Raw genomic sequence first — 115,343 nt, 5'->3', positions numbered from 1 at the left:
CATCGAAAAACCGGACATCCGGAACCCGGCAAATTTCTTTTCATTCTTTTCCATAACCGCCCTTTTTAAAAGTAATATCAAAATAATATCACAATGATATGGAAAACGATTTGCAAATCCAAATTTTCACCTACGAAAATCATCCGACACTGCCTTCGAGGCTGATCGACAGCAATTTCTGCGCTTCGACGGCAAACTCCATCGGCAGCTTATTCAGCACTTCGCGGGCATACCCGTTGACGATCAGACCGACAGCGTCTTCGGTCGACAGTCCGCGCTGGTTACAGTAGAACAACTGGTCTTCGCCGATCTTCGACGTCGTCGCCTCGTGCTCCACGACCGCGCTGAGGTTGTTCACCTCTACGTACGGGAACGTATGCGCCCCGCAACGGTCGCCGATCAGCAGCGAATCGCACTGCGAAAAGTTACGCGCGCCTTCGGCCTTCGGCGAGACCCTGACCAATCCCCGATAGCTATTCTGACTGCGGCCGGCCGAGATCCCCTTACTGACGATCCGGCTGCGGGTATTCCGCCCGAGATGAATCATCTTGGTTCCGGTGTCGGCCTGCTGGAAATTGTTCGTCACCGCCACCGAATAGAATTCGCCGACCGAATTGTCGCCGGCCAGAATACAGCTCGGATATTTCCACGTCAACGCCGAACCGGTTTCGATCTGCGTCCACGACAGCCGGGCATTCTCGCCGCGGCACATGCCGCGTTTGGTCACGAAATTATAAATTCCGCCATTGCCGTCCTTATCGCCCGGATACCAGTTCTGCACGGTCGAATACTTAACCTCGGCGTCCTTCATCACAACGATCTCGACGACGGCGGCATGCAGTTGGTTTTCGTCGCGCTGCGGCGCGGTACACCCCTCCATATAGCTGACGTAAGCTCCTTCGTCGGCCACGATCAGCGTCCGTTCGAACTGGCCGGTTCCGGCCGCGTTGATCCGGAAATAAGTGCTCAGCTCCATCGGGCAGTGCACTCCTTTGGGAACGTAACAAAACGAACCGTCCGAGAAAACGGCCGTATTCAGCGCGGCGAAAAAATTATCGGTATAGGGAACCACGCTGCACATGTACTTACGTACCAGCTCGGGATAGTCCCGCAGCGCCTCCGAGAACGAACAGAAAATGATCCCCTTTTCGGCCAGCGTTTCGCGAAAAGTCGTCTTGACCGACACGGAGTCCATCACCGCGTCGACCGCCACGCCCGCCATCAGCATCTGTTCTTCGAGCGGCACGCCAAGCTTATCGAACGTCGCCTTCAGCTCCGGATCGACTTCGTCCATACTGGACAGTTTCGGTTTTTGCTTCGGCGCGGCATAATAAATAATATCCTGAAAATCGATCTCGGGCAGATCCAGATGCGGCCAGCGCGGCATCGTCATCGTCAACCAGTGCCGGTAAGCCTTCAGCCGGAATTCGGTCATCCACTCCGGCTCGCCTTTTTTGGCCGAGATCATCCGGACGACCTCCTCGCTCAATCCTTTGGGAATGGTTTCGGTATCGATGTCGGTCACAAAACCGTACTTATACTCACCGTTGGTGACTTCGTTCAGTATATCGTCTTTCTCTTCCATCCGACTTAATTTTAAGAATCAATCCGGGAAACAATCCATAATTTCCGCAAAGGTAAACCACAAGAAGCTATCCTGCAAAATTATGTCTTCCTGCGAAATGCCCATGCAGAATTTAAGCCAAAAAACGCGAGCCGCCCCGTTCCCCGGAACAAAACGGTCTCTCTCCTCCGTACCCGCCGCCGACCCGGTATGTTCCGCTTTCTCCGAAAAAACCGTCCTTCACATCGCCAATCCTTCTTCAGGATACAATAGTACTCAATTTTTTACACTTTTGCAGACAAAATCATCCCCGATCCGACTCTTCCCGACGATTCTCCGGCAACGTCCGTTGCGCACGCATAAAAAGGCCCGGCGGAACTCCGTCCGCCGGGCCGAAACCGGAAAGCCTTCCCGGCCCTTATCAGCCATGCTCAGCAACTATTGCTGCGGCATGCTTTTGAACAGTTCGTCGTATTTCTTGAAGTTCTCCATCATCGCGGGAGAAGTATCGCGCAGGCGGAAATAAACGCTCTTCAGCAATTCGACGGTCGTAGGATCGTCCGGCTTGGCCACATGCGCTTTTTCGAGCGGAGCAAGTATATCCACATAAGCCTGATCGACCTCCTTCATCGCCGCATCGCGTTCTTCGCGGCTGGTGAACGATTTTTTGTTGAATTCCTCGGTTTTCAGGTCGGCCTGACGGATCAGCATCAGCGAATAGTTGAAATTATTCGTGAATTCGTCCGGAGCCAATTCGAGCGCCTTGCCGAAAGCCTTCAACGCTTCCGGCGTATTGCCCAGTTTGTCGTAAATAGTACCCAAGCCTGCCCACAACTCGGCATTGTTCGGATCGTTGGCAATACCCTGCTGGATATAAGGAATAATGGTATTGGGATCTTCGCCCGTCTCCGAATACAGCACGATCAGCTGTTCGAGGATCTGGTTGTTTTTAGGATATTTGCCAAGGCCGGTAACCAATGCCTCTTTCGCTTTTTCGAAATCCTTCTGCGCCCGGTAGCAATGATACAAATAATAGTAAGCCTCCCCGTTGCTTTCGTAACCGTTGGCGATCGCATCGTTCAAGTATTTGACCCCCTTGTCGAATTTGCCGGTGAGCGTATACAGGTAGCCGGCATTGAAACAGCAGACCGTATCGATTTTGTTCAACGGAGCCTGATTCTGCACATCGTAAGCCGCGGCGAACGCATCGGCCGTCGGGTCGAATTCACGCATGACATACAGGTTGTCGGCATCCTGCTTATAAGCGTCCGCAATCTTTTTGAATCCCTCGGCAACCTTTGCCTCCGCATCCTTCGGTTCCAGCTCGTAAGCCTTCTTATAGGCAGCCGCAGCCTTTTCGAGCGCATTGTCGACAATCGTTTTTTTCATTTTCCAGAAATAAACGGCCCCGTCTTTCAGGTAAAGATCGAAATAGGGATACGACCATTTCACATACTCGGTTCCGGCTACATTCTCGGTTCCTTCCTCAGGCTTCGGGAAAAGAACCTGCGCGGTCAGTTGATCCAGTCCCCGATACAGTCCGGTAGCCGCAACCGTCCCGGCTTCCAGGTAAGCATTTCCCAGATCGATCCAGGAACTGGCCCGCGCGCCCCGTTTCGGAGTCTGGCTGTCAAGCTCCAGCTTTTCCACTTTCTTAATAATGGCGGCCTCGTCGAACTTGGCCTCCTGTGCCTGCGCGGTACCCGTAATTCCCAGCGCGGCAACTGCAACGAACAAAAACAGACGTTTCATGATTCAGCTTTTTAATAATTATTCAATATTGTTTTCAGAGGCGTCCGCCGTCGGTTGAGCACCGTTCCCGCCGGACTCTTCTGTGACTCCTGCCTCGGAATCGTTGTCCTCCTCGCTCTTGGGTACCGGAACAACGGAAGCGATCGCATCGTTATTGCGCAGGTTGATCACTTTCACACCCTGGGTGGCGCGGCCGGCCAAACGGATATCCCCGACCGGGATACGGATCGTCAGCCCCGATTTATTAATGATCATCAGATCGTTCTCGTCGGTCACCGACTTGATGGCGATCAGCTTGCCGGTTTTCTCGGTAATCTGCAACGTCTTGACCCCTTTCCCGCCGCGGTTCGTAATACGGTAGTCGTCCAGGTCGGTGCGTTTGCCGTAACCGTTTTCGGAAACGACCAGAATATCCTCCTTGACATCCTTTTCGACACAAATCATGCCGACCACCTCGTCGTCGTCGTCGATGGTAATCCCCTTGACGCCGGCGCCGGTACGACCGATCGGACGGACGACCTCTTCGTTGAAACGAATCGCTTTGCCGTTCTTCGCAGCGATAATCACTTCGCTGTGCCCGCTGGTCAGCACGGCTTCGAGCAACTGGTCGCCCTCTTTGATCGTGATGGCGTTCACGCCGTTCTGCCGCGGACGCGAATAGGCTTCGAGCAGCGTTTTTTTCACGATACCGGCTTTGGTACACATGATGATATAGTTGCTGTTCACATACTCCTTATCGTCCAGGCGACGGACGTTGATGTAGGCGCGCACCTTGTCGTCCGGCTCGATTTGGATCACGTTCTGGATCGCGCGGCCTTTCGAAGCCCTCGCCCCTTCCGGAATCGCATAAACTTTCAGCCAGTAGCAGCGTCCTTTTTCGGTGAAGAACAACATCGTGTTGTGCATCGTGGTCACATAGATGTGCTCGATAAAATCTTCGTCGCGCGTCGCACTGCCTTTTACGCCGACACCGCCGCGATTCTGCGTGCGGTACTCGGTCAGCGGCGTCCGTTTGATATAGCCCATATGCGAAATGGTAATCACCATTTCGTCGTCGGCGTAAAAATCTTCCGGATTGAACTCCTCGGCGCTCAGCACGATCTCCGTGCGACGCTCGTCGCCGTATTTTTCCTTGATCTCGATCATCTCGTCGCGGATGATCCGCATCTGCAACGCTACGCTTTCAAGCACCTCTTTATAGTAGGCGATCCGCTTGCAAAGCTCGTCGTACTCCTGTTTCAGCTTATCGCGTTCGAGACCGGTCAACGCCCTCAGACGCATGTCGATGATCGCAGTGGCCTGCACTTCCGACAGCTCGAACCGGTTTATCAATGCGATCTTGGCTTCGTCCGGGCTTTGCGAACTGCGGATGATATGGATCACCTCGTCGATATGATCGACGGCTATCAGCAAACCTTCCAGAATGTGGGCCCGTTTTTCGGCCTGCGCCAGGTCGTAACGCGTACGGCGCACCACCACATCGTGCCGGTGCTCGACAAAATAGCGGATCAAATCGCGCAGGTTCAGCAACATCGGCCGTCCGTCGACCAGCGCGATGTTGTTGACCGGGAACGACGTCTGCAGAGCCGTGTACTTGAACAGGTTGTTCAGCACGACGCTGGCAACCGCATCGTGTTTGAGGATCATCACGATACGCATCCCGTTCCGGTCGCTCTCGTCGTTGATGTAGGCGATTCCCTCGATTTTCTTTTCGTTGATCAGGTCGGCGATCTTGCGGATCATCTCGGCCTTGTTCACCATGTAGGGAATTTCGGTCACTACGATGCACTCGCGGCCGGTAGCCGTATGCTCGATCTCGGTCTTCGCCCGCATCATCACGCGGCCGCGGCCGGTTTCATAAGCCTCCTTCACGCCCTCGTAACCGTAGATAATCCCTCCGGTCGGAAAATCGGGAGCCTTGATATGCTTAATCAGGTCGGCCACTTCGATATTCGGATCGTCGATATAAGCGCAAATCGCGTCGATCGTGTCGGACAGGTTGTGCGGCGGCATGTTGGTCGCCATCCCGACGGCGATCCCCGACGCGCCGTTGACCAGCAGCAATGGGATCTTGGTCGGCAGCACGGTCGGCTCCGGAATCGTCTCGTCGAAATTCGGACGAAACTCGACGGTATCCTTTTCGATATCGGCCATCACCTCGTCGGCGATCTTTTTCATCCGGGCCTCCGTATAACGCATGGCAGCCGGACCGTCGCCGTCGACCGAACCGAAGTTCCCCTGCCCGTCCACCAGCATATAGCGCAGGCTCCACTCCTGTGCCATACGCACCATCGCTTCGTAGACCGACAAGTCGCCGTGCGGGTGGAACTTACCGAGCACGTCGCCGACGATTCTCGCCGACTTACGGTGCGGTTTGTCCGAATAGAGATTCAGTTCGTTACTCATGTCGTACAGAATCCGGCGGTGAACGGGTTTCATGCCGTCCCTCACATCCGGAAGCGCACGGGACACGATGACCGACATCGAATAATCGATGTAGGCCGATTTCATCTCCTCTTCGATATTGATTTTGATGATTCTTTCGCTTGTTCCTTCTTCTGCCATGATTTGAGCTTATAGTCCTTTGTTGTGAAGCGATGAGTCGCCTTCGTTTTAGGTCGCTAATTTACGCATTTTTTGGACAAACGCAAAATACGCCCCTAAGAACGCGTTTAACGGGGATTTTTGCCGCGCCTTTTATTGCTTATAACGTAAAAACCCGGGCAAAAGTTCGTCAAACGCGCTAAAAAAGGGCAAAAAACGGATATATTATCCTAAATTTGCATGAAACCCGTATCCCATGAGACCGATCCGCCTGCTGTCCGTCCTGCTGTGCGCCACCGCATTTTGCTGCGGGACGGCGGCCGGAACGGAACCCGACCGCATCCGGATCGCCTGCTATAACGTCGAATCGCTATTCGACACGGTACCCGATCCGTCGGCTGGCGACGCGGAGTTCACCCCGCACAGTCCCCGACGCTGGAACACCGAGCGGTATCGCATGAAGATCAACCATATATCGCGCGTGATCGACGACCTCGACGCCGACCTGCTGGCGCTCGCGGAGGTCGAAAACGAAGCGGTCGTACGCGACCTGATGTACGCCATGCGGTCGGACTACAATTACATCCACCGCAACAGCGGCGATCCGCGCGGCATGGACGTGGTGTTGCTGTATCGGGGCAGCCGCTTTTTTCCGACGCGCGTCCGGCAGGTTTTCGGCCGAGGGCTGACGCGCAGCCTGCTTACGGTAGACGGGGAATTGCTCGGCGAATCGGTTACGCTGATCCTCTGCCACCTGCCCTCGCAGATGAACGCCGCGCGCTACCGCGCCGAGGCGTTCCGCTCGCTGCGCCGGACGGTCGATTCGCTGCTGACCGGCTCGCCGCAACGGAAATTGGTCGTTCTGGGCGATTTCAACGCCGAACCCGACGCTCGCGAATCCCGTAAAATCCTGCACGTCCGACCCGAAACCGCTCTCCGAAACGCTCCGGCCGACCCGTCCGCGCTCTACACGCCGTTCGTCGGCCTGCGCCGGCAAGGCTACGGCACGCTGGTTTACCGCGACCGCCGGCAGTTGTTCGACTACATTCTGGTCAGCGGGGCTTTCGCTTCCGGAAACGGCCTGCGCTACGGAGGCCGCTGTGGCATTTTCGTCCGGGACTACCTGATCCACCGGTCGGGCCCATGGAAAGGCTATCCGATCCGGACTTTCCAAGCCGGCCGGTACACCGGAGGATACAGCGACCATCTGCCGGTATTTCTGGACTTTGAAAACAAAAAACCCGAATCGCCGGAAGTCCGATAAATTTTTGCAGATATTAAATTAAATCATTACTTTTGCACACCTATTTACCGGCTCGCCGCTTTTTTACCGAAAGCGGTCGTATTTATTTAAAAAATTCAATAACTACAAATAAATTCAAAACGGATTAAACGTAAAAAGAAGATGCCAAACGTAAAAAGAGTTTACACCTTCGGCAACAAGAAGGCCGAGGGTAACGGAAAGATGAGAGAATTGCTCGGAGGAAAAGGAGCTAACCTCGCGGAAATGAACCTGGTCGGTATTCCGGTTCCTCCGGGATTTACCATCACCACCGAGGTCTGCACCGAGTACTATCAGCACGGTAAGGAAGAAGTGATCAAGATGATCAAGCCCGAAGTCGAAGCCGCCATGAAACAGGTCGAGAAGAACATGGGCATGGAGTTTGGCAGCAGCACGAATCCGCTTTTGCTGTCGGTACGTTCGGGCGCGCGCGCTTCGATGCCGGGTATGATGGACACGATCCTGAACCTCGGCTTGAACGACGAAGCCGTCGAAGGCATCGCCAAGAAGACCGGCAACGCGCGTTTCGCATGGGACTCGTACCGCCGTTTCGTACAGATGTACGGCGACGTGGTGATGGACATGAAACCGCAGAGCAAAGAGGACGTCGATCCGTTCGAAGAGATCATCGATGCGATCAAGGAGGAAAAGAAAGTAAAGAACGATACCGAACTGACGACCGACGACCTGAAAGAACTGGTAAAACGTTTCAAGGCCGCCATCCTGAAGAATACCGGCAAAGAGTTCCCGACCAATCCGTGGGAACAGCTCTGGGGCGCCATCTGCGCCGTATTCAGCAGTTGGATGAACGAGCGTGCGATCCTGTACCGCAAGCTGAACAACATCCCGGCCGAATGGGGCACCGCCGTAACCGTACAGGCGATGGTATTCGGTAACATGGGCGAAACGTCGGCTACCGGCGTGGCCTTTACGCGCGACGCCGCTACCGGCGAAGACATTTTCAACGGCGAATACCTGGTCAACGCACAGGGCGAAGACGTGGTAGCCGGCATCCGCACGCCGCAGGAGATCACCCTCGAAGGTTCGCGCCGCTGGGCCGAACTGCAGGGCATTTCGGAAAGCGAACGCGCGCTGAAATATCCGTCGCTCGAAGAGGTGATGCCCGCCGCGTTCAAAGAGCTGAACGAAATCCAGCAGCACCTCGAAAACTATTTCCGCGACATGCAGGATCTGGAATTCACGATCCAAAACGGCAAATTGTGGATGCTGCAAACGCGTAACGGCAAGCGTACCGGCGCAGCCATGGTTCGTATCGCGATGGAAATGCTCAAAGAGGGTCTGATCGACGCTCCGACCGCCGTTCTGCGCGTGGAACCGGCCAAGCTGGACGAACTGCTGCACCCGGTATTCGACAAGAAAGCGCTGAAACAGGCCAACATCATCGCAAAGGGACTGCCCGCCTCCCCGGGCGCCGCTTCGGGGCAGATCGTATTCTTCGCCGACGACGCCGAAAAATGGGCCGAACAAGGTAAAGAGACGATCCTCGTCCGCATCGAAACCTCTCCGGAAGACCTGAAGGGCATGAACTCCGCAAACGGCATCCTGACCGCGCGCGGCGGTATGACTTCGCACGCGGCCGTCGTTGCGCGCGGCATGGGCAAGTGCTGCGTTTCGGGCGCCGGCGACCTGCAGATCGACTACAAGGCCCGCACGATTACCGTAGGCAACAAAAAATACAAAGAAGGCGACTGGATTTCGCTGGACGGATCGACGGGCATCATCTACGAAGGCAAAGTGAGCACGATCGACGCCGAAGTGAGCGGCGATTTCGCCAAACTGATGGAACTGGCCGACGAATACGCACGCCTGAAGGTGCGCGCGAACGCCGACACGCCGCGCGACGCGCAGACCGCGTTCAAATTCGGAGCTCAGGGTATCGGCCTGTGCCGTACCGAGCACATGTTCTTCGAAGGCGACCGCATCAAGGCCGTACGCGAAATGATCCTGGCCGACGACGAAGCCGGACGCCGCAAGGCGCTGGCCAAGCTGCTGCCGATCCAGCGCGGCGACTTCGAAGGTCTGTTCGAAGCGATGAACGGGCTGCCCGTAACGGTTCGCCTGCTCGATCCGCCTTTGCACGAGTTCGTTCCTCACTTCGAAAAAGAGATGAAGGAACTGGCCGACGACCTGAAAGTTCCGTTCGAAACGATTAAGAACAAGGTCGAATCGCTGGCCGAATCGAACCCGATGCTCGGACACCGCGGTTGCCGTCTGGGAAATACTTATCCCGAAATTACCGAAATGCAGGCTCGCGCCATCATCGAAGCTGCGCTGAACACCCGCAAGAACAAGGGTATCGACGTACACGTGGAGATCATGGTTCCGCTGGTAGGCAACGTGAAAGAGCTGAAATACCAGAAAGACGTTATCAAGGCTACCGCCGAATCGGTATTCGCCGAACGCAACGACCGGATCGACTACATGATCGGTACGATGATCGAGATCCCGCGCGCAGCCGTTACGGCCAACGAGATCGCCGAAGAGGCCGAATTTTTCTCGTTCGGCACGAACGACCTGACGCAGATGACGCTCGGGTTCTCGCGCGACGACGTAGCGAAATTCCTGCCCGTTTACATCGAAAAAGGCATCCTGAAGCACGACCCGTTCCAGGTGCTCGACCAGGACGGCGTCGGCCAACTGGTGCGCGAAGCCGTATTCAAAGGCCGCGGCGTAAAACCGAAACTCAAGTGCGGTATCTGCGGCGAGCACGGCGGCGAACCGAGCTCGGTGGAATTCTGCCATTATGCCGGCCTGAACTACGTTTCGTGTTCTCCGTTCCGCGTGCCCATCGCACGTCTGGCAGCGGCTCACGCAGCGCTGAAACAAGGCGATAAATAATCGAAACGCTCCGGATCTTCCGGAACCCGGAAAGGGGCGGCGTCAATGACGCCGCCCCTTTTGTTTTTACGGCGAAAACGGAAACGATCCCGGAAAAGACGAAATATCAGGCCGGGTACCAACCCCTAATTTTCCGGCGCGCGCCGGAAAAGGACATAAAAATACCGGCGGCCGATACGAACCTCCGCGTGCCGGAAGTCAGGTTCGTATAAAAACACCCGTTCTTTCGAGGTAAGTTCAAAGAGAAAGGGAATCCCGTCGTTAAAAAAAGCCCGGTCCGACTTTCCGACAACACCCTCGCCATGACATTAATCGAAAAACCGAACCGGACCTTTTTCGTCTCAAAACTTCGTTTAATTCACTTTCATAAACACCCCTAATCAAGGGATATGAGCCGGATTACGCAATCCCAGTATGAAATCCGGTCCATATCCCCAAATAAATTATTCGATAAATTCTTATATAATAAAGAATATTATTATTTTATTACGTCAAAAGTATAGTTCCAAAAAGACGGAATCAATAGCATTCCATTCCTTTTTTATACCTTTATCCGGCAGGAAACGAAACAAACGAAAGATTTTGAAAAACAGAAAAAAGTGTCCGCCGACGCCGGAACGAACGTCCGGACAGGAAAATCAGGCGCCGGGGACGGCAGAACGCCCCCTGAAACCGCAGCGCAACGGGACGCTCGCTCCCGGCGCGGCGCGCGGTATTATCCGATCCGGCGGATGCAGGCGCCGAGAGCGTTCAGCCGCCCGTCGATATTCTGATACCCCCGGTCGATTTGCTCGACGTTCTGGATAATGCTACGTCCGTCGGCCGACATCGCGGCGATCAACAGCGCGACCCCGGCCCGGATATCGGGCGAAGTCATCGTCGTGGCGCGCAGCCGGATTTTATGGTCGTGCCCGATGACCGTCGCACGGTGCGGGTCGCACAGGATAATCTGCGCGCCCATATCGATCAGCTTATCGACGAAAAACAGCCGGCTTTCGAACATTTTCTGGTGGATCAGCACCGATCCCTTGGCCTGCGTAGCCACCACCAGGAAGACCGACAGCAGGTCGGGCGTCAAGCCCGGCCACGGCGCATCGGCGATGTTCATGATCGAACCGTCGATAAAACTCTCTATCTCGTAATGCTCGTGCCGGGGAATGTAGATATCGTCGCCGCGCTGCTCGAACTCGATTCCCATCCGCGCGAACTGCGCCGGAATGATCCCGAGGTTTTCGAACGAAACGTCTTTGATCGTGATCCGGCTGCGGGTCATCGCGGCCATGCCGATAAAGCTGCCCACCTCGATCATATCGGGCAGCAGCGTATGCGCGGTCCCGTGCAAACTTTCGACCCCGTCGATCACCAGCAGATTCGACGCGATCCCCGAAATCAGCGCCCCCATGCGGTTCAGCATCCGGCACAATTGCTGCACGTACGGCTCGCAGGCCGCATTGTAGATCGTCGTCCGGCCCTTCGCCAGCACGGCCGCCATGACGATGTTGGCGGTACCGGTCACCGAAGCCTCGTCGAGCAGCATGTAACATCCCTTCAGGTTTTTGCCCGAAACGGAAAAAAAGTTCGTGCCGGTATCGAAATCGAATTCGGCCCCGAGCTTCTGAAAACCGATGAAATGCGTGTCCAGCCGCCGACGTCCGATTTTGTCGCCGCCCGGCTTCGGGATGTAACCGACTCCGTAGCGCGCCAGCAGCGGCCCGATAATCATCACCGAACCGCGCAACCGGGCCGCCCGGTCGCGGTAGTCGTCGCTCTGCAGGTAATCGAAATCGATCTCCTTCGCCTCGAACGAGTAAGAGCCCTCGCCGAGCCGGTGGACGATCACCCCCATCTTTTCGAACAATTCGATCAGTTGCAGCACGTCGACGATGGCGGGAATGTTATGGATAATGACCTTCTCCGGCGTCAGCAACGTGGCGCACAATACCTGCAACGCCTCGTTCTTGGCCCCCTGCGGACGGATCTCGCCTTCGAGCGGCGTTCCTCCCTTCACTTCAAATGTTGCCATAAACAGTTTTCCGTATAACGATTGTCCCTGCATACGGGACGAATTTCAGTCAAATGTAACAATAAGCCGCAAATATTCCAAAAACGGCCGGCGCACCGCAAGCGCCCCTCTTAATCCTCGGAAGACTGACGCTCCCAGATTTTGGCGATCGTCGCGAACTTGTAACAAGCGTTCAGCACGGCATAGGTAAAACCAGCCTTCCCGTCGCGGAAACCGCCCTTGACGACATAGAACCGCAGGAACCGCCAGGAACACTTCGAGAAAGCCTTCCAGACCGAAAAACGCTGGTCGGCGCGGCGCAACAGCTCCTTATCGGAGTAGAGGTCGATCTTGGCGATCCGCGACGAGACGCTTTCGTTGGCCAAGTGCTCGACCGCCAATTCCCGCCGACGGCTCGGAATGGCGAATATCCCGCCGTCGATCACCGGACGGGCATGGATCGTTTCCGGCCAGTAGGTCTTCGACTTGCGGATCAGCCGGATGATGTAATCGGGATAGTCCCCGTGCATGAAACGCCCGAGAAAATAGTTTTTACGCGCCATTTTCAGCGCGGCGTAGCCCCGCTGCTCGGCCGTTTCGGCGAACCGGTACAGGTATTCCCGCAGCGCGTCCGGAACCACTTCGTCCGAATCGAGCACGAGCACCCACTCGTTTTCGGCCTGCGCAATCGCATAATTGCGGGCCGGCTCGACGATGCCCGTGCGCTCGTGGTAAACGATCCGGCAGCCGTATTTCTCGGCAATGGCGATCGTGCCGTCGGTGCTGTGCATATCGCACAGTACGATTTCGTCGAACTTTTCGACCGAGCGCAGGCACTGGTTCAGAAAGCGGTCCGAATTGAACGTATTGATAACCACGGAAATCTTCATAGCATTCGGTTTTTTAGCAGTTTTTTTCGAAAACGGGACGCGGACGGCCGATCATTTTCCGGGCTTTTTGTCCGGAACTCCCTTACAGTCCGCCGCCGTGCAAGAAGCGCAGCCCGTCCCGGCGCACCCGTCGTCCGACGCGCACTCCCCGCGCAGGTTCTCCTCTTCGGCCCGCATCTGCTGCGCGGCGCACCGGATCCCCCGTTTTTTCATGTGTCGGTTCTCGCCAATCTCGGAATCCATATAATGTCCCTTGAAAATGATCGTCAGCGACAACCCGACTACGAAAAAGGCGACCGCACCCGCGGCGATCAAGAAAATCAACAATCCGGACGACATAACTCTGTTTTTTGATTACTCCGATTCAAATCTTTACAAAGTTCGTACAAACGCCGCTAAAAACCAACAATATTTCGTCCGCCGGATAGAAAAAAGAGATTTTGTCCGGAAAGTTATATCTTTGTATATCGTAATCATTTGATAAACTCAACGTCGGAAACTATGAACAACCCGATCCGAATACTGCTGACGGCCGCGCTGTGCTTATTGACCGTCCATACGAGCTTCGCCCAGCAGGCCATACAGTCGCTCGCCGGAACATGGCGTTTCGCGCTCGATCCCGAAAACCGGGGAACCGACGGTTGCTGGTTCAATACGCGGTTGGCCGAATCCGTAACGCTTCCCGGCTCGTGCGAACAGAACGGTTTCGGCGTCAGAGCCGTTGAGCCGACCGTCGGGAAGCTGACCCGCGTCGTACGATACGAAGGGAAAGCGTGGTATCAGCGAGATTTCGACGTTCCGCAGAAGTGGGCCGGCAAACGAATCGAACTGTTGCTCGAACGCTGCCACTGGGAGTCGAACGTCTGGATCGACGGCAAGTCTGTCGGCACGCAAAACAGCCTGTCGGCGCCGCACCTGTACGACCTGGGCGCACTGTCGCCCGGCCGGCACACGCTGACCGTCTGCATCGACAACACGTATAAAATCCCGATCGGAACCTGGGCGCACGCGATCACCGAAGACACGCAGGGGAACTGGAACGGGATCGTCGGCCGCATCGAACTGCGGGCCACCGACCCGGTTTGGATTCGCGACGTGCAAGTTTTCGAAGACCATTTGCAGGTCAAATTAGGGAACAATACCGGGAAACCGGTATCCGCGACCGTGCAAGGTTCCTCCTGCTCCATTCCGGCCGGCGGAATCTCGGTAAAGCTGCCGTTCGCGCCGAACGCAAAGGCGTGGGACGAATTTTCGCCGGCGTTGCACGAACTGGACGTCGTGCTGAAAGCCGGGAAATACGGCGACCGCAAAACCGTTACGTACGGATTGCGGAAACTCGGCACGAAAAACAAACAGTTCACGGTCAACGGCAGGCCGACGCTGATGCGCGGCCCGGTCGACGAATGCGTCTACCCGCTGACCGGTTATCCGCCGATGGACAAAGCGGCATGGATGCGGGTGCTGTCGATCTGTAAATCATACGGGTTCAATTACATGCGTTTCCACTCGTGGTGTCCGCCGGAAGCGGCGTTCGCTGCAGCCGACGAATTGGGCTTCTTTTTCCAGGTCGAAATCCCGCTGTGGACGATGGACGCCCCGCATTTCGGACAGCATCCCGAACGCGACCGATTCATCGTCGACGAACTGGATCGCATTCTGGAAGCCTATGGCAATCACCCGTCCTTCGCGCTGATGGCAATGGGTAACGAATCGGCCGGAACGCTCGGCGAACTGGTGCAGAAAGGACGTTCCGCCGATCCGCGGCGGCTCTACCGCTGTGAAAACGGCGACACGGAACAGGACGGCGATTTCTTCGAAACCGGACAACGCGGCATCGCAGGCCCGCGTACCGACTGGGACCGCTGGTCTGCCGGGGGATGGATCGCGGGCGGCGAGAACGACGGCGTGAACCGTACGACCGGCGCTCCCGTTCCGACGCTATCGCACGAAGTGGGCCAATGGGCCATGTACCCCGATTTCGACGAGATCGACAAATATACCGGCACGCTGCGCGCATACAATTACGAAGGATATCGCCGTTCGCTGGCCGAACGCGGAATGCTCGACCAGAACAAGGATTTCGCCCGGGCCAGCGGCCTGTTCAGCGTGCTGCTCTACAAGGACGAAATCGAAGCCAGCCTTCGCACCTATCCGCACGGAGGATTTCAGATTCTCGAAGCCCGCGACTACCCGGGGCAAGGCACGGCCATCGTCGGATGGCTCGACGCGTTCTGGGATTCCAAAGGACTGATCGAACCGAAAGAGTTCCGCCGTTTTTGCAGCCCGACGGTAGCTCTGCTGCAAATGCCGAAACGGGTTTACACCTGCGACGAAACGTTCAGAGCCGTCGCCGAAATCTCAAATTACGGCCCGAAAAACCTGCCTGTCAAACCGGAATGGACGCTCGCCGACGAGAGCGGCCGGACGATAGCCGGCGGCTCGTTGCCGGCGACCGTCGCCGAGACGGGAAAAGTCTCCGGACTCGGAGAAATCTCCGCCCCGCTGCGAACGGTCGCTGAGGCGGCACGCCTGACGCTGACGCTGAAAGCCGGCGGCACGTCGAACAGTTGGAACATCTGGGTCTACCCGGCCCGGCAGCCGGAAACGCCGGCCGGAGTACGGATCGCCTACGAATACGATCGGACGACCCGCGACGCGCTGGCGCGCGGCGAACGCGTACTGCTGTTTTCCGACCCGACCAAAGGACTTTACAAAATCGACCGAGTGATGCTCGGGCCGGATGAAATCCGCCTGTTCGAAGTAAAACCGGGGCAGAACGCACTGGAGGGAACCTTCATGCCGGCATTCTGGAATATGCGGCTGTTCAATCAGGTAGGAACGCTCGGCATCCTTTGCGATCCGGCGCATCCGGCGTTCGACGGATTCCCGACCGAGGCGCACAGCGACTGGCAGTGGGCCGACCTGCTCGGACGGTTCTCGGCCGCCGAATCGTTCCGGACGGCCGGAGCTCCGCCGTCCTATTGCGACGAACGCGAAAAAACATGGGGCGACGTGCGCAATCGGTCGAAGGCGATCGTGCTGAACGGCACGCCGGACGATTACCGCCCGATCGTACAGGTGATCGACAACTACGAACGCAACTACAAACTGGGTTCGATTTTTGAAACACGCGTAGGGCCGGGCAAACTGCTCGTCTGCGCGATGGATCTGGATACCGACGCGGCGAACCGGCCGGCGGCCCGGCAGTTGAAAAGCAGCCTGCTGAATTACGCGGCCGGCGACCGGTTCGACCCGCAGTTCGAACTGCCGGAGGAACTGCTGGAACGGGTACTCACTTTCGAAGACGAAAAATAAAACGAACGGAATATGAAAATCGTAATCGCCGGAGTCGGCGAAGTGGGCAGCCACCTGGCCAAAATGCTGGGCAGCGAATACCACGAAATAACGGTCGTCGACAACGACCCGAAACGGCTCGAGTCGATCGCCGGAATGGTAGACGTCATCGTCGTCGAAGGGGATTGCACGACTTTTGCGACCCTGAAAAAAGCGGCCGTCCGCAAAGCCGACCTGTATATCGCCGTACTGCCCGAAGAGACTTCGAACGTCGTGTCGGCGATGCTGGCCAAACAGCTCGGCGCCCGTAAAACGATCGCGCGGATCGACAACAACGAATACCTCGAACCGAACAACAAGGAGATGTTCATCAACATGGGCATCGACTACCTTTTCTATCCGGAGAAAGCCGCGGCACAGGAGGTCATCAACCTGCTGGGGCATACCAGCACGACCGAATACGTCGACTTCTCGGGCGGCAAACTCTCGCTGGTGGTCTTCAAGATCGACGCCGCGTCGCCGCTGATCGACAAGTCGCTGATCGAGATCACCGGCGACCGCGATAGCCTGCCTTACCGCACGGTCGCCATTTCGCGCGACGGCGAAACGATCATCCCGCGCGGCAACGACCGGTTCCAGGAGGGCGACAACATCTATGTGATCGCGAACCAGAGCGCGGAAAAAGAGGTCGTCGCTTTCTCGGGCAAGACCGACATCGACATCAAGAACATGATGATCCTCGGCGGCAGCAAAATCGGGGTGCAAGTAGCCTCCGAACTGCAGGACGAAGTGAACATCAAACTGGTCGACTACACGCCCGAAAAAGCCTACAAACTGGCCGAACAGCTCGAAAGGACGCTAATCATCAACGAGGACGGACGCAATACCGACGCCATGATCGAAGAGGGCCTCAGCAACATGGACGCTTTCCTGGCCGTCACCGGGCGCGCCGAAACCAATATCCTGGCGGCAATGCTGGCCAAACGCCTCGGCGTAAAAAAAGTGATCGCCGAAGTGGAAAACCTCAACTACATCAACCTGGCCGAGAATATGGGTATCGACACGATCATCAACAAAAAACTGATCATGGCCAGCAACATCTTCCGGTTCACGATGAGCACCGACGTGCAGGCGATCAAGTGCCTGACCGGATGCGACGCCGAAGTGCTGGAATTCATCGTCAAACCGAATTCGCCGGCCACCAAGGGAAAAATCAAAGACCTCGATTTCCCGCACGACGCGATCATCGGCGGGATCGTCCGCGGCGACAAAACGTTCATCGCCGTCGGCAATATGGAGATCAACGCCTACGACCGCGTGGTGGTCTTTTCGCTGCCGTCGGCCATCTCGCGGATCGGCAAGTTCTTTAACTGACGATCCGTTTTTTTGATTATTTTGCACCCCCGTATTCCCGTCGAACGGAATACGATCCTGTAAAACAACGACTTTACCAATTATGCCTCTGCTCACACAGCTCGTACGCCTGTTTTTCCTACGCCGCCTACGGGAAATCGACCGCTTCCGGTCGCACCCTGCGGAAGTACAGCAACTACAACTGCAAAAACTGCTGCGACAGGCATCCGCAACCGCTTTCGGAAAGGAATACCGTTTCGACGAGATCCGCGACGGACGTCAATTCGGCGAACGGATTCCCGTGACGGACTACGCAGCGTTCGGCAGCTACATCGACCGTATCCGCCGCGGCGAGAACAACGTCACGTGGCCCACGGACATCCGCTGGTTCGCCAAATCGTCCGGAACGACCGCATCGAAAAGCAAATTCATCCCGGTCAGCCGCGAAGGTTTGCGGAATTGCCATTTGCGGGGTCCGATGGACATCGTCTGCATGGTCGCCGACCGCTATCCGGAAAGCCGCGTATTTTCGGGCAAAACGCTGACGCTCGGCGGCAGCCACCGGCTCGAAAATACCGGAGGGACGGCCCAGGAAGGCGACCTGTCGGCCATCCTGATCGAGAATACCCCGCGATTCGGCCTCCGGATGCGGGTTCCGAAACCCGAGACGGCGCTGATCGCCGATTTCGAACGGAAAGTCGAAGCGATCTGCCGGGAAACCGTCTCGCAGAACGTCACCTCGTTCGCCGGCGTCCCGTCGTGGAATCTCGTGATGCTGAAAAAAATACTCGAATATACCGGCAAGAACAACATCCTGGAGGTATGGCCGAACATGGAACTGTTCGCCCACGGCGGTATGAACTTCAAACCCTACCGCGAGCAGTACCGCCAGATCATCCCGTCCGACCGGATGAAATACATCGAAACTTACAACGCCTCGGAAGGCTTTTTCGCCATCCAAGACGATCCGGCGACCGACGACATGCTGCTGATGCTCGACTACGGGGTCTACTACGAATTCCTGCCGATGCAGCACCTGAACGATCCGTCGCGCGCAGTCCCGCTGGAAGGGGTCGAACGCGGCGTGAACTACGCCCTGATCATCTCGACCTGCAACGGCTTGTGGCGGTACATGATCGGAGACACGGTCGAGTTCACCTCGCTCGCCCCGTACAAGATCAAAATTACCGGCCGCACCCGCCATTTCATCAACGCCTTCGGCGAAGAGGTGATCGTCGACAACGCCGAAACGGCGCTGCAGGCCGCGTGCGAAGCCACCGGCGCCCGGATCGCCGAATATACGGCCGGCCCGGTCTACATGACCGGCCAATCCAAAGGATCGCACCAGTGGATCGTCGAGTTCAGCGTGCCGCCCGCCGACACGGAACGCTTTGCCGACGAACTGGACCGCGCGTTGCAGCAGGTCAACTCCGACTACGAAGCCAAACGTTTCAAAGATACCACGCTGCTGCGCCCCACGCTGACCGTCGCGCCGGAAGGCACTTTCTACCGCTGGATGAAAGAGCGAGGCAAAGTCGGCGGCCAAAACAAAGTCCCCAGACTCTACAACGACCGCACTTATATCGACCAATTAATCCGCCTGCTATGAACGAAATGAAATCCGCCGTTATCGTCGGGACGGCCTATCCGTACCGCGGAGGGCTGGCCGGAATCAACCAGACGCTGGCCCGCACGTTCATCCGTTGCGGCATTCGCTGCCGGATTTTCACATTCACGGTGCAATATCCTTCTTTTTTATTCCCAGGTAAGAGCCAGTATGCGGACGGCCCGGCGCCGGAAGGACTCGACATTACGCGGATGCTGAATTCGGTCAATCCGTTGAGTTGGATCCGCACCGGTCTGAAAGTACGGCGCGAACGGCCCGACGCGGTGATCGTTCGCTATTGGATTCCGCAAATGGCCCCGGCCCTGGGCACCGTATGCCGGATCGCGCGGCGAAAAGGGATCAAAACCATCGCGCTGCTCGACAACGTCGTTCCGCACGAAAAACGGCCGATGGACACGCTGCTGACCCGTTACTTCCTCGGATCGATCGACGGGTTCGTCTACATGTCCGAACAAGTGCACAGCGACCTGCAGTCGTTCCGACCGGACAAACCGGCCGTCTTCTCGCCGCATCCGATGTACACGAACTACGGCGAAAAAATCGAACGGGAAGAGGCCTGCCGCCTGCTGCGGCTCGACCCCGGACTGCGCTATACGATGTTTTTCGGTTTCATACGAGACTACAAAGGACTCGACCTGTTGCTCGACGCATGGGCCCTGCTCAGCGAACAGGGCAAAACAGCCGGACACCGGCTGATCATCGCCGGCGAATATTACAGCGGCAAGGAAACTTACATGAACCAGATCGAACGGCTCGGGATCGGGGACGAGATGATTCTGTTCGACTACTTCGTGGCCGACGAAGAGGTGGCCCGTTTCTTCTCGGTCAGCGACCTGGTCGTACAACCGTACCGTAGCGCCACGCAAAGCGGCGTAACGCAGGTGGCTTACTTTTTCGACGTCCCGATGGTCGTGACCGGCGTGGGCGGACTGCGCGAGATCGTCCCGGACGGAGAGGTCGGTTTCGTGGTCGACCCGAAACCGCAGGCCATCGCCCGGGCGATCGACCGTTACTACTCCGAAAACCTGTCCGAAAAATTCAGGGAGAACATCCGCAACTACAAAGTCCGATTCACCTGGGAACGGATGGCCGAAAATTTTCAAAAGCTTTACCGGACGATCTGCGAAAACGCGAAAAAAACCGAGAAAGCCGGATAAACCGGATAAAAATAATAAATTTGCAAAAATGTGTTTCCCGGAAAAAGATCCGGGCACCTCGAAAAATTTGAAATGTATATCGCCATTGCCGGAAATATCGGGTGCGGAAAGACCTCGCTGACCAAGATCCTCTCCGAAAGAACGGGCGCCAAAGCCTATTTCGAGGAGAGCGACAACCCGTATATCGGCGATTTCTACGACGACATGAACCGCTGGTCGTTCAACCTGCAGATCTACTTCCTGGGACAGCGCATCCGGCAAGCCAAAGAGATCTTGGCTACCGGCAGCGACCTGATCCAGGACCGTACGATCTACGAAGACGCGTATATTTTCGCCGCCAACCTGCACGAAAGCGGGCTGATGACCACGCGGGATTACAATACTTACCTGAAAATCTTTGACCTCGCAACGGGACTGATCGCCCGGCCCGATCTGCTGATCTACCTGAAAGCGAGCGTACCGACGCTGATCCACCAGATCCGCAAACGCGGCCGCGCCTACGAGATGAGCATACAGGAAGAGTACCTCGAACGGCTGAACCGGAAATACGAAGAGTGGATCGGCCGCAACTACGACGGAGAAATTCTGACGATCGACGTGGACCACACCGACTTTATCGCCGATCCGTCGTCGCTGGACGACCTCGTGTTACGGATCGGATCGTTCAAAAATACCGAAAAGGAATGACCCTGCCGCTGCCCGAACTTTTTCGCAGCCGGACGACGGAGTCGCTCGGGACTTCCGAAGCGGAACGATTGTTCGCCGCGCTGGACAACGGCGAATCGCCGGTCAGCATCCGTTTCAACCCCTACAAAATCGGGTCGCAACCCGAAGGCAGGCAGGTTCCGTGGTGCCGTTACGGCTACTACCTCGACGAACGCCCGCAATTCACGCTCGACCCGGCGTTCCACGGCGGCGCCTATTACGTCCAGGAAGCCAGTTCGATGTTCCTCGAAGCAATTTTCAGGCAGATTTTCGAGCCGGACGCCGCTCCCAGGATACTCGACCTGTGCGCGGCCCCCGGCGGCAAGACGACGCTTCTTTCGACCCTGGCCGGAGCCGAAGGCCTGGTCGTCGCCAACGAGGTGATCCGCCAACGGGCTTCGGTATTGGCCGCAAATGCGGTCAAATGGGGGATCGGAAACATCGTGGTGACCAACAACGACCCGGCGCATTTCGCCCCGTTCGAACACTATTTCGACCTGATCGCCGTGGACGCTCCGTGCTCGGGCGAAGGCATGTTCCGCAAAGATCCGGCGGCGCGCACCGAGTGGAGCGAACAGGGCGTCAAACTCTGCGCGGCACGCCAGCGACGCATCCTCAGCGACATCTGGGGTTCGCTGCGTCCCGGCGGAATCCTGATATACAGCACCTGTACGTTCAACGCCGCAGAAAACGAAGAAAACATCGCCTGGCTGTGCGGCGAATACGACTGCGAACCGGTCGAAATCGCCGTCGATCCTTCATGGGGCGTCGTAAAAGGAGAAACGGACGGGATCAATACGTTCCGGTTTTATCCGCACCGGGTGAAGGGAGAAGGCTTTTTCGCAGCCGTAATCCGCAAAAGCGACGGACGGCGGCGGGAACGTACGCCGAAGCCGCGCAAAGCGATCTTTTCGGCGCTCAATCGCCCCGAAACCGACATCCTGTCGCAATGGGTGGCCCAACCCGAATACATGCGCTTCGCGAAGGTCAACGGCACCGCCTACGCCTACTACCGGGAAGCGTTCGGAGCCGTCCGGCAGATTTCCGAGAGTCTGACGGTCATCCATTCGGGCATTCCCGCCGGACAGCTCTTCGGCGCGAAATTCAAACCCGAACATGCGTTGGCCCTGTTCCACGACGTATCGCGCGAAACGGTTCCGCAGGCCGAGTTCGACCTGCCGCAGACTCTCGATTACCTGCGTAAAAACGAAATCGACCCCTCCCTGTTGCAGGAAGGCATCAACATGGTCTGCTACAACGGCCTGCCGCTCGGATGGATCAAACGGATCGGCGGACGGTGCAACAACCTCTATCCGAAAGAATCCCGGATCGCCGCGCTTTAAAAACCACCCGGTAAACGGCAGACGCAAAAAAACCGCGCGGATCCCTTCCGGAACCCGCACGGCGGCATTTATAAACAATTATTCCTAAGAATCAAACCAACTCGATACCCGCTTCGGAACATTCGCGGCGCATCGATTCCGGCCAGATACTGCTCTGTATCTCGCCGATGTGGGCTTTGCGCAGCAGGTACATGCACAACCGCGACTGCCCGATCCCGCCGCCGATCGTGCAGGGCAACTCCCCGGCCAGCAGCTTTTTATGAAAATAGAGATCGCGTTTGGCCTGTTGCCCGCGTATTTCGAGCTGCCGCGCCAGCGACGTCTCGTCCACGCGAATCCCCATGCTCGACACCTCGAAAGCGTTTCCGAGCACCGGATTCCACAGCAGCAGGTCGCCGTTCAGCCCGTTGTAACCCTCTTCGTTCGGCGTACTCCAGTCGTCGTAATCCGCGGCGCGGCCGTCATGCGGCTCGCCGTCCGAAAGGGCCGCGCCGATCCCGATCACGAATACGGCGCCGTATCGCCGTACGATCTCGTTCTCGCGCTCTTTCGGTTTTTTGCCGGGATACAGGTCGAGCAACTGCTGCGCATGGATGAAATGGATCTCCTCGGGCAGCGACGGAACCAACTGCGGAAACTCGACGTACAATTTGTTTTCGGTCACTTTGATCGCCTCGTAGATACGGCGCACCGTTTGTTTCAGGAAAGCGATGTTGCGCTGTTCGCGCGTGATCACCTTCTCCCAATCCCACTGGTCGACGTACAGCGAATGGATATTGTCCAGCTCTTCGTCCGGACGCAGCGCGTTCATATCGGTATAAATCCCGCGGCCGGGAGCCACTTTCATTTCGCCTAACTTCAGTCTTTTCCATTTGGCCAGCGAATGCACCACTTCGGCGCGTTGCTCGTTCATATCGCGGATCGGAAACGAAACGGGACGTTCCACGCTGTTCAGGTCGTCGTTGATCCCCGTTCCGGTCAGTACGACCATCGGGGCCGTCACCCGCAGCAGGGCGAGCTGTGCGGACAGGTTCTCCTGAAACATATCCTTTACATGCTTGATCGCCTTTTCGGTGTTCTCGACGTTTTCGAGCAGGTTGCGGTATCCGGAAGGTTTTATCAATGTCATCTTATCGGGCGTTTACGGTTATTTGACAACGATCAGGAAATAGTTCTTTTTTCCCTTTTGCACGAGCAGGTATTTACCGGAGATCAGGTCGGAGGCCGAAACGATCGCATCGACCGCGGTAACCTTCTCTTTGTTGAGCGATATGCCGCCTCCCTGGATCAGCTTGCGGGCTTCGCCTTTCGACGGGAAAACCGACGCATGTTCGGTGCACAGAGCGATGAAATTCACTCCGCCGGCAAGCGTCGAAGCCGGCACTTCGAACTGCGGAACTCCGTCGAAAACCTGTAGGAACGTCCGCTCGTCGATCCGGCGCAACGCATCGGCCGTCGCATTTCCGAATAGGATACCCGAAGCCTCGACCGCCTTGCGGTACTCCTCCTCGGAATGAATCATGCAGGTAATCTCGCGGGCCAGCGTCTTCTGCAACTCGCGCAAATGGGGCGCCTCCCGGTGCGCGGCGATCAGCGCATCGATCGTTTGCCGATCGAGCATCGTGAATATCTTAATATAACGTTCGGCATCTTCGTCGCTGACGTTCAGCCAGAATTGGTAGAACTGGTACGGCGACGTATAACGCGCATCGAGCCATACGTTCCCGGCCTCGGTTTTGCCGAATTTCGTCCCGTCCGCCTTCTTGATCAGCGGGCAGGTCAGCCCGAACGCTTCGCCGCCTGTTTTGCGGCGGATCAACTCGGTTCCGGTGGTGATATTTCCCCATTGGTCGGAACCGCCCATTTGCAATTTGCAGTTCTTATGCTGATAAAGATGCAAAAAATCGGTTCCTTGCACCAGTTGGTACGTAAATTCGGTGAACGACATGCCGTCGCCCTCGCCGCTGAAGCGCTTCTTGACAGAGTCTTTGGCCATCATGTAGTTGACCGTAATGCATTTGCCGATGTCGCGAATAAATTCCAGGAACGTGAAATTCTTCATCCAGTCGTAGTTGTTGACCAGTTCGGCCGCATTCGGAGCGTCGGACTCGAAGTCGATCAGGTGACTGAGCTGCCTTCTGATCCCCTCCTGGTTGCGACGCAGGGTCTCCTCGTCGAGCAGGTTGCGCTCAAGCGACTTGCCCGACGGGTCGCCGATCATGCCGGTAGCCCCGCCCACCAGGAAAATGGGCTTATGCCCGCACCGCTGGAAGTGTTTCAGGATCATAATGCTGACAAGGTGCCCGATATGCAGCGAATCCGCCGTCGGGTCGATTCCGACGTAAGCCGTCGTCATCTCCTTGTTCAATTGCTCCTCGGTTCCCGGCATGATATCGTGCACCATGCCCCTCCATTTGAGTTCCTCTACAAAATTCATCGGTTTTATGTGCTTTTAGCAGATTTTTAGTGGATCGTTCGCGGCCGGCCGCCGCGATCCGTGCAAAGGTAGTCAAATTCCGCGAAACACAACAATTTCGGGAAAGCCGCTATTCGATATCGAGGTCGAGGTCGCGACGGAGTTTGGCGACCAGCGGATTTTTTTCGGTCAGGTAACGCAGCCGGTCTTCGACTTTGATCGGTTTCAGGCCGGTCTTGTTTTCGCTGATCTCGACCTGAAATTCAATCGTCGAGCGGACATCGCCCAAGTCGCAAAGCCGTTTGCGGATATCGGTCAGGTGATTGGTCACCTCGTCGTACAGCGATTCGTTCGGCACTTTCAGAAGAATCCGGTTCCCGCGTATGCTGACATCCTGGAACGCGATCCCCAGCCGGGGCCGCTCCGCAAGCAATTCGCGGGTCAGCAATTCGCATCCCTGTTGCAAACGGGATTCGACATCCTCTTCGACCGCTTCATCCGCATCGGGCAGGTTCTCCGGATTTTCCGCCGGATCGGCATCCCCCGAAACGGGCGCGGCGGGGCGGCTCGTATTCAGCAACGACAGGATCGAACGGCCGGACAGCGAAACGCCCCCCGTCGTCGGCGCGGGACGGGACGGCCCCGGTTCGGCTTTTCCGGCGGGGCGGGACTGCGAAACGGCCGACGCAGGCGGCGAAGCAACAGGCACAGGGGAAACCGGCTTACGGGTTTCGCGGCCGGGATCCGGTTTTTCCGCAGCAGTCCCGGCAAGTGCCGACGACGGTTGTCCGTCCCGCGGCGGGACTACGGTCGCTGCGGCCGGCGCAGGCTGTCGTGCGGAACCGTCCGGAACGTTCCGGGAACCGCCCAGATCGGGCAGCGACGGCGTCAGGGCTTCGTCATTTTTTTTTTGACCGAGTCCGCAAAGTTTCATCAGACCCAGTTCGACATGCAATCGTTGGTTGGTAGCCGTCCGCAGCGACGCGTCGACCGCCGTCAGCAGGTTGATCCCCTCGAACAGCAGCGGCACCGGACATTGTGCGGCCTGCGTCCGGTAACGTTCGGCCACGCTGCCCGTCACCTCAAGCAGCGGCAACGTCTGCGGATTCTTGCACATCAGCAGGTCGCGGAAATGGCTGTTCAGCCCCGCCACGAAAGTCTGTCCGGAAAAACCCTTGCGCAACACCTCGTCGAAAAGCAGCAAAGCGTTCGTATAGTCTCCGGCCAGGATCTGTTCGGCGATCGTAAAATAGGTATCGTAATCGAGCACGTTGAGCGTCGCGGCCACCTGGGCGACCGTCAGATTCTGCCCGCAGAACGAAACCACCTTGTCGAACATCGACAGCGCGTCGCGCATTCCGCCGTCGGCCTTGCGGGCGATCAGGTGCAGCGACTCGTCGTCGTAGGTCACTCCTTCCTGCGAAGCGATGTATTTGAGGTACTCCACGCCGTCCTCGACGCGAATCCGGTTGAAATCGTAAATCTGACAGCGCGACAGGATCGTCGGAATGATCTTGTGCTTTTCGGTCGTAGCCAAGATAAACACGGCATGTGCGGGCGGCTCTTCGAGCGTTTTCAGAAACGCGTTGAACGCCTGCACCGACAGCATGTGCACCTCGTCGATGATATAGACGCTGTAACGACCGATCTGCGGCGGAATACGCACCTGGTCGGTCAGGTTGCGGATATCGTCCACCGAGTTGTTCGACGCGGCGTCCAGTTCGTGGATATTGAACGACCGGCCCTCGTTGAACGCACGGCACGATTCGCACTCGTTGCAGGCTTCGGCGTCGGGCCCCGGATTCAGGCAGTTGATCGCTTTGGCGAAGATCCGCGCGCAAGTCGTCTTGCCGACGCCGCGCGGCCCGCAGAACAGGTACGCATGCGCCAACTGGCGACGGCTGATCGCATTCTTCAGCGTCGAGGTAATATGCGACTGTCCGACGACCGATGCGAAGGTCGCCGGACGGTATTTCCGGGCCGATACGATGAAATTATCCATAATTTTCCTTTCCGGAAACAAAGATACGAAATTCGACCGGAATCGACAAGGCGGGTCGCTTTTTCTATTTCAGACGGGCGTATATGACTACGTTGTTATCCTCGTCGTCGAGTTCGGCATCCAGTCGCCGGATCTTTTCGACCGCCTGCGGATCGGCGTCGTATCCCGCGTCGAGAATCCCTCGCAAAGACTTTTTGAGCGTAATGGCCGGAACGTTCCAAAGAAAATAGCCGTCCTGCAAATGACCGGGCCAGACGGCGATATCGGCCAGTTCATCCAGTTTCAGTTTGAAATAAGCTCCGGTAAGGTCGTTTTTATCGACCAGAAAGAATACGGGAGCCGACGAAGTAAAAGAGTGCGCCCCGGTTTGTTCCATGGTCTGGCTAAACGACGCCCAGAAATAATCGCCCGTCTCGGCGTACTTCGGATAGATCGGCTTCCGTTCGGCAAGATGCCGAACGGCAAATACGGGCACCAGGCGGTTGGCCTGCGGATCGTAATAACGCAACGAATCGGGCCGGTGACCGTCGGAATACATCAGAACGGGTTCGAAACGGGTTGCGTTTTCGGACGCCATTTCATTCCCGAAATCCGCCTTGATCCGGAAGGGGGCCGCATCGATCCGGGCGACCACGTTTCCCTGCATATCTTGGTTCCAGACGAAACTTTCGATTCCCGCGTTTTCGAACGGCAGGACGCTTACCGAAACCGTCGAGTCGGGGTTCGCCCGGAAAATCCCTTTCGGAGACCTGCAAGGCAACGGTATCGACGGCAGCGACGACCCGTCGAGCCCGAAGACCAAAATCCGGTCGCTTTGCCACGGCAGGATAAACACGCGGCCGGAGCCCTCGTCGATCTGAGCCCAGTAAATGTTGCGGTATTCGTTGGGACCGCGCCCCTGCGTCCCGATATCGTTCAGGAATTTCCCATTCCCGTCGAACAGTTTGAAAGAGGCCGGTTCGTAGCCTACGACCCCGATGTAATTTTCGGAAACGAACGTTTTGGACGGCTTGAAAAATGCCTCGGGACGGGTTTCCAGTTTTACGATCCTCAGTTTTTCGGCGGTCAGTTCGCTCAGCGGGAGGTCGATCGTATCGCGGATCTTGTTCAGGTCGCAGACGACCACGGTATCCGCACCGATCACCACCCGCTCGGCCACGCCGTCGGAAACGGCAGCCGGCCGGCCGCAGCCGGCCGAAAAAGCCGAAAACGCCGCAACGGCGAACCAACGGACGACGACGCGTCCGGCATGTTCCGAATGAAAAAACGCATTTGTCATAATCTGAAGTTTTTAGGTTATTAGAACCCGGACAATCCGGACCCGTTTATCGTTTCTCTCCTTTCCCGTTCGACGCGAGTAATTCATTATTTATCAGCTTGATAATTCAATAACGTAAATATAACTATTATATTTTGAACAAACGATCGAAAATAGCTTAGAAAACAAATCCGTAGCATTCCGGAAAACAGGAAGGACCGTCCTGTCATTTAGGCAGGATTTATGCCACGGATATGTCTTCCGGACAGTTCGTTCTGTCATTTTTGTCCGGTATTCTGCGTCATTTTTTCACAAACCGTTCTCTGGCAGCCATTTTGCTGCTTTCCTGAAACAACGGATAAAACACGAAAATAAAAGGAGAATAAGATATGAACATCAACAGTCTGACAATCAAAGCGCAGGAAGTCCTGCAAAGCGCCATGAACCTCGCGTCGGGCAACGGCAACCAAGCCGTCGAACCGCTGCACATTCTGAGCGCCATTGTCGCCGAGGACGACAGCCTGGGCGTATTTCTGCTACAAAAACTCGGCGTAAACGTCGGGGCGCTGCGAAGCGTACTGAAACAACAAATCGACCGGCTGCCGAAAGTCGAAGGCGGCGACCCCTATTTTTCGCGCGAAAGTTCCGCGGTCATTCAGAAAGCCTCGGATTTCACGAAAACGTTCGGCGACAAATACGCCTCGGTCGAACACCTGCTGCTCGGTATCATCGCCGAAAAAGGGGAGGCCGGACGGCTGCTGAAAGACGCCGGCGCGACCGAAAAAGAACTGATCGCGGCGATCAAAGAGCTGCGCAAAGGTTCGACCGTCGACAGCCAAACCAGCGAGCAGGAGTACGACGCGCTCGGCAAATACGCGATCAACCTGAACGAACAGGCCCGCAAGGGCAAACTCGACCCGGTGATCGGCCGGGACGAGGAGATCCGGCGGGTACTGCAAATCCTGTCGCGGCGAACCAAAAACAACCCGATCCTGGTCGGCGAACCGGGCGTCGGCAAAACGGCCATCGCCGAAGGAATCGCGCACCGGATCGTCGACGGCGACGTCCCGGAGAATCTGCGCAGCAAACAGGTTTATTCGCTGGATATGGGCGCGCTGATCGCCGGAGCGAAGTACAAGGGCGAGTTCGAAGAGCGGCTGAAAGCCGTGGTCAAAGAAGTAATTTCGGCCGAAGGCGAGATCCTGCTGTTCATCGACGAAATCCATACGCTGGTCGGAGCCGGCAAAGGCGACGGCGCGATGGATGCGGCCAACATCCTGAAACCGGCGCTGGCGCGGGGCGAGTTGCGCGCGATCGGCGCCACGACGCTGGACGAGTTCCAGAAATATTTCGAACAGGACAAAGCGCTCGAACGGCGTTTCCAGAAGGTAATGGTCGACGAACCGACGACCGTGGACGCCATTTCGATTTTGCGGGGCCTGAAAGAGCGTTACGAAAACCACCACAAGGTGCGGATCAAAGACGAGGCGATCATTGCGTCGGTCGAACTGTCGCACCGGTACATCACGTCGCGCTTCCTGCCCGACAAAGCGATCGACCTGATCGACGAAGCGGCGGCCAAGCTGCGGCTCGAAATGAACTCCGTGCCCGAAGAGATCGACGAACTCGACCGGAAGGTACGCCAATTGGAGATCGAGCGCGAAGCGATTCGCCGCGAGAAGGACAAGGGTCGGATCGAAGAGCTGACGCGCGAGATCGACGAACTGAACGCCAAACGCACGACCCTGCGCGCCAAATGGCAGAGCGAACGGGATATTTTAGAGAAGATACAGAAGAACAAACAGATGCTCGACGATCTGAAGGTTCAGGCCGCCGAAGCCGAACGCAACGGCGACTACGGCCGCGTGGCCGAGATCCGTTACGGCAAAATGCGCGAGACGGAGACCGAGATTCAGAAACTGCAGGCCGAAGTGAACAAAAACGCCGAGGCCGGGGCGATGATCAAAGAGGAGGTCGATGCGGAAGACATCGCCGAAGTGGTCGCCCGCTGGACGGGCATTCCGGTCAGCCGGATGCTGCAGAGCGAACGTGAGAAGTTGCTGAAAATGGAGAGCGAGCTGCACGACCGGGTAATCGGACAGGATCAGGCGATCGCGGCCGTTTCGGACGCCGTGCGGCGTTCGCGGGCCGGGTTGCAAGATCCGCGCCGGCCGATCGGATCGTTCATCTTTCTGGGCACGACCGGCGTCGGCAAGACCGAGTTGGCCAAAGCGCTGGCCGAATACCTGTTCAACGACGACACGATGATGACGCGTATCGACATGAGCGAGTATCAGGAGCGGCACAGCGTATCGCGGCTGATCGGAGCGCCTCCGGGATACGTCGGTTACGACGAAGGCGGTCAACTGACCGAAGCCGTGCGGCGGAAGCCCTACTCGGTCGTACTGCTCGACGAGATCGAGAAAGCGCATCCGGACGTGTTCAACATCCTGCTGCAAGTGCTCGACGACGGCCGACTGACCGACAACAAAGGCCGCACGGTCGATTTCCGCAACACGATCATCATCATGACGTCGAACATCGGTTCGCACATCATTATGGACCGGCTGTCGAAATACACCGACGATACGCCGCCCGAAAGCGTGCTCGAAGAGACTAAAAAAGAGGTTTTCGACCTGATGAAACAGACGATCCGGCCGGAGTTCCTGAACCGTATCGACGAGATCGTGATGTTCACGCCGCTGACCCGCGACGACGTACGCCAGATCGTCGTGCTGCAAATTCGCCAAATCAACGAAATGCTGGCCCAGAACAGCATCGCACTGCAGGTGACCGACAAAGCGATCGACTGGCTCGCCGCAGAAGGGTACGACCCGATGTTCGGCGCACGTCCGGTCAAACGGACGCTGCAACGGTACCTGGTCAACGAACTCTCGAAAGAGATCCTGGCCGGCCAGGTAGACCGCAACAGCACGATCACCGTCGACGCCGACGCCAAAGGATTGGTTTTCAAAAACTGATCATCCGGCGTTGCCGCGCGACCGCCCGCCCGGCGCAAGGGCTATCCATAGGTTAATTTCATAAAAACACTCCGAAAAGTTTTTTTCGGAGTGTTTTTATGTTTCTCAAATATTACTATCAAAAGAGGATAATAATAATTTCAGACCTAAATATAGCAAATTCCCAAGAATTTGCCCGGAGAATTTGCCCGGAGAATTTGTTTTACTTAATTTCGAGAATATGCTAATATTATATTCTAAATATTTAATGCCTATGGATAAAAATCAATAATATCTTTAAATTAAAAACTATCATTATTTTGAGGGATAAACCAACGAATTTTGTAGTGTTTACAACAGACACTGACAAATACAAGTTTACATCTCTGGCAGATTCTTTTAATTCTATCTAACCTTAAAAAGATTTATGATGAAAAAACACACTTTAGCCATGGGCGTAACAGCCGTATTTATTTTTGCTGTAACAGCTTATATGAAAAACAGAGCTTATGTTTCCGATGACTTATTGACGGCTAACGTAGAAGCGCTGGCAAGAGGTGAAGAAACAACACAAGAATATATTCCGGACTACAAAAATAAAACCGACCATAAAAGCCATAATGAAACAAAAATAGAATACAATCCGGACGGAACGATAAAATATGAACGTGAAGTTACGTGTCATGTATATACTACTTATTGTAAATCATCCTCAGGAAATAAATGTTACCCAAGCCTGAACGGCGTAGTAAAGTCCTGTGATTAGATTTAACAAGAACAGTCTGGGAGTTTTTCCCAGGCTGTTCTCCAAATTTAATATTTATGAGATATTATTTCCTCTTTTTTCTATTGCTTGTATCGTATTCCTGTTCCCGGGAAGATCAAAATCCCGATTCGATCCGGATCGACCTGTCGCGCAGCTACGGCAATGAACAACTGGAAAACATCGTAGACGATATCCGTTTGGTTCCTTTGGAAACGAACGACAGTTGCATCGTCGGGCAGTACGACCGGGTAATCGTAAAAGGCCGGTCGATTTTCATTCTGGACAAAATGCAAAACACCGTTTTTTGTTTCGATACAACCGGCAAATTCCGACAGAAAATCAACCGACAGGGACGTTCAGGCCAGGAATATATCACGGCAGACGATTTTATCGTACAGGACAATACGCTTATTGTTTTCGACAACAACAAATCGCAATTACAATTTTACGACTTTCAGGGAAACTATGTAAAAACAATACCCATTTGCCAGGGAGATCAAATCGCGGTTAATCCGGCAGGCGGCTACATCGTTTATTCATCCGTCGCGGACAAATACCATGTCCACACATTCAACGACAAGGGAGAAAAAACCGGCGAATACCTACCCGTCGAATCAAAAATAATCAACCTCCCGAGCGCATTTTGCAATAACAGATCCATCCTCTCCTATAATGACGAAACATTCATTCTCAATTTTTTCGACTACAATGTTTACTCATTGAAAAACAACGAGCTAAAAATCAAATACCGTTATGACTTCGGGGTGAAAAATATGCCCGACGACCTACTCGAAGTATCCGATCCGGCTTCATTCATGCAAAAAATAGCAAAAGACAAGAGCGTTCAACAAATTGAAAACTTTACCGAAACACGAAATTGGATAACATTCGATGCGCGCTATCCTGTCTATTACAACAAAAATGCACAAGTCTATTATGTATTCAACGAGTTGAAATTTCCTTACAGTCTTTTCTTTTGGCAAGCTCCTTTGGCAATAAACGACGACAATGAATATTTCTCGATCGTTTCCATCAACCAAATCCAGGCTTTGGTCCCGGCTGTGAAAAAATATACCGGACAATACCCTTTCATCGAAACCGTCGCAAGTGCGTCGATTAATGATAACGACAATAATTGGGTCCTGTTTTTCCGGCTGAAAAACAATTAATAATAAACAAATCAACCTTATAAATCCCCGAAAAGAGATCTCGGCCGGCAAGGTGGCCGCAACAGCACGATCACCGTCGACGCCGACGGCAAGGAGGGATTGGTTTTCAAAAACTGATCGCGCGGCGTCGCCGCGCGACCGCCCGCCCGGCGCGAGGGCAGTCTTTAGGCTAGTTATAAAAAACACTCCGAGATCGTTCGGAGTGTTTTTTTATAATCCATTAGCCTTTCTATACTATATTTAGACCTGAATAAACAAATAACGCTGATATATTCTTCTTATATTTATTGATATATTTTATATCGGAATCAAAAATTTAGACAATAACCTTATTTAACAAACTAACATAATCATGAAAAAAAGAACTATTAAATTGTTTTGTGTCGGGATCGCCGGAGCTTTAGCGGTTTCAGCTTATATCCAAAAATTTCACAAATCTGAAACCGATTTACTGTTTTCCAACATTGAAGCATTGGCCGACCCTGAACAGTCGACAAATAAGTTTGATTGGGTTCCTCCCACAATAAATTGTTCAGTCTATGTTGCAAATAAACAAAATCCCACGCAAGAAGGAACCTATATTCCAGGGACAAAAGATACCTGTATTTCAGGATCACAACACTCAGGATGCCCCGACTGTTCAATATAATTGGCAAAACATCATACCATAAATGAAACTTTGGAAATCAATTCTACCTGTTATTGGTATTGCAGGATTATTTTCCTGCAATACCAATAACTCCAAATATAAAGTGGCGACATCGGACTCAATCACGATATTGCATGTACACGATATCGACCCGGACTTATCCATTGAAAACCTGATAGATTCGGTCGGGTATATTCAATTGGAAACGACCCCCGAATCCCTGTTTGCAGACATGCGAGGGTTGGAAATCTTGAATGACAAATTTTATATCCTCGATTTTAAAGGAACGACTATTCTGTCTTTCGACAAAAATGGAAAATTTCTCAGAAAAATTTCAGCCCAAGGAAGAGGACCAAATGAGTATATCATGCTGGACTGGATGCGTACGGATCCTTACACCAATAAGGTTCTGGCCGTCGATGGATTTTCGAATAAAATACTCATTTATGATGAAAACCTGAAGTTGGAAAAAATCGTGCATACCGATTTCCGTCCCCGAATCGTCATTGCGTTCCGCGACCAAAAACTAATCCATTACAATTATGTAAACAAGGAGCAAGAACCTCCCGGTCTACTTAAAGAGTTTGATCTGCATATTATCGACATGACGGGAAAAACGACGGGAGGTTATATCAAAAACCGGACTCCTGAACACAATATCTTAGGTACTCATGCAACCTCTTCACATGCAGACGGTAGTATCTCTTTTTTGCCCATATTCGGCGATACTGTCTATAACATATCGGCCGACGGAACCATAAAGCCATCCTACATATTGGAGATGGAAGGCAAACATATCAAAGGATTATCGGAACGACAACGAAACGAAATCGAATCGGACGAAAATAACCCGTCCCACCGTTACGATTCCTGGGAAGAAAAGGGTTATCTCCTTCCTTTTGAAATATTCGATAACGGAACCCCGATCTCAATTACGTTCAATTCCAGAGAAAGCCTTCGTTACCTCTATTCACCGCAAAGCGGAAAATCATATTTATACAACCCGATGAAAATAGAGGGTAACAGTACGCTGAAATTTTTAACGCAGTCCGCCATGGCCCAACAAGGAGAATGGTTTTATCAGCCGCACAATGCGATCACAATGCAAAACCTGAGCGACTATTACAAATTCTCCGGCAAATACCTCGATATGATCAACGGAATGGAACCCGATGCCAACCCTGTGATTATCTATTACAGATTCAAACCGTTCTGAGCCGACGTATGAAAATTTCGCACCTTTTGTTGTGGGCGATCGTGTTGACGGCGCCGACCGGTTGCCAAAGGCGGATCGCCGAAAAGGATAAGTACATCGTAGAATTTCTGTCCCGCCCGGTTCGTTTCGACCATACGTATTCACCGGATCGGGCGGCCGATTCCCTCCTGTTCGGAACAAAACCGAAACTAATCCATTACGTCGACTCTTCGGGATGCATCAGTTGCAAATTCAGCGATCTGAAATTATGGTCGGTAGTCCATAAGCACTTCCGGATTCCGGTCGTATTGGTATGCGAAACACAAGACATCCCGTCGACACGATACAGACTGCAAAGCATAAACTGGCGGTTCCCGGTAGTGTACGATACGGCCGGCCTGTTTCGTACGAACAACCGGATCAGTACTCCGGTACTCCAAACGTTTTTACTGGACAGCGGCAATCATCCGCTGATCGTAGGAAATCCGATCGGAAATACGCAACTCTGGAATCTTTATGAAAAAGAGATCGCCCGGTTGACGGACATCCGGGAACGGTAAGAAGCAAATCACAATATCGTTACGGTCGAACTATTCCCGCGCCCCTCTTCATTTGATTACAAAGTCCTCATTATTAAACTGTTTACTTGTCGGCAAATAGCGATGAACGAATCCCGATCTCCGGTCGGAAATCACGATTCGCCGTCCAGCGGCAGCGTCACCGCAAAGCGGGAACCCTCCCCGAACCGGGATACGAACGACACCGTTCCGCCGAGCCGCTCGGTGATCGTCCTGCAAATCGGCAGGCCCAGCCCGGCACCCTGCACGAAGCTGTCCACTTTGAAAAAGCGTTTGAAAATGTCTCGCTGCTTATCTTCAGGAATTCCGCAACCGGTATCTTCGACGAACAGCTCCACGGTACGTACGTCCGCAGCGATCGCATAACCGAGGCCGATGTGCCCGGCAAAGGTGAATTTCGCCGCATTCGACAGCAAGTGGTCGAGCACCTGCCGCAACCGCACGGCGTCGGTCGTAATTTTCATATCCTCATCCGGAAGCATCAGATCGAACCGTACGTCCGGACGCATATCCAGCAAATAATTGTGATAAATATCGGACAACAACCGGCCGAGCCCGCATTCGGCGAAATTGTATTCCATCGTCCCGGACTCGATTTTCGACAGATCGAGCACGTCCGAAATCAAAGCCAGCAACTGGTTGCTGTTGGTATTGATCAGACTGACGAATTCCTGCCCCTCGGAACTGTCGATAGCAATATCTCCGTGTGTCAACAGATTTGAAAAACCGACGATGGCGTTCAGCGGAGTACGGATCTCATGGCTTATATTGGTCAGAAACGCCGACTTGAGCCGGTCGCTCTCCTGCGCCCGATCGCGCGCGGCAATCAGGTTCTGCTCGACGATCTTATGATTCTGGATGCTCTGACAAACTCCCACGATCCGGTACGGAGCGCCCTCCGTCCGACCCAGGTAAACGGATTTCTCCTGGAACCATTCCCAGGTTCCGTCGGCGCGCTGCAAACGGTAGGTGAAAAGATCCGTATTCAATTTCCCGGCTATCTGGGACATCAGCGCTTCGATCAGGCCGTCCCGTTCCTCGGGATGCACCCTGGCGGCAAATTCGTCGGCCGTCAGCGTACAGTCTCCCACCGGAATACCCAGATGAGTGAACCAGCGGGCGTCGATGATCATTTTGTTTTGTTCGATATCGAAAAACCAGGGAAAAATCTTCGCATCGGTCAACGCCATTTCCAGAACGTATTCCCGGGTCAGTTCTTCCTCGATATTCCGGAACAGGAAAAATATCCGGATTAGTCGTCTGCCGTCATATTCTCCGATGAATTGACCTTTGACATAGAATTTATCTTCCGACCCCAACTTACGAACGTATGTATTCACAGGCAACTCAATGGATTGCTCTCCGCTGACAATACGCTCCATCAACTCGGAAAGAATATTGCGCCCGTCGTGGAAAATTCCGAAGAACTCCTGCATCTCCCGACCGGACACCTCGTATCGGTCCAACTTCAAATCACTCAGCGCCTGGGTATTGATCCTTCGTATTTTTCCGGATGCGTCGACGGCCAAAAGTCCCACGGACAATGTACTGAGCATATTGTCCTGCTGCATCTGCGAAACGCTCTGCGATCCGGAAGCACCGGACGAACGCCTGTTTTTTTTAAAGAACCGCATCCGACTCATCACTCGTAGCTTTGTTTGCCGGTACTAAGTTATACTAAAAAAATCGAATTGACCTGAGAATCTGAATAAAATATTGTATCGGCAACGATATCCGGCTCTTTCCGGGAGTCCGCTGCCGATAAAATGTCAATAAGTTCACACGCCGAAACCGGAAAGACCGGACAATTATACATTCCTTTGTATGCATAAAAACCGAAACGCAATGTCATTGACTGTTATCGAACTGGAAAACATGGAATTCCAGGCATTTCACGGCTGCTACCCGCTCGAACAAGTAGTGGGAAACCGTTTCCTGGTGAACGTTACGATCGAAGCCGACCTGTCGCTGGCCGCCGAAAGCGACGACGTGGCCGACACGATCAACTACCTGCACGTCTACGAAACCGTCCGCGAACAGATGGCCGTCAAATCGCACATCCTCGAACACGTCGCCCGGCGCATCATCGACGCGATCTACCGCAGATTCCCGCCGACACGACGGGTGCGGGTCAAAGTCTCGAAAATGGCGCCGCCGCTGGGCGGAAAAATCGAACGCGTTTCGGTAAGCCTTGAGAAATAGGGCATTCCGGAAAGTGTTGATAAAATATTGATAAGATTCGCCACCGGCGCTTCCGGAAAAAACAAAGAGTTCGTAATCTTGTAACGCCGAACCCTGACGAACACGGGACGGTTAACCGAGTTATTGATCATGTCTGAGAAAACACAAAACAACAGCAAGACCGACGCAATGAAGACGTACAACTATGCCGACGCCGTAGAGGTCGCCAAACGATATTTCAAGGGCGACGACCTGGCCGCAACGGTATGGGTGAGCAAGTATGCGCTGAAAGATTCGATGGGAAATCTTTACGAAGAGTCTCCGGAGCAGATGCACCGCCGGATCGCCGACGAAATCGAACGGATCGAACGGCGCTATCCGAATCCGATGACCGCCGCACAGGTGTACGACCTGCTGAAAGAGTTCCGCTACCTGATTCCGCAGGGGGGGCCGATGACCGGCATCGGCAACAACCTGCAGATCGCGTCGCTGTCGAACTGTTTTGTGATCGGACACCGCCATCCGGCCGACTCGTACGGCGGCATCATCCGCATCGACGAAGAACAGGTGCAGCTGATGAAACGCCGCGGAGGCGTCGGGCACGACCTGTCGCACATCCGGCCCACCGGCAGCCCGGTGCTGAACAGCGCGCTGACCTCGACGGGGATCGTGCCGTTCATGGAGCGATATTCGAACTCGACGCGCGAAGTGGCGCAGGACGGACGGCGCGGCGCGCTGATGTTGTCGCTGTCGGTAAAACACCCGGACGCAGAAAACTTCATCGACGCCAAAGTCGAAACCGGCAAAGTAACCGGAGCGAACGTTTCGATCAAGATCGACGACGAATTCATGCACGCCGTAATCGACGGCAAAAAATACCACCAACAGTTCCCGATCGATTCCGACAAGCCGATGTACGAGAAAGACATCGACGCGCGCGCATTGTGGAACAAAATCGTCTTCAACGCATGGAAGTCCGCCGAACCGGGCGTGCTGTTTTGGGACACCATCCTGCGCGAATCGGTGCCGGACTGCTACGCCGACCTCGGATTCCGCACCGTTTCGACGAATCCGTGCGGCGAAATTCCGCTGTGCCCGTACGACAGTTGCCGCCTGCTGGCGATCAACCTGTACAGCTACGTCGACAAGCCGTTCACGAAGGAGGCTTCGTTCAACTTCGATAAATTCAGGCGGCACGTCGCCGCAGCCATGCGGATGATGGACGATATCATCGACCTCGAACTCGAAAAGGTCGAAGCGATCCTCGAAAAAATCTCGAAAGATCCCGAAGACGAGGACATCCGCCAGGTGGAAGTGAAACTGTGGGAGAAAATCCGCGAAAAAGCGCTTCAAGGACGCCGTACGGGCCTGGGCATCACGGCCGAAGGCGATATGCTGGCAGCCTTGGGCCTGCGCTACGGAACCGACGAAGCGACTGATTTCGCCGTCGAAATACAAAAAACGCTGGCAGTGGAAGCCTACCGCACATCGGTCAAGATGGCGCAGGAGCGCGGTAAATTCCCGATATACGACGCCGGGCGCGAAGAGGGCAACCCGATGATCGAACGCATCAAAGAGGCGGACCCGGCCCTTTACGAAGAAATGGTGAAACACGGCCGCCGCAACATTGCGATGCTGACGATCGCCCCGACCGGAACGACCAGTCTGATGTCGCAGACCACCTCGGGCATCGAACCGGTATTCCGTCCGGTCTATACGCGCCGGCGCAAAGTGAATCCGGGCGACAAGGATGTCAAAGTGACTTTCGTGGACGAAGTAGGGGATTCCTGGGAAGAATACAACGTATTCCACCACAAATTCCTCGTCTGGCTCGAAGTGAACGGATACGACATCGAAGAGGTCAAAAACATGCCGATGACCGAAATCGACAAACTGGTGGCCCTGTCGCCCTATTACAAAGCGACGGCGAACGACATCGACTGGGTCAGCAAGGTCAAGATGCAGGGCGCCATTCAGAAATGGGTCGACCACTCGATCTCGGTAACGGTCAACCTGCCGAACGAAGTGACCAAAGAACTGGTCGCCAAAGTATACCTGACGGCCTGGGAGTACGGCTGCAAGGGCGTCACCGTTTACCGCGACGGATCGCGCGCCGGCGTGCTGGTCGACAAGAAGAAGAAAAAGGGAGCCAAGACGGAGGAAGCTCCGGTCAATCCGGACGGATACCGGCCGCCGCTCAAACGCCCGCTCGAATTGTCCGCCGACATCGTTCGCTTCAAGAACGGCGAGGAGGACTGGATCTCGTTCGTCGGCATTTACAACGACCGTCCCTACGAGATTTTCACCGGAAAGATCGAGGAGGATGCGATGTTCATCCCGCAGAAAATCAAAAAAGGCGTGATCATCAAGGTCAAGGACGCCGAAGGCAACAAACGCTACGACTTCCAGTACAAGGACAAATACGGGTACACGAACACGATCGGCGGCATCTCGCGCCTGTTCGACGAAGAGTTCTGGAACTACGCGAAACTGATTTCGGGCGTGCTGCGCAACGGTATGCCGATTCTGGACGTGGTGACTTTGATCGAATCGCTGCACCTGAACAGCGAGAGCATCAATACGTGGAAAAACGGCGTGGCACGTGCGCTGAAACAATACATTGCCAATGGAACCAAAGCCAAAGAGAAGTGTCCGAACTGCGGACAGGAAACCTTGGTTTATCAGAACAGCTGTCCGGTTTGCATGAGCTGCGGTTACTCCAAATGCGGATAACCGGCTCCCGGGAAACCGGGTTCGTCACAGCCGGCGAGTCGCGGACGGTTGATTCCCCGCGGGTCTTGGAACGGGCGTTTGTCGGGAGGCATCCCGAAACGGCGCCCTTTCCCGGACTAACGGGAAAAAACGGGAACCAACACACCCACACCTATAAAACGCGAAACATGATCGAACATAAATTTCCGGAAAGCCGGGAACTGGATATCGAACTGAACGACGAAATCGCCGAAGGCGAATATTCCAACCTCGTCATCATCTCGCATTCCACGTCGGAATTCGTACTGGACTTCGTCCGGATGATGCCCGGCGTATCGAAAGCGCGGATCAAAAGCCGGATCGTCCTGGCTCCGGAACACGCCAAACGGCTGCTGCTGTCGCTGCAAGAGAACATCGAACGCTACGAAGCGGTCGTAGGCACCATTAACCTGCCCAAAATGCCGTCCGAAGAGACCAGCATGGCCATGAGCTTCATCGGGGGCGAAGCCTGAAAAAACGGACGTTTAAAACGGGTTAAAACAGGGTATCCTGCCGGGTCGGCGGAATGATTCCGAGATGCGCGTAAGCCAGCTCGGTCGCTTCGCGTCCGCGGGGGGTGCGCTTCAGAAAACCTTCTTTGATCAGGAACGGTTCGTAAACCTCTTCGATCGTGCCGGTATCTTCGCTGACAGCCGTGGCGATCGTGCCGAGGCCGACCGGGCCGCCGCCGAACTTGTCGATGATCGTCGTGAGGATCTTGTTGTCCATCCGGTCGAGTCCCCGCGCGTCGATATTCAGCGCATTCAGCGCATAGCGCGTAATTTCCAGATCGATATGCCCGCCGCCCTTGACCATTGCGAAATCGCGCACCCGGCGCAGCAGAGCGTTGGCGATCCGCGGCGTACCGCGGCTGCGTAGCGCCACTTCCCGGGCCGCCTGATCGTCGATCGGGATGTTCAGGATACCGGCCGAACGGCGGACGATCCCGCTCAAAACACGGCTATCGTAATATTCCAGGTGACACTGTATCCCGAACCGGGCCCGCAACGGACTCGTCAGCAATCCGCTGCGAGTCGTAGCGCCGATCAGCGTGAACGGGTTCAACTCGATCTGGATCGAACGGGCGCTCGGCCCCTTGTCCAGCATGATGTCGATCTTGTAGTCTTCCATCGCCGAATACAGGTACTCCTCGACGATCGGGCTGAGCCGGTGTATTTCGTCGATGAAAAGCACGTCGCCGGCATTGAGATTCGTCAGCAAACCGGCCAGATCCCCTGGTTTGTCGAGCACCGGCCCGGAGGTCATCTTGAGGGTCGCCCCCATTTCGTTGCAAATGATATTCGCGAGCGTCGTCTTGCCGAGTCCCGGAGGCCCGTGCAGCAACACGTGGTCGAGCGATTCGCCGCGCATCAGCGCCGCCTGGATGAACACCGTCAGGTTGTCGACGATCTTGTCCTGTCCGCTGAACGTTTTGAGTTCCTGCGGGCGGATCTTGTTCTCGAAATCGAGGTCGGTCTCTATGTTCCGGATATCTTTCATCGGTTCGGCTTGACGCTGCAAAGATAACGATTATTTGCCGAAATACGCTACCGCTCGGCTCCCCATTCGTAATGCGGGGCATCAACGCCGAGCAGCGACAAGACGCGTTCGACGATCGTTCCGCACAGTTGTTCGACAGTCGCCGGCTTCGAATAGAACGACGGCGACGCCGGACAGACGATCGCGCCGGCCTCGGTCAGCCGCAAGAGGTTGTGCAAATGGATCGCGCTGAGCGGAGCCTCGCGCGTGACGAGAATCAGCCGCCGCCGCTCCTTCAGCATCACGTCGGCCGCCCGACACACCAGGTTGTCCGAAACGCCCGAAGCGATCCGTCCGACCGTACCCATCGAACAGGGAATCACCGCCATCGCATCGTACGAAGCCGAACCGGAAGCCGGCGCGGCGAACAGGTCGTCGTCGTCGTAACGGGTAAAACGGCTGTCGGACAGCCATTTGTCGCCGTCCTCGAACGCAGCGACGCGGCGGCCGTTCCCGGTGACGATCAGCGCGATCTCGCCCAATTCCGCGACGCGGGAAAGCGCTTCGCACAGCAGGCGGGCATAGACGGAACCGCTGGCTCCGGTCACCGCTACGATGATTTTTCGTCGTCCGTCCATCTTCATAATTCGATTACGGAACATTCGAGTCCCTGTTTTTGCAAATACTGTAAGGTGCGCGGCAACGCGTAACGCAGGTTGCGGAACGACTTGACCGAATCGTGGAATACGACGATCGAACCGCCGCGCACGTGTCTGGTAACGTTGTGCAGACACTGCCGCGGCGAGATCAGCCGGCTGTAATCGCGGCTCAACACGTCCCACATCACGATGTTGTAACGTTCGCTGATGCGGTGCGCCTGCGACGGCTTGATCCGCGCATAGGGCGGACGGAACAGGTCGGTATGCAGGATATCGTTCGCGAAATCGACGTCTTCGAGGTAACGTTCGAGACTCATGCCCCAACCTTTCTGGTGACTGTAGGTATGGTTACCGATGGCGTGTCCGGCGTCCACGATCATGCGGTACAGGTGCGGGTACTGCTCGGCGTTTTTGCCGAGGCAGAAAAACGTAGCTTTGGCGTCGTACTCGGCCAACTGGTCGAGAATCCACTCGGTAACGCCGGGCGTGGGGCCGTCGTCGAACGTCAGATAAACCCGGTCGCTTTCGGGCATCGACCAGATCAGCGAAGGAAACAGGCGTCGTATGAATTTAGGCGGTCGTATGTACATGGTCCGTTATATCCGGATAAAGCGTACCGGCGGATACGCGATACCGTAAAAAAGCGTTATTTTATACTGCACGGAGCAGGCCGGAACCTCCGGAAAATTTTCGCAAAGTAAGCTTTTTTGCTTCAATTGTCAAAACAACGCGATTTTTGCACGTTTTGTTGTTCCGCCGTCCGCAACCGCGCGCCCGAAGCGACGGCCGCCTATCGAAAAAATGAAGGTTCCCCGTTCCGATTCCGGCAAAAAAAGCCTACTTTTGAAAACATGCCGCCGCCGTCCGGCACACCGGCGGCGCGGCGTAAAACCTCAACCGAAAAAGCCATGTTCGACAAACAAACCTATATCGCCCGCCGCAAGGCGCTGCACGCCAAATTGTCCGGCGGCCTCGTGCTGCTACCGGGCAACGACGAATCTCCGGCCAACTATCCGGGCAATACGTTCCGATTCCGGCAGGACAGCACGTTCCTGTATTTTTTCGGGCTGAACCGCCCGGGCTGCTCCGGCCTGCTCGATCTGGATTCCGGCGAAGACGTTCTGTTCGGCGACGACCCGACCCTCGAAGACATTATCTGGACGGGGCCCCAGCCTTCCCTGGCCGAACTGGCCGGCGAAGTCGGCGTCGAAAAAACACAGTCGGCCGCCCACCTGCAGAAGCGGATCGAAGCGGCCGTCGCCAAAGGCCGCCGCATCCTCTTCCTGCCGCCGTATCGCGGCGAAACCCGTTCGACGATGAGCCGACTGCTCGGCATCCGCGCCGACCGGCTGGCGTCCTACGCTTCGGCGGAATTGGCGCGCGCCGTCGTCGCGTTGCGCGAGGTAAAAGAGCCTGCGGAGATCGAAGAGATCGAACGGGCCTGCGAGACCGCCGGCAAAATGCACCGCCTGGCGATGCGCATGTGCCGTCCGGGGATTACCGAACGCGAAATCGCCGGGGCGATCGAAGGCGTCGCCCTGCAACACGGAGCCGGAGTATCGTTCCCGTCGATCGTAACGCAGCACGGCGAAACGCTGCATAACCACGATTACGACCATGTCCTGCAAAGCGGCCGGCTGATGCTGATCGACGCCGGCGCAGAGACGGCGATGAACTATTGCAGCGACTTCACGCGGACATTCCCGGTCAACGGACGTTTCACCGGCAGGCAAAAAGACGTTTACGACATCGTGCTGGCGGCCAACGACCGCACGTTCGAACTGGCCGGACCGGACACGTTCTACTACCGGATGCACAACGAAGCGTCGATGGTGATCGCCGAGGGACTCAAATCGCTCGGCCTGATGCGCGGCAACATGCAGGACGCGGTCGGGGTGGGGGCGCAGGCGCTGTTCATGCCGCACGGGTTGGGACACCAGATGGGGCTCGACGTGCACGACATGGAGAATATCGGCGAAAAATACGTCGGCTACGACGAAGAGACGCTGCGCAGCTCGACGCCGGGGCTTTCGTCGCTCAGAATGGGCAAACGGCTGAAAGAAGGCTTCGTCATCACGGTCGAGCCGGGCATTTACTTTATTCCGGCGCTGATCGCCAAATGGGAACGGGAAGGACTCGGCGGCGGGTTCATCGACTTCGAAAAAGTGCGGGAATACCTCGATTTCGGCGGTATTCGGATCGAGGACGACATGCTGATTACTTATTACGGCAACCGGATGCTCGGCGGTAACCGCCCCCCGGTAACGACCGCCGGGATCGAAGCGTACATGAACGGCGGATAACGGCTCCGCCCGCCTGCCGCAGAGCGCAAAAAGCGGTTCCGTTTTTCCCGTCGATTTTCATTCGATAGAACAGCGGGGACAAGAATGTTTCGTTCGGGGTACGGAACCGCTTTCAGGCAAAAGTAAATAAAATTCCGTGCATTCCGTCCGGCCCCGAAATTTTTCCGAGACGGCACCGTTCGGAAAATCCTCGCCGCCGGAACGGGGCGGAGCGTCGGAACCCTTGCGAACGGAGCAACCGTCCCGGCAACCCGTACGGGACCCCGAATAAAAAAGATTCCGCCCGGCGGGGCGGAATCTTTTCTGTTTTCGTTTTCGGGAGCGCTCCTTCCGGCCGACGCATTACGGCCGGTCGACTTCGGAGATCCGGATCAATTTCGACTCCGGAGCCTGCGTAAAAGTGAACCGCAGCCCCTGGCCGAGCAGCTCCTCGCCACCGAACAATACGCTTTGCTGCGTATCCATATCGGTAACCCGGTACCGTTTCTGCGGATCGAGCCCTTTCAACCGGCATACGCCCGAATCGTAGATCGACCCGGCCCGGTTGAACATCTGCACGAAGCCCGTACCCGTCTCGGGACGGAAGAACATCCAGCCGATCCACACGTCGTCCTGCAGGCTATACGCAGTCAGCGGATAGAAGTCGCCGCGATAGTCGCCGCGCACCTCCTCCCACTGCGCCAGCAATCTGCGCAGCAACGGGTAATCGGCGTCCTTGACCCGCGAGTCGAGATTCAGCACGATCGACGGGCTCATGTTGCTGCGGAAATCGTAAGCCGTGATCCGGTTGACCCCGGCGCCGGAGAACGGAATCCAGGCCGAAAGTCCGTAAGTCTGTCCCTGCACGCCGACCGGTTCGAACGCGTAGTCGCTGCGCCACAGCGGTACGGCGCGCCGCAGGTTTTCGAGTTCGAGCCGCTTGCCGCCGGCGGCGCAGATGTCGATCAGCATCCCCGGATGGCGGCGTTGCAGCTCGTCCATATATTTCAGGTAACCGATTACGTGCTTGATTTCGGCGATCCCCTGCCGGTCGGGATTTTTGCGGTCTTCCTCGTTCCAGTAATCGGACGACATGACGGCGAAATCCTGACGGTACAGGTCGATATCCTCGCTTTTGAGCAGACTGTCCACATGATCGGTCATCCATGCCAGCGCTTCGGGATTTCCGTAGTTGAAAAAGCGGGTAGTGCCGTCGCCGAGCGTCCACTCCGGATGGTTTTCATAAATCCAACTGCCGGCCGTCACGCGCTCCGGCTCGAACCAAAGCAACGACCTGACCCCTTTCGCATGGGCGTGGTCGCTGATCGCCCGCAGTCCGTTCGGATAACGTTTCGGGTCGGGATACCACGTTCCGAGCAGATCTTGCCACGAACCTCCCCGGTTCGGATACCAGCCGGCGTCCATCCACCAGTAATCCAACTTCACACCCTCTTCGAGGTAACGGTCGATAAACTCCATCTGGTCTTTATCCGTAGCATGGAACATCTCGGCGAAATAGGCCGAACTGGCCGCTTCGAGGATCGGTTCGGGCAAACGGCCTCCCGGACGCGGCAGGTTATGGTCGTACATCCAGCCGCGCCACATGTTTTGCGCCGCATCGCGCGTCCCGTTCCAGAACATCACCACGACCAGCGGCGTGCGAATCTCCTCGCCCGGTTCAAGGTACAAGCGCGTTTTAATCTGTCCGATGCGAACGTTCAGCGTCGTATCGGCCTTCCTGTCGAACGAAGCTTTCCACTGCGCAGGCCAACCTACGGCGGTCATCACGCCCCGGGTTCCGCCGTTCCACTCCGCATTGAAGAACGGCAGGTTCTCGGCCGTCGGGAAACCGTACCAGAAAGCGCCGACCTCTTTGGCCTCCTGCCGGCCGAGCTTCATCCGGTTCGGCTGGAAATCCTTCGCTCCAGAGTGCCCTCCCTCGTTGTAGTTCAGGTAAACGTCGTCTTTCCCGTCCAATCCGAACGGAACGTCCAAAGGCAACAGGTTTTCGAGGATTCCGGTTTTCGTCCTGCCGTTATTTTTGAAATAGACGACCCACTCCACGGCCGGGTAATCGGCATAACGAACGATCTCGCAGCGCACCTCCAGGCCGGAAGCGGGATCGGTATAAGTCCGCACCTCCCGTTTGCGGGCGGCATCCGCCGAACCGGTTTTCACTTTCAATTTGCAGCCGCTTAAAAATTCGCCGGAAGATTTCCCGTCGTAAACGAAACTGAACGGCAGCGGTCCGCCGACGGCAAACTGCCGATCGACCCATGCGCGGCAAGCATCGATCTGTGACTGCGGAACGGCAACAGACGCTTCCGCCTTTTTCGCGGAAAGCGAAACGGCCAGACCGCACGATGCGAGTAAAATAAGAAAAACGCGTTTTCTGAACATAAATCTATTTTATTGAACGTTAAAAAAGAATCCGTACCGCACGGAAAATTTCCATAAACGACGCATACCTCCGTCCGCGGTGACAAAACGGGCGACGGCAACCCATACACGTTCCAAAAAACGGCCCTCTTATCCGAAACAATCGCCGTGCACGTTTTCAAAGATACCGAAATTATTCCGAAACGGCACAAAAAAGCCGCATTTTTACAAATGCGGCTTGCCAATCGTAAGTTCGAGACCTATTCTTTGATCCGTTCGTTGTACTCGCGGGTACGGGTATCCACGCGGATTTTGTCGCCGGTATTGATAAACAACGGCACCTTCACAGTAGCTCCCGTATCGACCGTAGCCGGCTTCAGCGAATTGGTCGAAGCGGTGTCGCCTTTCACGCCGGGTTCGGTGTAAGTCACTTCCATGTCCACTACCGGAGGAAGTTCGGCCGAAAGGACGGTTTCCTTTTCGGTATGGAACATCACCTCCACGACCTGTCCTTCGCGCATCAGGTCGGAATTATTGATCAGATTGCGGTCGATATGGATCTGCTCGAACGTTTCGGTATGCATGAAATTGCAGCCCAAATCGTCTTCGTAAAGGTACTGGTAGGGACGGCGTTCCACACGAACCGGTTCGATCTTCTCGCCGGCCGAGAACGTTTTGTCGAGCACGCGCCCGTTTTCGAGGTTTCTCAGTTTGGTGCGGACGAAGGCCGGGCCTTTGCCGGGTTTTACGTGCAGGAATTCGACGATCGAAAACGTTTTACCGTCCAGTTCGATGCACATTCCGTTTTTGATATCTGCTGTCGTTGCCATTGCATTGAATTGTTTTAGGTTGCAAAAGTAGTTTTTTTTTCCGAAAAATGAAAACCGAAGATCCATCGCCCACTACAACACTGAAAATCAATAAAATAATCCATTACGATTGAAAATCGTGAACCCGAAATTGAACGTCAGGAACCAGTTGTTTTTGTTGGTGACGTCGTATTTCGACAGGGTCAAGCTGACCGGGCCGAAAGCCGTCTGATAGACCAGCGACGAATTGAACATGTAGCGCACGCGCTTGTGGATATTCTCTTTCACCTTGTTGTTGTCGCCGGGCAGGAAGGCGTAGGCGCTGTTTTTCAGGTAGAACTTCGGGGCGAACTCGAACGTCGGCATAATGCCGAGTCCGATGAACGAATTGCTGCGGAACTCCTTGATATACACGAACCGGCTGTGCGGAGTCGGCGTGAAAGCCGGCGAAGAGATGTTGGTCGCGTACTCGTTTGTGAACGAAGGATGATTCGTCACGACCAACTGCGCCAGGTATCCGACCGAGAACCATTTGCACACCGGATAATAGTGCTCGCGGACGAACTGCGCCCCGAACCAGTGCCGCGAATCGCCGCTGCGCCTCGGAACCTGATCGGGCGACCGGGTTCCGGGAGCGTACATTTCGTTGCCGGTAACGAAAATGGCCGATATCGTCTGGCGGATACCCCGCGTCGGGTAGAGCAGGTAGTTCAGGCCGTTGCGGTCGAGTTCCAGCTTCAGGCCGAAGAACGGGAACTGCGTCCGGTCCATCACGTCGTCGTCCGTATAGTCGGTCGTCTGGAAATAACTGTAACGGTCGTAACCTCCGTTCATGCGCAGCGACAGCACCGAATAACGATCGACCGGTACGGTCAGCGCGGCCGTCGCATACGTGTCGATATACTTCGAGTAGGTCAGGTCGGTCTTTTTGGCGATCCCGCCGAAATTGCTTTTAAAATAGTTGTAATAGTTGAAGTTATACCCGTAATCGAGCGAAAACAGCGCCTTCATGAAAAAATCGGTACGTCCCCGCAGCGACAACGACGAGTAGAGCGGACTGAAATAACCGTCGAAATTGTAGGTCTGCGAACTGAGGCCGATCCGCCGGTATTCGAGTCCGACGTAGGCCTGGTTCATCGACGTCGACGACACGTTGCCGCCGAACATCACTTTGAAGCTCGGTTTGGTCTTCATCTCGATGTCGAGCTTGAAAAATTTCGAGGAATCGTCGTAGGTCACGTCCGGATAATTTCCTTCGATATCCCCGTCCGACAAAATCTTGAAATAACCGGAACGGAATTTTTCGAGGTCGAATGCTCGGTCCTTCTTCTTTTTAGCGTTTTTCGGCCCGTCCAGTTGCAGCAACTCCTTAACATACATCGTCTGGTTATCGTTCAGCCCGGAAATCTCGTACTTGTCGAAAAACAGGTTCGGCAACGAAGCCCGGTAAGCCTTCCGAGCCGCCGACAGCGAATCGGGGTCCACGCGGCGGGTAATGCGCTCCTTGATCAGCGGCATCGCGTCGATGGCGTCGCTGTAACCGCGGTTGATCACATACTCCACCTTGCCGAAATCGAGCGTCGACACATCCTCGAAAGCGTGTTCGATCAGAATGTCGCTGTCCGACGGCAATTTGTAGTCGGTATGCATCATCGTCAGCGCCAGGATCTGGTCCACCACGTTGTCCTCGCTGGGCTTGGTATTGCCGGCCGTGCACTTGCTTCCGATCAGCACCTCCGGACCGAAATCCTCTTTCAGCACCTGCCATGGGAAATTATTGTACATGCCGCCGTCGTAGAGCAGCGTCGAATCCTGTTTCAGCGGTTTGAAAACGAGCGGAATGGTCATCGAAGCCCGGATCGCCTTACCCAGGTCTCCGTTGCGGTACACCACCTCCTTCTGCGCGGCCGCATCGGTTGCCACGCAACGAAACGGGACGAAAAGCTTATCGAAATCGCCTCCGCACTGCGCGTTCGGCGCTGCGAAGAACTCCACGAACGACATGTCGATCTGGTCGGACGGGATCAAGTTGGTGGGCAACTGGGCCACCATCTTTTTGTTGCGGTTACGCAGATCGAGCCGCAACGACACCATCGCCGCATTGGGTTGTTTCTGCCGGAAATAATAGATATACTGCGGCTTGATCTTGCCGCTCATCCAGTATTTGATCTGATCCGATTTGAAAACTTCGGCCATTTCGTCGGGCGTGTACCCGATCGCGTAAAGCCCCGCGATAATCGATCCCATCGACGTGCCCGAAACGTAGTCGACCGGAATCCCGTTCTCTTCCAAAGCCTTCATTACTCCGATGTGGTACAATCCCTTAGCCCCGCCTCCGCTCATCACCACACCCACTTTTTGCGCTGACGCCGATATTGCGATCCATACCGACAAACCGGTAATTATGCTTTTTATGCGCGTCATTTACAAAATATTCTTAACTTTGTTCGTTAAATCTATCGGGTAAAAATAGCGATAAAAACATAAACCACCAACGATGATCGACAAAATAAACGATTTGCTGAAGCGGGTCGAAGCGTTCAAACCGCAGGCCGCCGCCGAGGTCGAAGAGTTCCGGGTGCGAATGCTCGGACGCAAAGGGGAAATGAACGACGTGTTCGAAGAGTTCAAGAAAGTGGCGCCGGAGTTGAAAAAAGAGCTCGGCCAGAAGATCAACGCGCTGAAAACACGCATCAACGACAAAATCGCGGAGATGAAATCCGCTCTGGAAAATACCGAAACCGACTCGGACGCGGCCATCGACATGACTCGTCCGGGATCGAACGACCCGATCGGCAGCCGGCATCCGATCTCGCTGGTAAGGAACGAAATCGTCGACATCTTCGCGCGGCTCGGCTATACGGTCGCCGAAGGGCCCGAAATCGAAGACGACTGGCACGTATTCTCGGCGCTGAATTTTCCGCCGGAGCATCCGGCCCGCGATATGCAGGACACGTTTTTCATCCGCAAAAACCCGGATATCCTGCTGCGGACGCACACCAGTTCGATCCAGGTGCGCACGATGGAGCGTCAGAAACCGCCGATCCGCGTGGTTTGCCCGGGGAGGGTATTCCGCAACGAGGCCATTTCGTACCGGGCGCACTGCATTTTTCACCAGGTCGAAGGACTTTATATCGACGAAAACGTATCGTTCGCCGACCTGAAACAGAGCATTCTGTATTTCGCCAAGGAGATGTTCGGCGAAAAGGCGCAGATCCGGATGCGCCCGTCGTACTTCCCGTTCACCGAGCCGTCGGCCGAAGTGGACGTGTCGTGCAACTTGTGCGGAGGCAAAGGATGCAACGTATGCAAACATACCGGCTGGCTCGAAATCATGGGCTGCGGGATGGTCGATCCGAACGTGCTCGAAGCGTCGGGCATCGACCCGCAACGGTATTCGGGCTTCGCATTCGGCATGGGAGTTGAACGGATCGCCATGTTGAAATACGGCGTCAAGGATCTGAGGCTCTACTTCGAAAACGACGCGCGTTTCTTGCGCCAGTTCGATTCTGTTTTCTAAAAAACCCGGAGGGGCTGTTTATGACGAAACTGACAAAATCTCTTTGCGTGGGTGCCGCCGCTGCGGCGCTGCTGTTTTGCGGCCCGTCCCGTCCGGCCTATGCTTCGAAACCGGAAGCGCGGACAGACCGGGGATATTCGCCGGAGCAGACGGCTTCTTATTATTACACCGAAGGGATCAAGAACAACATCATGAACGGCGATCCGCAACAGTCGGTAGACCTTTTCAAAAAGGTGCTGGAGATCGATTCGACGCATGCGCCGACCCTTTTCGAGTTGGCCACGCTCACGATGTCCGAGCCCGAAACCGCCCTCCGGTACAGTCTGCGGGCCAATGCCGCCGACACGGGCAACATCTGGTACCGAACCCAGCTCGGACGGCTGCTGATCGCCACGCAGCGCTACGACTCGGCGATGACGGTTTACAATTCGCTGCTGAAGGCCGCTCCGAACAATCCGGACAACTACCGGCTGATCGCCATGCTGTACGAACAGAAAGGCGATCCCGAGAAAGCGCTGATCATCCTCGATTCGGCCGAACGCCAACTCGGCGCCGTCGAAATGCTGGCGGGGTATAAGCGGCAACTGCTGCTGAACATGAAACAGTACGACCGGGCCTTGGTCGAGGCGAAAGCCATGGTGGAAAATTTCCCTTACGACGAAGACAACTACGTCGAACTGGCGGAACTCTACACCACGCTCGGACAGCTCGCGCAGGCGCAGGAAGCTTATCGGAAAGCGCAGGAGATCAATCCCAACAGTCTGCGCGTCATCGCGTCGCTGAATGATTTTTACAAGCGCACGAACGACAATGTCCGCTTCCTGTCGACGGCTGCGCAACTTTTCCGGTCGAAAGAATTTCCGCTCGAAACGAAACTGAAATTTTTCGAAGAACTCACCCAAACGCCGAATTATTACCGCGACTATTACGTCCAACTCGGAGAACTGGCTTCGTCGCTGGCGATCACTTATCCCGAAGACTACCGGACGGTCGAACTGTACGCCAAACACCTGATCGCCGGAGGATTTCTGGAAGACGCGCTCAGTCTGTACAAATCCTACCTGAACGATTCGACCGACCGCAAAGAGCCGTTCAACACCGTCATCGAGATCGAAGCATATCAGAAACGGCCCGATTCGGTGGCCAAATACACGGCAATGGCCTTACAGCGCTTCCCGTCCGACCCGGAGCTCTACCTGCGCAAGGGATCTATTTCGGCCTACATGCTGAACAACCCGAAAGAAGCCGAACCGGCCTACCGCGAAGCGCTCAAATACGCTAAAACCGACTCGCTGCGCAGTGTGATCTACGGCGTGCTGGGAGACAATTACCAAACGCTCGGCGACTACAAAAACTGCTTCAAATCGTATGAAAAAGGCATGAAGCTCGATACGACCAATGCGGTCATATACAACAACTACGCTTATTTCCTGAGCCTGCGCAACGAGCGGCTCGACAAGGCGCTCGCGATGACGGAAAAGGCGATCCGGCTGTCGCCGAACAACCCGACCTACCTGGATACCTACGCATGGGTGCTCTACCAGTTGGGCCGGTACGAAGAAGCACGGACGCCGATGCGGCAGGCCGTATCGCTCGATCGTACCGGCAACAAGGAACTGTTCCTGCACTACGGCGACATCCTCTATAAACTGAAAGACAACTTCATGGCTTCGATTTACTGGAAAAAGGCGCTGGAAAGCGGTTACGATCCGGAGCAGATCGAACAACGGCTTAAACAAATCGAATAACGATGACCCGGACAAGACTGTTGCTGACCCTTTTGTTTGCCCTTGCGACGCTGAGCGTGCCGGCCCAGCAGTTGGAATCGTTGCGCGAAGAGATCCGGCAAGCCGAAGAGGAGATCAAAATGACCAACCAATTGCTGTCGAAAACGCAGAAAAACCAGCAAACGACCGACCGGCAGCTAAACCTGATCCGCAATAAGATCCGCAACCGGAAGAACATCATCTCGAACCTCGAAAAACAGTCGGGATTGATCGAAAACAACATCGGTGCGAAAAACACGACGATCCGGTCGCTGGAACAGGATCTGAACCGGCTGCGGCAGGAATACGCCGCGATGGTTTACGATTCCTATAAGAATTACAAGCTGAACAACTTCATGCTCTTTCTGTTCGCATCGCGGGATTTCAACGACGCTACGCTGCGGATCGCCTATATGCACCGCTACAACCGGATGCGGGAACAGAAAGCCGCCGAAATCGATTCGGTATCGGCCTCGGTCGGACGCGAAATATCCAGCCTGCAAAGTCAGAAGGAGGAACTCGACAAAGTGCGCCGTAGCCGCAACGAAGAGCTGACCTCGCTGGACAAGGACGAAACGCAGTACCGCACCTCGTCGCAGAAACTGCAGCAGGAAGCGGGCAAACTGAACTCGATCATCAAGGCGAACAGGAAGCGGATCGAACAGATGCAGAAACAGATACGGCAGATCATCGCCGAAGAATCGCGCAAAAACAAAGCGAAACCGCAAACGTCCGAACAACGGGAATTCGACGTCAAGCTCTCCGGACAATTCGAACAGAATACCGGCAAGTTGCCCTACCCGGTGCGGGGAGTCATCGTAAATAACTACGGACTCCACTCGCACACTGCGATCAAAGGCGTCGTCGAAAAGAACCAGGGCGTCGACATCGCAGCCGAACCGGGAGCCGAAGTGCGCGCCGTGTTCGAGGGAGAAGTCAGCCAGGTGCTGCTGAACCAATGGACGAACAAGGTCGTCCTGCTGCGTCACGGAAACTACCTGACCCTTTACAGCAACCTCGCTTCGGTCAACGTCAAGGTGGGCGACCGGGTCACGCTGAACCAGCCGATCGGGCGGATCGCTTCGTCCGAAGACAGTAACGATTGCACGCTGCATTTCGAAGTGTGGAAACTCGACGCGCAGAACAATCCCGTCAACCTGAATCCGGAAAAATGGCTGAGACGGTAACCCGAAAACGAATTAAACTACGATACGAACAATGCCGGTAAATTACTGCACCGAAGCGTGCGACTTCATATTCAGGGGCAAAAGAAAAACCTCCGCATGGATCAGGCGAACGGCCCGGACGGAGGGGTGGGACACGGGAGCCGTATCGGTCGTCTTCTGTTCGGACGAACGGCTGCTGGAAGTAAATAACAAATACCTGAACCACAACTACTTTACGGATATTATTACGTTCGATTACAGCGATCCGGAGAAGAAAAAGATCGCCGGAGACCTGATGATCGGAATCGGTACCGTGCGCGATAACGCGGCCGCTTTCGGAACGACGTTCGAAAACGAACTGCAGCGCGTGATCATTCACGGTATTCTGCATTTGTGCGGCTACGGCGACAAAACGCCCGAAGAAGCCGCACGGATGAAAAGTCTGGAAAACAAATACCTGGACCTGTTTTACAACGAAATCCCCGGGTCCGCGCCGCGTCGGGCAGACAAGAAGCGGAAAGGGGAGCCGGAAAAACAAAAAAAATGAAATTCGAATACGATATCATCGTCGTCGGAGGAGGACATGCCGGATGCGAAGCGGCGGCGGCGGCGGCCAATATGGGCTGCCGGACGCTGTTAATCACAATGGACATGGGCAAATTCGCCCAGATGTCGTGCAATCCGGCCGTCGGGGGCGTGGCCAAAGGACAGATCGTCCGGGAGATCGATGCGATGGGCGGTTATACGGGCATCGTCACCGACCGTACGACGCTGCAATTCCGTATGCTGAACCGTTCGAAAGGGCCGGCGATGTGGAGTCCGCGCGCGCAGTGCGACAAGGCGCGCTTCTCGCTGCTGTGGCGCGAAATGCTCGAAAACACGCAAAATCTCTACCTGTGGCAAGACGCCGTAACCGCCCTTCAGATCGAACAAAATACGGTCGCCGGGGTCACGACTCGGATGGGAGTGCAATTCCGCTCGAAAGCCGTTATTTTGACCGCAGGAACCTTCCTCGAAGGGTTGATGCACATCGGCCGGACGCATGTTCCGGGCGGTCGCGCCGGCGATCCCGCTTCGCACGGGCTGAGCGCCCAACTGGCCGGACTCGGTTTCGAAGTCGGACGCATGAAAACCGGCACTCCGGCCCGGCTCGACGCCCGTTCGATCGACTTCAGCCGACTCGAAGAGCAACAAGGAGACGAAACACCCGGTAAATTTTCATATTCTACTGATACAGAGTGTATTAAAAAACAAATTCCTTGTTATCTCGTTTACACATCGAAAGAAGTGCACGATATTTTGAGGAGCGGATTCGCCGATTCGCCGTTGTTCAACGGCACTATCAAGGGGATCGGACCACGCTACTGTCCGAGTATCGAAGATAAGTTGCGGACTTTCGCCGGCAAGGATTCCCATCAACTTTTTCTCGAACCCGAAGGAGCCGACACACACGAATACTACCTGAACGGTTTTTCGTCGTCGTTGCCATGGAATATTCAGGTGGCGGCGCTGCAAAAAATCAAAGGATTCGAAAACGTACAACTTTACCGGCCCGGTTATGCGATCGAATACGACTATTTTCCGCCGACCCAGCTCTACCATTCGCTGGAGACGAAACTGATCGGCGGATTGTTTTTTGCCGGTCAGGTGAACGGAACGACAGGATACGAAGAAGCCGCTGCCCAGGGACTGATGGCCGGAATCAACGCCGTACTGAAACTGCGGGACGACGAACCGCTCGTACTGCGACGCGACGAATCGTACATCGGGGTATTGATCGACGACCTGGTCACCAAAGGCGTCGACGAACCTTATCGGATGTTCACCAGCCGCGCCGAATACCGGATTTTGCTCCGGCAGGACAATGCGGATATCCGGCTTACGCCGATTTCGTATAAAATAGGGCTTGCGAATGAAAAAAGGTATCGAAAAACGATGCAAAAAAAATCGTCCGTAGAATCGCTTATTTCATTCGTTCGTCAACTGAGTGTCACTCCGGCCGATTTGGAGGAGTATTTAAAATCGATCGAATCGACGCCGCTGACCCAGGGACGAAAACTTTACGATATCATTTTACGCAATAAAATCACGTTGAACGGACTGGCGGAATACCTGCCCGAACTGGCCGATTTCATTTTTGAAAACGGGTGTTCGCAGGAAGTGATCGAAGAAGCCGAAATCCAGATCAAATATCACGGATACATCGAGCGCGAAAGGCACATCGCCGACAAAATGACGCGACTCGAAAATATCCGGATCCGACCGGATTTCAATTACAGCGAACTGACTTCGCTTTCGATCGAATCCCGACAGAAACTGACGAGAATCCGCCCGTCTACCATCGGACAGGCTTCGCGGATACCGGGAGTCAGCCCGGCCGACATCAACGTACTGTTGGTTTATTTCGGACGTTAATTGTTCCACGTGGAACAAATCTTTATTTAAAACATCCATCGTGGAGAATGTTCCACGTGGAACAAATTTAAAAGAAATGAAAAACATTTTCGACCTATCAAAAAACGGAGCTAAAAAGATTTATATAGACGGGACGCTACATCCGATCAAAGTCGGTATGCGGGAAATATCGCTGCAAAACGGGAAAAAAGTCTGCGTTTACGATACGACCGGCGCCTATACCGACGACAATTATCAAATCGACATCCGGAAGGGAATGCCAAAGGTCAGGGAACCGTGGATCAAGGAGAGGGAGAAAGAGGGAGAATTCCATACCCAGTTGTGGTATGCCCGACACGGGATCATCACGCCCGAAATGGAATACGTCGCCATCCGGGAGAATCAGAACAACGAACGGGAAGACCGCATCACACCCGAAATGGTACGGGAAGAGATTGCCGAAGGACGCGCCGTACTGCCGTCCAATTACCGGCATCCGGAAGCGGAACCGATGATTATCGGCAGTAAATTCCTGGTCAAAATCAACGCCAACATCGGTAATTCGGCGCTGGGCTCGTCGATCGAGGAAGAGGTCGAAAAAGCCATGTGGGCCGTCAAATGGGGAGCCGACACCGTGATGGATCTGTCGACGGGCAAGGAGATCCACCAAACCCGCGAAGCTATCCTGCGCAACGTTCCCGTACCGATCGGCACCGTACCGATGTACCAGGCGTTGGAAAAAGTAGGCGGCGAAATTGCCGATCTGACCTGGGAAGTGTATTACGATACGCTGGTCGAACAGTGCGAACAAGGGGTGGATTATTTCACTATCCATGCCGGTATCTTACAGCGCCACCTGCCCGCCGCACTGAAACGCGTGACCGGAATCGTTTCGCGCGGCGGGTCGATTCTTGCAAAATGGATGAGCATCAACAAACAGGAAAACTTTTTGTATACCCATTTCGAAGACATTTGCAAACTGCTTAAAAAATACGACATCGCTTTCTCGCTCGGCGATGGATTGCGTCCGGGAAGCATTGCCGATGCAAACGACGCAGCCCAGTTCGGAGAGCTGGAAGTACTCGGAGAACTGGCTAAAATCGCATGGAAACACGACGTACAGGTCATTATCGAAGGGCCGGGACACGTTCCGATGCAAAAAATCCGTGAAAATATGGACAAGCAAATCAAATACTGCCACGGAGCCCCGTTCTACACGTTGGGACCGCTGGTCAGCGACATCGGAGCCGGATACGACCACATTACCTCCGCGATCGGCGCGGCGATGATCGGATGGATGGGAACCGCCATGCTGTGCTACGTAACCACCAAGGAGCACCTGGCCCTGCCGAACAAGGACGATGTCCGCGAAGGCGTCGTAACTTACAAACTGGCCGCCCATGCGGCGGACATCGCGAAAGGACATCCCGGAGCGGCCGAACGCGACCTGCAAATGAGCCATGCCCGGTATGAAATGCGCTGGAACGACCAGTTCAACCTGTCGCTCGACCCGGAACGGGCCCGCCGGATGCACTTCGAAATGATTCGCGAAGGATCCGACCACTGCTCGATGTGCGGGCCGCACTTCTGCGCCATGAAAATTACGAAGTCTATTTTATAAAACATTAATAATCAATTATATAAAAAAGAGAGACAATCTGTCTCTCTTTTTTTACGCCTTCGGAATCCGCAGTATGTTCCGCTTTCGATCCGAAATAACGTTATTTATAAAAATTTCTACCGGTTGTCCGCGCAAAAAAGCGATCGGTCAATTTTCGTCTATTACGAACCGAATCTGGGCTACCGTCCTGAAAGGCACTCCGTTACGTTTAGCCGGATTCCATCCGCGCACCGCAATATCGTAAATCTTATCGATAAACACCTGCGAATACTGCTTCAACGCCCCGCCCAGCTCCACGATCCGGTGCACGATCCCGTCTTCGTCGATATCGACTTCGAGTAAAAACACGTCCGGCCTGTCCGGATCGAGCAGGCTGCGGTCGTCAATCAGCTTTTCGATCTGCGGCCGCCAAAGCTCCGGTAATTTCAGCAGCGATACGCCATTAAAAGAGGGCGCCTCGTACTTGGCCTCGGTTTGCTCGATATAATTAAATCCCATGCCTTTAAACAGCCTTCTATTGCGGTCGTACTGCAGACGCACGACCGGCGCATCCGGCGATACGGCAAAACTGTATTCCCGCTGGCCGATCCGCAGCTTCACCAGCGAACAGCCGTCTCCTTTCGGCTCTTCGGTCACCGAAGCGTCGGCCACCTTGAAATCACAGGCCATCTGTTTGGCGAATTCCCGATCCGAATAGCGGTAAATCGACGTATAACCGGGCGTAGTAATGATGATGCGGCAACTATCCGCCTGTGCGAAGCAAACGGCGGAAATCCCCGCAAAAACCAGTAATAAAAGCAACTTTTTCAACTTACACAAGTCTTCAATTATTATGGAAACGGAAAACGGAGACCGTCTCTTATTTGGCAGCCATTTTAGCCCAACTGTCTTTCAACGTAACGGTACGGTTGAATACTTTCCCAGCCGCCGTGGAATCTCTGTCCACGCAGAAATAACCCAACCGTTCGAACTGGAAAGTATCTCCTTCCGCAGCTTCGTTCAGCGAAGGTTCGAGATATCCGGTTACGGTCTTCAGCGAATCGGGATTCAGGTAATCCTCGAACGTCTTCCCCTCCTCGATGTCGTTCATATCCTCTTTGACGAACAAGCGGTCGAACAGTCGCACTTCGGCCGGAACCGCATGCCGCGCCGAAACCCAGTGGATCACCCCCTTCACCTTACGCCCGTCGGAAGAGCGTCCCCCCTTGGACATCGGATCGTACGTACAACGCAGTTCGACCACCTTGCCGTCGGCATCCTTGATCACTTCGTCGCACCGGATCAAATAGGCGTACCTGAGCCGCACTTCGCCGCCCGGAGAGAGACGGTAATATTTCTTGGGAGGATTTTCCATAAAATCGTCGCGCTCAATATAGATCTCCCGCCCGAACGGAACTTCCCGTTTCCCGGCCGTTTCGTCCTCCGGATTATTGATACAATCGACCGTTTCGGTTTTCTCTTCCGGATAATTGGTAATCACCACGCGGATCGGGTCCAACACGGCCATGCGCCGCCGAGCCCGTTTATTCAAGTCTTCCCGGACGCAGAATTCGAGCAGTCCGAGGTCGATCACGTTATCCCGCTTAGCCACGCCCACCTTATCGGCGAACATTCGCACGCTCTCCGGCGTATAACCCCGACGCCGCAACGCGCAGATCGTCGGCATACGCGGATCGTCCCAACCCATCACGGTGCCCTGCCGCACCAACTGCAACAGTTTCCGCTTGCTCATCATCGTATAGGTCAGGTTCAAACGCGCAAACTCGTACTGATGGCTCGGATAGATATCCAACTTCTCGATAAACCAGTCATACAGCGGCCGGTGCACGTCGAATTCGAGCGTACAGATCGAATGCGTAACCTTCTCGATCGAATCGCTCTGCCCGTGCGCATAATCGTACATCGGATAGATGCACCATTTGTTGCCGGTGCGATGATGCTCGGCATGCAGGATCCGGTACATGATCGGATCGCGCAGCAGCATATTCGGATGAGCCATATCGATTTTCGCACGCAGCACCTTTTCGCCGTCTCCGAACTCGCCGTTTTTCATCCGTTCGAACAGGTCGAGGTTCTCTTCCGCCGACCGGTTGCGCCACGGGCTCTCCTTGCCCGGCACGGTCACCGTACCCCGGCTCTGACGAATCTCCTCCTGCGACTGATCGTCCACATAAGCCAGCCCTTTACGGATCAATTCAACGGCCCAAGCGTACAACTGGTCGAAATAATCGGACGCATAGTGCACGCCGGCCCACTCGAAACCGAGCCAACGAACGTCCTGCTGGATCGAATCGACGTACTCGACATCCTCCTTAACCGGGTTCGTATCGTCGAAACGCAAGTTACACTTTCCTCCGTATTTGCGGGCTAAACCGAAATTCAGGCAGATGCTCTTCGCATGCCCGATATGCAGATAACCGTTCGGTTCGGGCGGAAACCGGGTCTGCACCCGTTTCTCGCCCCCGGCGATGCTTTCCTCTACAATTTCTTCCAGAAAATTCAAGGATTTTCCTTCAACCGATGCTGATTCTTCGTGCAAATCGCTCATAAAATACCAATTTTGCACAAAATTAATTCTATTTTGATAATATCTGCAAATTTTACAGACATTATAATATCCGGGACGGCCGTCACCGGACGATCGTCATCTCGTCGATCAACCGGGTGTCGCCCGCAAACCGGTCGATAATAAACAACACGTAACGGATATCCACGCAGATGGTCCGCTGCAGCCGGGGTTCGAAAACGGTATCCCCGCTCATCGCCTCCCAGTTCCCGTCGAACGCCAGCCCGATCAACTCTCCTTTACGGTTCATCACCGGACTGCCCGAATTTCCGCCGGTAATATCGTTCGTCGTGATGAAATTTACGGGCAGCACTCCCTTTTCGGCATAAGGCCCGTAATCGCGCTCGCGGTAAAGTTCTTTCAGTTTGTCAGGCACGGCAAATTCGTAAGCGTTCTGCGGATCCTCCTTGGCGATCACTCCGTCCAGCGTCGTAAAGTAATCGTAATAAACGGCATCCTGCGGTTCGTACGGCAATACCTGACCGTACGAAAGCCGCATCGTAAAGTTCGCATCCGGGTAGTACTTCTTGTCCGGATTCATCGCCATCAGGCCCGCCACGTACAGCCGATGCCCCCGGTAAAATACCGAATCGAACGCCCGAATCGAATCCACCAGCGCGTTATAGGTTTTCACCACCTCCCGCCGCATTTTATACGCCGGATCGTTCAGAAACGCATTCGCATCCGGACGCCGTAGGAATTCCTCGGCCTTTTCGGGCGATGCGAACAGCGAATTGTCGTAGACATAATCGATATAAGCGTCCGCATCACCGCCGAAATTTTCACGGATCACCGCAAAACACGAAGGCAGTTCCTCCGCGGAAAGACTGTCGAGCAACAGCCCGAACATCCGTTTGGCGATTTTCCGGTCGGTGGGAGGGTTGTAATCTTTATAAAAAGCCTGCAATTTGCCGGCGATTTCACCGATTCTCGACGTATCGACCTGCTTTTCGGCGTTGATAAGCGGTATCGCCGCACCGACCGCGCCGATGATCTCGGTACCCCGTATCAGCGCTTCCGAAAAGTACTGCAACCTATCCCGCAGCGGCGCCGACCCCTCGACCGCTTTGCGGATCAGCGGAAGCGCCTCCCCGTATTTCGCCCGCCGTTCCGGATCGGCATTCGCCCATTCGGTGAATTTTTCTTCTTCGGCGAGTTTCCGCTCCCGAACGCGCTGCCGCTTCAACCCGCGGTTTTCCCCGATCGAATTTTTCCAGTAATTCGACGAAGAGCTATATTTCGAAGCGTACTGGATACGCACCCGGTCGCTCGCGAGCATGTCCTCCATCATCAACTTCTGCCGCTCCCCGCGGATAAAAATCCGGTTCGGATTGGCCACGTCCAGCGTATAGTCGATTTCGTAAGAAGTCTTGTACCGCTCGGTCGATCCCGGAAAACCAATAATCATCGTAAAGTCGCCCGGCTTATACCCCTTTACCGATACCGGCAAATGTACGGGAGGCCGATAGGGAACATTCTCTTCCGAATAATCGGCCGGAGCGCCGTCCGGAGAAGCATAAATCCGGAAAATCGAAAAATCGCCGGTATGCCGCGGCCACATCCAGTTGTCGGTATCGCCGCCGAACTTACCGATCGACGAAGGCGGAGCCCCCACCAGGCGAACGTCCGTATAAACTTCTTTCACGAACAGCAAGTATTGGTTCCCGCCGAAAAAATCCTTGATTTCCACCTCCTGTCCCGGCCGGTCGAGTTTCGTCTGGCTCTTGACCATCGCAATGGCCTGTACCACCTTCACGGTGCGGTCCTGCTCCGACAGCGAATCGTCCAGTTGCGACAGGATGCGATCCGAAACATCTTCGATCCGGCGGATGAACGTCACGGTCAGCCCCGGCGTAGGGATCTCCTCCCGGTCGGACATCGCCCAGAAACCGTTTTTCAGGTAGTCGCGCTCGACGGTGCTGTGCTGCTGAATCGCACCGAAACCGCAGTGGTGATTGGTCAGCACCAATCCCCGGTCGGAAACCACCTCTCCGGTACACCCGCCGCCGAAAATCACGACGGCATCCTTGATCGCATACCGGTTGACATCGTAAATATCCTCCGCGGACAATCGGAACCCGCGGGCCTTCATATCTTTTATATTCAACTTCTGTAAGTAGGGAAGCAGCCACATCCCCTCGTCGGCCCGGACTCCTGACACGCCCGCCCACAAAGCCAGGCACAGCACGATAAACCGTTTCATATCTTCTTCGCGTTCGTTTTTTTCGTTATTCGAATTATCTGCTTCGGCCGATCTGCAACATGCGGCGGATCGAACCTTCCGCACGCCGGCGCACCTCCTCGTCGATAACCACCTCGGGAGCCTCCCGCTCCAACGCGCTGCATATCTTCTCCAGAGTCACCATTTTCATGAAAGCGCAGTTGTTGCACCCGCAGGTGGAATCGACCGGAGGCGCCGGAATAAACCGTTTCTGCGGATTCTCACGCTGCATCTGGTACAGGATTCCCGCTTCGGTCACTACGATGAACGTATCGGCCGAATCCGTCGAAGCGTACTTCAGCAGAGCCGCCGTACTCCCGATGTAATCGGCCGTCAGCAACACCGCCCGTTTGCATTCGGGATGCGCCAGCACCTTCGCTTCGGGATACTCCTTTTTCAGTTCCAAGATCTTTTCGACCGAAAATTCTTCGTGGACGCCGCATGCGCCGTCCCATACGACCATATTCTGCCGGCCGGTCAGTTGTTTGATGTAATTTCCCAAATTCCGATCGGGAGCGAATACGATCTTCGCGTCGGCAGGCAGGCTTTCGATCACCTGCACCGCATTGCCCGACGTGCAGCAGATATCGGTCAGCGCTTTGACCCCGACCGACGTATTGACGTACGAAACGACCGTATATCCGTTATAATCCCTCAAAAAACGCTCGAAATCCGGCGCGCTGCAGGAATCCGCCAGCGAACATCCCGCCTCGGGTTCCGGCAACAGCACTTTTTTGTCCGGCGAAAGGATTTTCGCCGTCTCCGCCATGAAATGCACGCCGGCGAAGAGGATGATCTCCGCATCGGTTTCGGCCGCCCGGGCCGACAGCGCCAGGCTATCGCCGGTGAAGTCGGCCACCTGTTGCACTTCGGGAATCGTATAGTAATGCGCCAGAATCACGGCGCGCTTCTCTTTTTTCAGACGAAGGATCTTATTGATCAGTTGACGCTCGTTTTCCACAGTTCTTTTCTTTTTAATTTTTTAAGATTAATAAATAAGGAAATAAAGAGTAATAATAATACCTGTTCATTCTGTTGGTAAATTTTCCGCACTTTTTTTATGCCGTGTTACGAATACTTTTTGAACAATGAGTAAACGAATCCTGTCGATTCATCTTTTTGATTTAAAGTTATTCATGTTTTGTTGTAAACATATATTGAAAACCTTTTCGGGGTTAATCGACAAAATAAGTTTCCGGTATTTTTCCGTTTTTTTCTGTTCATTTCATTGTCCGTAAGATTCTGTAAAATCCGGTATTTTTTCCTTGCGTTTGTACGGTTTTTTGATATACCGATCCGGAAGTCGAAAATGCAAGCCGTTTTTTCCGAAATCGGATATTTTTAACGAACAGTTTCATGCGGGTCGGTTTAACAGATTATTAACATTTTTGAAATGCATTCATAGTATTGGAAAACAAACGAATGCAAATAAAAAGCCGAAAAATTATCATCAATGGCCGGATTAGGGCAGTTCGCGTACGATATTATTTGCCAGCAAGTCGTAGTATTCGCTCGCAGCGTCGGTCTTTGCAGAGACCGGACGGCCCGCGTCGCCGGATTCCCGAACGCTCTGGATCAATGGAATCTGCGCCAGCAGCGGCAGTTTTTGCCGTTCCGCCAACATTTTTACACCCTCTTTTCCGAACAGGTAATAACGGTTTTCGGGCAGTTCGGCCGGAGTGAACCAGGCCATGTTTTCGACGAGTCCCAGGACGGGGATGTCGATTTTGTCGTTTCGGAACATCGCGATGCCGCGGACGACGTCCGCCAGCGCCACTTTCTGCGGCGTGCTGACGACAATGGCTCCCGTAATCGACATTTCGGAGATGATCGACAAGTGTACGTCGCCGGTTCCGGGAGGCAGGTCGATCAGCAGGAAATCGAGCGGTCCCCACAGCGTTTGGCGGATCATTTGCCGCAACGCGTTGGTCGCCATCGGGCCGCGCCACATCAGCGCGTCGGCCGGGTCGATGAAAAATCCGATCGACATGATCCGGATTCCGAACCGTTCGGCCGGAAGAATCCAATCCTTGCCGTCTTTTTTTTCCCCTTCCGGCCGGTAGTCTTCGACGCCGAACAGCATCGGCTGGGAAGGCCCGTAAATATCGGCGTCCAGAATGCCTACTTTATATCCCAAACGAGACAGGGCGACCGCCAGGTTCGCCGTAACGGTGCTTTTGCCCACTCCGCCTTTTGCGGAACTGACGGCAAGGATGCGACGGACGCCGTCCTCGCCGCCGAACGGTTTCTGTTCCTTTTTTTCGGCGGCTTTTTTCGGCGCGGCTTCCTTGATGAAGATGCTGACTTTCCCGGAATAATCCGGGAACCGCGCGGCGATCAGTTCTTCGCAGCGCTTCTTGATCGATAGCGCAAACGGATCGCGGCTGCGCGGGAAAAGCAGCGTGAGCTGGATTTTATCGTCGGTCACCACCGGATTTTCGACCATGCCCAGCGTGACGATGTCGTTATGCAGTTCGGGATGCGCGACCTCGTGCAGCAGTCCGAACAGTTCTTCCTGAGTCATTCGATTGTTTTTTTGTGTTCGATACAAATTTACGGTATCCTGCGGATAAATCAATCATTTCGGACAGCCGCTTTCGTTTTAAACGGGAAAAAGGCCGTTACAGGGATATTTTGCACCTAAATAATTATATCTTTTCCCGGAATGAAGACCACCGGATGGCAATGCGATTCGGTTCGGAGCGAAATTTTTTCGGTCCGAATCTTCTCGAACCGACCGAAAACCGGCCGGGACTGCGTTATGGAACGATATGTGTGTGTAAATGAAGAATAAATTCGTAATTTTACGCGCAGTAAACGGTTCGGATGAACCGCAAAGCGAAAAACAGGAGATAGAATGAAAAATTTTTGGAGTACGTTTCTGGCCTGCCTGCTTGCACTGGTGGTGGCCAATGTGGTGATCGGCGTCTTTTTAGTGATGGTGCTGGCCGGTATCGGGACGCTTTTTTCGGAAACGGTTCCCGACGTGCAGCAGAAAACGGTGCTGCGGCTCGATTTTGCCGAGCCGATCAGCGACGATCCGTCGCGCAACCCGTTGTCGGAGATGGGATTCAACGACCTGATATCGATGCGGGTCGCCCGCAATTACGCTTTGATCGACGTGTTGAAAGCTATCGAGACGGCTGCGACCGACGACCGGATCAGCGGGATTTACCTGAATGTCAGCCCAAATATGGGAATGGGAATGGCTACGCTGGAGGAGATCCGCGATGCGTTGTTGCAGTTCAAAGAATCCGGGAAATTCATCGTTAGCTATGCGGATTACTATACGCAAGGTTCCTATTATATGGCTACGGCCGCCGATAAAGTATATCTGAACCCGCAAGGCAATGTGACCTGGCTCGGTCTCGCTTCCGGAGTCGTATTTTATAAAGGACTTCTGGATAAGTTGGGCGTGCAGGTCGAAGCGATCCGCCACGGCTCGTTCAAATCGGCCGTCGAACCGTTTATCCTGGATAAAATGAGTCCCGAGAACCGTTTGCAGATGGATGCGCTGCTGGGTTCGATCTGGGGGCATGTCGTGAAAAGAGTCTCCGACGCCCGCGGCATCGATTCGGCTCAGTTGCAGCGATACGCTTCCGACCTGGCTCTGCGGAGCGCCCGCAATACGGTCGATCTGAAAATGGTCGATTCGCTGGTTTACGCGTCCGACGTCGAGCGGATGCTTTGCGAGATGACCGACCGGGACGAAGAGCCGGAATTCGTATCGCTGGGAACCTATATCGACCAGCCGAAGACGGCGGTTCAGAAGCTATCCCGGAATAAGATCGCCGTCGTGTATGCCGAAGGGCAGATCGTGGACGGAAAGAGCCGGGAAGGGCTGATCGGCGGCAGTTCGCTGGCGGCGAGGCTGGCCCGGGTACGAACGGACGACCAGGTGAAAGCGGTTGTGCTGAGGGTCAACAGTCCGGGAGGAAGCGCGCTGGCGTCGGAAGTGATCTGGCATGAAGTGGAACAGATCCGTCAGCTCAAGCCGGTCATCGTGTCGATGGGAAACATGGCCGCTTCGGGCGGGTACTACATTTCGTGTCCGGCGGATGTCATTCTGGCTTCTCCGGTGACGCTGACCGGTTCGATCGGCGTATTCGGCTTGATGCTGAACGGCGAAAAGGGACTTCAAGATAAACTCGGCATTACGGTGGATGTGGCCAAGACCAATCCGTCGGCCGATATGGATATGGCGGTCTTCGGGGCGGTCGGGGTACGCCCGATGAACCAGGCCGAACGCGATTTCATGCAGAATAGCGTCGAGCAGGTTTACAGCGCGTTCGTCGGTCACGTGGCCGAAGGACGCAACATGACCGCAGGGCAAGTAGACAGCGTCGGCGGCGGCCGGGTGTGGTCGGGTGAAAGCGCTCTGCGGATCGGCCTGATCGACGGCTTCGGCGGGTTGAGGGATGCGGTGGCCCTGGCGGCCGACCGGGCCGGCGTGGCGGACGATTTCCGGATCGTCTCCCCGGAGGAGTCTCCCGACCGGCTGACGCAGTTGTTGAAGTTGTTTTCGGCGGAGACCCGCGCGGAATTGTTCCGGGGCGAAATGGGGGAAGCTTATCGCGATTACGAAACATTGCGTAATATGTTATACCAGAACAGTATTCAGGCGTTGTCGCCCTACCGGGTAGCGATGCCGTAACCGGTAAAGCCGGTAAAAAAGGTTGTCCCCCGGAAATTTTCCGGGGGATAATTGTTTGTTAAAAACTTTGATATCCAATCTTTTTAATTTATTTTTGAAAATTGGATAAGTATGAGTTATGAAATTACCTCCGCTGATCTCCGTCCCGCTGTCGTGGCTGTACGGAATGGTCGTCCATATCAGGCATAAACTGTTCGATCTGAAGATTCTTCGGAGCGAGGAGTTCGATATTCCCGTAGTCTGTATCGGGAACCTGACGGTCGGCGGAACGGGAAAAACGCCGGTGGCCGAGCTGTTGATCGAACGGTTTTCGGAACATTACCGGGTCGGGGTGCTGTCGCGGGGATATCGCCGCAAGACGAAAGGATTCGTACTGTCTACGCCCACGTCGTCCGCACGGACGATCGGCGACGAGCCCCGCCAGATGAAACTGAAATATCCGTCGGTACCGGTGGCCGTTTGCGAAAAGCGGGCCGAAGGGATCCGGTTGCTGCGGAAGGCGCATCCCGAGATCGAGCTGATTATTCTCGACGACGCGTTCCAGCACCGTTACGTCGAACCCTGGGTCAATATCCTGCTGATGGACTACAACAACCCGGTTTACCGCGACCGGCTGCTGCCGTGGGGACGTCTCAGGGATACGCGCAATCAGATCCACCGGGCCAATTTCGTGCTGGTGACCAAGTGTCCCGACGATCTGAATCCGCTGGATATGCGCATCGTGATCAACTCGCTCGGACTGTTCCCGTACCAATCGCTCTATTTTACCAGGATGCGGCAGGGGGAGATTACTCCGTTGTTCGCCGACCGGGCCGTCGGAAAGGTCCGCGAGGGGGATCCGGTGATCGCGATGTCGGGCATCGCCAATCCCGTTCCGTTGCTGGAAAACCTGCGGAAACGCTTCGACGTGGTGGCCGAATTGACTTTCGACGATCACCACACTTACCGGCTCAGCGATATGAGGCGGCTGGAAGCGTTGTTCGCAGCGTATCCGGATGCGGTCGTGCTGACGACCGAGAAAGATGCCGTGAAGCTGACGAACCGTAAAAAAGTTCCGGAAGCCGTGCAGCAGCGGCTCTATTACGTACCGATTCATGTTTCATTCGTGGCGGATTCCGAGTCGGAATTCCTGCGTCAATTGGAGTTATATGTCAGAACGAATCAAAAATACAGCCTCCTTCATCCGGAATAGGGTGAATTTCGAGCCGGAAGTCGGGATCATTCTCGGAACCGGGCTCGGCGGGCTGGTGGAGAGCATCGACATCCGTGCGACGCTCGACTATGCGGAGATACCTGATTTTCCGGTTTCGACGGTCGAAGGACATGCCGGCCGGTTTATTTTCGGTATGCTCGGCGGCCGGCGGGTCGTCGCGATGCAGGGGCGTTTCCATTATTACGAAGGGTACACGCCGCAGCAGGTGGTTTTTCCGGTGCGGGTGATGAAATTCCTGGGCGTCGGCCGCCTGTTCGTGTCGAACGCGAGCGGCGGGGTAAACCCGTCGTTCCGCACCGGCGACCTGATGGTGATTACCGACCACATCAACCTGATTCCGAATCCGCTGATAGGACCCAACGATCCGGAGCTCGGCCCGCGTTTTCCGGACATGAGCGAACCTTACGACGCCGGCCTGATCGCATTGGCCGCCGAGGTGGCTTGCCGGGAAGGAATCCAGTTGCAGTACGGGTGTTACATCGGGGTGACTGGTCCGACTTTTGAAACCCGCAAAGAATACCGTTTCTACCGTACGGCGGGAGCCGATACCGTAGGCATGTCCACGACGCCGGAAGTGATCGCCGCGAATCATGCGGGTTTGCCGGTATTCGCCGTGTCGATCATTACAAACATGGGGCTCGACGGGATGAAGTCGACGCACGAAGAGGTGCAGCGCGAAGGGGCGAAGGCCGAAGCGAAGATGACGCGGCTGTTCGTCGGTATGCTCGAAGCGCTTTAGTACGGCGGTTCCGGGTAAGACGTATCGTATTGTAATATAATTTAATCGGGATAAATCATGGTCAATAAAGTAATTCTTATCGGAAACGTGGGGATGGACCCTGAAGTAAGGGCTCTGGAAGGGGGCGCTAAGGTCGCGCGGTTGCGGATCGCAACGACCGAGCGGATCTATAATCGACAGACGCAGACCGCGACCGAGCATACCGAGTGGCATACCGTGACACTGTGGCGCGGGTTGGCCGACGTGGCCGACCGTTATGTCCGCAAAGGGAGCCAGGTCTATATCGAAGGAAGTCTGCGTACGCGCGAGTGGACGGACAAAGACAACAACAAACGTTACACGACGGAGATCGTCGCCAACGATATGAAGCTGCTCGGTCGTCGCGCCGAAGGCGCGGGCGCGCCGATGGACGGTAGCACTTACGGCGCCGCTCCGCGTCCTGCCGCCGCTGCGCCTGCGGAAGCGCCGTCGGGAGCCGCTCAGCCGTTCAGCGGCGGAGGCGCTGCGGAAACGTCGGCCGACGAGGTGGACGACCTGCCCTTTTGATTTTTCATAGCACGATCAGAACGCGATGACCAACAACGATTGGAAAAACCGGCTCAACGTGGTCTATTCGACCAATCCCGATTTTCGGTACGAGGAAGAGGAGAAAGGAGAGCGACAGACGCTTCCCGCCGCTCAGCAGCAGTTGAAAGTGTGGATCGATCGCAAACAGCGCGCCGGGAAACAGGTGACGCTGGTGCGGGGATTCGTCGGTACGGAAGACGACCTGAAAGAACTGGCGCGGTCGCTGAAGAGCAAATGCGGCGTCGGCGGAACGGCCAAGGACGGAGAGATCCTGATTCAGGGCGATTTCCGCGACCGGGTCGTCGATGTGCTCGTCAAAGCCGGATATAAGGCGAAAAAGGCGGGAGGATAGCGATGAAGCGGTGGATCGGGCGGTTGGTCGCCGGGTGGATGTGCGTGTTGCCGGTCGCGGGTTTCGGCCAGTATTACGACTGGGGGCGTTCGCCGTCGGGCATCCGCTGGAATCAGGCGAATACCGTTGCCGGAAAGATCGTTTATCCGGATTATTTTTCAGCGCAGGCCGCCCGGGTGGCGAATTATATGGACACGGTGCGGTCGCATGTTTCCTACGGGTTCAAGTACGGCCCGTTGCGGTTCCCGGTAATTCTGCATACCGAAAATTTCGTTGCGAACGGGATCGTGATGTGGGCGCCGAAACGGATCGAGCTGGAGGCGATTCCGCCGTCGGCCCCGTTCGCCGAGCCGTGGCTCAAACAACTGGTGACGCACGAATACCGGCACGCCGTACAGTACGGCAACCTGCACCGGCGGTTCATGAAATGGGTCGGTTACGTGGTCGGACAGCAGGCGGGTTTGCTTAGTTCGGTGCTGTTGCCGATCTGGTTCCTCGAAGGGGACGCTGTGATGAACGAGACGCAGATGGCGTCGTTCGGCCGTGCGCTGCAACCCTCTTTTACGATCGAATACCGCGCCTACCTGACCGAAGGGACGAAGAAATTCCCGCTCGACAAGTGGTTTTGCGGTTCCTATAAGAATTATATTCCGGATCACTACCAGTTCGGTTATCAACTGGCCGCCTGGTCGCGCGAACAGTACGGGGACGATATGTGGTCGCGGGTCGCGGAATACGGTTCGAAATATCCCTATACCATTCTGACGACGAAGTGGGCGCTGCATAAGTACTACCGCACGTCGGTCAACGAAATCGCGCGCAACACGCTCGACGAGTTGACTCGGTTCTGGCGTTCGCAGCCCGTCGAACCGAACAGCGGTGAAACGCTGCCGACGCCGATTACCAGTTATACGGTCTACGATGCCCCGATGGCGCTGAACGATACGACGCTGCTGGCGCTGAAACGCGATATGGACAAGACGAGCCGCGTCGTGGCGGTCGATCCGCGGACAGGCTGCGAACGCCGGTTGTTCTGGACGGGAAGCGTCAATACGCCTCCGGTGCTGTACGACAGTACGCTGTACTGGACGGAGTACCGGAGCAGCACGCTGTGGGAACAACGCGTGACGTCGCGGGCGTGCAGTTACGACCTGCGCACCGGCCGACGCCGGACCTTGCGCGAACGCGGTAAGACGCTGTTCCCGACGCCGTTGCCCGACGGCCGGCTGGCGACGGTCGGTTACGATTATGCGGGGCGTTACAGCCTCGATCCGGGCGACGGAAGGCGTTTCGATTTTCCGGATACCCTTTCGATACACGGACTCGCTTACGACGAGGTCACCGGAACGCTGGCCGCGATTGCGCTCGGCGACGCGGGGATGTCGATCCTGCGGATCGACTTACAGGACGGAGCTCTGCGGACGATCAAGGAGCCGACTTATGCGAGCCTCTATAACTTGCGGGCGGGAGCCGGAAAGCTTTCGTTCAATTCGATCCAGTCCGGTAAGGACGAAATCCACCTGTTCGACCTTACCGGGGGCCGGGAGTACCGGCTGAGCCGTTCGCGCTACGGTTCGGTGGCTCCGTCGGCTCCAGACAGTAGCGGAGAACTCTATTTTACGACTTACTCGCTGGACGGATACCGGCTGGCCCGCCAATCGGTTCGCAGCGATTCGCTGATTCCGGTGGAGCCTCGGAAACTGCCCGAGAACCGGGTCAATCCGCCGCGACGCAAATGGGACGTGATGAACATCGATACGGTGACGGTTTCCGGCGATTTTCCGGCGGAAACGCGGAAAAAACGATTCCGCAAAGGATTACACCTATTTAACCTTCACAGTTGGGCGCCCTGGGATTTCAACCCGTTCCATATCGCCGACGAGAACCGGATCGACATCAGTTTCGGCGCTACCGTCATGTCGCAGAATCTGCTGAGCAGTACTTTCGGGTACCTGGCCTACGGCTATGCCCCCGATTTCGGCAGCCGCCTGCGCGGAGGAATCAACTATTACGGACTTGCGCCGAAATTTGAACTGTCGTTCGAATACGGTGGAGGCAAGCAGTTGCTTTACGGCGTAAAAAACCTCGAGTACGAAGGGATGAAGCGGAAGAATTATTTTCAGGTCAATCTGCTGGGATACCTGCCGATGACGCTCGCCTCGGGACATCGCGTACGGACGTTGACCCCGTCCGTGGAGCTGCGCCATATCAATGCGCTGATGTGCGGGGACTCTTCCGTTAAAACCGGGTTTCAGCGGTTAGTGACCGGCCTGAATTTTTCGGACAACGTCCGGATGGCGACCCGCGACTTTTTGCCCCGGTGGGGCTATGCGGCCCGGTTCGCTATGGTATGCGCCCCGTTCACGGAAGGTTTCGGCCGACTCTATTCGCTGTACGGGCGGGCCTACCTGCCGGGCGTGATGAAACATCATTCGCTGATGTTGCGCGGAAACCTGCAGCATCAGAACCTGGCTTCCCAGAACTTTTTCTATAAGGAACTTTTTCCGCGCGGAGCCGCGTACAACATCGTGGCGACCCGGCTCGGGGCCGCGTCGGCCGACTACCAGTTCCCCGTGTGGTGTCCCGACGGCGGGATCAGCAGCATCGTCTATTTCAGCCGGATCCGGCTGAACGTCTATTACGATTTCGCCCGGTTCAGACAGGCGATTCCTTCGGTGCTCAGAACGTTCTACCGGATGCATACGGTCACTTCCTACGGCGGCGAGATCATCTTCGACATGCATCCGCTGCGGATTCCGGCGAAGACTACGACGGTCGGGTTTTACATCTATAAGCCCAGCGACCGTTCGGGCGTGGTGGGCGGCGTGAAACTGTCGCTTCCGATCTGATCGGAAAGGGCTGTAAAATAAGCGGGCGCCAAAAACGTTGTTTATTAAAATAGCGATTAAAATTGTACCTTTGCCCGAGATAACCGTTGCATCGTCATGACCAAAAAGAAGATTATCGATAAGCTTCAAACCCCCAAGGCCGTAAAATGGTTCTGGATTATACTCGTATCGCCCGTTGCGCTGATCGTTTTGCTGCTACTGCTGATTCGCCTCGGCGTATTCGGGAAACTGCCGACTTTCGAAGAGCTCGAGAACCCGAAAAGCAACCTGGCTACCGAAATCTATTCGGAGGACGGGCAGATGATCGGCAGCTTTTTTGTCCAGAACCGTTCCTATGTCGATTACAGCGAACTTTCCCCGGCACTGGTGGCGGCCCTGACGTCGACCGAAGACATGCGTTTCTACTCCCATTCCGGGATCGATTTCATTTCGCTGGCCCGCGTGGCCGTCAAGACGATGGCGCTCGGCAACCGCAATCAGGGCGGCGGCAGCACGATTACGCAGCAGTTGGCCAAAAATCTCTACCCGCGCGATACGGCCGTCTACGACAACCCGGTTTCGAAGGGTTCCAAACTGGTGATCTCGAAGCTGAAAGAGTGGATTACGGCCGTGATGCTGGAGTATAACTATACGAAAGAGGAGATCCTGACGATGTACCTGAATACGGTGCTTTACGGCAGCAACGCCTACGGCATCAAGTCGGCGGCGCGGACCTTCTTCAACAAACTGCCGTCGGAACTGAACGTGCAGGAGGCGGCGATGCTGGTCGGCGTGGTGAATGCGCCGACGCGTTACAGCCCGCGCAGCAATCCGGATCGGGCTCTTATCAGGCGCAATACGGTGATCGACCGGATGAGGGCCGGGGGATTTCTGACGCGTCACCAACGCGATTCGATCAAGGCGCTGCCGATCGTACTGGATTACCATCCGATTTCGCACGACGAGGGTACCGGCACCTATTTTCGGAGTATGTTACAGATCGTGATGACCTCGGATCGGCCCGACCGCAAAAGTTTTGCGCCGGGAGTGGCCGGCGATTGGGATTACAAGGCGGCCGTCGAACTGTGGGACAAAAATCCGCTGTACGGCTGGTGTCGGAAAAATACGAAGGCGAACGGCGCTCAATACGATTTGTACCGCGACGGGCTGAAGATCTATACGACGATCAATGCGACGATGCAGAGATATGCCGAGAAGGCCGTATGGGCGCAGATGGGCGGTAACGTACAACCGATGATGGATCGGGTGCTGAAGGGGCGGCGGAGTATTTTCTCGAACCTCAGCAAGGAAGAGGAACAGGCGATTATCAACCGCGCAATGCGTAATTCCGACCGCTATCGGATGTTGAAAAAAGAGGGAGCTACCGAGAAGGAAATTCAACAGGCGTTCGACACGCCGGTCAAAATGCGGGTTTTCAGTTACAAGGGCGACCGGGATACCACGATGACCCCCCGCGATTCGCTGTATTACTACAAGCGTTTCCTGCGGGCTTCGCTGATGGCCCTCGACCCGTCGAACGGTTATGTGAAAGCCTATGTGGGCGGCCCGTCGTTCCGTTATTTCAAATACGATATGGTCAAGCAGGGCAAACGCCAGATCGGGTCGACGATCAAACCGTTCGTCTATACCTTCGCGATCGAGCAATTGGGGCTGACGCCCTGTACGCCGGTGCCGAACCTCCCGGTCACGATCGAAACCTACAACGAGCCGTGGTCGCCGCGCGAGGCCAGCAAAGTGGTTTACGACGGAAATCCGAGACCGCTGCGGTGGGGCCTGGCCAACAGCCGCAACAACTATTCGGCATGGATCATGAAACAGGCGCGGCAGCCGGAAGCGGTAGCCGAATTTATTCATAAGTTCGGTATTCACAGCTATGTGGATCCCGTGCCGGCCCTGTGCGTCGGAACGTCGGACTTTTCGCTGTTCGAACTGGTCGGCGCTTACGGGACGTTCGCCAACCGGGGCGTGCATATCGATCCAATTTTCGTGACGCGGATCGAAGACCGTCACGGCAACGTGCTGGCCAATTTTACTGCGCCGGCTCAGGATGCCATTTCCGAACAGACGGCCTATACGATGCTCGGTATGCTGAAAAACGTCGTCAATGCCGGAACGGCCGGCCGCATCCGGGCGCTCGGGATCACGGCCGATATGGGCGGCAAGACCGGGACGACGCAGAACAACTCCGACGCTTGGTTCGTCGGCGTGACGCCGAAGCTGGTCGCCGGCGTGTGGGTCGGCGGCGAAGACCGGAGCATCCATCTCTCTTCGGGCGGCGAAGGATCGCGGATCGCGCTGCCGATTTTCGCCGATTTCATCAAGCGGGTCTACAACGAGCCGAAGCTCGGAATCACGCAGAAAGACCAATTCCCGATACCGGTCGGCGCGGTTTCCTACGACTGCGACGAGAGCGACCTCCATGCTCCCGCATCGCAGACGCGCGACGACGAGTTTTTCGATTAGATTTCCGGTTCGACAGTCGTTTCCGCAGGTTTGAAAAAACGGACGTATGGAATTCTGTAAAAATGTTCCGAGTGTTCCTGTATTTCTTTGATCGGAACGAAAAGTTGAGTCGTTTTTAGATCTTTGTTCATAAGACAAAGAAACGGAACGTTTTCTTTATCCAGTATACCTAATCGGATATCGTGAGTTACATATAATTTCATGGATTATTCTTGATATGAGCTACGACGATGACCGGATTGTCGTTTGCTGTGATTGTTTTGCTTAGGTTCGCTATTTGAGGATTATCACTGTTTCGAAAATAATCGAAATAGAAAGATTCCATAACATAATAGAAGTTTTTACCGTCTGTCGCCATAGGCATAAACGGAATCGTTTTGTCCAGATCGTTGACGACGGGAATCCGGTTATCGGTGTTTTTTTCCCAAATGCGGACTCCTTCCTTAAATGTTTTGCGCCGGGGATTGTAAAATCCGTAATAACTTTTATTGTTATGCCGGTAAAAGAGATAAACAACGCTGTCGCTTTCGAGCATGTTGCAAATTACCGGATATTGAGGCTTAGAATCTTCCTGTGAGGCTTCTTGAGCCGATTTACTGCTACTTGCCGTCCGTTGTAGTTCCCGCATTTGGGGGGTAACGCCGAGGTCTACGTAATATTCCGGCTGAACCTTATTGTTGCAAATACTGTAAACGGTATCGTTTAGCGGCATGATTAGGTGTACCGTATCGTTCGAATAAGTGCTGGACAGATTGTTGATAAGACCCGTAATTCCTAATCGGTTGATTGTGCTGTTGAAAAATAATTTTGATTGAGTTTTACGGGTTTGCAGGTCGAAAAGAATCAGATTGGGAGATTTGGAACGGATGCTGTAATTCGGATTGTTGATGTAGTCACAATAGCAGGCCAGTCGGTTGTTTCCCAAATAAGCGATCGAGGTCGTGATAAAATCCAGTCTGATTTTTTCGATAAATTCTCCTTCATAAGTGAATATGGAAATTTTCTGGGCCATATCGTCGTGAACGATCAGTCTTTTGTTAGAGACGTCTACGGCGACGTCGTTCAAGCTCAAATATTCTCCGGGCCCTCGGCCTTTTTTATTGATTTTACGGATAAACTTTCCCGATTTATCGAAGATGTAAATCGTTTGCGTGATATCTTTATCCACTATTAGAATACGGTCTTTCAACGGGATTATTTTATCGATTACTCCTATTAGGTTCGAAGTATCGGTAGCCAGTTTGATATAAGATAATGAATCCGCAATGTCAGAAAGATGTAGCAGGTGTTCTGTCGTTTGCAACGGCGGATGCAGAACGGTTAGCCCGGTCGCCGGACGATTCCGGTGGCAGGCCGACAACAGGATTGCACCTGAAAAAATAACAAACAGCGTTCGGGTCATGTTTTTACCGGATGGTCGATCGGGCGTTTCGTATTCCAAAGTTATGAAATAAAGTCTTTTCAGAAAAATTCACGGATCGGTTTGCTTCGTATTTCGGCAGCGAAACTTAAAGGTAATCCCTGTCGGTATTCCGTCTTATGATTTTTAATGGAAGATGTTTCGAAAACATGTAAATAAAACAAATAGAATAAAAATTTAACAAATAGTTTATTTTAAAATAAAACCTGTTACCTTTGTCGCAAACAGAAGGCTTTTACGAAAAAAAGTCATTATTTTTGCCGAAACAATAGATAGAAACGTTTTTAATAAAGGGCTTTCCCCGCGGGAAGGTTTCCTGTTTAAAAGTCTTTAAAATTATGAAAGTTGCGATTGTTGGCGCAAGCGGCGCCGTAGGCCAGGAATTTCTCCGGGTGCTGGAACAACGGGAATTTCCGATCGACGAATTGTTATTGTTCGGTTCCGAACGCAGTGCGGGCCGTAAATATACGTTCCGGGGTAAGGAGCTGACCGTGCGTCTGCTGGCCCATAACGACGATTTCAAAGGGGTCGATATCGCTTTTGCGTCGGCCGGAGCCGGTACGTCGAAAGAGTTTGCCGAGACGATCACCAAATTCGGGACGCTGATGATCGACAATTCGAGCGCATTCCGGATGGATGAAAATGTGCCGCTGGTGGTTCCCGAAGTGAATCCGACCGATGCGGTCAATCCGCCCCGCCGGATCATCGCTAACCCGAACTGTACGACGATCCAGATGGTCGTGGCGCTCAAGGCGATCGAGAATCTGTCCCATATCCGCCGGGTGCACGTATCGACTTACCAGTCCGCCAGCGGCGCCGGAGCGAGCGCGATGGCCGAACTGGCCGAACAGCACGCCCAGTTGGTGCGCGGCGAAGAACCGACCGTCGAAAAATTCGCTTTTCAATTGGCTTTCAATGTTATCCCTCAGGTGGATGTCTTTACCGACAACGGTTATACCAAAGAGGAGATGAAGATGTTCAACGAGACGCGTAAGATCATGCATTCGGACGTGAAGGTCAGTGCGACCTGCGTGCGCGTTCCGGTAATGCGCGCCCACTCCGAGTCGATCTGGCTCGAGACCGAACGGCCCGTATCCGTCGAAGAGGCGCGCAAGGCGTTCGCGGGCGCAGAAGGGGTGGTGCTGATGGACGAACCGGGAGAAAAAGTTTATCCGATGCCGCTGCCGTTGGCCGGTGTGGACGCCGTGTACGTGGGGCGTATCCGCAAGGATCTGGCCGATCCGAACGGACTTACGTTCTGGTGCGTCAGCGACCAGATTCGCAAAGGCGCGGCGCTGAATGCCGTGCAGATCGCCGAATACCTCGTAAAGGAGGGACATGTGAAATAAGGATTTCCCGGGAACGGGAAGGTATGAATAGGAAACGGGCATGAACCTAAGTTCATGCCCGTTTTTTGGAATCGTGCGTACTATTTTCCGATGGCGAAAACGGCGCTGACCGGTTCGAGCGTAAGGCGAATCCGGGTATAGATCGTGCCGTCGGCATGTCTGTCGTATTCGACATCTTCCCACTTCCCGATCGTGCCGGTATGCGGGTTCCACTTTTCGAGTTTCAGCTTTCCTTTCAGGCTCACCTGCGTGTCGACCGGTTTGTCGGTAGAGTTGGCGAACAGGTAGATATCCTGTCCCTCTTTCTGCTTGTGGATATATGAGAACATGCCGAGTTCGTCGGCCGGCAGGTCGCGGAACCGTTCTACGCCCAACAGCGGCTGTCCCGGCAGGCCGGCTGCGGCCAGCGTTTCGACCGGATCGACCCGGACGTCCGGGTCGGGCAACAGCGAATCGATCGCTGCGGCCAGCGCGGTCGACTCGGCCTGCGGCAAGAAGATGGTTTTTCCGCCGTTTTCATTGGAAGAAGAGACCTGTCGGGCAGGCATCGGAGCCTCCGGATCGATGCCGAAAATCTCCCGTACCAGCGCGACCGCTTCTGCATCCTGCCCGAATTCGGCGGATCTGGACGGCAACAGGTTGGTCGCCAGTATTTTTCCGCCGCTTCGGTAGTAATCCCGTATTTTCCGTAAGGTTTCCACCGAGAGCACTTTTCCGGAGGGCATGATAAGCAGTTTGTACGTCTGTCCGGTGGACGGCGTGTTCAGCTTGATTTGTCCGTTGCCGATCTGGTATTTGTCCGTGACGAAGTCTTCCGGATGCAGGAAAGTAAAGTCCCGTCGGATCTGCCCGGTCAGCAGATCGCCGATCCGGTTGTAGTCGGTGCCGGGAGGCACGTCTTTTCCGCACCGGGGGCGTCCGGTTTCCCAGGCGTACCACGCTTCGAGCGACTGAATCGGGAAGAGCAGCGCGATGTCGGCCACCCGGCGACCGCCTTGCAGCAGGAACGTGCTCCGGCCGGCGAAATCGTTGTATCCGGGCAGGGCCGGGGCCAGCCGCGGATTGTAATGCGCGATCAGCGGCGGGATCTTGACCGTATCCGGTTCGTACCACATCCCGTGCGGAACCAGGAAGTTGACGCCCCGCGCCATGACTTCCATCGCAACCCGGTACAGCATGGCCGAATCGGTCTCCCGATCCGAATAATTCCCGTAAATTTCGGCGCCGACGAGTTGTTTGTCGAATGCGTCGGCAGCCGAGCTGATCAGTTTGAAGCCGGGACGCCCGTACGGATAGCCGTGGATGGCGTCCATCAGCGGAATGTGGACGTGCCGGTAAAATTTGAATGGGTCTCCGTACATATCGACGGTCGTCGGCTCGTAATTTCCGGGCGGGTGTCCCATGCTTTGCAACCCGTAGCGGTCGCACCATTCGGCTACGCAAAGCGGGAAACCGTCGCCCATCGCCTCGGCGCGCAGTCCGAACAAGGCGACCCGTGCCGCATCGGTTTCCGGACCGATATCGTACCACAGGGCCGGGTAATACAGAGCCGCCTTTTTTCCATAGCGTTTTTCGAACAGGCCGGAAAGCTCCGGATTCCAGTAATTCTCGATGCCGTAATAGCCCACGTCGTCGAAAAACGTTTTCGTGATCGTATTCCCGAAATAGGGTTCGAAACGTTCGGCATACTGGTCGTAGGTCATTTTCATGAACTCTTTGACAGCCTTCGGCTCCATGTAGTCCACGTGGTTGTCTACGTGGTTTTCCATCGCGAACGACATGATTTTCCATGTTCCTTCCGGTACCTGCCATTCCAGCGTGCTGTCGGTTACGAATTCGCCGAGATCGATCCGTTCGAGCGTCAGCGTGTTCATCGCTGCGGCCCCCATGAACGAGTCCCGGAGCGGAACGGCGATTTTTACGTTCTTCGGTCCGATTGCCTCTTCTTCGGTTTTACAAAGCCTCTTGCGGGTGTACTGCGGGAATTGTTCGCCCAGTTTGCCGCCGGCGGTTCCGCTCGGGAAATCGACGTCGTCGTACAGGATCACCTGCGCTCCCTGTTCGGCCGAACATTCCAGGATGTCCCGGTAGCGGTTGAAATAGCCTTCCGACAGGTAAACGGGCGTCGTGCCGGGACAGATGCCCTGATTGCCCCACATGCCTCCCGGGTTCAGCGGAAGGACGGCCACGCCGCCGAATCCGTCTCCCTGGATGGCGTCGCTCAGTTGTTTGCGGATTCCTTCGGTGGTCAGCGTGCCGTTGATGTGCCAGAACGGCTGCGGACGGTAGATGTCCGACGGGTCGGCGAACTCTTTTTCCCAGGTTTCGCGCTGACCGGCTCCGCGGCATCCGCATACGGCGAGCACCGTCCCGTATATGAGCAGTTTTCGGAATGTTTTTTTCATTTGCAGAATGATTAACGAACGCTTACAAATATAAAGATATGTGTAAGATATTAAAATTTTTTCCGGCGGATCAGGCTTCCGACCAGAAACAGCAGCAACGCGGCGGCGGCGGCCAACGCTATCTGCCACGAATCGTTCCACGAAAAGGTAATCATGCGCCGTTTCAGAATGGCCGTCAGCAGGAATAGCAGTGCCATTCCCCAGAAATTACGGAAATCGCCGCGCAGAATGGCCAGAAACGAGAATTTTCGCGTCCGGTACCGTTTGCCTCTGCGGTTCGGGATCAGCGCGGGGGTCTGTTTGCACCAGATGCGGAAATCTTCGCCGTACTTGTGCAACATCAGTTCCTCTTCGCGGCTCAGGACGATCAGGTAGCAGGCGACGTATGCGGCTGTCGCGGCGACGATAAACCAGTTGACGCCCACGAACAGGATAAAGCCGAACCAGACCAGAAAGTTGCCCGTATAGAGCGGATACCGCATTCGGGCATAGATGCCCTCGGTCGGGAAGACGGCAGGGCCGTTTTCGGCCGTTTCGGCATTTTTTCGCGCCAGCGGAGCCGATGTTCCGAGCGCGCGGGCGCGGATCAGGAATCCCCACAGCGAGCAGGCGATGCAGAGCGCCGCATAGACGATTCCGTCGTAAACGGAGAACGGCACTGCGATCCACAGGGCGATCCATCCGGCGGGGATCAGCACCAGCGGCAGTTTTCGCCGCGCACGCCAGAGGCGGTAACGGAAAATGGTGTATCGTTCTGAAAGCGTCATTTATCGGAAGAAATGTTTTCGGTTCGTTCCGGGGGCGTTTCGACCCGTTTCATTAGCCGGCCGAACAGCGCGAACGCGCCGGCTCCGAGACCGAGGCCGAGAGCCGTCCCCAGCAGAATGTCCATCGGGTAATGGACGCCGAGGTAAATGCGGCTGTAAGCGAGCAGCAGCGCCCATCCGAAGATAGCGACCGTATACCACCTTTTTCGGAACAGCCGGGCGGTGAACAGCGCGATCGCGAAGCTGATCGCCGCATGGGCCGATACCGTGCCGTACAGTCCGCCGCGGTAACCCCGCACGGTATGGACGAAGGCTTCGATGTCGGGCGTATGGGTCGGCCGGAATTTCGGCGTGAAGTGTTTGAAGAAATTGCAGATCTGGTCGGCCGCTCCGACGCACAGGCCGAGCACGACCGCTACCCACAGCAGGCGGCGCCAGCCCCACTGTTTCCAGACCGCGTACAGGATCGCCGCATAAAGCGGAACCCAGGTCAGCCGGGCCGAAACGATGTAAAAAAAAGTATCCCAGCCCGCTCCGCCGTCCCCGTTGAGGGCCAGCAGCAGTTGCTTGTCGATATCCAGAAGGGATTGCCAAACCATAGGTGCGGATCGTTTTGATCCCCAAAAATACGATTAAAATCCGTTCCGGTCAAACATCCGGTGCGGAAACCCTAAAATTGGAAGTAGATGAACGGTTGGATTTCGGACGATTTGATCTGCATGATTCCCCAGATCAGGACGGTGATGATGACGGCCTGCGCCAGTACGGGGGCGGCGGTAACGACCCTTTTTCCCCAGGTTTCGGCCGCTTCGGGCAGCAGGTGCAGCAGGAACCCGACGGCCATCAGTCCGAAGATCGTTCCGTAACCGGAAACCACCTGCGGGATCAGCGCGGCATTGAAATGGTTGAATATCTGGGATGTTATCAGCGTGACGCTGTGCATGTCCTGTGCGCGGAACATGATCCAGCCGAAACAGACGACGTGGAACGTGACGATGATACCGATTACCCGTCGCCAGGGAACCATGTCCGCGCCCGTCTTTTTGAACGAAGGGAAGCGGTTCACCGTCCATTTGTGCACGGCCAGCGCCGCGCCGTGCCATGCGCCCCACAGTACGAAACGGATCGCCGCGCCGTGCCACAGCCCGCCGATCAGCATCGTCAGGAACAGGTTCAGGTAGGTGCGGGCTTTTCCCTTGCGGTTGCCGCCCAGCGAAATGTAAAGGTAATCTTTCAACCAGCTCGACAGCGAAATGTGCCACCTGCGCCAGAATTCGGTGATCGTAGCCGATTTATACGGCGAGTCGAAGTTCTTCGGGAAGCGGAAACCCAGCAGCAGCGCCAGTCCGATCGCCATGTCCGAATAGCCCGAGAAGTCGCAGTAGATTTGCAGGGCGTAGCCGTATACGCCCATCAAATTCTCGAACCCGCTGTATAGGAGCGGGTTGTCGAATATGCGGTCGACGAAATTCAAACTGATGTAGTCCGAAATAATGGCTTTTTTGAAAAGACCCGATATGATCAGGAAGATTCCCATGCCGAACATTTCGCGCGTTACGACGATCGGCTTCTGGCGGATTTGCGGCATGAAATCCCTCGCTTTGACAATCGGGCCGGCTACCAGTTGCGGGAAGAACGACAGATAGAACAGGTAGTCGATCCACTGGTCGGCCGGATCGATCCGCCGTTTGTACAGGTCGATGATGTAGCTGATTGACTGGAACGTGAAAAACGAGATTCCTACGGGCAGGAAAATGTTTTGGAAATCGAGCCAGTCGCGTCCCGAAACGTCGTTGAGCAGGCCGATGAAAAAGTTCGTGTATTTGAAATAGCACAGCACGCCGATGTCGATCGTAAGGCTCAGCGCTACGAGCCATTTGCGCAGCGATTGCTTCCGGGCGGCACACAGGAAGCGGCCGATGACGTAGTCCGAGACCGACATGCCGACCAGCAGGAACAGGAACAGTCCGCTGGTTTTGTAATAGAAATAGAGCGAAAACAGCACGACATAGATCATCCGCAGCATGACCGCCCGCCGCATGAATTGGTAGAAAAAGGCGAAGCCGGCGAACAGGAACAGAAACAGCCCGCTGGAAAACAGGATCGGGTGCAGCGGATCGTAACTGAGTATTTCCGTTATTTTGTCGCAAACGGACGAAACATCGGGCATATATCTGATTTTTTCTGGGTCGCCGGAACATCGGGTAACGGCGGGCAAATTTAATATTATTTTCTACGACCGCTACCGGAGCGGAAGAAATACGAAAAGTTTTTCGATCGTTTTCCGGATTCGGACGGGAACGAAGATTCGGGAGCGGATCAATTCAGCAGAATCTTGAGTTCTCCGTTATGTTTGCGGTAGTGGTCGTAGGCTTTCATGATCGCGTCGTAGAAAAGTTTTCCCTGCAGCCGGTATCCTTCGCGCGAAAGGTGCACCCGGTCGGCGTTGGCTATTCCGAGATCGGCCCATCGGCCCATTGCTCCGTCGCCGCCCGCTGCCGCGTAGAAATCCCAGACCGGCAGCCGGTACAGCGCCGCCTGCCGCAGAATGCATTCCCGCATGGCGCAGGCGTTCGGGTTGGGTTTCCGGTAGGTGCGGCCTTTGGAACGTATCCGTCTGCAGTGTTCCATCGGAGTGGTCAGCAGCAGAACGGAAGCGGGCATGTTCCGGCGGATCGAGTCGATCAGCCGGGTGATCTGAACGTCCGCGTCGGCCGGATCGAAAGACGCGCCGTAGCTGTCGTTCGTGCCGAGCGAGACGATTACCAGATCGGGGCACAGTCCAGATGCCTGGCGGACGATCTGCGGGTTGCGGTTAATGGCGGCGTAGGTGTTGCCGTTGATGCCGAAACTGTGGTACAGGACTCCGCTGCGACCGTTTTCGAGGGAAAAACCGTAAAAAGCCGAATGGGCGAACGACGAGTCCGCGACCGAAGCGCACAACCTGATCTGTTCGACCGGCCGGCTCAGCGGGATCAGCGTCATTTCGTCGTTGTCTAGGGCGGGACAGCAAATCCCGTCGGACAGCGAATCGGGAACCGTGAGCAGCGGCGCTTCGCGGTGGTGGAATGCCCAGATGCGGTCGAACGGTTCCTTGGTTTTGATATCCAGTTCGATATGGCGGTCGTAGGTAACGATCGACATGCCCGACATGCCCGGTTCTTCGGTTGCGGCGCGCGTGATGCAGTTGCTGCGGTTCCAACTGTTCGGCGAGGTGATCGCGTAATCCGGCGGTTCGTTCGTTCCGGCCAGCTTCAGCGGGACGATCAGGCCGCGCCCCGCATTGCCGAATTCGCGTTGGAGGTTTTCACGCACTTCGTTGGGGAAAAATCCGGCCTGGATATGCGAATCGCCGATTTGCAGGATCGAGATCACGGCTGTCGTATCCTTTTTTTCGAGTGCCTCCAGTTTTTGGAAAAGGGGTTCGAGCGCTGCGACGTTACCGCCGAGGCGGTTCGAGTCGGGACAGATGATTTCCGGATAACAAGAGTCGGCCGGCTCGGCGGAATCCGCCTGCGCGCGCGCGGTAAACGCCGTGCCGCACAGCAGCAAAGTCAGGATTGTTTGCAGGTATGGTATTCCTTTGAAGATCATGGTTGTGCGAATTCGTTTGTCGTGAAGGTCGTATCTGCGTCCGCGTCTGAATCCGTTTCCGTCTCCGTTTCGATGGTTCCGGGGATCGTATCGTTCCGGTTGTAATGCAGCATCTCGTTTTTCCGGCGTTCCTCTTCGATCCGGTCCCGGCGCTGCTGCTCCGCTTCGACTCCCTGCATCCAGTTCCCGACCAGTTTCCCGGCGATGAATTTTCCGCCGGCGTAACCCAGGTGGGTGTAGTCTTTCGCCGCCCAGTTCTTGCGGACGAACTCGACCATGCTGTTTTCGCCTCCCATCGCTTCGAAAGTGTTCCAGAATGCGACGCCCGTTTCCCGGGCGGCGTTCCGCTGCGCTTCGATCATTCCCCGCACGGCGGGCATCGTGACGAATTCCCCGTCGCGTTGCGTACTGCGGTCGCAGACGCCCATGACCAGTATGCTGCTGTTCGGGAAACAGCGTTTCATGTAATTGATTACCTTTATGAAAGCCTTTTCATAGGAGCCGTAATGCAGGACGTCGGCCGACATGACGTTCAGGCCGTATTGCAGGATAATCAGGTCGTACCCGCGCATGGCGCCGATTCGCGCGTTGACTGCGGCGTTGGTTCCGAACAGGGCTAGTCCGCTGTTGCCCCGGATCGAATAGTTGTCGAGACTGACGCCGTTTTTGTTTTCGAAAACGATCCCGTAACCGATGAATCCCGCCGGATTGGCGATCCGGACTTCGAGCGAACGGATCGGGGTGTGGATGTCGATCTGCTGGACTTCCGGGCCCGGTTCGGGGTTGTAGACTTTATGGATCGTATCGTTGATCGTTACATGGATCGTCGTTCGTTCGCGGTTCGTAAAGATCAGCCGGGCGACCGACGCGCGGTCGATGTGCTTGCGGAACATGACGCCTTTCATTTGCACCGAAGCGCTTTCGTCGGGGATGCACAGGCTGCCCGATACGAAAAATTTATCTCGGTACTCTTCGGGGGCCTGCCGGGCGTTTTTTACGTCCAGCGTCGTCCAGCCGTCGAACGTGTGGCGCACCGTTCCCCGGAACTGGGCGATCGGCGACGAAAACGGCACGAATCCTACGCCCCCGCCGCCGTACAGATCTTGCAGTTGTTCCCGGATGTCGGCCGTGATGATATCTCCTTCGATGAACGAATCGCCCAGCACCGCGATCCGTACCGGGCGTTTGCCCTCTTTTTTCAACAGAGCGTCGTAGAAATGGAGCATCGACGGGCCGTCCGTTCCGAAATCTTCGAGGAATCCGATCCGTTCGACGACCGGTGCGGGAGGTTGCTCCGCCGCGCTGTCGCCGCGCTGCACCTCTGCGGATGACTCGTGTCGGGAATCGTCCCGGGTATGGGGAACCGTTGCCTGAACCGTCCGTGCGTTCGTCTGTGCCGTTTGTTTTTCTGCCTGCGAATCTGCCGCCGCCCGTGCTTCGGCCTCGAGCGCTTCTCCTTCCGCCAGGAAGGTAGTGTCGAAATAGAGATTGGTTTCCGGAATCGGTTCGTGTTCGTCCTGGATCAGATCGGACAGGATATTGATCTTTTTCAAGGTCGTTTTGCCGAAGGTGACTTTCGGAATCCGGGATATGCCCAGCAGAAAGAGGATGACAAAAACGGTGATCAGAAAGCTCCGACCCGTATAATCTTGTTTTCGATTCATAGACGCGAAGGTTCAAAACCCGTTGCGAAGTTAATAAAAATCATTCGTACGGCCCTATACGATTTCCCTTTTTCTTTCGGCCCGATCCGCCGTAAAAGCAAAAAGCGGCCCGACAGGCCGCTTTCGGTTGTCAGAGTGAGGTTTTTGCGCTTAGACTTTTGCCTGCCCTCTTTTTTCCATCGGAATGAATTTCTTTTCGGGTCCGACGTTCCGGTAGGCCGGGCGAATGATCCGTTTGCTGTCGAAGTTCAGTTCTTCGATCCGGTGCGCGGCCCATCCGGTGATGCGGCTCATGGCGAACAGCGGGGTGAAGACTTCGCTCGGGAGCCCGATCATTTCGTAAACGAATCCGGAATAGAAGTCGACGTTCGCGCAAACTCTTTTATTTACTTTGTTTCCTTTGAAATTCATGAAGTTTTCGACGGCGCGCTCTTCGAGCAGTTCGAGGAAAGCGAACTCCTCTTCGCGGCCTTTCTCCCGGGCCAGATCGCGGGCCATCTCCTTCAGCAGCAGCGCGCGGGGGTCGGAGATCGTATAAACGGCATGTCCGATGCCGTAGATCAGCCCGCATTTGTCGTATACCTCTTTGCGTAGCATTTTCTGCAGGTAGTCGTCTATTTCGGAGACGCTTTTCCAGTTGCGGATATTTTCTTTCAGGTGGTTGAACATGCTTACGACTGCGAGGTTGGCTCCGCCGTGCAGCGGCCCTTTCAGCGACCCGATCGCCGCGGCGATCGAAGAGTAGGTATCGGTGCCCGACGAACTGGTCACGCGGACCGTAAACGTGGAGTTGTTGCCGCCGCCGTGTTCGGCATGGAGCATGAGGGCCAGATCCAGCGTCCGGGCATCCAGAGCGGTATAACCTCCTTTCAGCATGTACAGAAAATTCTCCGCGACCGAAAGGTTCTCTTTCGGGAAACGAATGTGCAGCGAACGTCCCTGGTTGCTGTGGCGCATGATGTTGTACGCGTAAGCGATGATGGTCGGGAACTTCGAGATCAGGTCCACCGACTGGCGCATCAGGTTGTTCCGCGAAGTGTCGTCGGGGTTTTCGTCGAAGGTATACATCTCCAATACGCTGCGGGCCAGGATATTCATGATGTTCTGGCCCTCCAGGTCGAGGATGTTCATTTTGGTCTTCTGGGTCAGCGGCATGCACTGGTGCACCATGTTGCTGAAAGCGGCCAGTTCTTCTTTGTCGGGAAGGTAGCCGGATAGCAATAGGAATGCGGTTTCTTCGAAGCCGAACCGTTTTTCGGCCAGAATGCCCCGAACCAGGTCTTCGACGTCGATGCCGCGGTAGATCAGCCGTCCCGGGATCGCTTTGAGTCCTCCTTCGGGCAATTTTTCGTAACCTACCACGTTTCCGATTTTAGTCAACCCGACCAGCACTCCGGAATGATCTTCGTTGCGAAGTCCCCGTTTTACGTTGTATTCGGTAAAAAGTTCGTTATCAATACGGCTGGTCGTTTTAATCGATTCCGACAATCTGCTGATTATGCATTCCTTTTCCATCTTTATCCTCCTTTATTATCAGTTCAAGCCTTGCAATTTATAAAAAATTTTTGTAATTTACTATCGCCGGAAACGATCCGGTCGTTCTTTTCGGATTTTTTCCCGATCCGGGGTCGAGGTAGCCGATACGGGAACAAGCCACAAGTAGTTATAGGGATGTCCTCCGGTCTGGAGAACCCGCAGTTTACCCGTAAAACCGGCGTCGGAAAAATGGTCGTCCGGTGTTAAAAATAGTGTACGGGATTGCCCTCGATGGCCGAGAGCAGGTTGTTCGCCAGCGAGCTGGCGCCGATCCGGAAACGTTCCGGCGTAAGCCACTCCTCGCCCAGGATTTCCTGTACGATCGTGTAGTAAAGCGCAGCGTCTTCCGGGGTCGAAATTCCTCCGGCCGCTTTGAATCCCACCTTGCGTCCGGTTTGTGCGGCGAACAGCCTGATGGCTTCGCACATCACTACCGCCGCTTCGGGAGTCGCGGCGACCGAAGCCTTGCCGGTCGAGGTTTTGATGAAATCGGCTCCGGCGAGCATGGCGATCACGGCGGCCCGGTGGATCAGTTCCGGCTCGGCCAGGATGCCCGATTCGAGGATCACTTTCAGGGTGATCTCGTCGCCGATCTCCTTGCGGAGCGTTTCGATTTCGTTGCCCATCAGGTCGTATTCGCCGTTGAGAAACTCTCCGATGCTGATAACGACGTCGATTTCGTCGGCGCCGTTCTCGACGGCCATCGCCGTTTCGAGCATTTTGACCTCCAAGTAAGTCTGCGAAGCGGGGAATCCTCCCGTTACGCTGGTGATCGTCATTTTGGAGTCGCTGATAACCAGGCCTGCCGTTTCGACGAAAGCCGGGTAGATACATACCGATGCGACGCCCGGGATTCCGGAGAAACGATTCGGAAATTCGACGGCTTTCGTGACGAACCGTTCGATCCGCTCGTGCGAATCGGTGCTGTTCAGCGAAGTCAGGTCGATGAAACCGAAACAGCGTTTATAGACCTCCGTATTCCGGTTCTTTTCCGCGAGGGGACGGATACCGGCAACGATTTTATCGACCTGTCCGGCCGGGAGTCCGGCGCCGAACTTTTTCAGATTATTGCTGTATTCCATCTTCGGGGCGGTTAAAAGGTTTCCTTTGCAAAGATACGCATTTTCCGGCGATTTTTCAATAGTTTCCGGGGGGAGGAATCGGTTTGGCCGCATTCCGCCGGGTCGGAAGGACGGGGCGGCTTTCCGACGGAATTTCCGAAGAACGGTAAGATTTTCCGGGCCGGCAGGATAATTTGCGGTACGGAGAAATAAAGTCGGGCCGTTCGATGCGGAGCGGTCCGGCGTACGTAAACGGGTATGAAAACGGTCGTTTCCGCCGTTTCGAGCAAAATTGCGGCGCGAAAAACGAACGGCCGCGCGGCGATTACAAAATAAACGACAGCCCGACGTTGATCTGCTGAACCCGGGGGCCTTTGCCGTCTTTGAAGAGCGTGGAGCGGTAATATGTCGCCGAGATGGCGAAATGGTTGTAGCCGATGTTGAGGGTGTAGCCGTAATGGAAATTACGCAGTCCGAAATTGCTGTGGTTCTTGAATTTGCCGCTCAGCCGCGGGTCGGAGGCTTTGATTTTGGAGTGCGTCCCCATTCGCCATCCGCCGACCATGCCGGCGTTGATAAAGAAGTCGTTGCGGCGCCCCATCTGGAATTCGACCAGTAGCGGAACATTCAGGTAGCAGGTGTATAGTTTCGATTTGCTCAACCGGATGTGTTGTTCTTCGTATTGATAGTCGGGGACGGTGACGCCGTTTTCCTGTTTCAGCGCGATGTTGTTGTCGAAACGGAAGTTATTGAATTCGACGCCGATCCCGGTCAGCAAGCCTACGTGCCTGCTTTTCAGTAGCGTATAGTCGATTGGATTCAGCGTGACTCCGATCGATTTGGCGCTTTGGGACAGGTATTGCGCGTCGTCCGGAAGCTGCATGTCTCCGAGGTTGGTGATCAGGCCGCTGTAATGGATGCCGATCCCGGCCCAGTGGCCGTCGTTCCACAGCAGTTTGCTGTGACGATCCGAGTTCGATTTTTGGGAAAAGTTATTGACCGCGACGACGAGCTTGCTTTGGTTCGATCTGCTTTTCGATCTGTCGGGGCGTCCCTCTTCCAGGACGAACGTTTCGCGTTTCTGGGAGACGGTATCCGTGTTTTGCGCCTGTGCCGGACAGATGATATAACCGATGAACAGCGTCGAGAGTAGCGCTTTTTTAATCATGAGCTTCCGTTTTTTGTATTTTGTTGCCGATCCGTAGGATGGATGCAATTTCGATTCCGTGTTCGTTTTCGGTTCGGTAAGTTTTGATCGGAATGATCGGATCGAACGGGGCGAACAGCGAAATCAGGTTGAATTTTTTGGGTTCGGCGCTCTTTTCCGCGCCGGCCTGCGTCTTTGCGCCCGGAGTTCCGGAGATTTCCGCGCCGGTCTTGAGCGCCGCCAGGGCGATCGGTTCGCTCGTCGGCGCGATCAGTTGCGGTTCGCTGCCGATCAGCTCCGACAACGGCTGAATGCGCTCGGGCTGTACGGCCTGGGCGTTCGTCCGGGACGTTGTCGGGACGTTGGTCCGGAGGGCGATGCGGTTGCCGGACGCGGCTCGTTGCGGTACGGCGGCGGCCAGTTGCGGGATGTCTTGTTTCTCTTCGCTGCCGCCCGCGCTTTCCGAAGCGGTCCATTCGTCCTGTTCGGCCGGAAGCTCTTCGCGGAAAACCTCTTTCGCCCGGTCGGCGAGCAACTGCTCCTTCTGCGACGAATGGCTGTCGACCAGCGTAAACAGTCCGATCAGCAGCGATGCCGCCGCCGCTCCGCCCAGAAACGACGTGATCCGGCCGAAGCTCATTGTTTTTCCTCCCCGCAACAGGGAGCGTTTGTCGGGGTAAACGATCTGTTCGGCGACCATTACCGGCATGTCGTCCTGCAAAGACGCGATTTCGCGGGCTATGTCCGCATGCCGGGTAAGGAAGGATTCGAACGAGGCGCGCTCCTCCCTGCTCAGATTACCTTCGATGTAATCCAAGGCCCATTCCTGGTAATTATCCGGACCGATTTTCATTACAAAATATTATTTATGTCTCCAATGTTCTTTTTCAATGCCACCCGCGCCCTGAAAATGTAGACTTTCACCTGCGCTTCGGTCAGATGGGTCATTTCCGCCATCTCCCGGTAGCTGTATCCTTCGTAATCCCGCAACAGGATCAGGGATTTCTGCATCGGCGGGAGTTCGTTCAAATAGTGTTCGAGCATTTCCCGTGCGTTGTTATATTCTCTTTCCGCCGGGGAGTGTCGGTTTTTCAGCAAGGTTTCGTCGCCGGTGTAACGCTTTTCGAGACGAACATGATCTACGATCAGCCGGTACGCTATGGTAAAAAGATAGGACTTCTCTTTTCCTTCGATGACGGCTTCCCGGTTTTCCCACAACCTCAGAAAACTCTCCTGGACAATATCTTTCGCCTGCTCGTCATTGCGTAATGATTTCAGTATGAAACGGTATAAATTATCGGAATATTGTCTGACACATTTATCGTATTCAGAAACTGTCATTAAGTCCGGTATTTGTCATTACAACGTATTTTCAGCGCAAAAGTTACAGTCGTTCCGCGTTAAATCAGCCGATTCCCGTAATCGTGTATTCGATCTCCTTGAAGAGATACCGGTGCATTTGTCCGTCGCGGTGTCTGACCTCCAATTCGCCGGTCGGAAGAACGCCGCAGATCGTCCCCTCGAAACGGACTTTCGTCCGTCCGTCCACAAACGAATGCGTCTCGCCGAGGCGGTAAAGCCTGGCGGCGTAGTCCGTATCCATCGCCGCGTACCGTTGTTGCTGCAACTGCCCGTAGCGGAAACTCATTTTTTCGTAAAATAGTCTAAAAACTTCCGCCCTGTCCAGCTTCCGGCCCGCGGCGACTGCGAGCGATGTCGGATTCGGCAAGGCCGGATCGAATTCGGTTTGGTTGACGTTGATCCCGATTCCCACGACCGAACGGGAAAGAAAATTTCCCGCCAAATCGTTTTCGATCAAAATGCCGGCCACTTTCCGTCCGTCGATGTAGATGTCGTTCGGCCATTTGACCTGCGGCCGGACGCCGAAGCTTTCCACCGTGTCGCATACGGCCAGCGATACGGCTTTCGACAGGTAAAATTGCTGCGCGGTTTCCAGGAATCCGGGGCACAGTACGACCGAGAAAGTCAGGTTCGCTCCGGCGGAGCTGCTCCAACTGTTCCCGCGCTGTCCGCGTCCGCGGCTTTGCCGTTCGGCGATAACGACCGCTCCGGCGTCGTAGCGCGGGTCGCGGGCGACGTCGTTCGTCGACGTCGTTTCGTCGAGGTAGGCGAGCGTGAATCCGACCTGCCCGGCGAATCGTTCGAGTTCCTGTTTTATTCCCATGATCGGTTATACGGATACATTGAATTCCCGCAGGGCGTCGTTCAGCGTCGTTTTCAGGTCGGTCGAGGCTTTGCGCTGCCCGATGATCAGCGCGCACGGAACCTGGTAAGTTCCGGCGGGGAACTGCTTCGTGTACGAACCGGGGATTACGACCGAGCGGGGCGGAACGTACCCTTTGTAAATTTTCGGTTCCCGACCCGTCACGTCGATGATCTTGGTCGAACCGGTAATCACCACGTTGGCGCCGAGCACCGCTTCGCGGCAGATATGGGCCCCTTCGACGACGATGCAGCGGCTGCCGACGAAACAGTTGTCCTCGATAATCACCGGGGCCGCCTGTACGGGTTCCAGCACGCCGCCGATCCCTACGCCGCCGCTCAGGTGGACGCGTTTGCCGATCTGGGCGCACGAACCCACGGTCACCCACGTATCGACCATCGTCCCTTCATCGACGTAAGCGCCGATGTTGACGTACGACGGCATCATGATTACGCCGGGGGCCAGGTAGGCTCCGTAACGGGCCGTAGCCTGCGGTACGACGCGGACGCCCAGTTCGCGGTATCCGGTTTTCAGTTTCAGTTTGTCGTGAAACTCCAGCGGGCCGGCTTCGATCACTTCGATCTGCTGGATCGGGAAGTAGAGGATGACCGCTTTTTTGACCCATTCGTTCACCTGCCACGTTCCGTCGGCGAGCGGTTCCGCCGTCCGCAGCTTTCCTTTGTCGAGCAGGTCGATCGCGTCGCGGATCGCCTGTTTGACGCGCTCGTCGCCGAGCAATTCCCGGTTATCCCAAGCTTTTTCTACCGTTTTTTTCAATTCTTCGCACATATCCGTTCTCCGTTAAGGTATGATCGCAAAGTTAAAAAAATCTGTCGGATTCCGGGAAACAATCCCTATTTTTGTGCACTGCCCGTCCCTTGGGGCGGACGGCGGAACGATTCAGATATGAGAACGATAGAACTGACCTATCCCGTTGCCCGGCGGGACGATACGACGGACGATTATTTCGGAACCGAAGTGGCCGATCCCTACCGCTGGCTCGAAGACGACCGTTCGGACGAAACCGTCCGCTGGGTGGCGGCCGAGAACGAAGTGACCCGCCGCTACCTGTCGCAGTTTCCGGAACGCGACCGGATCGCCGCCCGGCTGGCCGAATTGTGGGATTATCCGAAGTACGGGATTCCGGAACGCCACGGCGATTCCCGTTTTTTCTTTGAAAACGACGGGTTGCGGAACCAAAGCGTTTTGTACCGGCAGCGGGACGGGAAGGGCCCCGAGGTATTCCTCGATCCGAATACGCTGTCGGAAGAAGGTACGGTCGCGCTGACCGGCGTGTCGTTCTCGCGGGATAATCGTTACATGGCTTTTTCGGCGGCCGAATCGGGTTCGGATTGGGTGGAGCTTCGCATAAAGGAGCTCGCTACGGGAGACCTGTTGCCCGACCGCATCCGTTGGGTCAAATTCTCCGGAGCCGTATGGAGCGGAGACGGGTTTTATTACAGCGGGTACGACCGGCCGGCTCCGGAAAAGGCGCTGTCGGCCTGCAACCACTCTCAAAAAGTGTTTTTTCACCGGATCGGGACCGATCAGTCGGCCGACCGCACGATATATTGCGACGAAGAGCATCCGCTGCGCTACCTGACTGCGGCGGTTAGCCGGGACGACCGGCAGCTCTTCGTTACGGTCGCCGAGGGAACCTGCGGCAACGAAGTGCTGTACCGCGACCTTTCGCGGCACGACCGGACGTTTCGCAAGCTGTTCTTCGGGTTTACCGGCGATTATGCGCTGGTTTATGCGCAAGACGACCGGGCGATTTTCCATACGAACCAGGGAGCGCCGAACGGTCGGCTGTTGCAGGTGGATTTCAGCGCCGGTTATCCGGAGATCACCGAACTGTTGGCCGCATCCGATCGGCAGTTGGTCGCGGCGTCCGTGGCCGGCGGGGCGTTGTTCGCGCATTACCTCGATCGCGCGCACAGCGCCGTCGTGCAGTACGACCTGGGAGGCCGGCCGGTGCGGGAGGTGCGGTTGCCCGGCATTGGGACGGTAACCGGTTTCAGCGGCGGAGACGTTCCGTCCGAGATATTTTATGCTTACGCTTCGTTCACGCAACCGCCGGCCGTTTACCGCTACGATCCGGCGACCGGGGCTTCCGAGCCGTACCGGATTTCGCCGGTGAAGTTTTCCCCGGAGGAATTCGTCGTCGAACGGCACGAATACGAGAGCCGGGACGGAACGCGCGTTCCGATGTTCCTGGCGCACCGCAAAGAGCTGGAACGGAACGGAGAGAATCCCGTTTACCTGTACGGATACGGCGGTTTCAACATCAATCTGACGCCGGGTTTCTCGCCGTTGGCGGTGCTGTTGATGGAGCAGGGCGGCATTTATGCGGTGGCGAACCTGCGCGGCGGCGGCGAGTTCGGGGAACGGTGGCACCGGGCGGGTATGCTTTCCGCTAAGCAGAACGTGTTCGACGACTTTATCGCGGCCGCCGAATACTTGATCGACCGGAAATACACCGCTCCGCATAAGTTGGCGATCGCCGGCGGTTCGAACGGCGGCCTGCTCGTCGGCGCCTGCATGGTGCAGCGGCCCGACCTCTTTGCCGTGGCGCTTCCGGCCGTCGGCGTGATGGACATGTTGCGCTACCATAAGTTTACCGTCGGTTGGGGCTGGGTCGTGGAGTACGGCAGCAGCGACCGCCCGGCCGATTTCGAATACCTGTACCGTTATTCGCCGTTGCACAATATCCGGCCGGGGACGTGTTATCCGGCTACGCTGGTCACGACCGCCGATCACGACGACCGGGTGGTGCCGGCGCACTCGTTCAAGTTCGCCGCGACGTTGCAGGCCGCGCAGGGATGCGACCGGCCGGTGCTGATCCGGATCGATACCGCCGCCGGGCATGGCCTCGGCAAGCCCACCGCGAAAAGGATCGACGAACAGGCGGATGTGCTCGTTTTCCTGTTCCGGAATACCGGTACGGAGGTAAAATGAACGGGGAGTTCCGGTATCGTCGCCGGAACTCCCCGTTGTCGTTCGTATCGAAATCCTACATCATTTCGACCCAGCTCATGAACGGGAACGGTTTTTTCTCGGACTTCATCGCGTTTTTGAAATATTTGATCGTGCGTACCAATCCTTCTTCGATCGGCACCAGCGGTTCCCAGCCCAGCCTCTGGCGGGCATAGCGGATGTCGGGGATCGCATGCTGGACGGAATCGGCCGTTAGGTTCAAGCGCACCGTTTTAGACGAGCTGCCGGTCAGGTTCACCACGTCTTCGGCCAATGCGTCGATTCGCATCGGGTCGATTCCGCCGATGTTGATCGGTTTCGACAGGTTGCCGTCGGTTCCCATCATCCGTACCAACGCTTCGACCGCGTCGTCGATGTACAGGAAGCAGCGCGTCTGCGTTCCGTTGCCGCGGATCGTGATGTTTTCGCCGTAAAGGGCGTTGCGGATAAATCCGGAGATCACTTTGCCGTCGTTCAACGCCATACGCGGGCCGTAAACGTTGAACAGCCGGGCGATCCGCGTGTCGACGCCGTACTGGTTGTGGTAGGCCGTAAAAAGCGATTCTGCGGCGCGTTTGCCCTCTTCGTAAGCGCTGTGTTCGCCGACCGGGTTCACGTTGCCGCGGAACTCTTCCGGGACGGGGCCCGACTGGATCAGGCCGTATACTTTCGAGGAGGAGGCGTGTACGATGCGGGCCCGCATCCGCTTGGCCACTTCGAGCACGTTGATCGATCCGACGAGCGAGGTTTTCAGCGCCATCACCGGATCGTGCATGTAATAGACCGGCGCCGACGGGCAGGCCAGGTTGTAGATGCAGTCGACCTCTTCGAAGTAGGGGAATGTGATGTCGTGCCGGATCAGGTGGAACTGCGGGTTGTGCAGCAGGTGTTCCACGTTCTGGCGGTTGCCCGTGACGAAATTGTCCACCGCGACCACTTCGTGCCCGTCCGCCAGCAGACGTTCGCACAGGTGGCTGCCGATGAAACCGGCTCCGCCGGTAACGAGTATCTTTTTTTTCATGATTGCATAAAATGTTTAAAACGGATTAAGCAAGAACCGTTCCAAGAGATTTTGTGGATTTGCGAAGATGGCCGTTCGGCAGACGTTTGTAATGCAATATGTTGTTGTACATCATATTGATTGGCATCGATTCGGGTTTTATAGCCCGCTACTCCCGATCGTAGCCGTAATTTTTGAACAATGGTCGAAATAACGAAAAGCGTTTTACCCGAACGGTAAAACGCTTTTCGTTTCGGATGCCGGATCGACTCCGGCAAATAATGCGAGAAAGCTTAATCTTTCAGTTTGGCGGAAAGGAATTCGCGGTTCAACCGGGCGATGTGGGCGATCGAGATCCCTTTCGGACATTCCGCTTCGCAGGCGCCGGTGTTGGTGCAGGCCCCGAATCCGAGTTCGTCCATCTTAGCGACCATCGCTTTGGCGCGGCGGGCCGCTTCGACGCGGCCCTGCGGCAGCTTGGCCAGCGACGAAACGCGGGCGGCGACGAACAGCATCGCGGAACCGTTCTTGCAGGTGGCTACGCAGGCGCCGCAACCGATGCAGGCGGCCGCGTCCATGCTTTCGTCGGCATCCGGTTTCGGGATCGGAATCGTGTTGGCATCGGGCACGCCGCCGGTATTGACCGAAATGAAACCGCCGGCCTGCAGGATCTTGTCGTAGGCGCTACGGTCTACGGCCAAGTCCTTGATTACCGGGAAAGCGCGCGAACGCCACGGTTCGATCGTGATGGTATCCCCGTCCTTGAACTTGCGCATGTGCAACTGGCAGGTGGTGATGTCGGTATCGGGTCCGTGCGCATGACCGTTGATGTGCAACGAGCACATGCCGCAGATGCCTTCGCGGCAGTCATGGTCGAACACGACGGGTTCTTCGTTGTTCTGGATCAGCTTGTTGTTGAGGATATCCAGCATTTCCAGAAACGAGGTGTCGGGGGAGATGTTTTCAACGGTATAGTCGACGAACTTCCCCTGCGCGTGGGCGTTTTGCTGACGCCATATCTTTAATTTCAAATTCATTGTCTTAACGTTTTACCTGTTTGACTCAATTAATCCTTGTAGTTGCGCTGGGCCAGATGCACGGTTTCGAATGCCAGCGGTTCTTTGACCAGTTCCGGTTCCTTGTCCTTGCCGGTATATTCCCATGCAGCCACGTATACGTAGTGTTCGTCGTCGCGCAGCGCTTCGCCTTCCGGGGTCTGGTACTCCACGCGGAAGTGACCGCCGCAGGATTCGTTCCGGTTCAGGGCGTCGCGGGCCATCAGTTCGCCCAGTTCGAGGAAGTCGGCCAGACGAACGGCCTTCTCGAGTTCCTGGTTGAACTCTTTGTCGGTTCCCGGCACGCGGACGTTCGCCCAGAACGACTTGCGCAGCGCCTGAATTTCGACGATCGCTTTTTCGAGGCTCTCCTTGCTGCGGGCCATGCCGACGTTTTCCCACATGATGTGTCCCAGCTTTTTGTGCAGGTCGTCCACCGTCTCTTTACCCTGGATCGACAGCAACTTGGCGATCTTTTCGCGGACGCCTTTTTCGGCTACCTCGAATTCGGGCAGGTCGGTCTTTATTTTCGGAGTCTGAATTTCGTGCGACAGGTAGTCGCCGATCGTATACGGCAGTACGAAATAGCCGTCGGCCAAACCCTGCATCAGCGCCGATGCGCCCAGACGGTTCGCGCCGTGGTCGGAGAAGTTGGCCTCGCCGATCGCATACAGGCCGGGGATCGTGGTCATCAAGTTGTAATCCACCCAGATACCGCCCATCGTATAGTGCACGGCCGGATAGATCGTCATCGGTTCTTTGTAAGGATTGACGTCGGTGATCTTTTCGTACATCTGGAACAGGTTGCCGTAACGTTCGCGGATCGTCTGTTCGCCGAGGCGGTTGATTGCGGTCGAAAAGTCGAGGAATACGGCCAGGCCGGTCTCGTTGACCCCGAAGCCGGCGTCGCAACGCTCTTTGGCGGCGCGCGACGCCACGTCGCGCGGCACGAGATTCCCGAAGGCCGGGTAACGGCGTTCGAGGTAGTAGTCGCGGTCTTCTTCCGGGATCTGCGAAGGTTTCAGTTTCTTCGCGCGGATCTTTTCGACGTCCTCTTTTTTCTTCGGAACCCAAATGCGGCCGTCGTTGCGCAGCGATTCGGACATCAGCGTCAGTTTCGACTGTTGCGTTCCGTGTACCGGAATACAGGTCGGGTGAATCTGCGTGAAACACGGGTTTGCGAATACGGCGCCTTTCTTATAGCACTGCCATGCGGCCGAACCGTTCGAGTTCATTGCGTTGGTAGACAGGAAGAAAACGTTTCCGTAACCGCCGGTGGCGATCACTACGGCATGCGCGCCGAACCGCTCGATTTCGCCGGTTACCACGTTGCGCGTGATGATACCGCGGGCTTTGCCGTCTACGATGACCAGGTCGAGCATCTCGTGACGCGGGTAGCTTTTCACGCTGCCTTTGGCGATCTGACGGTTCAGCGCGGCGTAAGCGCCGAGCAGCAACTGCTGTCCGGTCTGGCCGCGGGCGTAAAACGTACGCGAAACCTGCGCGCCGCCGAACGAACGGTTGTCGAGCAGTCCGCCGTAATCGCGGGCGAACGGAACGCCCTGTGCGACGCACTGGTCGATAATATGATTCGATACTTCGGCCAGACGGTATACGTTGGCTTCGCGGGCGCGGTAGTCGCCGCCCTTGATCGTATCGTAAAAAAGACGGTATACCGAGTCGTTGTCGTTCTGGTAGTTCTTGGCGGCGTTGATGCCTCCCTGCGCGGCGATGCTGTGCGCGCGGCGCGGGGAGTCGCTGATGCAGAATACCTTTACGTTATATCCGAGTTCGCCGAGCGAAGCGGCTGCGGATGCGCCGCCCAGTCCGGTACCCACTACGATAATGTCGAGTTTTCTCTTATTGGCGGGGCTGACCACTTTGATTTCAGCCTTATGCTTGCTCCATTTGTCGGCCAGCGGGCCCTGCGGAGCTTTCGATTCTAACTTTACCATATCTTATTTTTTGTTTTTTTATTTCTAATTGGTGCAATCAAATTAGTAGCAGAACCCGCCGCACAGGCTGCGCAGGTAGAAAACGACTACGACCAGAGCGAAACCGAGGAAAACGACGGTCGCAAAGACGTTGGCCAGGCATTTGAGGCGTTTCATCCAGATCTGGTTGTCCCATCCGATCGTCTGGAAGGCGCTCCAGAAACCGTGCGTCAGGTGGAACCAGATGGCCAGGAACCAGATCAGATAGATCAGGCAGTAGACCGGGTTGCTGAACAGGTCGGCGATGTAAGCCGCTCCGTCGGTCGGCCCGAACGCTCCGAGCGAGTGGTCTCCGATGATTTCGGCGAACTGCATGTTATACCAGAAGTTGTAAAGGTGCAGCAGCAATCCCAATACGACGACGAGTCCCAGCACGAACATGTTCCGCGAAGCCCAGGTTACCGATTTCGGCGTAGCTTCCACGGCATAACGCTGCGTGCCCCTCGAACTGCGGTTGTGCAGCGTCAGGATCGATGCATAGATGATATGCACCACGAAACCGGCGGCCAGGATCAGCGTCCCAGCGAGTGCGTACCAGTTCGCTCCCAGAAATTCACAGATCGCATTGTAGGCCTCGGTGGAAAATACGGCTGCAATGTTCATCGACATGTGGAACAACAGGAACAGGATCAGAAAAAGACCTGAGATGCTCATAATCAGTTTCCGTCCGATTGTAGATGTAAACAGATTGCCCATAAGTAAAATGAAATTTAGTGATTTTGGTTATTTACGCATTTCGTGTACTTCCGAAAAAACAGAGTACAAAGTTATCCCATTGTTTTTTAAATAACAATCTTTTGACGGAATATTCTGTCCGGAGTTTTAATTTTTTTGAAAAAAACGGTATCTTCGGATTCCGTTTTTAAACCGGATTTGGAGTATGGAGTCGAAGAGTGCGTTGCGCCGGATCGTTCGCGATCGCGGAGAACTGTACGACGGGCGGACGCGAGCCGCGATGTCGCAGCGGGTCATGGAAGCCGTCGGCCGTTTCCCGCCGTTCGCCGATGCCGCGAGCGTGGCGCTTTATTGGTCGCTGCCTGCGGAGGTAGATACACATGCTTTCGTCGAAAAATGGGCCGTCCGCAAAAAGGTTTACCTTCCGGTAATGCGAGGCGACGGACTGTCGCTCAGGAAGTTTACCGGCCGAAACGAACTGCGGGAGGCCCGTTTCGGGATCAGGGAGCCGGTCGGGGAGGAAGAGACCTGCCTGCGGCGGATCGACCTGATCGTGGTTCCGGCCATGGGGTACGATCCGTACGGAAACCGTCTCGGGCACGGCAAAGGATTCTACGATCGGTTGCTGACGCGCGAAGGACCGCTGAAAATCGGCGTTTGTTTCGAATACCAGTTTTTCGAGCATGTTCCCGCCGATGCGCACGACGTGCCGGTCGACTGGGTCGTATGCGGGTCGGAACGGGAGGCGCGCTGGTACCGGGACGGCGCTTTACGGTCTTTATAATTCGTTCGTATCCCGCGAAATTCGGAAACCGTTCGCAAAAATCCGCTATCTTTGCATTCGGTACGCCGTCGAAAAAACTTAAATGCGAATCATGATGGATGGAAAAACTTATATAGTCCGGTCGCTGAAATACCTCGTGTGGCTGTTGTTGCTTTTTACGCTGGTCTTCACGCTGATGCTGGCGACCGGGACGTCGCGAGCGGATGCCGGGCGCGATCTGGCCGAACTGTTCGGGTCGCAGCGGGGACGGCTGATGTTGGCTGTGATCGTCGTCGTGGCGGCTTTTTATCCGAAATTCGGGTTTGCCCGGCGGACGGTGGCGGCCGATTTTACCGGTGACCGGGAGTTGATTCTCAGTACGTTCCGGGCAAACGGTTTTTCGCTGGTTCGGGAACAGGACGGGACGATGGTCTTCCGGGCTTCGTCGCCGCTGAAAAGGGCTTTGCTGCTGTGGGAAGACCGGATCGCCGTAACCGATGCGGGCGGTTCCGTCGTGTTGGACGGCATTCGCAAGGAGGTCGTGAAAGCGGAGTTCCGGCTCCGGTCGCACATCGAAAACTGACCGGTTTTCGGAAATGCGTAAAGATTTGGTTGTAAATAATATGATTCGTATTCCCGCTTTGGGGATAAAAAAATGAGCGGACGGGGCATACCGCTTTGTTTTTTACGAACGTTAGATAAGGAAATGTTATAAAAATGGAAAGAGTGTATAAGCGACTCAAATACGTGTTGGCGATCGGTGCGATCGTGGCGGCAGCGGGATTTTCGCTGGCTGCGTCGCGTCCCGATTTCGCGCTCGGACGGAATATCCAGATCCTGTTCAACATGTTCCGCGAGGTCAGTCTCTCCTATGTCGATTCGGTCGATACGGACAAACTGCTCGAGGACGCTGCGGCCGGCATGGTCGAGAACCTGGACCCTTACACCGAACTGATTCCGGAGAATAAAATGGCCGATTTCGAAATACAGACGACCGGCAAGTACGGCGGTATCGGGGCCCTGATCCGCAAGAGCGGCGATTACGTGGCGATCGCCCAGCCGTACGAGGGTTTTCCGGCCGATAAGGCGGGGCTGGTTATCGGAGACAAGCTGTTGGCCGTCGACGGCGAGAACCTGAAAGGGTACGACGTTTCGAAAGTTAGCGAATTGTTGAAAGGAACGCCCGGCACTTCGATGAAACTGACCGTCGAGAAACTGCTGACGGGCAATCCGGTCGATGTTTCGGTCAAGCGGGAGCGGATCGTGATCTCAGGGGTCCCTTATTACGGCGTGATCGACGGCGATGTGGGTTATATCTTGCACGACGATTTCTCGGAGGATTGCAGCGACGATATGCGGACCGCTTTCGAGAAACTGAAAAAACAGGGGATCACTTCGCTGATCATCGACCTGCGGGGCAATGGCGGCGGCATTTTGCAGGAAGCCGTGAAGATTCTTTCGATGTTCGTGCCCAAAGGCACCGAAGTCGTGTCGATGCACGGCCGCACGAAATCATCCGACGCGACGTTCGTGACGCAAGCCGAACCGCTCGATACGCAAATTCCGATCGCCGTGCTGGTGAACAGTATGACGGCCTCTGCCGCCGAGATCGTGTCGGGAGCGTTGCAGGATCTCGACCGTGCCGTGCTGGTCGGACAGCGGACGTTCGGCAAAGGATTGGTGCAGACTCCGCGTCCGCTGGGGTACAACGCTTTCCTGAAAGTGACTACCGCGAAATATTACATTCCCAGCGGCCGTTGTATCCAGGCGATCGATTATACGCACCGCAACGACGACGGCAGCGTGGGGCTGGTGCCGGATTCGTTGATTCGGGAGTACGAGACCGCCGCCGGGCGGAAAGTGTACGACGGGGGCGGCGTAATGCCGGACGTCCGTCTCGACCCGGTCTATACCAGCCGTTTCACGATGGCGCTTTACGGCAAAGGATATATCGAGGATTTTGCGAACGATTACTACAAACGGCACCGCGAAGGCGTGGATGCGGATACGTTCGAATTGCCGGACGGGGAATACGGTCTTTTCGTCGCTTTCATGCAGGACAAGGAGATGGATTTCGAGTCGGAAACTCTGGAAGCCGTCAAAGATCTGCGTAAGAAAGCCGAGCGGGAAAAATACCTCGACCGAATCTCCGGCGAACTCGACGCGATCGGCGAAAAACTGAAAGACGATAAAAATACCGACCTCGAATTGTTCGGCGACGAGATTCGTAAGCTGATCGGCGACGAGATTATCTTGCGTTACCATTACGAGACCGGAGTCGCCCGTCATACGGCGCTGCACGATCCGGAAGTACGACAGGCCGTCGAAGTGCTGAAAGACCAAAACCGTTACCGGCAGATCGTGACTTCGCAGGATACTCCGCGCAAGTAGCTTTCCGGGACGATTCGCAAAACACAGGGGACATCGGGTTCCCGTAAAACTATGAAAAAAAGAGCGCTGCATAAGATGCTTTCTTTTCGGAGCCGGGTGGTCATCATCGTTCTGGGGATGGTGATCGGGATCTCGTCGCTGTTGTTCACCAACGATATGGCGCGCCAGCTCCGGGAGAAAGAACAGAACGAGGTGGCGATCTGGGCGGCGGCCTTCCGCGAGCTGGGGGCCGACCCGGGGAACCCCCTGTTGCTGTCGATCATCACCACGCGCAACAACATTCCGTTCATTCTGACCGACGGGGCGTTGCGGGTGGAGTATTCGCATCTGATTCCCGATTACATCCTGAATCATCCGAACCTGTTGCGCGACAAGCTCGACCAGATGACGAAGGTCAATCCGCACCTGAAGGTGCAGACGCTGTACAACGAGACGCTGTATATCTTTTTCGACGAATCCCGGCTGCTCAAGACGCTGGTCTATTTCCCGTACATCCAGTTGCTGGTGATCATCGTGTTTGTCGTGTTCGGATACATCACGTTCCGTTCGACGAAGCAGGACGAGCAGAACCGCGTCTGGATCGGGCTGGCGAAGGAGACGGCCCACCAGTTGGGTACGCCGACCTCTTCGCTGCTCGGGTGGCTCGAATACCTGAAAACCCAGAACATCGACCAGACCGCCATCGACGAGATGGGCAAGGATATCGTCCGGCTGACCAAGGTGGTCGACCGGTTCTCGAAAATCGGGGCCGCGACTCCGCTCAGCGAAGGGGTGATCAACGAGATCGTCGGCAACAGCGTGATCTATTTCCGCACGCGCGTACCGAAGAACGTCACGCTGACCTATAACGGGCTGGCGATGGCTCAGCAAAAGGCGATGATCAACGAAGCGCTTTTCGAATGGGTGATCGAAAATCTGTTGAAAAACGCGATGGACGCTTTGTCGGGAACCGGGACGATCGACGTCAAACTCTCCAGCGACGCCAACTGGATTTACGTCGATGTCCGGGACAGCGGCAAGGGGATCGCGAAGGGGAATTTCAAACGGATCTTCGAACCCGGTTTTACGACCAAAACGCGCGGTTGGGGGCTCGGACTTTCGCTCAGCAAACGGATTATCGACGGATACCACGGCGGTAAGATCTTCGTGCTCGATTCCGAGATCGACAAAGGAACGACCATCCGCATCGCCCTGAAAAAAATCTATTCATAGACCGGTATGATGGAGTCCCGCTACGTTACCGATTGCGACTGTTACCTTCCGGAAATCGAGCCGCTCGAAGGGGCGAGCGTTCCTTCGCAGGCCGATATTTTCGGCGTGTCGGGGACAGTGGCCGAACGGCCGGACGGGTACGATCCTTTGGCGCTGCCCGCCCTGCAGCCGCACCTGACGGACAGTTATGCTTACCAGGGAGTCGTGCTGGCCGTGTTCATGGTTTTCTGTTACCTGATCCACAGCTACCGGAGCAGTATCGGGATCGTGTTCAAGATCCTGACCGGGCGGGTTTCATCTGACAAGGTTTACGACGAGTATCCGTTGTTTTTCCGCAAGTTCCTGTCATGGACGGCTCTGTGGGGGATGCTGCTGATCGGCGGGCTGTTGATTCGCTACGGCGGACTGTACGGCATCGAGGGGTGGTTGCCCCGGCAAATCCCTTTTGCGACCGACCTGGCCTGCCTGGCCGTGCTGTTTGCCGCCGCCGCCGTTGCGGTTTACCGCAAGATCGTGACGCGGATCATCGGCGGAGTGATCCGGAACGATCTTTTTTTTGAGAAACTCCGGTTCACGATCCGTATTTTTTCGTCGTTTATATATATCCTGCTGACTCCTCTTTTTTTGGTCGTAGCGCTCACCGAAGGCCCCGGAATCGACCGGCTACTGCACGGTACCGCCGTTTTCGCCGCTGCGCTCTATCTGCTGTATTTGGCGAAAAGTTATCGTTTCTTTGTGGCGCGGGATGTTTCAATTCTGCAATGGATTTTGTACCTTTGTGCCGTCGAATTGTTTCCGATAAGCTTTTTCGTGCTTGTTGTAGCCAGAAATTGCTGAGTGTTTTTCCGAGGAGGAGGAGCAGTTCCGTCTCACGGCGGAGTTATCAGAAGAAGCTAACTATAAACAAGTTATTGTTTTGAAAATTAAAAATGTTTTAGTCTCGCAACCGGCTCCGGTCATCGCCGAGAAATCTCCCTTTCATGAGATCGTGCTCAAGCACCGCGTGAATGTGGAATTCCATCCGTTCATTAAGCTGGAGGGGGTCTCCCTGAAAGAGTTCCGCAGCCAGCGGGTGGATATCCTGGCGCATACGGCTGTTATTTTCACGAGCCGCGTTACGATCGATAATTTCTTTCGGATTTGCGAGGAAGCCCGCGTTACGATTCCCGAAACCATGAAATATTTCTGCAATACGGAGGCGATCGCCCTGTACTTGCAAAAATATATCGTTTACCGCAAGCGGAAAATCTTCTTTGCCGAAGGGACTTTCTCTTCGCTGGTCGAACTGATCGCCAAGCACAAGGACGAGAAATTCCTGCTGACGCTTTCCGAGCCGCACAAGCCCGAGATGCCGCTGGCGATGGAGAAGATGAAACTTCAGTTCGGCAAGGTGATCCTGGCCCGTACGGTGAGCGCCGACCTGGATGCGGTCGATGTCCGCAAGTACGATCTGTTGGTCTTTTACAGTCCGTCCGAGATCGCCTCGCTGACCGGAAAATTTACGCTCGGGGAGAACGCTCCGAAAATCGCGACGTTCGGCCACGGGACGGCCAAGGCCGCGCTGACCGAAGGACTGACCGTCCATGTGATGGCGCCTACGCCCGAAGTTCCGTCGATGACCAAGGCGCTCGATATTTATATCCGGAAAATCAATGCCGGAGAGGAGGTTCCGCCGGTGACGCTTGAGGAGCGGTCGCCCGACCTGACTTTCATCGAAAGTTCGAAATACGCCAAAGGCAGACGGGTGCGCACGGCCGCCAGACCGGGAGCAGCTTCCGGCGAACAAGCGTCGTCCGCGCTGAAAAAAGCCTCGGTAAAAACGGCAGGGGCCGCAACCAAAAGCGCCGGGAAATAGCCCGGCGGGAATGATGGAGAGTTCGGATCATACGTTTCCCCGTGCGGAGCGGCTTCGGTCGCGCAAGCAGATCGCCCGCCTGTTCGAAAAGGGCGAAAGCGGTGTCGTCTACCCGATCCGTTACGTATTTCTCACCGGGGAGGACGATGCCGGCGACGCGACGGACGAAGGCGGGCTGTCGGTGCTGGTTTCCGTTTCGAAGCGCAATCACAAACGGGCCAACGTGCGCAACCTGTTGAAACGCCGGATACGGGAGGCTTACCGCCTGAACCGGAATCCCCTGCGGGAGATCTCGGGAGGCGGACGGTTCAACCTGGGCCTGTTGTATGTTTCCAAAGAGATAGCCGATTATACGTCGATCGAAAATGCCGTGCAGAAGATCATCCGGAACCTTTCCGAAAGGATTTAAGGGGCTTATTTTAGCCCCTTTGCTGGGGTTGATCTGGATATATCGTCATTGCATCTCTCCTTTTACGCCCCCTTCCTGCCGTTTCACGCCCACCTGCTCGGAGTACTGCGCCGAAGCCCTGCGAAAGCACGGCCTGTTCAAGGGGAGCTATCTGGGCCTGAGGCGAATTCTGCGTTGCCATCCGTGGGGAGGAAGCGGTTACGATCCGGTTCCGTAAACGGAACGGACGGACTTCCCGGAGCGATTTTAGTAAGCAATAAAAGGGATTACTCGACCGGCCCGGAAACGCCGAAGACGATGCGTCCCAGCTCTTCCAGTTTGTTGATATAGACGACTTCGATGCCTTTTGGCGGCTTCGGAAGGCTTTTGCGCAGGTAGCCCGATACGACGATCCGTCGGAAGCCGAGCCGGGCCGCTTCGCCGATGCGTTGTTCGCTGCGGGGAGCGGGACGTACTTCGCCGGACAGGCCGATCTCTCCGGCGAAACAGGTTTCCCGGTCTACCGGCCGGTCGAAATACGACGACAGGATGGCCGCGATGACGCTCATGTCGAGCCCCGTGTCGCTGATCTTGAACCCTCCCGCAAAATTTAAAAAGACGTCTTTCTGGTACATCTTCAGGCCGACCCGTTTTTCGAGTACGGCCAGCAGCATGTTCAGCCGCCGCGAGTCGAACCCGGTCGCCGAGCGCTGCGGCGTGCCGTAGGCGGCCGTGCTGACCAGCGCCTGGGTCTCGATCAGGTATGACCGGGCCCCGTCGACGGCCGCGCCGACGGCGATGCCGCTCAACGGTTCGTCGTAGTGCGACAACAGGATTTCGGACGGATTGTCGACCTCGATCAGCCCTTCGCCGCGCATTTCGAATACGCCGATCTCGAATGTCGCTCCGAACCGGTTCTTGATGCTGCGCAGGATGCGGTAGATGTTGTTGTTGTCGCCTTCGAATTGCAGCACCACGTCGACGATGTGTTCCAGGATTTTCGGGCCGGCGATGATGCCGTCCTTGGTGATGTGTCCGATTACGATGATCGACGTGCCGGTCTGCTTGGCATATTTTTGCAGCAAGGCGGCCGATTCGCGGATCTGTGACACGCTGCCCGGCGACGAGTCGATCGTTTCGGTGTAAATCGTCTGGATCGAATCGATCACGACCAGGTCGGGGCCGTGCTGCGTGATCTGGGTGATGATGTTTTCGAGGTTCGTCTCGCTGTAAATGTAACACGCTTCGTTCACGATACCGATCCGTTCGGCCCGCATCTTGATCTGGTGCGGGGACTCCTCGCCCGATACGTACAGCGTTTTCAGCCCGGCGGCTTTCAGCGCGAGTTGCAGGCTCAGCGTCGATTTGCCGATGCCCGGTTCGCCGCCCAGCAGGATGATCGAGCCCTGCACCAGGCCGCCGCCCAGCACGCGATTCACCTCGCCGTTGGCCAGGTCGGTGCGCGTGAAAGCCTGCCGTTCGATCTCGTGCACCGGCACGGGGCGGTTGCTGCCGCGCGCCGGTGCGAACGAGGTCGTACGCGCCGATTCCTTGCCGACGACCTCTTCGACCAGCGTATTCCACTCGCCGCACGCCGGGCATTTGCCGACCCATTTGGCCGACTCGTACCCGCAACTGCGGCAGAAAAACGCTTTTTTTAATTTGGCCATCGCGGGTCGGAACGGTTTATTTGATGAAGAAGCGGTAAATGTCGTTGCCGTTCGCGTAGATCAGCAGCGCGAACAGGATGATGATGCCGAAGAGTTGCGCCCGTTCGAGGAATTTATCGCTCGGTCGTCGCCCGGTGATTACTTCGACCAGTAGGAACAATACGTGTCCGCCGTCCAGCGCCGGGATCGGCAGGATGTTCATAACCGCCAGCACGACCGACAGGAACGCCGTAATGCGCCAGAACTGTTCCCAGCTCCAGTAGTTCGGAAAGATGTTGCCGATGGCGATCACGCCTCCCAGCGATTTGTAGGCTTCGGTCTTCGGTGTGAACATCAGTTTGATTTGCTTGGCGTAGCTGCTGATCTCGCTGCCTGTCCGCTGGATACCGGCCGGGATCGCCTGCCAGAAATTGTACCGGTGCGTGCTCAGCGCGAGCAGGCTGGCCGGGGATACCGGATAGACGCCGATCGTCCCTTTCTCGGAAACTTTGACCGGAAGGGTAATCAGCCGCGTGATTCCCGCCGAATCGCGCATCACGCCCAGTGTGACCGTGTCGGATGCGTACGTCTCGAAAGCCTGGCGGTACTGGTCGAAGTAGCGCATCGATTCGCCGTTGAACGACACCAGCGTGTCCCCGGCGAGCAGTCCGGCCTGGGCGGCGGGACCGCCGGCGACCGTCTCTCCGACCACGAACGGGATCCGTACCGTCGCGAAATCGGGCGATTTGAGCAACTGGGCGATCGCTTCTTCCGGAATGTCGATCCGGACGCGCTGTCCGTCGCGGTCGACCGTGACGGTTTTCGCCTGGTCGATCACGATCGTCTGCCAGATCGCTCCGGCGTCTTCGACCGCTTCGCCGTCGATGTCGACGATCTTATCGCCGTTGCGGAAACCCATTTCCCGGGCCAGATCGTTGTAGACGTAGCCGTATTTGACGTCCTTGTTGTCGAGGTAGGTCTTTCCCCACGTATAGCTCATCCCGATGTAGATGAATACGGCGAGCAGGATATTCATCAGCACGCCGCCGACCATAATCAGCAATCGCTGCCAGGCCGGTTTCGCCCGGAACTCGTACGGTTGGACGGGTTGTTTCATCTGGTCGGTGTCCATCGACTCGTCGATCATCCCGGCGATTTTCACGTAGCCGCCGAACGGAATCCAGCCGATACCGTATTCGGTGCCCCCCTTTTTGAACTTGAAAAGCGAGAACCACGGGTTGAAAAACAGGTAGAATTTTTCGACGCGCGTCTTGAACAGCCGCGCGAACAGGAAGTGCCCGAATTCGTGGATGATGACCAGCAGCGAGAAACTGAGTATGAATTGCAGAATTTTAATCAGAATGTCCATGTTTTATCGTACTAACGTGAGTATTTTGAATTTATAATATCGATAGGGCGGTTTGCCGCGCTTCGCGATCGGTGCGGCGGTACTCTTCCAGCGAAACGCATTCGCGCAGCGTCGTCCGGCCGAGCGTCTCTTCGTTGATCCGGGCGATGTCGGTGAAGCGGATTTTCCGGTCGAGGAATGCCGCTACGGCCACTTCGTTCGCTGCGTTCAGTACGGCTCCGGCATTGCCGCCGCGCCGCAGGCATTCGAACGCCAGCGCGAGATTCGGGAAGCGCATCGGGTCGGGTTCGAAAAATTCGAGGCATCCCAACTTACAGAAGTCGATCCGCGGGCCTTGCAGCGGCAACCGCTGCGGAAAGGTCAGCGCGTACTGGATCGGAAGGTGCATGTCCGGCGTGCCGATTTGCGCTTTGACGGCTCCGTCGCCGAACTGTACCATCGAGTGGATTACCGAGCGCGGGTGGATGACCACGTCGATCTGTTCGGGTCGCAGTCCGAACAGCCAGCGCGCTTCGATCACCTCGAAACCCTTGTTCATCAGCGAGGCGGAGTCGATCGTGACTTTCGCGCCCATGCACCAGCTCGGGTGGTTCAACGCCTCTTCGACGCTGACCCGTTCGAGTTCTTCGGCCGGGCGGTGCAGGAACGGGCCGCCGGATGCGGTCAGGATCACCTTTTCGACCGCCGAATGTTCGCCGGTCAGGCATTGGAAAATGGCCGAATGTTCCGAGTCGACCGGAATGATCGGAGCCCGGTGTTCGGCGGACAGCCTGGTGACGATCTCTCCGGCCACGACCAGGCACTCCTTGTTGGCCAGCGCGACTTTTTTGCCGTGTTTCAGCGCGCTGACCGTCGGGAACAGCCCGCTGTAACCGACCAGGGCCATGACGACCGTGTCGACCTGTTCCGAGCAGACGACCTGTTCGAGCGCATCGCTGCCCGCGTATACTTTGACCGGATGGTCCGCCAACGCGTCTCGCACGGCGGTATAATGAGTTTTGTCGGCGATCACCACGTTGTCGGGGGTGAATTCGACGGCCTGTTCGACCAACTTTTTCCAGTTGCTGTGGGCCGACAGCGTCGTTATTTCGAACCGGTCGCCGTATCGCCTGACGATATCGAGCGTCTGGGTTCCGATCGAACCGGTCGAGCCGAGAACGGCTAATCGCTGTTTGCTTTGTGTCATTTCCGTTAAAGGGAAAACCGTGTCGGGTTTTCCGTCGTCTTCATTTAAAATAGTTTAAAAAACGATGTATCCTTCCGGATCGATCGGCGTTCCGTTATGCCACAGTTCGAACTCGAACAGGTTCTGTCCGCCGCCTGCGGATTTTTCGCCGCCGGTGTAACCGACGATCTCGCCGCTCGATACGCGTTCCCCCGCCTTTTTCAGTACGCTGGTGTTATGCCGGTAAACCGATAGCATATTGCCTCCGTGCTGGATGAACAGCACGAAGCCGTCTTCGGGCGTCCATGACGACGAGACGACCGTTCCGTCCATCACCGCCATCACCTGCTGGTTGCCTGCGGTGGCGAGCGTCGTTCCGTACCGGTTGTCGATCGGACTGAATTTTTCGGTGACGACTCCTTTGACCGGCGTATAGAGCTCCATCGCGCTACGCAGGTTCTTGCGCGCCGCGTCCGGGTCGTTCAGGCTGTAAATGCCGCCGGGAGTCTCCATCTGTCTGCGCAGCAGCGAATCTTCGACGATGGTAGCCGCAGCGGCCGCGTTTTTCTTCGACAGCGAATCGGAGTTCTGCACGTTATTCCGCGTGACGGGATTCTTACCCGCCATGATGAGCGCGATGTTGTCACTGTATATCTGCATATTGCGCACTTCCTGTTCCAACGAGTCGAGCCGGATGATGTTTTCGATCAACATCGTCCGCGACTTGTTGCCCGGATAACCGGGAATCAGGTCCAGCACCGGCGTGTAGGCCACGGTGATCGTGATGACGATAAACAGGATCAGCACCAGCGCCAGAAAGCCGGCCAGTAGGTTCAACGGGCTGATATACATATACCAAACCTCCGAATCGTTATGCTGATTCCGGATGCTGAGACGGTGCTTCTCGCGCAGGTTCCGTATGAAGTATGAAACGCTCGTTTTGAAGTTCATGGAACTTTTATGCATAATTCGACTTACAAAGATAATAATTTCCCTCGGGTAATGACAGAACGGGGAAAATATATCAAAGATTATTTGACAGACGGTTTTTTCGGAGGAATCGATTTTGAAAATAAGTTATAAAGTGTAAATTTGCGTAGCGTTTGGACGCGGATACCCGCTTTCCGTCCTGTTTTCCGATCCGGGGCGGCGGTATTTCCGATGCGGGACGATGCGTCCGCGGCCGAAACGAAGATTTAAAAAGACGACAAAAACATGGTAAAACCTACACTTTTGGTATTGGCTGCGGGAATGGGATCCCGGTACGGTTCGTTGAAACAGATGGACGGCGTGGGGCCGGGCGGAGAGGCTATTATCGACTATTCGATCTACGATGCCATCCGCGCCGGATTCGGCCGCGTGGTTTTCGTGATCCGTCACCTGTTCGAAAAGGAGTTCCGGGAGATGTTCACGCCGGAACGTTTCGGAGGTAAGATCGAGATCGATTTCGTTTTTCAGGAACTGGATAAATTGCCGGCCGGGTTTACGGTGCCCGCCGACCGCGTAAAGCCGTGGGGGACGAACCATGCGGTGATGATGGCCGCCGATACGATCCGCGAGGAGCCTTTCGCCGTGATCAACGCCGACGACTTTTACGGGGCGGAAGCTTATAAGACCATCGCGGATTACCTACGCAGCGTGGCCGCGCAGCGCAACCATTACTGCATGGTCGGTTACGAACTGAAAAACACGCTGTCCGATTATGGGTCCGTATCGCGCGGCATCTGCAGCGTCGATAGCAACGGCAACCTGACCTCGATGGTCGAGCGGACGAAGATCGAGCGCCGCGAAGACAAGATCGTTTACGAGGACGAAAAGGGCAATGTGTTCCCGCTGGCCGGGGATACGCTGGTATCGATGAACATGTTCGGTTTTACGCCCGATTATTTCAAATATTCCGAAGATTTTTTCAGCGCCTACCTGAAAGACAATATCGGGAATCCGAAATCCGAATTTTACATTCCGACGATGGTCAATAAATTGGTTGCCGACGGAAAGGCTCAGTTGCGGGTGCTGCACAGCGCGGCCCAGTGGTTCGGCGTAACCTACAAGGAAGACCGCCCGGCCGTCGTCGAACGGATCCGCAAGTTGATCGCCGCCGGGGTTTATCCCGACAAACTCTGGGCATAGTCCCGCAAAAGCGCTCGAAACGATGGAAATAGAACAGAATATCTGGGGTTTTACCGCCGAAGGCGAAGCGATCGTCCTTTACAAGATGACCAATGCGGGCGGCGCATCCGTGAAGTTGACCAATATCGGCGCGACGGTCGTATCGGTGGAGGTTCCCGACCGGGACGGCCGGCTCGCGAACGTGGCCCTCGGTTACGACGATTTCAAAAGTTATTTCGGCGACGGGCCGTGCATGGGGAAAACGGTCGGCCGGTTCGCCAACCGGATCCGGGGAGCGAAATTTACGTTGGACGGTGTGGAATACCGATTGTCGGCGAACTGCTCCGAAGGGCGGCACCATACGCACGGCGGCGGCATCAACGGCTTTGCGAACAAAATTTGGGAGAGCCGCGTGGAGACCGACCGGGTCGTTTTCTCGCTGTTCAGTCCCGACGGCGACCAGGGGTATCCGGGCGACCTGAACGCCGAGGTCGTTTACGACTGGAGCGACGATTGCGAGCTGGAGATTACCTATTACGCCAAGACGACCGCTCCTACTATTATCAACCTTACGAATCACTCCTATTTTAACCTCAAAGGCGAGGATCGGCCGGGCGCGATGGATCAGTTGCTTCAGATCAACGGATCGAAATACTTGCGCTACGACGCCGACTGCGTCTGTACCGGCGAGTTGGTCGACGTGAAAGGCACGCCGATGGATTTCAGCGAACCGAAAGCGCTGTCCGCGGAGATCGACGCCGATTACGAACCGCTGCGTTTCGGTTCCGGTTACGACCAGAGCTGGGCGATCGACGGGTATGAAAAGGGAAAACTTTCCGAAGCGGGCGTGCTGTACGACCCGCAGAGCGGACGGCGGATGCGGATCCGGACGACCCAGCCGTCGATCCATATCTATGCCGGAAACTATCTGGAAGGCTGTCCGCAAAGTATCAGCGGCCATCCGTACGGGCGCCGCGCCGGCGTGGCGATCGAGTGCCAGGCCTATCCGAACAGTCCGAACTGCCCCGGCTTTCCGTCGACCGTATTGCGTCCCGGGGAGATCTATAACGAGAAAATCGTCTTCCGTTTCGAAACGGATGCGAATTAATCCGCAGAGCCAATTATTAACCTAAAATAGATAAGGATGGAATCAACTAAACAAAAGAGTTACGCATTGCCGATAGCGATGATGTTCGCGCTCTTCTTCATGATCGCGTTCGTTACGGGGCTTCAGAACCCGATGGGCATTATCGTGAAGGAACAGTTCCAGGTACCGAACTGGATGTCGCAGTTGGGAAACTTCGCCAACTTCATCGCTTACGCCTGCATGGGTATTCCGGCGGGTATCATGCTGCAACGCATCGGTTATAAGAAGACGGCTCTTACGGCCATTGTCGTCGGTTTCGTCGGCGTAGGGATTTCTTTCCTGTCCGGACAGGTCGAAAGTTTTACCGTCTATCTGATCGGCGCTTTCGTATCCGGTTTTTCGATGTGTATGCTGAACGCCGTGGTAAACCCGATGCTCAATACGCTCGGGGGCGGAGGTAATCGCGGGAACCAGCTGGTGCAGTTCGGCGGT

Annotated in this window: 89 protein-coding genes (2 of these 89 cut by a window edge); 44 read left to right on the top strand and 45 right to left on the bottom strand. The window is 55.5% G+C overall.

Annotated features, from left to right (window positions below):
- From PGR91_RS02500 to gyrA, 4 genes are all read right to left on the bottom strand, one after another.
- A protein-coding gene (locus tag PGR91_RS02500) for an SPFH domain-containing protein (RefSeq protein ID WP_055202925.1) crosses the window boundary here: on the bottom strand, positions 1 to 54 show its start. 897 nt of this gene lie to the left of the window's left edge; the window shows 54 of its 951 coding nt (coding positions 1-54); it begins with the start codon at positions 52 to 54; its stop codon lies beyond the left edge, outside the window.
- A gap of 85 nt (positions 55 to 139) precedes the next feature.
- The gene (gene sufB / locus PGR91_RS02495) at positions 140 to 1,585 is read right to left on the bottom strand and encodes a Fe-S cluster assembly protein SufB (RefSeq protein WP_118655567.1); all 1,446 of its coding nucleotides are present in this window, start codon (positions 1,583 to 1,585) and stop codon (positions 140 to 142) included.
- Positions 1,586 to 2,002: 417 nt separating this feature from the next.
- Entirely contained in the window at positions 2,003 to 3,316 is a 1,314-nt protein-coding gene (locus PGR91_RS02490) for a tetratricopeptide repeat protein (RefSeq protein WP_101572031.1), read from the bottom strand.
- An 18-nt stretch (positions 3,317 to 3,334) separates the two neighbouring features.
- Entirely contained in the window at positions 3,335 to 5,881 is a 2,547-nt protein-coding gene (gene gyrA / locus PGR91_RS02485) for a DNA gyrase subunit A (protein ID WP_259336700.1), read from the bottom strand.
- 235 nt (positions 5,882 to 6,116) lie between these two features.
- Between gyrA and PGR91_RS02480 the strand changes: the two genes are divergently transcribed.
- On the top strand, positions 6,117 to 7,124 hold the full coding sequence (locus PGR91_RS02480) for an endonuclease/exonuclease/phosphatase family protein (protein ID WP_118655565.1): 1,008 nt from the start codon (positions 6,117 to 6,119) through the stop codon (positions 7,122 to 7,124).
- A gap of 141 nt (positions 7,125 to 7,265) precedes the next feature.
- On the top strand, positions 7,266 to 10,001 hold the full coding sequence (ppdK, locus tag PGR91_RS02475; protein WP_055202913.1) for a pyruvate, phosphate dikinase: 2,736 nt from the start codon (positions 7,266 to 7,268) through the stop codon (positions 9,999 to 10,001).
- A 715-nt stretch (positions 10,002 to 10,716) separates the two neighbouring features.
- Here the strand turns inward: ppdK and murA are convergent.
- From murA to PGR91_RS02460, 3 genes are all read right to left on the bottom strand, one after another.
- The gene (gene murA / locus PGR91_RS02470; RefSeq protein ID WP_101572084.1) at positions 10,717 to 12,024 is read right to left on the bottom strand and encodes a UDP-N-acetylglucosamine 1-carboxyvinyltransferase; all 1,308 of its coding nucleotides are present in this window, start codon (positions 12,022 to 12,024) and stop codon (positions 10,717 to 10,719) included.
- Between the two features lie 110 nt (positions 12,025 to 12,134).
- A complete protein-coding gene (locus PGR91_RS02465; RefSeq protein WP_118655563.1) occupies positions 12,135 to 12,893 on the bottom strand; it encodes a glycosyltransferase family 2 protein in 759 nt (252 codons plus the stop codon).
- 51 nt (positions 12,894 to 12,944) lie between these two features.
- Positions 12,945 to 13,232: a hypothetical protein gene (locus tag PGR91_RS02460; protein WP_118655561.1), complete on the bottom strand. Its 288-nt coding sequence runs from the start codon at positions 13,230 to 13,232 to the stop codon at positions 12,945 to 12,947.
- Positions 13,233 to 13,394: 162 nt separating this feature from the next.
- On the opposite strand from PGR91_RS02460, the gene PGR91_RS02455 reads away from it, so the two are divergent.
- The 6 genes from PGR91_RS02455 to PGR91_RS02430 all read left to right on the top strand — a co-directional run bounded on the left by PGR91_RS02455 (position 13,395) and on the right by PGR91_RS02430 (position 22,372).
- Positions 13,395 to 16,208: a sugar-binding domain-containing protein gene (locus tag PGR91_RS02455; RefSeq protein WP_118655559.1), complete on the top strand. Its 2,814-nt coding sequence runs from the start codon at positions 13,395 to 13,397 to the stop codon at positions 16,206 to 16,208.
- A 12-nt stretch (positions 16,209 to 16,220) separates the two neighbouring features.
- A complete protein-coding gene (gene trkA / locus PGR91_RS02450; protein WP_055202905.1) occupies positions 16,221 to 17,561 on the top strand; it encodes a Trk system potassium transporter TrkA in 1,341 nt (446 codons plus the stop codon).
- Between the two features lie 82 nt (positions 17,562 to 17,643).
- Positions 17,644 to 19,149, top strand: a complete 1,506-nt coding sequence (locus tag PGR91_RS02445; RefSeq protein ID WP_101572016.1) for a GH3 auxin-responsive promoter family protein — start codon at positions 17,644 to 17,646, stop codon at positions 19,147 to 19,149.
- A complete protein-coding gene (locus tag PGR91_RS02440) occupies positions 19,146 to 20,324 on the top strand; it encodes a glycosyltransferase (protein WP_306345973.1) in 1,179 nt (392 codons plus the stop codon). Before PGR91_RS02445 ends, PGR91_RS02440 begins: the two co-directional genes overlap by 4 nt.
- Positions 20,325 to 20,396: 72 nt before the next feature.
- The gene (locus PGR91_RS02435; protein WP_055202901.1) at positions 20,397 to 21,011 is read left to right on the top strand and encodes a deoxynucleoside kinase; all 615 of its coding nucleotides are present in this window, start codon (positions 20,397 to 20,399) and stop codon (positions 21,009 to 21,011) included.
- Complete coding sequence (locus tag PGR91_RS02430) at positions 21,008 to 22,372, top strand: methyltransferase RsmF C-terminal domain-like protein (RefSeq protein ID WP_118655557.1); 1,365 nt, start codon at positions 21,008 to 21,010, stop codon at positions 22,370 to 22,372. Before PGR91_RS02435 ends, PGR91_RS02430 begins: the two co-directional genes overlap by 4 nt.
- 91 nt (positions 22,373 to 22,463) lie before the next feature.
- Here the strand turns inward: PGR91_RS02430 and asnA are convergent, their stop codons facing one another.
- The 4 genes from asnA to PGR91_RS02410 form a co-directional block, all read right to left on the bottom strand.
- Positions 22,464 to 23,501 (bottom strand): aspartate--ammonia ligase, encoded by a 1,038-nt coding sequence (gene asnA / locus PGR91_RS02425; protein ID WP_101572012.1) that lies wholly within the window; start codon positions 23,499 to 23,501, stop codon positions 22,464 to 22,466.
- 18 nt (positions 23,502 to 23,519) lie between these two features.
- The gene (gene tyrS, locus PGR91_RS02420; RefSeq protein WP_153497732.1) at positions 23,520 to 24,809 is read right to left on the bottom strand and encodes a tyrosine--tRNA ligase; all 1,290 of its coding nucleotides are present in this window, start codon (positions 24,807 to 24,809) and stop codon (positions 23,520 to 23,522) included.
- A gap of 109 nt (positions 24,810 to 24,918) precedes the next feature.
- Positions 24,919 to 26,790: a DNA polymerase III subunit gamma/tau gene (locus tag PGR91_RS02415; protein ID WP_118458114.1), complete on the bottom strand. Its 1,872-nt coding sequence runs from the start codon at positions 26,788 to 26,790 to the stop codon at positions 24,919 to 24,921.
- A 64-nt stretch (positions 26,791 to 26,854) separates the two neighbouring features.
- Positions 26,855 to 28,069, bottom strand: coding sequence for a 6-bladed beta-propeller (locus PGR91_RS02410; protein ID WP_118655555.1), 1,215 nt, complete (start codon positions 28,067 to 28,069; stop codon positions 26,855 to 26,857).
- Positions 28,070 to 28,437: 368 nt separating this feature from the next.
- On the opposite strand from PGR91_RS02410, the gene clpB reads away from it, so the two are divergent.
- The 6 genes from clpB to PGR91_RS02380 all read left to right on the top strand — a co-directional run bounded on the left by clpB (position 28,438) and on the right by PGR91_RS02380 (position 35,347).
- Positions 28,438 to 31,029 (top strand): ATP-dependent chaperone ClpB, encoded by a 2,592-nt coding sequence (gene clpB / locus PGR91_RS02405; protein ID WP_118655553.1) that lies wholly within the window; start codon positions 28,438 to 28,440, stop codon positions 31,027 to 31,029.
- Between the two features lie 406 nt (positions 31,030 to 31,435).
- Positions 31,436 to 31,774, top strand: a complete 339-nt coding sequence (locus PGR91_RS02400; protein WP_118655551.1) for an NVEALA domain-containing protein — start codon at positions 31,436 to 31,438, stop codon at positions 31,772 to 31,774.
- Positions 31,775 to 31,830: 56 nt separating this feature from the next.
- Complete coding sequence (locus tag PGR91_RS02395; RefSeq protein WP_118655549.1) at positions 31,831 to 32,943, top strand: 6-bladed beta-propeller; 1,113 nt, start codon at positions 31,831 to 31,833, stop codon at positions 32,941 to 32,943.
- A gap of 352 nt (positions 32,944 to 33,295) precedes the next feature.
- Positions 33,296 to 33,592, top strand: coding sequence for an NVEALA domain-containing protein (locus tag PGR91_RS02390; RefSeq protein ID WP_145996523.1), 297 nt, complete (start codon positions 33,296 to 33,298; stop codon positions 33,590 to 33,592).
- 22 nt (positions 33,593 to 33,614) lie between these two features.
- Positions 33,615 to 34,808 carry a 6-bladed beta-propeller gene (locus PGR91_RS02385; protein WP_118458124.1) on the top strand — a complete coding sequence of 398 codons (1,194 nt, stop codon included), beginning with the start codon at positions 33,615 to 33,617 and terminating at the stop codon, positions 34,806 to 34,808.
- 8 nt (positions 34,809 to 34,816) lie between these two features.
- Complete coding sequence (locus tag PGR91_RS02380; protein ID WP_101571999.1) at positions 34,817 to 35,347, top strand: hypothetical protein; 531 nt, start codon at positions 34,817 to 34,819, stop codon at positions 35,345 to 35,347.
- A gap of 131 nt (positions 35,348 to 35,478) precedes the next feature.
- Here PGR91_RS02380 and PGR91_RS02375 read toward each other — a convergent pair whose 3' ends face one another.
- Positions 35,479 to 37,008, bottom strand: a complete 1,530-nt coding sequence (locus PGR91_RS02375; protein ID WP_228385826.1) for a sensor histidine kinase — start codon at positions 37,006 to 37,008, stop codon at positions 35,479 to 35,481.
- 202 nt (positions 37,009 to 37,210) lie between these two features.
- Between PGR91_RS02375 and folB the strand changes: the two genes are divergently transcribed.
- From folB to PGR91_RS02360, 3 genes are all read left to right on the top strand, one after another.
- Positions 37,211 to 37,567, top strand: a complete 357-nt coding sequence (gene folB / locus PGR91_RS02370; protein WP_055202885.1) for a dihydroneopterin aldolase — start codon at positions 37,211 to 37,213, stop codon at positions 37,565 to 37,567.
- Between the two features lie 129 nt (positions 37,568 to 37,696).
- Positions 37,697 to 40,279, top strand: coding sequence for an adenosylcobalamin-dependent ribonucleoside-diphosphate reductase (locus PGR91_RS02365; protein ID WP_101571997.1), 2,583 nt, complete (start codon positions 37,697 to 37,699; stop codon positions 40,277 to 40,279).
- Positions 40,280 to 40,446: 167 nt separating this feature from the next.
- Positions 40,447 to 40,770: a DUF3467 domain-containing protein gene (locus PGR91_RS02360; RefSeq protein WP_055203553.1), complete on the top strand. Its 324-nt coding sequence runs from the start codon at positions 40,447 to 40,449 to the stop codon at positions 40,768 to 40,770.
- A 22-nt stretch (positions 40,771 to 40,792) separates the two neighbouring features.
- Here the strand turns inward: PGR91_RS02360 and ruvB are convergent, their stop codons facing one another.
- The 3 genes from ruvB to PGR91_RS02345 are packed head-to-tail and all read right to left on the bottom strand — an operon-like array spanning position 40,793 to position 43,025.
- Positions 40,793 to 41,797 carry a Holliday junction branch migration DNA helicase RuvB gene (gene ruvB / locus PGR91_RS02355; protein WP_055203551.1) on the bottom strand — a complete coding sequence of 335 codons (1,005 nt, stop codon included), beginning with the start codon at positions 41,795 to 41,797 and terminating at the stop codon, positions 40,793 to 40,795.
- A gap of 47 nt (positions 41,798 to 41,844) precedes the next feature.
- On the bottom strand, positions 41,845 to 42,438 hold the full coding sequence (locus PGR91_RS02350) for a UbiX family flavin prenyltransferase (protein ID WP_259336699.1): 594 nt from the start codon (positions 42,436 to 42,438) through the stop codon (positions 41,845 to 41,847).
- Entirely contained in the window at positions 42,417 to 43,025 is a 609-nt protein-coding gene (locus tag PGR91_RS02345) for a polysaccharide deacetylase family protein (protein WP_055202880.1), read from the bottom strand. The genes PGR91_RS02350 and PGR91_RS02345 overlap by 22 nt, the downstream gene beginning before the upstream one ends.
- A gap of 318 nt (positions 43,026 to 43,343) precedes the next feature.
- Between PGR91_RS02345 and PGR91_RS02340 the strand changes: the two genes are divergently transcribed.
- Positions 43,344 to 44,738: an aminopeptidase P family protein gene (locus PGR91_RS02340; RefSeq protein WP_101572077.1), complete on the top strand. Its 1,395-nt coding sequence runs from the start codon at positions 43,344 to 43,346 to the stop codon at positions 44,736 to 44,738.
- Between the two features lie 342 nt (positions 44,739 to 45,080).
- Here PGR91_RS02340 and PGR91_RS02335 read toward each other — a convergent pair whose 3' ends face one another.
- The 3 genes from PGR91_RS02335 to PGR91_RS02325 form a co-directional block, all read right to left on the bottom strand.
- Positions 45,081 to 47,117: an alpha-galactosidase gene (locus PGR91_RS02335; protein ID WP_118655547.1), complete on the bottom strand. Its 2,037-nt coding sequence runs from the start codon at positions 47,115 to 47,117 to the stop codon at positions 45,081 to 45,083.
- A 239-nt stretch (positions 47,118 to 47,356) separates the two neighbouring features.
- On the bottom strand, positions 47,357 to 47,926 hold the full coding sequence (gene efp, locus PGR91_RS02330; protein WP_055202873.1) for an elongation factor P: 570 nt from the start codon (positions 47,924 to 47,926) through the stop codon (positions 47,357 to 47,359).
- 87 nt (positions 47,927 to 48,013) lie between these two features.
- On the bottom strand, positions 48,014 to 50,329 hold the full coding sequence (locus PGR91_RS02325) for a patatin-like phospholipase family protein (protein WP_055202871.1): 2,316 nt from the start codon (positions 50,327 to 50,329) through the stop codon (positions 48,014 to 48,016).
- 73 nt (positions 50,330 to 50,402) lie between these two features.
- On the opposite strand from PGR91_RS02325, the gene pheS reads away from it, so the two are divergent.
- The 6 genes from pheS to thiC all read left to right on the top strand — a co-directional run bounded on the left by pheS (position 50,403) and on the right by thiC (position 58,372).
- Positions 50,403 to 51,425: a phenylalanine--tRNA ligase subunit alpha gene (gene pheS, locus PGR91_RS02320; RefSeq protein WP_055202869.1), complete on the top strand. Its 1,023-nt coding sequence runs from the start codon at positions 50,403 to 50,405 to the stop codon at positions 51,423 to 51,425.
- 20 nt (positions 51,426 to 51,445) lie between these two features.
- Positions 51,446 to 53,173, top strand: a complete 1,728-nt coding sequence (locus tag PGR91_RS02315) for a tetratricopeptide repeat protein (protein WP_118458132.1) — start codon at positions 51,446 to 51,448, stop codon at positions 53,171 to 53,173.
- Positions 53,174 to 53,175: 2 nt separating this feature from the next.
- Positions 53,176 to 54,378, top strand: a complete 1,203-nt coding sequence (locus PGR91_RS02310) for a murein hydrolase activator EnvC family protein (RefSeq protein ID WP_055202864.1) — start codon at positions 53,176 to 53,178, stop codon at positions 54,376 to 54,378.
- Between the two features lie 31 nt (positions 54,379 to 54,409).
- Positions 54,410 to 54,904, top strand: coding sequence for an rRNA maturation RNase YbeY (ybeY, locus tag PGR91_RS02305; RefSeq protein ID WP_118655545.1), 495 nt, complete (start codon positions 54,410 to 54,412; stop codon positions 54,902 to 54,904).
- On the top strand, positions 54,901 to 56,772 hold the full coding sequence (gene mnmG / locus PGR91_RS02300) for a tRNA uridine-5-carboxymethylaminomethyl(34) synthesis enzyme MnmG (protein ID WP_118655543.1): 1,872 nt from the start codon (positions 54,901 to 54,903) through the stop codon (positions 56,770 to 56,772). Before ybeY ends, mnmG begins: the two co-directional genes overlap by 4 nt.
- A gap of 76 nt (positions 56,773 to 56,848) precedes the next feature.
- Entirely contained in the window at positions 56,849 to 58,372 is a 1,524-nt protein-coding gene (gene thiC / locus PGR91_RS02295) for a phosphomethylpyrimidine synthase ThiC (RefSeq protein WP_101571984.1), read from the top strand.
- A 147-nt stretch (positions 58,373 to 58,519) separates the two neighbouring features.
- On the opposite strand, the gene PGR91_RS02290 is transcribed toward thiC, so the two are convergent.
- The 5 genes from PGR91_RS02290 to PGR91_RS02270 all read right to left on the bottom strand — a co-directional run bounded on the left by PGR91_RS02290 (position 58,520) and on the right by PGR91_RS02270 (position 65,683).
- Positions 58,520 to 59,191 (bottom strand): hypothetical protein, encoded by a 672-nt coding sequence (locus PGR91_RS02290; RefSeq protein ID WP_153497744.1) that lies wholly within the window; start codon positions 59,189 to 59,191, stop codon positions 58,520 to 58,522.
- Positions 59,192 to 59,231: 40 nt separating this feature from the next.
- Positions 59,232 to 60,920: a glutamine--tRNA ligase/YqeY domain fusion protein gene (locus PGR91_RS02285; RefSeq protein WP_101571980.1), complete on the bottom strand. Its 1,689-nt coding sequence runs from the start codon at positions 60,918 to 60,920 to the stop codon at positions 59,232 to 59,234.
- 82 nt (positions 60,921 to 61,002) lie between these two features.
- Complete coding sequence (locus PGR91_RS02280) at positions 61,003 to 63,141, bottom strand: S46 family peptidase (protein ID WP_118458139.1); 2,139 nt, start codon at positions 63,139 to 63,141, stop codon at positions 61,003 to 61,005.
- A gap of 34 nt (positions 63,142 to 63,175) precedes the next feature.
- Complete coding sequence (gene nadA / locus PGR91_RS02275) at positions 63,176 to 64,120, bottom strand: quinolinate synthase NadA (protein WP_259336698.1); 945 nt, start codon at positions 64,118 to 64,120, stop codon at positions 63,176 to 63,178.
- Positions 64,121 to 64,621: 501 nt separating this feature from the next.
- Entirely contained in the window at positions 64,622 to 65,683 is a 1,062-nt protein-coding gene (locus PGR91_RS02270; protein ID WP_055202850.1) for an Mrp/NBP35 family ATP-binding protein, read from the bottom strand.
- A 333-nt stretch (positions 65,684 to 66,016) separates the two neighbouring features.
- Between PGR91_RS02270 and sppA the strand changes: the two genes are divergently transcribed.
- From sppA to PGR91_RS02235, 7 genes are all read left to right on the top strand, one after another.
- Positions 66,017 to 67,813, top strand: a complete 1,797-nt coding sequence (gene sppA, locus PGR91_RS02265; protein WP_101571974.1) for a signal peptide peptidase SppA — start codon at positions 66,017 to 66,019, stop codon at positions 67,811 to 67,813.
- A 118-nt stretch (positions 67,814 to 67,931) separates the two neighbouring features.
- The gene (lpxK, locus tag PGR91_RS02260; RefSeq protein ID WP_101571973.1) at positions 67,932 to 69,005 is read left to right on the top strand and encodes a tetraacyldisaccharide 4'-kinase; all 1,074 of its coding nucleotides are present in this window, start codon (positions 67,932 to 67,934) and stop codon (positions 69,003 to 69,005) included.
- Positions 68,962 to 69,765 carry a purine-nucleoside phosphorylase gene (locus PGR91_RS02255; protein ID WP_055202844.1) on the top strand — a complete coding sequence of 268 codons (804 nt, stop codon included), beginning with the start codon at positions 68,962 to 68,964 and terminating at the stop codon, positions 69,763 to 69,765. Before lpxK ends, PGR91_RS02255 begins: the two co-directional genes overlap by 44 nt.
- A gap of 57 nt (positions 69,766 to 69,822) precedes the next feature.
- Positions 69,823 to 70,311, top strand: coding sequence for a single-stranded DNA-binding protein (locus PGR91_RS02250; RefSeq protein ID WP_101571970.1), 489 nt, complete (start codon positions 69,823 to 69,825; stop codon positions 70,309 to 70,311).
- Positions 70,312 to 70,336: 25 nt separating this feature from the next.
- A complete protein-coding gene (locus PGR91_RS02245; RefSeq protein ID WP_101571968.1) occupies positions 70,337 to 70,684 on the top strand; it encodes a translation initiation factor in 348 nt (115 codons plus the stop codon).
- A gap of 2 nt (positions 70,685 to 70,686) precedes the next feature.
- Positions 70,687 to 73,533, top strand: coding sequence for a DUF2268 domain-containing protein (locus PGR91_RS02240; protein ID WP_259336697.1), 2,847 nt, complete (start codon positions 70,687 to 70,689; stop codon positions 73,531 to 73,533).
- Between the two features lie 96 nt (positions 73,534 to 73,629).
- Positions 73,630 to 75,996: a transglycosylase domain-containing protein gene (locus PGR91_RS02235; protein WP_118655537.1), complete on the top strand. Its 2,367-nt coding sequence runs from the start codon at positions 73,630 to 73,632 to the stop codon at positions 75,994 to 75,996.
- Between the two features lie 199 nt (positions 75,997 to 76,195).
- On the opposite strand, the gene PGR91_RS02230 is transcribed toward PGR91_RS02235, so the two are convergent.
- Positions 76,196 to 77,398 carry a 6-bladed beta-propeller gene (locus PGR91_RS02230; RefSeq protein ID WP_118655535.1) on the bottom strand — a complete coding sequence of 401 codons (1,203 nt, stop codon included), beginning with the start codon at positions 77,396 to 77,398 and terminating at the stop codon, positions 76,196 to 76,198.
- Between the two features lie 356 nt (positions 77,399 to 77,754).
- On the opposite strand from PGR91_RS02230, the gene PGR91_RS02225 reads away from it, so the two are divergent.
- Positions 77,755 to 78,765, top strand: coding sequence for an aspartate-semialdehyde dehydrogenase (locus PGR91_RS02225; protein WP_101571961.1), 1,011 nt, complete (start codon positions 77,755 to 77,757; stop codon positions 78,763 to 78,765).
- Positions 78,766 to 78,845: 80 nt separating this feature from the next.
- Here the strand turns inward: PGR91_RS02225 and PGR91_RS02220 are convergent, their stop codons facing one another.
- The 13 genes from PGR91_RS02220 to PGR91_RS02160 all read right to left on the bottom strand — a co-directional run bounded on the left by PGR91_RS02220 (position 78,846) and on the right by PGR91_RS02160 (position 93,952).
- Positions 78,846 to 81,170 carry a glycosyl hydrolase gene (locus PGR91_RS02220; RefSeq protein ID WP_101571959.1) on the bottom strand — a complete coding sequence of 775 codons (2,325 nt, stop codon included), beginning with the start codon at positions 81,168 to 81,170 and terminating at the stop codon, positions 78,846 to 78,848.
- A gap of 50 nt (positions 81,171 to 81,220) precedes the next feature.
- Positions 81,221 to 81,937, bottom strand: a complete 717-nt coding sequence (locus tag PGR91_RS02215) for a methyltransferase family protein (RefSeq protein WP_101571957.1) — start codon at positions 81,935 to 81,937, stop codon at positions 81,221 to 81,223.
- A complete protein-coding gene (locus tag PGR91_RS02210) occupies positions 81,934 to 82,536 on the bottom strand; it encodes a phosphatase PAP2 family protein (RefSeq protein ID WP_055202830.1) in 603 nt (200 codons plus the stop codon). The genes PGR91_RS02215 and PGR91_RS02210 overlap by 4 nt, the downstream gene beginning before the upstream one ends.
- 71 nt (positions 82,537 to 82,607) lie before the next feature.
- Positions 82,608 to 84,107 carry an MBOAT family O-acyltransferase gene (locus PGR91_RS02205; RefSeq protein ID WP_101571953.1) on the bottom strand — a complete coding sequence of 500 codons (1,500 nt, stop codon included), beginning with the start codon at positions 84,105 to 84,107 and terminating at the stop codon, positions 82,608 to 82,610.
- A gap of 149 nt (positions 84,108 to 84,256) precedes the next feature.
- Entirely contained in the window at positions 84,257 to 85,531 is a 1,275-nt protein-coding gene (locus PGR91_RS02200) for a GDSL-type esterase/lipase family protein (RefSeq protein ID WP_118655533.1), read from the bottom strand.
- The gene (locus PGR91_RS02195; protein ID WP_101571949.1) at positions 85,528 to 87,195 is read right to left on the bottom strand and encodes a hypothetical protein; all 1,668 of its coding nucleotides are present in this window, start codon (positions 87,193 to 87,195) and stop codon (positions 85,528 to 85,530) included. The genes PGR91_RS02200 and PGR91_RS02195 overlap by 4 nt, the downstream gene beginning before the upstream one ends.
- 150 nt (positions 87,196 to 87,345) lie before the next feature.
- Positions 87,346 to 88,710, bottom strand: coding sequence for a citrate/2-methylcitrate synthase (locus PGR91_RS02190; protein WP_118655531.1), 1,365 nt, complete (start codon positions 88,708 to 88,710; stop codon positions 87,346 to 87,348).
- 224 nt (positions 88,711 to 88,934) lie between these two features.
- On the bottom strand, positions 88,935 to 89,813 hold the full coding sequence (gene deoC / locus PGR91_RS02185; RefSeq protein WP_118457111.1) for a deoxyribose-phosphate aldolase: 879 nt from the start codon (positions 89,811 to 89,813) through the stop codon (positions 88,935 to 88,937).
- A gap of 304 nt (positions 89,814 to 90,117) precedes the next feature.
- Complete coding sequence (locus PGR91_RS02180; RefSeq protein WP_055202818.1) at positions 90,118 to 90,960, bottom strand: outer membrane beta-barrel protein; 843 nt, start codon at positions 90,958 to 90,960, stop codon at positions 90,118 to 90,120.
- Complete coding sequence (locus PGR91_RS02175; protein WP_101571947.1) at positions 90,953 to 91,792, bottom strand: hypothetical protein; 840 nt, start codon at positions 91,790 to 91,792, stop codon at positions 90,953 to 90,955. Before PGR91_RS02175 ends, PGR91_RS02180 begins: the two co-directional genes overlap by 8 nt.
- Entirely contained in the window at positions 91,792 to 92,280 is a 489-nt protein-coding gene (locus PGR91_RS02170) for an RNA polymerase sigma factor (protein ID WP_118457107.1), read from the bottom strand. The genes PGR91_RS02175 and PGR91_RS02170 overlap by 1 nt, the downstream gene beginning before the upstream one ends.
- Positions 92,281 to 92,344: 64 nt before the next feature.
- On the bottom strand, positions 92,345 to 93,124 hold the full coding sequence (locus PGR91_RS02165; protein ID WP_118457105.1) for a biotin--[acetyl-CoA-carboxylase] ligase: 780 nt from the start codon (positions 93,122 to 93,124) through the stop codon (positions 92,345 to 92,347).
- A gap of 6 nt (positions 93,125 to 93,130) precedes the next feature.
- A complete protein-coding gene (locus PGR91_RS02160) occupies positions 93,131 to 93,952 on the bottom strand; it encodes a 2,3,4,5-tetrahydropyridine-2,6-dicarboxylate N-succinyltransferase (RefSeq protein ID WP_055202810.1) in 822 nt (273 codons plus the stop codon).
- A 117-nt stretch (positions 93,953 to 94,069) separates the two neighbouring features.
- Here PGR91_RS02160 and PGR91_RS02155 point away from each other — a divergent pair, with 117 nt between their 5' ends.
- A complete protein-coding gene (locus PGR91_RS02155) occupies positions 94,070 to 96,121 on the top strand; it encodes a prolyl oligopeptidase family serine peptidase (protein WP_101571943.1) in 2,052 nt (683 codons plus the stop codon).
- 55 nt (positions 96,122 to 96,176) lie between these two features.
- On the opposite strand, the gene PGR91_RS02150 is transcribed toward PGR91_RS02155, so the two are convergent.
- From PGR91_RS02150 to PGR91_RS02135, 4 genes are all read right to left on the bottom strand, one after another.
- Positions 96,177 to 97,160 carry an NAD-dependent epimerase/dehydratase family protein gene (locus PGR91_RS02150; RefSeq protein WP_101571941.1) on the bottom strand — a complete coding sequence of 328 codons (984 nt, stop codon included), beginning with the start codon at positions 97,158 to 97,160 and terminating at the stop codon, positions 96,177 to 96,179.
- A gap of 272 nt (positions 97,161 to 97,432) precedes the next feature.
- Complete coding sequence (locus PGR91_RS02145; RefSeq protein ID WP_055202803.1) at positions 97,433 to 98,176, bottom strand: succinate dehydrogenase/fumarate reductase iron-sulfur subunit; 744 nt, start codon at positions 98,174 to 98,176, stop codon at positions 97,433 to 97,435.
- A 29-nt stretch (positions 98,177 to 98,205) separates the two neighbouring features.
- Complete coding sequence (locus PGR91_RS02140) at positions 98,206 to 100,149, bottom strand: fumarate reductase/succinate dehydrogenase flavoprotein subunit (RefSeq protein WP_101571939.1); 1,944 nt, start codon at positions 100,147 to 100,149, stop codon at positions 98,206 to 98,208.
- Positions 100,150 to 100,191: 42 nt separating this feature from the next.
- Positions 100,192 to 100,884, bottom strand: coding sequence for a fumarate reductase (locus PGR91_RS02135; protein ID WP_055202801.1), 693 nt, complete (start codon positions 100,882 to 100,884; stop codon positions 100,192 to 100,194).
- Between the two features lie 184 nt (positions 100,885 to 101,068).
- Between PGR91_RS02135 and PGR91_RS02130 the strand changes: the two genes are divergently transcribed.
- The 8 genes from PGR91_RS02130 to yidD all read left to right on the top strand — a co-directional run bounded on the left by PGR91_RS02130 (position 101,069) and on the right by yidD (position 107,710).
- The gene (locus PGR91_RS02130) at positions 101,069 to 101,647 is read left to right on the top strand and encodes a 5-formyltetrahydrofolate cyclo-ligase (RefSeq protein ID WP_055202799.1); all 579 of its coding nucleotides are present in this window, start codon (positions 101,069 to 101,071) and stop codon (positions 101,645 to 101,647) included.
- A gap of 91 nt (positions 101,648 to 101,738) precedes the next feature.
- Positions 101,739 to 102,209 (top strand): hypothetical protein, encoded by a 471-nt coding sequence (locus tag PGR91_RS02125; RefSeq protein WP_228385737.1) that lies wholly within the window; start codon positions 101,739 to 101,741, stop codon positions 102,207 to 102,209.
- A 134-nt stretch (positions 102,210 to 102,343) separates the two neighbouring features.
- Positions 102,344 to 104,017 carry a S41 family peptidase gene (locus tag PGR91_RS02120; RefSeq protein WP_182424196.1) on the top strand — a complete coding sequence of 558 codons (1,674 nt, stop codon included), beginning with the start codon at positions 102,344 to 102,346 and terminating at the stop codon, positions 104,015 to 104,017.
- A gap of 51 nt (positions 104,018 to 104,068) precedes the next feature.
- Entirely contained in the window at positions 104,069 to 105,229 is a 1,161-nt protein-coding gene (locus PGR91_RS02115) for an ATP-binding protein (RefSeq protein WP_055202794.1), read from the top strand.
- Positions 105,230 to 105,235: 6 nt separating this feature from the next.
- Positions 105,236 to 106,066, top strand: coding sequence for a DUF4271 domain-containing protein (locus PGR91_RS02110; protein WP_118655529.1), 831 nt, complete (start codon positions 105,236 to 105,238; stop codon positions 106,064 to 106,066).
- 79 nt (positions 106,067 to 106,145) lie between these two features.
- The gene (locus PGR91_RS02105; protein WP_118457101.1) at positions 106,146 to 107,084 is read left to right on the top strand and encodes a uroporphyrinogen-III synthase; all 939 of its coding nucleotides are present in this window, start codon (positions 106,146 to 106,148) and stop codon (positions 107,082 to 107,084) included.
- Between the two features lie 10 nt (positions 107,085 to 107,094).
- The gene (locus PGR91_RS02100; RefSeq protein ID WP_228385738.1) at positions 107,095 to 107,493 is read left to right on the top strand and encodes a ribonuclease P protein component; all 399 of its coding nucleotides are present in this window, start codon (positions 107,095 to 107,097) and stop codon (positions 107,491 to 107,493) included.
- Positions 107,450 to 107,710 (top strand): membrane protein insertion efficiency factor YidD, encoded by a 261-nt coding sequence (yidD, locus tag PGR91_RS02095; RefSeq protein ID WP_101571933.1) that lies wholly within the window; start codon positions 107,450 to 107,452, stop codon positions 107,708 to 107,710. Before PGR91_RS02100 ends, yidD begins: the two co-directional genes overlap by 44 nt.
- Before the next feature lie 49 nt (positions 107,711 to 107,759).
- On the opposite strand, the gene radA is transcribed toward yidD, so the two are convergent.
- Genes radA through PGR91_RS02075 form a run of 4 tightly spaced genes read right to left on the bottom strand, consistent with a single transcriptional unit; the run spans position 107,760 to position 112,606 of the window.
- Positions 107,760 to 109,142, bottom strand: a complete 1,383-nt coding sequence (gene radA / locus PGR91_RS02090; protein WP_118655527.1) for a DNA repair protein RadA — start codon at positions 109,140 to 109,142, stop codon at positions 107,760 to 107,762.
- A 16-nt stretch (positions 109,143 to 109,158) separates the two neighbouring features.
- Positions 109,159 to 110,490 carry an RIP metalloprotease RseP gene (gene rseP / locus PGR91_RS02085; protein WP_118457097.1) on the bottom strand — a complete coding sequence of 444 codons (1,332 nt, stop codon included), beginning with the start codon at positions 110,488 to 110,490 and terminating at the stop codon, positions 109,159 to 109,161.
- A 31-nt stretch (positions 110,491 to 110,521) separates the two neighbouring features.
- Positions 110,522 to 111,676, bottom strand: coding sequence for a 1-deoxy-D-xylulose-5-phosphate reductoisomerase (locus tag PGR91_RS02080; RefSeq protein WP_055202783.1), 1,155 nt, complete (start codon positions 111,674 to 111,676; stop codon positions 110,522 to 110,524).
- 54 nt (positions 111,677 to 111,730) lie between these two features.
- Positions 111,731 to 112,606 (bottom strand): murein hydrolase activator EnvC family protein, encoded by an 876-nt coding sequence (locus PGR91_RS02075; RefSeq protein WP_118655525.1) that lies wholly within the window; start codon positions 112,604 to 112,606, stop codon positions 111,731 to 111,733.
- Between the two features lie 264 nt (positions 112,607 to 112,870).
- On the opposite strand from PGR91_RS02075, the gene PGR91_RS02070 reads away from it, so the two are divergent.
- The 3 genes in view from PGR91_RS02070 to PGR91_RS02060 are tightly spaced (at most 36 nt apart) and all read left to right on the top strand, a layout consistent with a single transcriptional unit that may run on beyond the window.
- A complete protein-coding gene (locus PGR91_RS02070) occupies positions 112,871 to 113,785 on the top strand; it encodes a nucleotidyltransferase family protein (protein ID WP_172970724.1) in 915 nt (304 codons plus the stop codon).
- A 22-nt stretch (positions 113,786 to 113,807) separates the two neighbouring features.
- Positions 113,808 to 114,872, top strand: a complete 1,065-nt coding sequence (locus tag PGR91_RS02065; RefSeq protein ID WP_101571927.1) for an aldose epimerase family protein — start codon at positions 113,808 to 113,810, stop codon at positions 114,870 to 114,872.
- A gap of 36 nt (positions 114,873 to 114,908) precedes the next feature.
- Positions 114,909 to 115,343: the beginning of an MFS transporter gene (locus PGR91_RS02060; protein ID WP_101571925.1), read on the top strand. Its footprint extends 846 nt past the window's final position; the window shows 435 of its 1,281 coding nt (coding positions 1-435); it begins with the start codon at positions 114,909 to 114,911; its stop codon lies beyond the right edge, outside the window.

Origin of the sequence: Candidatus Alistipes pullistercoris (assembly GCF_027665465.1) — a bacterium.
GTDB lineage: Bacteria > Bacteroidota > Bacteroidia > Bacteroidales > Rikenellaceae > Alistipes_A > Alistipes_A hominis.
The sequence above is the reverse complement of the archived record's forward strand: the minus strand, read 5'-3'. Positions and strand labels throughout refer to the sequence as shown.

What these genes read in the sequence shown, in the direction of transcription:
- PGR91_RS02315 (WP_118458132.1), top strand. Translation starts at nt 51,446, where the DNA reads ATGACGAAACTGACAAAATCTCTTTGCGTGGGTGCCGCCGCTGCGGCG.
- PGR91_RS02270 (WP_055202850.1), bottom strand. Translation starts at nt 65,683, where the DNA reads ATGACTCAGGAAGAACTGTTCGGACTGCTGCACGAGGTCGCGCATCCC.
- PGR91_RS02180 (WP_055202818.1), bottom strand. Translation starts at nt 90,960, where the DNA reads ATGATTAAAAAAGCGCTACTCTCGACGCTGTTCATCGGTTATATCATC.
- PGR91_RS02150 (WP_101571941.1), bottom strand. Translation starts at nt 97,160, where the DNA reads ATGAAAAAAAAGATACTCGTTACCGGCGGAGCCGGTTTCATCGGCAGC.
- PGR91_RS02070 (WP_172970724.1), top strand. Translation starts at nt 112,871, where the DNA reads ATGGTAAAACCTACACTTTTGGTATTGGCTGCGGGAATGGGATCCCGG.
- PGR91_RS02390 (WP_145996523.1), top strand. Translation starts at nt 33,296, where the DNA reads ATGAAAAAAAGAACTATTAAATTGTTTTGTGTCGGGATCGCCGGAGCT.
- murA (WP_101572084.1), bottom strand. Translation starts at nt 12,024, where the DNA reads ATGGCAACATTTGAAGTGAAGGGAGGAACGCCGCTCGAAGGCGAGATC.
- PGR91_RS02210 (WP_055202830.1), bottom strand. Translation starts at nt 82,536, where the DNA reads ATGGTTTGGCAATCCCTTCTGGATATCGACAAGCAACTGCTGCTGGCC.
- PGR91_RS02280 (WP_118458139.1), bottom strand. Translation starts at nt 63,141, where the DNA reads ATGAAACGGTTTATCGTGCTGTGCCTGGCTTTGTGGGCGGGCGTGTCA.
- PGR91_RS02445 (WP_101572016.1), top strand. Translation starts at nt 17,644, where the DNA reads ATGCCTCTGCTCACACAGCTCGTACGCCTGTTTTTCCTACGCCGCCTA.
- ybeY (WP_118655545.1), top strand. Translation starts at nt 54,410, where the DNA reads ATGCCGGTAAATTACTGCACCGAAGCGTGCGACTTCATATTCAGGGGC.
- PGR91_RS02240 (WP_259336697.1), top strand. Translation starts at nt 70,687, where the DNA reads ATGAAGCGGTGGATCGGGCGGTTGGTCGCCGGGTGGATGTGCGTGTTG.
- PGR91_RS02350 (WP_259336699.1), bottom strand. Translation starts at nt 42,438, where the DNA reads ATGTTCCGTAATCGAATTATGAAGATGGACGGACGACGAAAAATCATC.
- asnA (WP_101572012.1), bottom strand. Translation starts at nt 23,501, where the DNA reads ATGACATTGATAAAACCTTCCGGATACCGCAACCTGCTCGAAAACGTC.
- sufB (WP_118655567.1), bottom strand. Translation starts at nt 1,585, where the DNA reads ATGGAAGAGAAAGACGATATACTGAACGAAGTCACCAACGGTGAGTAT.
- clpB (WP_118655553.1), top strand. Translation starts at nt 28,438, where the DNA reads ATGAACATCAACAGTCTGACAATCAAAGCGCAGGAAGTCCTGCAAAGC.
- PGR91_RS02255 (WP_055202844.1), top strand. Translation starts at nt 68,962, where the DNA reads ATGTCAGAACGAATCAAAAATACAGCCTCCTTCATCCGGAATAGGGTG.
- thiC (WP_101571984.1), top strand. Translation starts at nt 56,849, where the DNA reads ATGAAAAACATTTTCGACCTATCAAAAAACGGAGCTAAAAAGATTTAT.
- yidD (WP_101571933.1), top strand. Translation starts at nt 107,450, where the DNA reads ATGCCGTGCAGAAGATCATCCGGAACCTTTCCGAAAGGATTTAAGGGG.
- PGR91_RS02410 (WP_118655555.1), bottom strand. Translation starts at nt 28,069, where the DNA reads ATGACAAATGCGTTTTTTCATTCGGAACATGCCGGACGCGTCGTCGTC.
- PGR91_RS02190 (WP_118655531.1), bottom strand. Translation starts at nt 88,710, where the DNA reads ATGGAAAAGGAATGCATAATCAGCAGATTGTCGGAATCGATTAAAACG.
- PGR91_RS02415 (WP_118458114.1), bottom strand. Translation starts at nt 26,790, where the DNA reads ATGGATAATTTCATCGTATCGGCCCGGAAATACCGTCCGGCGACCTTC.
- PGR91_RS02235 (WP_118655537.1), top strand. Translation starts at nt 73,630, where the DNA reads ATGACCAAAAAGAAGATTATCGATAAGCTTCAAACCCCCAAGGCCGTA.
- PGR91_RS02430 (WP_118655557.1), top strand. Translation starts at nt 21,008, where the DNA reads ATGACCCTGCCGCTGCCCGAACTTTTTCGCAGCCGGACGACGGAGTCG.
- ppdK (WP_055202913.1), top strand. Translation starts at nt 7,266, where the DNA reads ATGCCAAACGTAAAAAGAGTTTACACCTTCGGCAACAAGAAGGCCGAG.
- PGR91_RS02215 (WP_101571957.1), bottom strand. Translation starts at nt 81,937, where the DNA reads ATGACGCTTTCAGAACGATACACCATTTTCCGTTACCGCCTCTGGCGT.
- PGR91_RS02310 (WP_055202864.1), top strand. Translation starts at nt 53,176, where the DNA reads ATGACCCGGACAAGACTGTTGCTGACCCTTTTGTTTGCCCTTGCGACG.
- PGR91_RS02385 (WP_118458124.1), top strand. Translation starts at nt 33,615, where the DNA reads ATGAAACTTTGGAAATCAATTCTACCTGTTATTGGTATTGCAGGATTA.
- PGR91_RS02490 (WP_101572031.1), bottom strand. Translation starts at nt 3,316, where the DNA reads ATGAAACGTCTGTTTTTGTTCGTTGCAGTTGCCGCGCTGGGAATTACG.
- PGR91_RS02395 (WP_118655549.1), top strand. Translation starts at nt 31,831, where the DNA reads ATGAGATATTATTTCCTCTTTTTTCTATTGCTTGTATCGTATTCCTGT.
- PGR91_RS02250 (WP_101571970.1), top strand. Translation starts at nt 69,823, where the DNA reads ATGGTCAATAAAGTAATTCTTATCGGAAACGTGGGGATGGACCCTGAA.
- PGR91_RS02285 (WP_101571980.1), bottom strand. Translation starts at nt 60,920, where the DNA reads ATGAGCGATTTGCACGAAGAATCAGCATCGGTTGAAGGAAAATCCTTG.
- PGR91_RS02360 (WP_055203553.1), top strand. Translation starts at nt 40,447, where the DNA reads ATGATCGAACATAAATTTCCGGAAAGCCGGGAACTGGATATCGAACTG.
- PGR91_RS02130 (WP_055202799.1), top strand. Translation starts at nt 101,069, where the DNA reads ATGGAGTCGAAGAGTGCGTTGCGCCGGATCGTTCGCGATCGCGGAGAA.
- radA (WP_118655527.1), bottom strand. Translation starts at nt 109,142, where the DNA reads ATGGCCAAATTAAAAAAAGCGTTTTTCTGCCGCAGTTGCGGGTACGAG.
- PGR91_RS02120 (WP_182424196.1), top strand. Translation starts at nt 102,344, where the DNA reads ATGGAAAGAGTGTATAAGCGACTCAAATACGTGTTGGCGATCGGTGCG.
- PGR91_RS02480 (WP_118655565.1), top strand. Translation starts at nt 6,117, where the DNA reads ATGAGACCGATCCGCCTGCTGTCCGTCCTGCTGTGCGCCACCGCATTT.
- PGR91_RS02200 (WP_118655533.1), bottom strand. Translation starts at nt 85,531, where the DNA reads ATGATCTTCAAAGGAATACCATACCTGCAAACAATCCTGACTTTGCTG.
- tyrS (WP_153497732.1), bottom strand. Translation starts at nt 24,809, where the DNA reads ATGAATTTTGTAGAGGAACTCAAATGGAGGGGCATGGTGCACGATATC.
- efp (WP_055202873.1), bottom strand. Translation starts at nt 47,926, where the DNA reads ATGGCAACGACAGCAGATATCAAAAACGGAATGTGCATCGAACTGGAC.
- deoC (WP_118457111.1), bottom strand. Translation starts at nt 89,813, where the DNA reads ATGGAATACAGCAATAATCTGAAAAAGTTCGGCGCCGGACTCCCGGCC.
- mnmG (WP_118655543.1), top strand. Translation starts at nt 54,901, where the DNA reads ATGAAATTCGAATACGATATCATCGTCGTCGGAGGAGGACATGCCGGA.
- rseP (WP_118457097.1), bottom strand. Translation starts at nt 110,490, where the DNA reads ATGGACATTCTGATTAAAATTCTGCAATTCATACTCAGTTTCTCGCTG.
- PGR91_RS02340 (WP_101572077.1), top strand. Translation starts at nt 43,344, where the DNA reads ATGTTCGACAAACAAACCTATATCGCCCGCCGCAAGGCGCTGCACGCC.
- PGR91_RS02465 (WP_118655563.1), bottom strand. Translation starts at nt 12,893, where the DNA reads ATGAAGATTTCCGTGGTTATCAATACGTTCAATTCGGACCGCTTTCTG.
- PGR91_RS02155 (WP_101571943.1), top strand. Translation starts at nt 94,070, where the DNA reads ATGAGAACGATAGAACTGACCTATCCCGTTGCCCGGCGGGACGATACG.
- PGR91_RS02065 (WP_101571927.1), top strand. Translation starts at nt 113,808, where the DNA reads ATGGAAATAGAACAGAATATCTGGGGTTTTACCGCCGAAGGCGAAGCG.
- PGR91_RS02205 (WP_101571953.1), bottom strand. Translation starts at nt 84,107, where the DNA reads ATGCCCGATGTTTCGTCCGTTTGCGACAAAATAACGGAAATACTCAGT.
- PGR91_RS02400 (WP_118655551.1), top strand. Translation starts at nt 31,436, where the DNA reads ATGATGAAAAAACACACTTTAGCCATGGGCGTAACAGCCGTATTTATT.
- PGR91_RS02345 (WP_055202880.1), bottom strand. Translation starts at nt 43,025, where the DNA reads ATGTACATACGACCGCCTAAATTCATACGACGCCTGTTTCCTTCGCTG.
- PGR91_RS02100 (WP_228385738.1), top strand. Translation starts at nt 107,095, where the DNA reads ATGATGGAGAGTTCGGATCATACGTTTCCCCGTGCGGAGCGGCTTCGG.
- PGR91_RS02455 (WP_118655559.1), top strand. Translation starts at nt 13,395, where the DNA reads ATGAACAACCCGATCCGAATACTGCTGACGGCCGCGCTGTGCTTATTG.
- PGR91_RS02160 (WP_055202810.1), bottom strand. Translation starts at nt 93,952, where the DNA reads ATGTGCGAAGAATTGAAAAAAACGGTAGAAAAAGCTTGGGATAACCGG.
- PGR91_RS02230 (WP_118655535.1), bottom strand. Translation starts at nt 77,398, where the DNA reads ATGACCCGAACGCTGTTTGTTATTTTTTCAGGTGCAATCCTGTTGTCG.
- PGR91_RS02195 (WP_101571949.1), bottom strand. Translation starts at nt 87,195, where the DNA reads ATGAATCGAAAACAAGATTATACGGGTCGGAGCTTTCTGATCACCGTT.
- PGR91_RS02110 (WP_118655529.1), top strand. Translation starts at nt 105,236, where the DNA reads ATGATGGAGTCCCGCTACGTTACCGATTGCGACTGTTACCTTCCGGAA.
- trkA (WP_055202905.1), top strand. Translation starts at nt 16,221, where the DNA reads ATGAAAATCGTAATCGCCGGAGTCGGCGAAGTGGGCAGCCACCTGGCC.
- PGR91_RS02325 (WP_055202871.1), bottom strand. Translation starts at nt 50,329, where the DNA reads ATGACGCGCATAAAAAGCATAATTACCGGTTTGTCGGTATGGATCGCA.
- gyrA (WP_259336700.1), bottom strand. Translation starts at nt 5,881, where the DNA reads ATGGCAGAAGAAGGAACAAGCGAAAGAATCATCAAAATCAATATCGAA.
- PGR91_RS02225 (WP_101571961.1), top strand. Translation starts at nt 77,755, where the DNA reads ATGAAAGTTGCGATTGTTGGCGCAAGCGGCGCCGTAGGCCAGGAATTT.
- PGR91_RS02165 (WP_118457105.1), bottom strand. Translation starts at nt 93,124, where the DNA reads ATGGGAATAAAACAGGAACTCGAACGATTCGCCGGGCAGGTCGGATTC.
- PGR91_RS02460 (WP_118655561.1), bottom strand. Translation starts at nt 13,232, where the DNA reads ATGTCGTCCGGATTGTTGATTTTCTTGATCGCCGCGGGTGCGGTCGCC.
- PGR91_RS02375 (WP_228385826.1), bottom strand. Translation starts at nt 37,008, where the DNA reads ATGAGTCGGATGCGGTTCTTTAAAAAAAACAGGCGTTCGTCCGGTGCT.
- PGR91_RS02140 (WP_101571939.1), bottom strand. Translation starts at nt 100,149, where the DNA reads ATGGTAAAGTTAGAATCGAAAGCTCCGCAGGGCCCGCTGGCCGACAAA.
- PGR91_RS02175 (WP_101571947.1), bottom strand. Translation starts at nt 91,792, where the DNA reads ATGAAAATCGGTCCGGATAATTACCAGGAATGGGCCTTGGATTACATC.
- PGR91_RS02365 (WP_101571997.1), top strand. Translation starts at nt 37,697, where the DNA reads ATGTCTGAGAAAACACAAAACAACAGCAAGACCGACGCAATGAAGACG.
- PGR91_RS02125 (WP_228385737.1), top strand. Translation starts at nt 101,739, where the DNA reads ATGATGGATGGAAAAACTTATATAGTCCGGTCGCTGAAATACCTCGTG.
- PGR91_RS02170 (WP_118457107.1), bottom strand. Translation starts at nt 92,280, where the DNA reads ATGACAGTTTCTGAATACGATAAATGTGTCAGACAATATTCCGATAAT.
- ruvB (WP_055203551.1), bottom strand. Translation starts at nt 41,797, where the DNA reads ATGAAAGATATCCGGAACATAGAGACCGACCTCGATTTCGAGAACAAG.
- pheS (WP_055202869.1), top strand. Translation starts at nt 50,403, where the DNA reads ATGATCGACAAAATAAACGATTTGCTGAAGCGGGTCGAAGCGTTCAAA.
- PGR91_RS02220 (WP_101571959.1), bottom strand. Translation starts at nt 81,170, where the DNA reads ATGAAAAAAACATTCCGAAAACTGCTCATATACGGGACGGTGCTCGCC.
- PGR91_RS02245 (WP_101571968.1), top strand. Translation starts at nt 70,337, where the DNA reads ATGACCAACAACGATTGGAAAAACCGGCTCAACGTGGTCTATTCGACC.
- folB (WP_055202885.1), top strand. Translation starts at nt 37,211, where the DNA reads ATGTCATTGACTGTTATCGAACTGGAAAACATGGAATTCCAGGCATTT.
- PGR91_RS02135 (WP_055202801.1), bottom strand. Translation starts at nt 100,884, where the DNA reads ATGGGCAATCTGTTTACATCTACAATCGGACGGAAACTGATTATGAGC.
- PGR91_RS02440 (WP_306345973.1), top strand. Translation starts at nt 19,146, where the DNA reads ATGAACGAAATGAAATCCGCCGTTATCGTCGGGACGGCCTATCCGTAC.
- PGR91_RS02115 (WP_055202794.1), top strand. Translation starts at nt 104,069, where the DNA reads ATGAAAAAAAGAGCGCTGCATAAGATGCTTTCTTTTCGGAGCCGGGTG.
- PGR91_RS02075 (WP_118655525.1), bottom strand. Translation starts at nt 112,606, where the DNA reads ATGAACTTCAAAACGAGCGTTTCATACTTCATACGGAACCTGCGCGAG.
- sppA (WP_101571974.1), top strand. Translation starts at nt 66,017, where the DNA reads ATGAAAAATTTTTGGAGTACGTTTCTGGCCTGCCTGCTTGCACTGGTG.
- PGR91_RS02380 (WP_101571999.1), top strand. Translation starts at nt 34,817, where the DNA reads ATGAAAATTTCGCACCTTTTGTTGTGGGCGATCGTGTTGACGGCGCCG.
- PGR91_RS02335 (WP_118655547.1), bottom strand. Translation starts at nt 47,117, where the DNA reads ATGTTCAGAAAACGCGTTTTTCTTATTTTACTCGCATCGTGCGGTCTG.
- lpxK (WP_101571973.1), top strand. Translation starts at nt 67,932, where the DNA reads ATGAAATTACCTCCGCTGATCTCCGTCCCGCTGTCGTGGCTGTACGGA.
- PGR91_RS02080 (WP_055202783.1), bottom strand. Translation starts at nt 111,676, where the DNA reads ATGACACAAAGCAAACAGCGATTAGCCGTTCTCGGCTCGACCGGTTCG.
- PGR91_RS02145 (WP_055202803.1), bottom strand. Translation starts at nt 98,176, where the DNA reads ATGAATTTGAAATTAAAGATATGGCGTCAGCAAAACGCCCACGCGCAG.
- PGR91_RS02435 (WP_055202901.1), top strand. Translation starts at nt 20,397, where the DNA reads ATGTATATCGCCATTGCCGGAAATATCGGGTGCGGAAAGACCTCGCTG.